Here is a 115,343-nt window from a genome sequence, read left to right as displayed (position 1 = left end):
TAATATGGGGACTGCTTATGCGGTGGGTCGAGCGATTAATCATGGCGAACCGCTGATCTCACGTATCGTCACGGTTACCGGCACGGATGTGACCCATGCCGGTAACTTCGAAACATTATTTGGCACACCTATTTCCGAGTTACTGGCATTTGCTGAAACCAAGCGTCAGCCTGATGAGCCTTTTATTTTGGGTGGTCCGATGATGGGCTTTAACTTGTCGGGTGATAATTTGCCTGTCACCAAAACAGCGAACTGTATCTTGGTAGGCGTGGATGATGCCGCTCCAGCCAGTGAACCGCTGCCCTGTATCCGTTGTGGCGACTGTGCCACTGCCTGCCCTGCCAGCTTGTTACCGCAGCAATTATATTGGCATTCACGTGCCAAAGATTTTGACCAAACGCGGGACTACAACCTCTTCGATTGTATTGAATGTGGCTGCTGTGATTACGTCTGTCCGAGTAAGATTCCACTGGTGTCGTATTTCCGTTTTGCCAAAACCGAAATCATGAATCAGGAGCGTGAGCATCAAAAATCGGATCTGGCACGCGAACGTTTTGAAACCCGCCTAGCCAGACTTGAACGAGAAAAACAGGAAAAAGAAGAGCGTCAACGCCAGCGTAAAGCGGCTCTGGCAGCTTCTAAAGCTAAAAAAGAAAAACAAGAACAAGCCGCTGCCGAGGCTGATACAACAGCCACGGAAAACAAGGAGAACTAAATCCATGGGTATATTCCGGATAAGCCCACCATTTTTAGCAGGGGCTAACCGCGTCACGTTGCAAATGTTGCAAGTGCTGCTGGCAATGATTCCAGCCGTATTCGCCATGGTCTATTTTTTTGGTCCGGCAGTATTGATTAACATCACGTTAGCGCTAGCCGTCGCCCTGGCGAGTGAAGCGGTCATGCTGAAAATTCGCAAGCGCCCGGTTAAGCCGTTTATAACAGATGGCAGTGCAGCCGTTACCGCGATATTACTGGCGGTCGCGATACCACCTCTAGCACCATGGTGGCTGACAACCATTGGGGTAATGTTTGCTATCGTGTTTGCCAAGCACCTCTATGGTGGTTTGGGCTATAACCCGTTTAACCCCGCTATGGTCGGATATGTCTTGCTATTAGTGTCGTTCCCTTTGGAAATGACAACCTGGCTGCCAGTCATCTCGCTCAGTGAGAACCCTGTTGATTTCATGAGCGCGTTTCAACTGATTTTTCATGGTGAAACGTCATCAGGCCTAGCCATGGATACGGTTTCCGGTGCGACGCCATTGGATGCAATGAAAACCCAGATCGGGCAACAAATTCTGCCTGAATATATTGTTAACCAAAACCTGTTTGGTATTTTTGGTGGGCTTGGCTGGGAATGGATTAATGTCTGGTTTGCTGTCGGCGGTCTATATCTTATCTATCGCCGTGTTATTAATTGGCACGTACCACTTGCAATGCTGGCTACCATTTTTGTATTTAGCAGTATCACAGCTATTTTTGCCCCTGAAACAACTGGCTCTCCCCTGTTTCATTTAGTCAGCGGCGGCACCATGATCGGCGCTTTCTTTATTGCCACCGATCCGGTATCCGGTTCAACCACCGTGAAAGGCCGCATCGTATTTGGTGCGGGTGTGGGCGCTTTAACCTATATTATTCGAATTTGGGGCGGCTACCCTGATGGTGTGGCTTTCGCTGTATTGCTAATGAATATGGCGGTGCCACTGATTGATTATTACACCCAACCCAAGGTGTATGGAGCAGTCAAATAATGGCAGAGCTAAATAAACACATTCTACGTGTGGGCCTGTTATTAGGTTTGTTTGCTATCGTGGCCACGACTTTAGTTGCGTTTACTGAAGAAAACACGCGCGATCAAATCCAGGAAAACCAGCGTCAGGCATTACTTGATGGCATCAATGCCTTGATTCCACATGAGCAATACGACAATGCAATTTTAACGGATACCGTGACGTTGCCTGCCACGAAAAACTTGGGAACTGAGACGCCAACACGTGTGTTTCGTGCTCGCTCTAAAGGCGATCCAGTTGCCGCGGTATTCACTGTAGTGGCACCCAACGGCTACTCAGGAAAAATTAAAATGTTAGTTGGTATTTATCATAACGGTACGCTGGCTGGTGTTCGTGTTATCAATCACAAAGAAACACCGGGCTTGGGTGACAAAATTGATGAAAAACGATCGGACTGGATTTTACAGTTCGAAGGCTTGTCGCTGGATAAACCGATTTCAGCTAAATGGAAGGTGAAAAAAGATGGGGGTGAATTTGATCAGTTCACGGGAGCCACCATTACACCACGCGCTGTTGTCGGTGCGGTGAAACAATCATTGGAATATTTTCGTGCGCATCGTGACGCGTTATTTGCCGTCACCGAGGATAAAAAATGAACGCGTATAAACAAATCATTCAAGAAGGACTATGGAAAAACAACCCGGCTTTAGTACAGCTGTTAGGTTTGTGCCCACTGTTAGCGGTAACCAATACTGTGATTAATGGTCTTGGTTTAGGCTTAGCGACGATCATAACTCTGGTCGCTTCTAATGGTCTTATCTCATTATTGCGTAATCAAATTCCAGATGAAGCACGATTGCCGGTATTCGTCATGATTATCGCCTCGATAGTCACCATTATCGAATTATCAATGAACGCTTGGTTTCACGAGCTGTATCTGATCCTGGGTATTTTCATCCCACTGATCGTAACTAACTGCTCCATTATCGCCCGTGCCGAAGCCTTTGCTGCGCGTAATTCGGTTGGCCCTTCCCTGCTCGATGGTCTGATGATGGGAATTGGTTTTACGGCGGTTTTGGTGGTGTTGGGTGGCATGCGAGAATTGATTGGTCAGGGCACATTGCTGTCACAAGCGTACCTGATGTTTGGCGAGGCGGCACGAGGCCTTACCATTACCGTTATTGAGGATTACCGTGGTTTCTTATTGGCCCTATTACCACCAGGCGCATTTATTGGCTTGGGTCTGATTGTAGCGTTGAAAAACGTTATTGATGTCAAACTGGAAAATCGTCAAGTCAAAGCCGCACCTATTGATGCAGAAGCTGAAACAGCGGCTGGGTAGACCATGAATCAACGGCAGCGACAGGAGTTTTTTGCTACCTTACGGGCACAGAACCCGGCTCCCACGACAGAGCTCAACTACACCAGCCCGTTTGAACTGCTGATCGCTGTTATCCTATCAGCACAAGCCACCGATGTTGGCGTTAACAAAGCAACGGATAAACTTTATCCCGTCGCGAATACGCCTGAAGCTATTTATCAGCTTGGTGTCGACGGTCTGAAGCAGTACATCAAAACCATCGGTTTGTTTAATAGCAAAGCTGAAAATGTTATCAAAACCTGTCGTCAGCTAATCGAGCAACATAATGGTGAAGTGCCAGCTGATCGTGCCGCACTTGAGGCTTTACCGGGTGTCGGTCGTAAAACAGCCAACGTGGTACTGAATACCGTCTTCAAACAACCGGTGATGGCGGTTGATACCCATATTTTCCGACTATCAAACCGGACCGGTCTAGCTAAGGGGAAAACAGTCAGGGCAGTTGAAGATAAATTAATGAAAGTCGTACCTGCCGAATTCATGCTTGATGCCCATCACTGGCTTATCCTACATGGACGTTATGTTTGCACGGCTCGTAAACCCAAATGTGAAGAATGCTGCGTCACACATTTGTGTGATTATTTTCGTGATCAAACACGTCGTATCTCGCACTCTGCTTAATTATGTTTAGTCAAAACCGGGATCAACTTCGCCAGTTTTATCACACTGTATGGCTAAAAATGCAGTCACCCCAAACTCTGTCAGCTTTAGAGCAAAGCGTTGCACAGGTGCTTCAGATGCATCCTGAATATCATGCTGTATTTGAAAAGAAAACACACCTTGAGCAGGAATATTTCGTTGAGTCAGGTGACACCAATCCATACCTGCACATGGGTTTACATTTATCACTGCACGAACAAATCAGTACTGATCGCCCTGCAGGTATTCGGGACGTGTATCAGCAATTGCTGCAAAAAGTTGGTGATAGCCACAAAGCTGAACATGAAATGATGGAAGCTTTGGCAGAGGCCTTATGGCAGGCACAGCGTGACAATCAACCACCTTCAGAAACACGCTACCTAGAAGCATTACAGGCCTTGCTCAATTGATTGAGTGATAATCACTGTTTTTCAGTACCTATTTATCATTGCACTCAGCATGTCAATTATCGTTCGTGTTCAGCTGTCTTTATTAGCAGCACTCAATATACATCTTGCTAAGCAAGCTAGAAAACCCAGGCCAGTGAGTCTAATTCACATCTTAGTCAATTCACCATGAAGTCGTCATGCTAAAGACAAGAACACCGTGTCATTCTCTGTTACTGGCATTTGTTCAACCCTTTATTTATGATGGTTACCCCGTTTGCAGTGAGAAAGATAATGAGCCAAGAAATGACCTGCCTGGGTTTCCAGTCGAACGATACAAAGCCCGTCAAATTCACTTTACCGATACCTGCCGTCAGTGGTCGTGATCTTCTCATTAAAATTGATGCTATCGCAGTAAACCCAGTTGATACCAAGGTTAAATCAGGCATTCAGGGTCAGCTTGAGTCCCCTAAGGTTATCGGTTGGGATGCCAGCGGAACAGTGATTGCTGCGGGTGATGATTGTGAGTTAATTAAAGTAGGTGACAAGGTCTTTTATGCCGGAGATATCAGCCGTCCGGGTTGTTATGCCAGTCACCACGTCGTCGACGAGCGCATTGTTGGCTTTGCGCCAAAATCATTAAGCGCTGTGCAAGCGGCTGCAATGCCATTGACCAGTATTACGGCTTGGGAAGCGTTATTTTCCAGAATGCGAATTCATCCCAATATCGATAAAGGCAAAACGTTGCTCATCGTGGGCGCCGCTGGTGGTGTCGGCTCAATTGCAATTCAGCTTGCAAAGCAAATCGCCGAACTCAATGTGGTCGCAACTGCTTCACGTGATGAGTCGATCACATGGTGCAGAGAACTCGGTGCCGACCATGTCATCAACCATTATCAATTAAATACAGAGTATGCCTCGCTGGGTATCAATCCTCCGGACTATATTTTGTGCCTGGGCGACACGGATCCGTACTTTGAACAACTGGCAGAATTAATCGCGCCACAGGGGCTTATTTGCTATGTCGCGACCAGCCAGAAAAATCACAATATCGATCTATTAAAAACAAAAAGCGCGGGCATCGTATGGGAGTTTATGTTCACCCGTCCGATGTATGAAACCGCCGATATAACCGCGCAACATCAACTGCTTAACCGCATTGCAGAAATGCTTGATGACGATATGCTTCGCTGCACCATGCAACAAAATCTCGGACCGATGAGCGAAGAAACCATTACCCTAGCTCATCAAATGCTAGTGTCTGGTAAGACATTAGGTAAGATTAGCTTGGAAGCGATTGACACCGAGTAGCGACAAATAACACTGCTAAGTCGTGGCATGCCATGGGCGATAACCGTATAATTAGCGCAATTCTTAAATGACGCTGAGGTTCAATGATGAATAGCAACACATCAGGTAGATTTTTTGTAGGCAGTCTGGTTACGTTTGCCCTTTTGTTTGGTTTAGTTTTGATCATTTTCAATAGCATGCAAGATGTTGCTAAGAATGTGACAGAGCCGGAAAAAATGGACGCAGAAACTGTCGAGTCACGCATTAAGCCTGTTGCTGAAGTCACCGTTGGTGAACCACCCGTTGTTGAAGCGCCAGTCGTCACAGAAACCGCTGACACTGCCGGTGGGGTTGGCGAGCAACTCGTCACCCAAGTCTGTGCGGCCTGTCATGGTGCTGGCTTGATGCAGTCACCCAAATTAGGCAACGTCAGCGACTGGGCACCACGCATTGAGAAAGGGATTGAAACGCTTTATAAGCATGCGATTGAAGGCTTTAACATGATGCCTGCAAAAGGTGGTCGTGCTGATTTGAGTGATGATGATATTAAAGCCGCTGTTGATTACATGGTGCAACAAGCACAATAAGTTACTGTATTTCTTAAGTTATCCAAAATGGAACTGTCCCGCCCGTGACAGTTCCATTTATTTTCAGACAAGCGCGCTTACCTTAATCGAGAATGATGACTAAATTTGATGAATCTGTTCGCCTTTAACTTACCGCTTATTGCACTGATTCCATTCCTTGGTGCGCCACTTGCAGCCTATGCCGCTAAATTTAGCCGACAGGCATCTGCATGGGTGGCAGCGTTAGTAACATTGCTATCTCTGGCATTGCTTGGCCCCATCATTCACCTGCCATTTGATAACCAAACGCTTATTCAAAGTTGGTCATGGTTACCCAGTTTGGGGCTGGACTTTGCATTCAGGCTTGATGGGCTAGCTTTATTATTCACCCTGCTTATTCTACTGATTGGCTTATTAGTCATTTTGTATGCCCGTTATTACTTGTCAGCAAAAGATTCCATGGGGCGCTTCTTCGCCTATTTGTTGATGTTTATGGGTTCCATGCTCGGCATTGTTTTGTCTGAAAACTTAATCCAGTTGGTCGTATTCTGGGAGCTAACCTCCCTGACTTCTTTCTTATTAATTAGTTATTGGCAACATCAACAAGATGCACGTGACGGTGCCAGAATGGCATTAGCCATCACCGGGGCTGGTGGTTTAGCTATGCTAGCGGGTGTGTTGTTAATTGGTCATATCGTGGGCAGTTTCAATCTGACTGAGGTACTAGCTGCAGGTGATCAAATTCGCCAGCATGATTGGTACTTACCCGCTTTGGTCTTAATTTTATTAGGTGTCTTTACCAAATCAGCACAGTTCCCCTTCCACTTTTGGTTACCACATGCCATGGCGGCACCGACACCAGTGTCAGCTTATTTACACTCTGCCACCATGGTAAAAGCCGGTATTTTCATGTTGGCGCGCTTGTTCCCGGCATTATCCGGCACCGAAGCCTGGGGCTGGTTAGTGGGTGGTGCGGGTATGATTACGATGGTACTTGGTGCTTATACCGCCTTATTCAAGCACGACCTGAAAGGTCTGCTGGCCTACTCCACCATCAGTCACCTGGGCTTAATCACTTTATTATTTGGTTTCAGTACGCAATTAGCGGCTGTTGCCGCAATATTCCACATCATTAATCATGCGACCTTTAAGGCTTCATTATTTATGGTGGCAGGGATTATTGATCACGAGTGTGGCACTCGCGATATGCGACAAGTCAACGGCTTGCTGAAATATATGCCTCATACCGCTGTATTGGCGATGATTGCTGCCTCGGCCATGGCTGGTGTACCACTGCTCAATGGCTTTTTAAGTAAGGAAATGTTCTTTGAACAAGCTGTCACTGCGACCGATGGTAATAGCTTTATGTGGGCTATTCCGGTGTTGGTTACCATAGGCGCAATTTTCTCTGTCGCCTATTCTCTTCGCTTTATTCACGACGTATTCTTTAATGGCGAACCGGTAGGTTTGACCAAAACACCCCATGAACCACCCAGGTTTATGAAAATACCTGTCGATATTCTGGTGATGTTATGTCTGGGCGTCGGTATTGCCCCAATGATACTCGTCGCTCCGATTCTGTCCGTTGCCGTCGCAGCCAGTCTGCAAACAACACCGCCAGAGTTCAGTCTTGCTATCTGGCATGGCCTGAACCTGCCGCTTATCATGAGTTTTATCGCCATGGGAATTGGCGCAGTAGTTTATTTTAACCGGCATAAATTATTCCGCTGGCATGATGAAACCTTGCCTCGCATTGATGCAAGAACATTATTTAATATGTTCTTACACGGCTTACTGGTCTTTGCTGGAAAAGTCAGCCGCTTATTCGATCAAGGCTCCTTACAAAATGCGGTGAGTTGGGTTTTGGTGACTGCTGTTGTCGCATTGGTGTTCGGCTTTAGTCAGTTTGATAGCCCTCTTCTCGGCGACAGATCGCTACTAAGCGTAGATTTACTGACACTGGCCATGGCAAGTGTCTTAATTGTGGCCAGTATCATCACCGCTTATATGCACAAACGACGTTTAGTGGCATTGATTATCGTTGGTGTAATTGGTTTGATTGTGTCATTGGGCTTCGTCAAATTCTCAGCCCCCGATCTGGCCTTAACCCAGCTTTCAGTAGAAGTCGTCACAATTGTTTTATTGCTACTGGCTTTATTCTTTTTGCCTCAACATACGCCACAGGAGCGTAGTCGCAAGCGTTTAACACGTGACTTAATACTCTCTGTCACCGCTGGTGTCAGTGTGATGATGCTGGCAATGGCAGTATTAAGCCGTGACTACGCGCCGATTTCTGACTTCTTTATTGAAAATAGTAAACCGGGTGGTGGTGGCACCAACGTCGTGAATGTCATTTTGGTTGATTTCCGTGGTTTTGACACCTTGGGTGAGATCGTTGTGCTTGCATTGGCAGGCTTAGGTATTTTTGCGCTATTACAAAACCTGCGCCTACCAGCACCAATGCGGGATATTGATGGACGTGAGTGGAATCATGATCCGCATCCTCCTATCATGCAAACCTTAACCCGCTTACTTTTCCCTTTAATGTTGCTGGTTGCTGTGTTTATTTTCCTGCGTGGACATAACTTACCCGGTGGAGGCTTTATCGCTGGTTTGATCGCAGCGGTTGCCTTGATTTCTCAATATCTGGCGAATGGTATTGATTGGACCAATGCTCGCATCAAAACCGATATGCATGTTGTCATCGGTTTGGGTCTGATGGCAGCTGTCATTACCGGCATCGTTGCAATGATGTTGTCATATCCCTTCTTAACATCCGCATTCACCTATGTGAAATGGCCTATTGTCGGTAAATTCGAAATTGCCAGTGCCATGGCGTTTGACCTGGGTGTCTTCCTTGTTGTGATTGGCGCCACCGTATTGATTCTGGTGGAACTGGGCAAACTCAGCCACGCATCGCATCAGGTATTCGAACAGGAGCGTTCATAAATGGAGTGGTTAGTGTCTCTGGTCATCGGTGTAATGACTGCCAGTGGCGTCTATTTAGTGTTACGCGCTAGGACGTTTCCCTTAGTCTTAGGGCTCACCTTGTTGTCTTATGCCGTCAATGTCTTTCTTTTTGCTATGGGCAGATTACAAGTCGGCCAGGCAGCAATCATCAGACCTGAAGCAACGGCGTATACAGATCCTTTACCACAAGCGTTGGTTTTGACAGCCATCGTCATTGCTTTTGGTATGACAGCATTTTTGATTGTACTGGCGCTAAAAGCTCGTAGCGAGCTGGGTAATGATCATGTTGATGGCCTGATTTATGTTGCCGAGGAACAAGCAAACAACAAAAATGAGTCAAAATCGGGAGCAAGCTCATGACATCACAGCTTGCCATCCTTCCCATTCTATTGCCCCTAGTGGCAGGTTTTTTACTACTTTTTGCACGTCGCGGTGGCCTGGGATTACAGCGTGTCATCAGTTTAGCGCTTACCGCAGCATTGTTACTGCTCACAATCTTCACCTTGCAATCTGCCACTGAAGGTGACTATCACGTTTACCTGCTTGGTAACTGGTCAGCCCCTTTCGGTATTGTATTGGTTTTGGATCAGCTTGCTGCATTAATGTTGCTACTGACGTCGCTTTTGGCCTTGTTTGCTTTGGTTTATGCAATCGGTCAACGCCTCGACGAAAAAGGTCAGCATTTCCATGTGCTTTATCAGCTTCAGTTATTTGGTCTCAATGGCGCATTTTTAACCGGTGATCTGTTCAATTTATTTGTCTTTTTTGAAGTACTGTTGCTCGCCTCGTATGGGCTGTTACTGCATGGCGGCGGCCGTTTCAGGACCAAAGGCGGTCTGCACTATGTCGTCATTAATCTGGTTGGTTCAGCGTTATTCTTATTTGCAGTGGGGACACTGTATGGCATCTTGGGCACACTGAATATTGCTGATCTTGCTCATAAGATGGGATCTGTCAGTACCGATGATCAAGGCATTGTCTCTGCGGCAGCATTATTACTACTGGTCGTGTTTGGCATTAAAGCGGCCATTTTCCCACTGTATCTCTGGTTACCCGGTGCTTATGCCCACACATCAGCCGCTGTTGCCGCCTTGTTTGCGATTATGACCAAAGTGGGGATTTATGCCATCATCCGTGTTCATGGCACCTTGTTTAACGAACAAGCAGGCTTTTTGACAGACTTGCATACTGACATTGTTCTGGTGTTGGGCATGATCACTCTCTTATTAGCTGCCCTTGGCGTTACCGCTGCACGCGCCCTGAAAGAGCAAGTGGCTTACCTCATTCTAGCCTCTGTCGCGACACTATTAATCGGTATCGGTATCAATACAGAACAAGCATTATCAGCTAGCTTATATTATCTCATTCACTCAACCCTGATTGGTGCAGCCTTATTCTTGCTAGCCGATGTCATTGCTGAAGCGCGTGGCAGCTATGCCGATCGCTTGCGCTCTGCACCAGCCATGCCCTCAGCTATCGTCATTGGTAGTCTGTTCTTATTTGCAGCTGTAGCCATTGCCGGTATGCCACCGCTATCAGGCTTTTTCGGTAAAGTGTTATTGCTTGATGCCGCTTTAGCTCATGAGTATGTACTCTGGATTTATCTCGCCATTCTAATAGCCAGCTTGCTATTAGTTATTGCCATGGCACGTTCGGGATCTATTTTGTTCTATCAGATTGACTCGGAAGGCGATCATGATGGGCAGCAGGTGAGGAAAACCGGATTCAGCATGATGCTGCTGTTGCTTATGTTAAGCCCTGTTCTGGTTGTTCTGGCGGGACCGGTGACACAACTGACCGAAAGCATTGCCTCACAACTCAACAACAGCGGTGATTACATTAACGCCGTTTTAAGCCAACCCGCTAGCATGGGGGCACAATAGCATGATGAAATCCATCTTTCCCCATCCTTTACTCAGTGTCGCTCTTTGGCTTATCTGGTTGCTTTTAAATAATACCGTGGCCTTGGGGCATGTGGTGCTTGGTGCACTCCTGGCTATATTTATCCCATGGTTCAGTGCTGGCTTCTGGCAAGAAAAAGTGACCATTAGACGCCCCTGGCTACTGGTTAAATATGTGTTTGTGGTGATTTATCAAATATTAGTCGCCAATATGATGGTGGCACGTTTGATCCTGACGAATCAGGAAAAATTACATCCGGGATTTTTATCTGTGCCTCTGGAATTGACCTCGCCTTTAGCTATTAGTCTGCTGGCTAATACCATTTCATTAACACCCGGCACCGTTAGCTGTGATCTGTCAGAAGATCAAAAAAGCTTATTAATTCACGCTTTGCATATCGAAGATGCCGATGCCATCATCACAGAAATCAAGCAACTGTTTGAAAAACCATTGAAGGAGATCTTCAACTGATGTTGGATACTGCGATTGTTATTGCCTTTGTAATGGTCTGCCTGGCACTGCTATTGAGTCTGTATCGCTTATTGGTCGGTCCCGATGTCCCTGACCGGATTCTCGCCCTGGACACACTCTATATTAACTCTATAGCTCTGCTTATCCTGCTGGGGATTTCGTTGAAAAGTGTGCTCTATTATGAGTCTGCTTTATTGATCGCCTTAATGGGCTTTATGGGAACGCTGGCGTTGAGCAAATACTTGCTGCGCGGCGATATCATGGAATAAACACGATGCTTGATATCATTCTTTCCATATTGATTATTGTCGGTGCTTTTTTCACCCTTGTCGGCTCAGTGGGCTTATTCAAACTGCGTGATTTTTATATGCGTCTGCACGGGCCCACTAAAGCCAGTACGCTTGGTGTAGGGGCGATATTAATCGCATCCGCCATACATTTTAGTGTAAAAACCGGTGACATCAGTCTGCATGAAGTACTGGTAACATTATTTTTGTTTATCACCGCACCAGTCAGCGCGCATCTGATGGCAAAAGCCGCCTTACATATCAAAGTCAGACAAGACAAACGTACCTTGAATAAATCGGATCAGGACTAAATCTTGCAAATTTGGGTTGATGCTGATGCCTGTCCTGTGACCATCAGAGAAATTCTCTTTCGTGCTGCCCGCCGTACCGGCATTGAACTAACTTTTATTGCCAACCACCCACTCAAAATGCCTGCTGATAGCAACATTAGTTTTATGCAGGTCGCCTCTGGTTTCGATATCGCTGATGACGAAATTGCAGAGCGCGTAAAAGCTAATGATTTGGTGATCAGTGCTGATATTCCACTCGCTAATGCCGTCATCGATAAAGGCGCATTATGTCTCAGTCCTCGCGGTGAGCTTTTAGATAAAAGTAATATTGCGGCACGTCTGAGTATGCGTGATTTTATGGATACATTACGTTCGAGTGGTGTTGAAACGGGTGGTCATAAAGCCTTTCATCAGCGCGACCGCATGGAGTTTGCCAACCAACTCGATAAAATTCTGCAGCAGGCCGGGATAAAGTAATCAAATCAAGGAACATAGTTCCTGTGAAAAGGTCGTAAAGAAGAATTTTTTTCGTCAATCAAGGAGACTTTCCATGCTGCATGACTCGCACCACCGCTACGGCCTGATCACTCGTTTTTTCCACTGGTTTATGGCTGTGCTGGTGTTACAACAGTTTTTCAAATTTGGTGACTACATCAACGATGGTGAACACTGGCTGGGTGATACATTTGGCCCCTATCACACATCGATCGGTGCCTTGATCATGCTGCTGGCGATTGCTCGTCTGTTGTGGACCAAGAAACAAAAATCACAACGTCCACAAACCCCAGGCGTGCTGGGTAAAATTGCCAAGGGCAGCCACCACATCATGTATACCTGCATGCTGGTAATGCCACCACTTGGCGTGCTTTATATTTATGGTAAGGGCTATCCAGTGAAACTGTTCGGCATGACTCTGCTCGATAAGCCTGTAGAAAAAACAGAGTGGATGGTGTCGTTAGGCAATTTCCACGCGGTCTTAGCCTTAGTACTCGTGGCACTCGTCTTTGCACATCTTTCCGGTGCCATGTATCACCACTTTATCCGTCGTGATGAAACTCTCAAACGCATGGTTTAATCAGGGACTTGAAACAAAAAAGCCGCTAACGAAATAGCGGCTTTTTTTTGGTTTTCAACTGAGCGTTGTTTAGAGCTTATATTCGATACCGACATAAGCCGACAAGGGTGCTCCCGGGCTAAGAATGGCATCTGTTTCGGCAGCGACAGCACGCACGCTATGACTGGCGATATAGTCACGCTCAAACAGATTACGCACTTCGGCAAACACCTTGAAGTTCTGATTTGACCAGCCACTCTTCAAGCCAAACAATGTGTATGAGTTCACCTCGTAGCTGTTTACAAAGTCTGCATATCGTTCAGAAACATAGTCTACGGTAGGACCAAAATAGAAACCGTTAGTATGTCGATAGAGGACTTCGCCTTTCATTGTAAACTTAGGTGCGCCCGGCAAGGTGTTATCACCGAGTGAGTCGTCATCATCAAAACGGAAACGATTCCAACTCAGGCTTACCAATGGTGTCACACGATGGTGAAGGTTTTCACTCAAAGCAATATCCGCGCTTAGTAATGCCTCAATACCTGTATGAATCGTATCCTCTGCATTACTGGTAATGAAATTGCCAGGTGCTGCAGGGTCTTCCACAGAAAGAATTTCATTATCCAGTTGCGCATAATAAGCCGAAATATCCCAGCCCCACTGGCTGTGATTGCCCATTTGCATATGTCCTCTTGACCCGACTTCAAGCACTTCGCCTTCCATAGCATCCAGCGTATCCACACCATCTTCAAGTTGATATGTTGTTGGCGGTTCATACAAACGACTTACATTGGTATACAAGCTGGTATTCTGATTCAATTGATAAATCATGCCCAGACGTGGGTTAATGCTATTGTAATCATCTTCAGCTTGCGTAACAGCACCCGAGGAATAAGACGTTGCCCGTACTTCACGGTTAGCTTTAACAGCTTGAGCTCCGGCTATAAACGTCCAGTCATCGGCAAACTGCCAACGATCTAGCACCACCAGTTCCAAGGTGTCAGCATCATTATCATTCACCTGTTGTTTGTTGGCTTTAGCCCCGCCTGACTGGAAGTAGTTTCCGCCATCAACCCAGGTAACACCATAGTTCATACCAATCAGCCAGTCGTGATTACCGACTTTGTGATGATAGCGAGCCATGGTACCCAAATTGCGCTGACGGTTATCAATTAACAGACTGAAAAACTGACCAGCGACAATGGGATGAAACAACTCTTGCTCTTCATAGGAAACGCCGAACTCGAAACGACGATTGTTATCAATATCCCAAATGGTTTTATTGGCCAGACGCCAGCTATCAACATCTAACTGGAAGTGTCCCGCATCCCTGCCATTATTAGTGCCAGCCTGATCCCGATCGTCACGTACTTGAGCACGACTTAAGCTACCAGCCAGTTCTTCATCACTATTTAGCTTGGTGAAGTAAAAACGGGTGGAAATATTCTCACTCAGACGCAAACCACCATTGGCATAAATACCTGTACGCGAGTGTTTTGAGTGATCGCGATAACCATCCCATTGTTTATTTTCAATCGTCACCAGCCCATCAACGTTTTCGCCAAACACCTTAGCGGCAGTCATTCGAGTCAAGCGCTCACCGTGGCTGCCACCAGACACTGATAAACTCAATGGTGATACGTCGTAGGCAGTCTGGGAAATAAAGTTAACTGCGCCGCCCAAAGTACTGGCACCATATTTCATGGCATTAGCGCCACGTGCAAAAACCGCATATTTAGCACTCAGCGGGTCGATAAAACGATTATGGTTATTACCATCAGCTGCCGTGACAGGTAGGCCATCCTGCAAAAGTTTGACACCATTGGTGTCGTAGCCTGTCGCATCCAGATTCGAACCACGGCTGGACAGAAAAATACTGTCAGTCCCCGTCGGGCTAGCCGCCCAAACGCCCGGAACATAACGAAAGGCATCTTCAAGGCTGGAGACTTGCCCTTCGGTAAGAGCATCAATATCAATCAGGCTGACACCACCCGGTGTCTGACGAATTTCCTGCTTTTCGGCTTCCAGTCCCACATTACCCGGTGCAATACTGCTGCCTATTACCTCAAGTTGTTGTAATTCGAGCGTACCGTGTTCTGCATACGCATTACTGACGCTCACTGAAAGGCAAGCTAAAACCAGCGTTTTCAGGGGTGTTTTTAAATTATTATCGCTCATACTCTCTTCCAGTTTTTGTAATGAATTATTTGCTTAATGCATTTAAGCTGGAAGTCTAAAGAGGTCTGAATTGATAAAAATAGGGCATTTCACACAGGCTAGGTGAAATCCCTCAAAACTAGTACAAATACCTACTATTAACGGTCATATTTAGTGATGATGGCCACCCGTACCATCAATAACTCGAACTACCGGTGCAGGGTACTCAAGTTTAGAACCGCCATGTCCGGTGTGCCCGTTATGGCCGGCGTGTTCGCCATGCTGCTGATGAGGTGACGGTTTGCTATCAGGTGTTTGATTCCAGTGACGCTCACCCACCACGCACTCCTGTTTGACTGGAAAGTAAAGTCGAGTACCTGTGCCAACACCAATCTGACCACGAAAAATGAATTCATCAAAGTGATCACTTTCTAGCGTATTGCCATACCAACTGATTTGGGTGACATCCTCAGTCACAGTTTTATGATTGGATAAATACGGCTTCGTCAGTTCTGAGCGGACAACATCCAATTTCCAGCCAGGTTTAGGCATTGGCTTGGCATCTCGCACACCGTAAGGGATATCTATCGTCACTTTGGTCGTCGCTGAGCCATCACAACCATGACTTATCGATATCACACCTTTATAGAAACTGCCGCTTTCGGCGTCTTTCTGCTCAATCACTGCATGGGCATTTGCCACAACTGGCAATGCCAGCATCAACAGGGGGAAAATCTTATTCATGATATTTTCTCTTTTTAAACCTTGTCGTGAAGCATTTACCCCAGCTAAAGGGTGTCTTGCTGCATGAAAATAATTACCATTTTTCTTCTGGACATCGCACCATGCCTCAAGTACCCGCTTTAAGCATGCCACGAATATTAGACAAATGCGCTTTGCCCCGCTCTTTTCGCTCTTCCGGATCAGCCTGAGTTTTTTCCGACATCCAAATCAAATCTTCGGATGGGAGTTCACGTAAGAAACGGCTCTCTTCACAGTCCATTTTCTCACCATAGCGTTTACGGGTATTGGCCATCGTCATCACCAAACTACGCTGTGCCCTTGTTATTCCTACATAGGTCAATCGACGTTCTTCTTCAATAGAGTCTTCTTCAATACTGTTGCGGTGCGGCAGAATCTCTTCTTCCATTCCGATCATAAATACGTGTGGAAACTCTAGTCCTTTCGCCGCATGTAAGGTCATTAAATGCACTGCATCGGCCTGATTTTCATCTTCCTGTCGGTCCAGAATATCCATCAGAGTCAATCGCGCGGCAATGTCGCCAATACTTTTTTGTTCGGTATCATTTTCGATGATGCGTTCAATCCAACTGAGCAGTTCCAACACATTATCCATCCGGCGTTCTGCTTTGTTTGGATCACCACTGGTTTCTTCCAGCCAGCCGCGGTATTCAGTTTCCTCAATCAAATCCCGAATTGCACTCATCAAGTCGCCGCGTTTCGCACGATCAGCAATATCCACCAGCCAGTTAGCAAAATGTTCTAAATTCAGCATCGCTTTTGCTGATAATTGCTCTGCCAAACCAAACTCAAAACAAGCACCAAACAGACTGGTTTGACGTTCAGTCGCATAATTACCCAATGTCTGCAAAGTCGTGGAGCCTATGCCACGTCGCGGTGTGTTGATAACACGCAAAAACGCATTATCATCATCTTGATTAGCCAGCAGGCGCAGATAAGCCATTATGTCTTTCACTTCGATACGCGAGAAAAACGAGGTGCCACCGGTGAGGAAGTACGGCACATTATGCTCTCGCAAGACCCTTTCAATCGGTCGTGATTGGTGATTACTGCGATACAAAATCGCATAATCTTTAAAACTCGCCTGATGTTTTAGCTTGTGATACAAAAGCTCGGAGACAACTTTTTCAGACTCATGGTCGTCATCACGACAGCCAATCACTCGGATTGGATCGCCCTCTCCCATCGCACTCCAAAGTTGCTTTTCAAACACATGCGGATTATTTCTGATAAGCGTATTGGCAACACGAAGAATGCGTCCCATTGAACGATAGTTCTGCTCCAGTTTAATCAACTTCAATCGAGGATAATCCGTTTGTAACTGCGCCAGATTTTCAGGTCGCGCGCCGCGCCAGGAATAAACCGACTGATCGTCGTCGCCGACCACCGTGAAGGCTTCACGAATACCGACCAGCTGTTTGACCAGCTCATACTGACAACCGTTGGTATCCTGATATTCGTCCACCAGCAGGTAATGAATACGCGCTTGCCACTTTTGCAACACTTCACGGTGCTCACGAAACAAGATCACCGGTTTTAATATCAAGTCATCAAAGTCGACCGCATTATAGGCTTTAAGGGCCTCAACATAACGAGGGTAAACTTTGGCAGCAGACATCTGTGTCCCTGCTTCGGCAATCTGCATTGCCTTATCAGGCAAGATAAGCTGGTTTTTCCATTCAGAAATTTGCCACTGCACCTGTTCTGCATGTTCACTGTCAGCGGCAAAGTCACGCCCCATCAGATCACGCAATACAGCCAAGCTGTCTTGTGCATCAAAAATCGAAAAACCACTGCGAAATCCAAGGTGCTTATATTCACGACGCAGAATATTCAAACCCAAAGTGTGAAACGTCGATACCATCAAACCCCGTGCAGAGGCATTTTCGCGGGTCGCCATCAACTCTGATACCCGGCTTTTCATTTCACGTGCCGCTTTGTTGGTAAAGGTCACCGCAGCAATATTACGGGCATTAATACCGCACTGCTCTATCAGGTAAGCAATTTTACGGGTGATAACACGCGTTTTACCACTGCCTGCACCAGCAAGTACTAATAAAGGTCCATCAATATGACGCACAGCTTCCCGCTGCTCTGGATTTAGATCATTCACAGGCCTTTTTTGTCCATACGTCGATACCCAATTGCCTCACTGAGATGTTCAGTAAGAATGTCACGACTCCCCGCCAAGTCGGCGATGGTGCGAGCGACTTTAAGAATCCGATGATACGCCCGTGCAGACAGGCCAAGGCGGGTTGTCGCCTTTTCTAGCAACTGATAATCACTGTCTTTCAAGGAAAAATAAACCTCTCTTTTCTTTATGTTGTAGTACATGTTCGTCTTGTCAGCCAATTTGCTCATTAAAGGTGCTAACAAATCAATGGCAACCAACATGGTGCCTCAGCTACACAACTATGGTAAGAGTTCATCGCCTTTACCAGTTGAAACTGTGCGACAAGCTCTGTCTGATTCATAGCGCGAAAAATAGTGATCTTGCCAGATTCTATCGGTTCGCGCAGCACTTCCAATTCGCCTAAGTCAAATTCGAGCAACTCACCCAGAAGTAACATCGTATTATGCGCAAGTTGTGGCTTATCGTAGTCATTGTTACCCCCCATCCAATCGATGGCAAACATCCTGCACGTATCGATATCCATTTACCTTGTTGAAGAGCGCCCTTCTGGTTCGGTTCAAAATTTATCTAAGAGCTGATAGGCTTTGTTTTTATTATCCACAGATCATGGCAGGGAGCCAGCAGCCACAGAATTAACGTTTTTCTCTGTAGCTTCTGAAATACAAGGACATAGGATGAAGAAAACACTGATCACCCTCGCACTGCTCGCAAGTACAGCGACTGCCGCAGCCTCTTCGGCTGATACCACCGCATCAACGAATAAGTGGAATCCACGCATTGACTTTGAAGGCAAGCTTGGAAATGACCGTAGCATCGCTGAAGCCGATCTGCTCATCCCTTTATGGCAAAACAACGATAGTCTGCTGTTTGCCAATATCCGTGGTCGTCTGGATAACGATGATAGTTATGAAGGCAATATTGGCCTCGCGCTCAGACACATGCTCGACAATGGCTGGAACCTCGGTGGTTATGGCTATTTTGATCGTCGTAAAAGTCCCTATGATAATTTTTTCAACCAAGTAACCTTGGGGGTAGAAGCACTGTCGCTCAACTGGGATTTGCGTGCTAATACTTATATTCCAGTTGGTGAATCCAGCTACGCTGAAGATAGTCTTGACACTGTGGACTTTTCTGGCACTACGATCACTTATCGCGCCGGGGAGGAACGCTCCATGCGCGGCTACGATGCTGAGGTCGGTTGGCGGATCCCTGTATTCTCCCCGGAAGCTGATAAGCAACTGCGTATCTACGCTGGTGGTTATCGCTTTACCGATAGCAAGGCCGATACCATTCAGGGTCCACGTGCTCGGTTGGAAATGAAATTCAATGAATTACCTTTTTTATCGAGAAGTTCGCGTCTGTCACTGGGGCTGGAATATCAGCATGACGATCCCCGTGGCAGCCAAAGCTTCGCCGTATTACGACTAAGCATTCCATTAGGTGGGTCGAAAGCTAAAGCTGGCCGCCGCCTGACGCCAATGGAACAACGCATGACCGACCCTATTGTTCGCGACGTCGATATTGTAAGCCAAAGCGGGAGCTATGGCTCGGCAGAAAAAATTACTGAAACAGCCGATGGCGACGCTATTACACTGCTAGATAGCAGCAGCATCACCAATAGTACTGATTTTGTAGCCGCCATCAATGCCGCAGGAACCAACTCAACCGTCATATTAAATGGCCATTATACGAATATCGATGATGTCTCGACTCTACAGAATGGTCAGACCATTTTGGGGTCAGCGCATCTTAACGTTAAAACCCCTTCTGGTAGAGCAGTAACGATTGCCACGCCATCGGCAAGTATTATGGGCGAAGGTAGTAATGGCGGTGCAGGTGGCGCCAGACGTTTCTTTAATATGGCGGATAACAGCAGCCTTATCGGGGTTAAGGCATATATTAATCGAGCAAGTTCAATGTCGATAGCCAAAATTGAGGGGAAACAAAATGTCCAAATTCTGAATAATACATTCAGAAGCACGAGTAGCGCTACGGCGAATGGTTTACAGATTGAAGACTCCCATAATGTCACCATACATAACAACAATTTCGACATCGTCGCCAATGGAAGTGGTGGTCAGGTCGTAAGTTTTATTGGTACTAACTCCAATATCGACTTTTCGAATAACACCATGGTTTTACGAGGAACTACTTCAGATATTAACCAAAATACTTACTTTTTTGCTGGCGGTGTGACGATCAATAATCTATCAGGCACGGGCAATACAGCCAATATCGCCCGCTGTTACAGCGTGAGCACCTTTACCATTACAGGATCAATTGAAACCAATGGAAATAGTTACTGCCCACCATAAGCTAACTAACGTCGTTGCTGGACAGTAACACGCCATTAGTCAGGCCTTGTCTTAGTAGGTCAGTCCTTTTTGATCCATACGTCGGTAACCAATTGCTTCACTAAGATGTTCAGTCCTGATATCACGACTGCCCGCCAAGTCGGCAATGGTGCGAGCGACTTTAAGAATCCGATGATACGCCCGTGCAGACAGGCCAAGGCGGGTTATCGCCTTTTCTAGCAACTGATAATCACTGTCTTTCAAGGAACAATAAACCTCTATTTCTTTGTGTTGCAATACATTATTCGCTTTGCCTTGCCGCGCAATTTGCTTATTGCGTGCACGAACCACACGGCTGCGAACCTGCTCTGATGTTTCAGCACTGCTATCAAGGCTTGAGCCGCGTAGCAGAGTTTTATCTACTGGCGGCACTTCCACCAGCATATCGATTCGGTCCATCAATGGCCCCGATACTTTGCCACGATAACGACGCACTTGTTCTTCCGTACAATGGCATCGCGATTCACCTAGATATCCGCAAGGGCAAGGATTCATCGCCGCCACCAGTTGAAACTGTGCGGGAAATTCCGCCTGATTCGCAGCGCGAGAAACGGTGATCTTGCCAGATTCTATCGGTTCACGCAGTACTTCCAACACCCGTCGGTCAAATTCGGGCAATTCATCCAGAAATAGCACCCCATGATGCGCAAGTGAGATTTCGCCGGGACGCGGTTGACTGCCTCCCCCGACTAAAGCTACCGCCGAAGCGGTATGGTGTGGCGCCCGAAAAGGACGCTGTTGCCACTGCGCTACATCAAAGCCTTTGGATGCCACCGAATGTATCGTCGCAGCCTCGACAGCTTCTTGTTCCGTCATTTCAGCGAGAATGCCAGGCAAGCGACTGGCCAACATGGTTTTACCTGTGCCCGGCGGACCAGACAATAACAAACTGTGATTACCCGCCGCTGCAATTTCCAATGCTCGCCGTGCGTGGCCTTGACCACGCACGTCAATCAAATCTGGGTAGTCAGGCTGATAGTCTTTTTGCTCGGCTATCAACCCAGTTAATCGTACCTGCCCATGCAAATGTGAGCACACTGCAAGCAGGCTATCTGCACCAAAGCTCTCAGCCTGTTCAATTAAGGATGCTTCAGCGGCGTTATCGGCAGGAAGAATCAATATTTTCTTGTCTTTGCCAGCCGCCAGAGCGGTTGGCAAAACGCCCCGTACCGGCCGACATTCGCCGGTTAAACTAAGCTCACCGATAAACTCTTTATCACTCAAAGCAGACAGCGGAAGCTGTCCGGATGCAGCCAAAATACCCAATGCAATAGGTAAGTCGAAACGTCCTCCTTCTTTGGGTAAGTCAGCAGGCGCCAAATTTATCGTGATACGTTGTTGCGGAAACGTAAAGTGCGAGTTGAGTAATGCCGATCGCACTCTATCCTTACTCTCTTTAACAGCAGTTTCTGCCATACCTACTATTGATAAACTCGGCAAGCCATTGGAGAGGTGAACTTCAACGGTGACGGCCTGAGCTTCAACACCGGTCATGGCCCGGCTATGTATTGTTGCAAGCGTCATTATCCATCCTTGGAGAAAAAACTAGCATGTCATTCTAGCTGATAAGGCTTTTGAGTGTAATGAAACTATTCACGTTTCAGATTGACGTAAACCGTGTTGCTAACGTTATTTTTTAATAGCTAAACGCTTGTGTTACTTTATGTAGCGCGCAATCAATCTCAAAATCATTCTCGGAGACTCTATGAACAAGCCCAGCTTGAGGACGCTTTTTTTATTAATTTCAAGCACTTTCACCACTTCCATAATGGCCGATCAGGTGGTTCTGGACGATGGCAGTTTGCTCAAAGGCACACTGAAAGAGGTCGCAAATGGTCAGCTCGTTATCAATACGGCATTTGCAGATGATGTCACCATCGATTACAGCCGTGTTAGCAAACTGACAACGGATGAGAAGTTCCTGATTGAATTAAACAGCCGGGATCGAATTGTGGGTCAATTGAGTGTTAATGCCAACGGTCAACACACTCTGACCAATACAGCATTTGGTACTGTAAACGTCGATCCAGCTAACATCAGAAGCGTCTGGGCAACCGATGCGCACAAGCCACAGGTTGCGGCAGTTGAACAAGAATATCAACAGCAAATCGACGATATAAAAGTCTCAAACGAGCAAGAAAAAGAAGCCCTTAAAGCAGATTATGACCAAGCCCTGGCGGCCATCAGATTGGAACGCGACAAGTTACGTGACCCATGGAGTGGCAGCCTTGCCTTTGGTGTCGCGGGTGCCAGTGGCAATACCAAACGCTTCGGCGCCCAGGGTCGCGGTGAACTACACCGTGAAACAGACATGGAACGCATGGATATGTACCTTGAAGTCAACTATCAAAAAGAAGACGGTGAACAAACCGTCAATGAAAAGTTGGCGGGTGTAGCACTGGAAAGAGATATCACTGAAATGTGGTTTGCTCGTGGTACAGCTGATTTTGAGATTGATGATTTTGAAGAACTTGATCTTCGTGCCATCGCAACCGCCAGCTTGGGTCGTTTCTTCATTCGCGAAGATGACCTTAAGTTTAAAGGCTTCGCCGGTGTCGGTTACCGTTTTGAAAGTTACTCTGATGGCTCAACAGAAAAAGACCCAACGGGTGTACTCGGCTACGATGTGAAATATCGCATGAATAGCCACCTAAAACTGTTCCACGATTTTACTTACTACCCATCATTCAGCAGCCCGGGTAAAAACTATCTGGTTGTGACCAACTTTGGTGGTGAAATGCCTTTAGCTCAGGATAACTGGAAACTCCGTGCCAGTGTTCGCAGTCAGTACAACAGCATGCCAGCACCTGATGCAGAAAAAACCGATACAAGCTATCAAATGAACTTGGTTTACGATTGGGAGTAACACACCAATCTACAAAGAAAAGGCGCCACAAGGCGCCTTTTTTATAACTATCGTTACAAGCTATTTTGCAGCTAGAATAACTCGTTAAATCAACACAACAGTGAACAAACAGACAAAATCATTCAAGGAAAACATTAGCGATGAAAAAAGCGTTCTCAATCCTTTCGCTTATCCTGCCTTTATTTCTGACCGCCTGCGGTTCAGATGAATTTAAAGGCCGATATACCGATCAAGAAGGACTTAAAAGTTATGAATTTTTACCGGACGGAGAACTCCGTATCGTTAGCGATAAAAATGAAACGTTTGGCCGCTATGAATATGAGTCAAACGACAAAAAAATCACGCTGATGTCTGAACAGAACACACCAAGCGGAACCGTTACAGTCAATGAAGACGGCAGCCTGCAACTCGATGCGACAACGCTCACACGCTCTGTCGACACAGCAATGTTGGCAAATTCAACCTGGATTGGTAATGAAGGCCAATACACCTTTACCCTGACGTTTACGCCAACGGAAAAAGGTCTGGAAACCTACTCTGAGTTAGTCACCTACTACGATGACGACATGACCTATGTTTACCAAACTGACGATAGTATTACCAAGCTCAGCGGTAATCAGTTGTTTCTGGATAATACGGTTTATAGCGTATCGGATGTCAGTGACACCAGCTTAAAACTATCTATTGGTAACCAAAGTATGGTGATTCATAAACACCCCAAAGATACTCGCATTGAATTCCGTGATGGTTACAGCAATGTTGATGATGAATAACGCACATGGCTAAAAACAAAAAAGGCGCCTGAGGCGCCTTTTTTTTATAACTCAATTCTCTGCTTAATCCAGATAGGTACAGCAGTAATCAACGAGTTCGATAATTTTGATATCAAACGATGATTCAGCAGGCACGTTGAATGATTCGCCTGCTTGAATATCATGCCACTGGCTATCGCCTTTGAGGCAATAGCTTAATTTACCGGCCATGATTTCCATTAACTCAGCTTTTTCAGTGCCAAAGGTATAATCACCCGGCATCATAATACCCAATGTTTTGTAGCTACCATCAGCAAATGTCACTTTGCGACTGGTCACCTTGCCATCAAAATAGACGTTTGCTTCACGGGTGACCGTGACATTATCAAATTCAGACATAAAGATTCTCTTAGTTATTTTGTTCCAGTTCTGTCACGCGTTTTTCCAGCGCTTCCAGCTTCTCACGAGTGCGTTGCAACACTTGAGTTTGCACATCATATTCTTCACGCGTGACCAAATCCAGCTTATTAAAGGTAGCGGTTAATGCAGCACGAATATTTTTCTCTGCATCCTCCTGCATCTGCACCAGACCGGGTGGTAAGGCATTAGTGATACTTTGTACCACTTCCTCAATTTTTTTAGTATCAATCATCTTCTATCCCTTCAGGTTTCAACATCTTTATTCTACGGGTTTAATAGACAGACTCAATGCGCTATTTACTGCCGAGCAAAGAACCTAACAAGCCTCTCACTAATTTGCCGCCAATCTGTGTGCCGATAGAACGCAACGTACTTTTGGCGAAGGCTTCAAACATCGACTGTCTTTGTCGTGTTGCTGGTTTTTTCTTGGTTTTAGTTGAGACTTGCTTTGTCGCTTGTTTTTCCATTTGTTCAGCGCGTTCCATTAACACTTCGTGCGCCGACTCACGATCCAGTATTTTTTCGTAAACACCGGCAACCAGCGACTCGTTTAATAGGCTTTGTCGTTGAGAATCTGTAATGGGGCCAATTTGACTCTGTGGTGGTTTGATTAAGGTCTGCTGTACAACCTGGGGCCGCCCTTTTTCATCCAAGGTGGAGACTAATGCCTCACCCACGCCCAATTCTGTTAATTTCTCTCGGGTATCAAACGCCGGATTATCACGAAAGGTTTCTGCCGCTGCTTTTAACGCTTTCTGATCCTTGGCTGTGTAAGCTCGCAAGGCATGCTGAATGCGATTACCTAACTGACCTAATACCGTGTCCGGAATGTCAGTTGGATTTTGCGTCACAAAATATACGCCTACACCTTTGGAACGGATTAGCCTGACCACCTGCTCAATTTTATCCAATAGCACCTTCGGTGCATCATCAAAAATAAGATGCGCTTCATCAAAAAATAAGACTAACTTTGGCTTTTCAGGATCACCAACTTCAGGCAACTGCTCGAATAGCTCAGCCATTAGCCACAATAAAAAAGCACTATATAGCTGTGACGATTGCATCAAATCATCGGCTGCCAGCAGATTGATAACGCCGCGTCCATTGGCGTCGGTTTGCATCAAATCATCTAAATTCAATACCGGCTCACCAAATAACTCGCTGGCGCCTTGCTCTTCCAACGATAATAAACGCCGCTGAATTGCGCCCACGCTGGCAGCAGAGATGTTGCCATATAGCGTACGAAATTCAGCCGCATTTTCAGCAACAAACTGCAACATGGCACGTAGATCTTTTAAATCCAACACTAACCAGCCATTATCGTCAGCCACTCGAAACACCAACGTTAAAATGCCTTGCTGGGTATCATTCAAATTCAGTAATCTTGAAAGCAGCAATGGTCCCATATCGGAGATAGTGGTTCGCAAGGGGTGACCATTTTGACCAAACACATCCCAGCAGGTCACCGGAAAACCGGTAAAACTGAACGCATCCAGTTTCATTATCTCGACACGTTCCGTAATCTTAGGATGCGTTTTCCCTGCCTGACTCACGCCAGACAAATCACCTTTAATATCGGCTGCAAATACAGGCACCCCGATGTTACTAAAACTCTCCGCCAGTCCCTGCAAAGTCACGGTTTTACCGGTTCCCGTTGCGCCGGCAATCAAACCATGTCGATTTGCCATTTCGGGTAACATCGTCACGGCTTGCTCTGCTTGTCCTATAAATATCGGTGCCACCATGCCTCATCCTCTCCGTTCTTGACTCCACACTTTTGCCGATACTGCTTCGTCATTAAAGCACAACACGGGAACGCAGACTAAAACAGATTGTCTTCAGATAAGAGCCTGCTAGACTAGAGCTTAAATTAAACACAACGGAATGACACATGACTGCTACAACTATTTGGACAATCTTTGTTCTCGCCGTAATCTTTGCTGCTTTAATCGGCTTTGCTATCGGACGCCGACAATCGCCGGGCGGCACAGCGCAACTAAAAGACATTCAGGATCAACACGAGACGGAGCTCGCTCAAAAACAATTAGAGCTAGAAGCCTACCAGCAGAAAGTGCATGATCATTACGACAAAACCGCCACTGTATTTAAAAACATGGCAGGGTCATATAAAGAATTGTTTGATCATTTATCTGTTGGCTATGAACAGTTAGGTAATTTATCTGATCAACGCATTTTGCCTGAACGGGCTGGTGCATTATTAGATGGACCTGAACCGCATAAAAAAGAAAATGATTTTATGAATCCACATGATCGGGATGAAGATGCTTTAACGCGTTAAACGTATTTATCCAGCAAATGCTTGTTCCAACATTAATCACCATTTAAAAACGTCAGACAGCTTAATTCTGCATTGAAAGTTAACGCTGACCAAGTGATGCTAGATTTTGCTACTGCATCAAGCACTAGGTTGATTAAACTCGTTTGTTCTAACCATATCAACTTGGAGAACATATGCGTTTATATCTTCTGCCCCTGGCTTTCATTTCATCAATGGCCAGTGCAAACACTTGTGAAGTAGCTATTTCAGCTGGTGATTCATGGTCTTATAGTACAAAGACAATTAGTGTCCCATCTGATTGTGAAGAGTTCACTGTCAACTTCGAACACACAGGCAAATTGTCTAAAGAAGGGCTCGGCCATAACTGGGTTCTGGCTAAGACAGCTGATGTCAATGCGATTGCTCAAGATGGTGGCACGCAAGGCCTTGAAAACGACTTCCTGAAACAGGACGATGATCGTGTTATTGCTCACACCCCAATCATTGGTGGTGGCGAAAACACCTCAACAACCTTTAACACCAGTGCATTAGACGCTAAAGAAAACTATACCTTCTTCTGCTCATTCCCTGGTCACACATTTATGATGCGTGGCACCCTGAAAGTAGAAAACTAATTCCTGTTTTACCCCTGGATAAGGGTGTGGTGGTCCGCCACCCACCTTTATCTTTTTTTGCTTATCCTTCCTTAGTTCCCGACCTTTCTGGTCATCGTTCCCATCAGATTGAGCTTACAACGTGCCTATATGAGCGTGCAGTCATCGGATGCAATCGAAAGGCGAAACGGACTGCATCTGCGTGCAGAAAACGGAGCCGGCAGCTGGCAAGGTAAACAATCTCTCAGCTTGAACAGCCAATGATATGAGATCTTTCAGTAAGTGTTATTGTGCTTGATCCAACCAGACACGATGGCGCATTGTTGCGATGCTTTTCTGTTTTCCTTGCCTACTTCCCGGCCTTTCGAGTCACCATTCCCACTAAATCCAGCTTCATCGACAGCGTGCCTTCATGACACTCATCCAGGCAGGCACCACAACGGGTACAATCGCCCGAAGTAACGGATTGCGCCTGTTTGGAGACAACCGGTGCCAGTACATGTGGCTCAGGACAAACAGTGACGCAACGAGAACAACCAACGGTATCGCAGCTTTCGGTAGGTGTCGCCGTGACTTTGAGCCGTCCATAGCGTCCTAATAGACCATAGAACGCCCCTACCGGACATAAATGTCCGCACCAGGCGCGGCGACTGACCAATAAATCAAACAGAAATAAGGCACCGAGTAACATAGCGCCACTAAAGGAAAACCACACCAATTCACGCTGGAATCGCGTGATGGGATTAATCATCTCCCATGCCAGCGTACCGCCAAGAAACGATAGTGCTAAGGCTAAAGCCAACACCCAATAACGCAGGCTCCGCGATAAACTCATATTGCCTTTTATATGTAAGCGCTTGCGTAACCAGTAGGCTAAATCGGTGATCAGGTTGATCGGACACACCCAGCTGCAATAGAGTCGTCCGGCTAAAAAAGCATAAAAGCCGCCGACAATAAGGGCTCCGATTAAAGCTGGCAACGCAATCGTAGAGCCTGCAAAAAACGTCTGCAACAGAATGAAGGGATCGGTCAGTTTCAGCTCACCGAACCACAGACTTGAAGCCAAATTACCTTCTGCAATCTTGCCATAGCCGGGGATTGCCACAATAAAGGCTAAAAGAATGACAATTTGAACCGTCCGGCGAGTCAACAACCAACGATGCCGATAAAGGCCTCGACCTAAACGCAGCATACTTAACTCCTTCCGACTGAGTTCCTGCCTGATAGGCCTAAGCCCAGTTCACGTGGTAATACGCGAATAGCTGCTTCGGACAAGACGCAATGTTTTTCACAGGTGCCGCACCCTGTGCAGGTATCAGAGTGAACGGTAGGTATAAGCAACCTACCCTTTTCTGACTGAATAGGCTCAAGTGTTATTGCTTCATCGCGAATCGGGCAAACTCGCCAGCAAATGCTACAGGTCATACCTTTGTAATTGAGACAGGTTTCATGGTCGACCAGAACGGCAACGCCCATATCGGCTTTTTTGATATCTGTCATATGACGATCAAGTGCGCCGGTAGGACAGGCCTTTGCACAGGGGATATCCTTACACATGCGGCACGGTTCTTCCCTTGCCACAAAATAGGGTGTGCCCTGAGGCGCGGGATCAGCCCAGCTGGCGAGTTTGAGAATGTCGTAAGGACAGTCTTCAACACACAATCCGCAGCGTACGCAAGCCGAATCAAAGTCCAGATCGGGCAAGGCACCGGGCGGTCTTAGCGCTTCTGCGGCGCGTGATGGTCGTGACAAAATCATCGATTGGCCAACGATGGTACCAACCAGTACCACGCCAAATCGCTTGAATACATTGCGGAAAGTTTCCCGTTTTGCCGGGTCTTCCAGCTTGCCAATATTGTGCTGTTTATCTTCTGCCATACACACGCTCCCGCAGACTCACTGCTAGATGCTAGGGAGAAACCGTCATCTCAGCTCTGATGATCGGATGAATCCAGCACTGCAGCCTATAATCACCAGCTGCAGGAATAGTCCAGGTGAAGGTTTCTCCCGGAAGTTGCACATCTAAATTCACCACCGTACCGTCGGGATGAGTGATATAAATACTGTGTGCAACATCAGATTTGTTCGTGATAGCCAATGTGTCATTTACCCTCGGGGTAAACGTCCAGTCTTCAAAATCGTGGTGGGTCAGTGACAAATTGTGAACCACAGGCTCTGACTCCCCCACCTGCTCGGCACTGCCTGCTGTCGAAATGAGCGTGGCGATGATGAGCGTCATGCCCATCAACCAACGTTTCCATTCTCTACTCACGTCAGCTACTCCTTGGGTAATACAGGTGGCTCAATGGCTAATGGGCCACCATCCAGCGTTTTGAGAAAGGCAATCAGATCCGCTCGTTGCTGATCAGTCAGCTCGAATGGTTTCATCTCTTTTGACAGGCTGGCACGCTGAATGCCGCCCTCTTCATAGTGTTTAACCACTTCTTCCAGATCGGTCATTGAGCCATCATGCATAAAAGGACCGTTTTCAGGCAGATCACGTAACGTTGGTGTTTTAAAGGCATGCTGCATAATCGTTACCTCCACCGGTATCACTTTGCCACGCCCCTGATCCGGGCTATCCAGACCGATATCATGGAAGCTGTCATCAGTGAAACGCCATGATTTATGACAGGCAGCGCACTGTGCTTTACCGTTAAACACATCAAAACCACGTTGTGCACTGCTACTGATGGCCTGTTCATCACCATCCACCCATCGGTCGAAGCTTGAAATATTGGACACCAGCGTGCGTTGAAAAGTGGCAAGCGCCATCGCAATGCGTTGTGTGGTGATGTCAGCATCGCCGTATGCATCTTCAAACAGAGGCTGATAACCTTTGATTTCACCCAGTCGCTGAACCAACTCTTTCATGTTGTAGTTCATTTCATGCGGCGTGGTGATAGGAAGCACCGCTTGTGCTTCCAGTGAGTTGGCACGGCCATCCCACATTAATGCTTTAAGCCAGGCACTGTTCATGACAGTAGGCGATCGTCTCGGCTGCTCGAGTTCTTCAGAACCCAGCGGCACAACCCGGCCATCGCTCCAGCGGTGATCCGGTGAGTGGCAGGTCGCACAAGACATGCCTTTTTCTCGAGACAAACGCGGGTCAAAAAACAGGGCTTTCCCCAGCGTTGTTTTTTCTATAGTCAGCGGATTCGATGCCGGAGCCGGAATGGCTTCGGGACGTTGATAGTCACTCCGCTTAATCGTGTCGTCTGCCAAACTGGCATGCACGGAAAATACCGTGCATGCCAACATGACAAGGCTTCTAATCTTCATGATATATGAATGCCTCAGTCCCACTTAGCTGGCTTTACCAACTACTGGTGAGATGGTGCAGTGATAAGTCATATCATCATTTTCTGCACCGAAACACCATACGATGTCGTTAGAGAACTCTGGACGATAAACAGGCAACTCACCTTCTGTGTTCAGACACGCACATTGACCACAGGTTTGTTTACCACAGCAGTCACGGTAAGCGATCAGATAGGTTTGCTGATCACCCGGGTTATAACAGCTCGCCACCCAAGAACTTGGTGACAGACTCGTTCCCGGTGGGCACGACGTTAGCGTACCACCACAGCAGTCACAGACGTTACCGTCGATAGAACAGTGACGCCAGTAGTCACACGATTGTGGATCCTGATCCTGTGGTACCCAGCCTTCTCTGGCCAGATCCAGGTTACTTGCATCCGCAGCATGTGCTTCTTTCAGGCGTCCACGACGGTCAACTGGAAGCAATGGCAACAAGGTTGCACCGACCAGGATGCCCCCTAGTTTGCCAACAAAACCACGACGACCGGTTTTGTTAGCCGTGCGACGGCTTAGTTTTTCAATAGCTGCGTCAAATCCTAATTTCTTTTTCATTTGCCTTCTCCGTTATAGTTTTATAGGTCTAATATCACGTTAATGATTAGTGCAGTTGTTCAGCTACTTTCACTTCCTTAGCAGTAGAACTGTCTTTCAGATAGCTCTGCAGAGAAGCGTGACCAAGACGAATCGTTTCAAACAGGCTTTCAACGTGTTCACGGGTGTTGCACAGACCTTTGCCTTTAATGACACCATCAGCATCAAGCAAAACACCGTAAGGCACTTTAGAAACCTGATAGCGCATACCAATTTCTGGCGAGTTAATGTAGAGCTCACCTTTCAATGGGTGGTTGCTCAAGAACTCACGGTGCTCTGCGGCTGTACCATCACTAATCAAAATGACATCAGCACCTTCAGATGCCGCCACATCACGAATAATCGGTAGCAACTTCGCACAAACAGGACAAGAAGGACCGGTGAACATCAACAGGCTTGGGCGACCAGCAGTGATAGCGCGGCCAACCAATACATCTTTTTCATCGGTGAAGGTTTTAACATTGAACACCGGTGATTTATCACCGATATCAGGACCATGATCGACCATCATCGCACCCAGTGGCGCTGAACGTTCATGGAGCAGACCAATTTGTCGGATTACACCGACCATAAGTGCTGCCAGCGCCAGAAAAGCGGCCCATAGCAGCACATTTGAAGCAATAAGAATATCGAAACTCATTGTAATTTTTCCTTACTAAAAATTAGGTTCTTGATTCGCGGGAGTTTGGCAGTCCCACCATCACATCAGCTGCTACATAGAGCATGGCCAGCATTGATGCCGCAGCAACAGCGATCAGCCAAGATGCGAGGGAAACACTGGCTATTTCCAGCGAACTTAAAGCGATGAATGTGCTGACACCGGCAAGAAAGAGTGCACGCAGGACATGAAACATGCCGATACGGCTCTTGCTGGTCGGACGACGCACGCAACCACAGTCGATGTGAGTTCGGCCTCTGCCAACATTGATTGCCAATGCCAGCGCGAACATCACAAACAGCCCTACTGCTACCCAGGCTGCCATTTCACGAACAGGCGGCACCATCAATGCGGCAGCACATGCCAGTTCAACCCAAGGCAAAAGCTTGGCTACCGGAGCCACCAAAAAACCTGGCAGCAAACGGTAGTTGTCGACAACACCCTGGAACTCGTCAAGGCTACGCAGCTTGGAAATAGCTGCCACCGCCAGTACCAGCCCCACAAAAAGTGTGGCTAATACTGACAGGGCAGGATCGTTAATAATCCAGTTCATGACTTACTCACTATCCTGAGGCAGGGTCAGAATGTGCGGATAGCGGCCAAGTCCTGCCGTTTCACCGATTTTCTTACCTGTCTTAGCATCAAAGGTGTACAACGTTTGTTCATTAGCTGACACAGCGAACAGATACGGTTTGTCATCCTGACTCACTGCAATCGAATCAATTTCGTGCTTCAGCTCAAACTTACGCAAACGTTCACCGGTGTTAGCGTCAACGACAAACACATAACGGCTTGGGGTTTTGTGTGTCCATTTGCCACGTTTGTCAGCCAGCAAATACAGTTCATTACTGTCGTTGTGAATGGTGACTAACTGCCAACCACCCGGACGCCATTTTTCTGCTTTCTCTTCTTTAGTGAAAACATCGATAGGATCCATGAACTCAGCACCGTCAGCAGTCAGTTTTGCCTGATAGATACGGCCTTCATAGTCTGGCCATGCCAGACGGTTAGTCACATCTGAGTAATAAGGTTCGTTCACCAGATAGCTGTCTTCCGGATGGAAAACTTTGCTATGAGTCTGAGTAGCGTTACCCTCATCGTCATAGTTGATTTTCAGCATTGAACCGTCACGGCAGTGCATATACACGTTCTGTTCAGGTGCAGGGAACAGGTGGTAACAGTCCGGTGTATCCATCATTTTGACGAACTTGTTCGCTTCCAGATCAACCAGACCGACAGCCGGTATGGGTGAGAACTGTTGGAACATCATATGTTTGTCGTCGGTACTCAACGTCGCCATATGGGTAAAGACAGCGGTCAGAAAACGACCCTCAGGGATGTCGATATCAGCAGTCACTTTATGCGTCTGAGTATCAAATACCTCAATATAGTCATCACGGTTACCACGAGCTATGCGGTCATACCAGGTGTTGGCAATGGCCATAAAGTTACCTTTATCACCGACCAAAACATGAGGCAGTTTACCGGCATCAGACATACCCAGGATTTTGTTGTTGTTACCGTCGATAGTGAAGACCTGTGAGGTCATCTGGAAATGGCCCGGGTCGGTGACATAAACACGCTTTGAGTCACTTGCTGGCGCCACTTCAAGCGTCATTTCTTCGATGGCAATATCTGCTAATGCTGGATAAGCAGCTGTCATTAATGCTGCTGCGGCAATCCCGCCTACCAGGCCTTGTTGCCTCAGCTTCGATTTAAGATTAAAAATAGTCATATCTCCTCCAAAATTATTATTTGGTTTATAACGAGTTAAGGTTCGTATCTCGCTTATGTTTACAGCGTCAGCATGGTTAATGCTGCTGCGCCGATTGACAGCAGAAGGAACCCATCCAGTTCAACTGCTCGCTCTTGCCATTTCGCCAGCCAGGCCTGAACAGACTGGTTAGTAATTGGCAAAAAATTCACCGCAACGGGCAGACAACGCCCGATGTTGAAGATGGCGATGATCGTGATGGCCGTAGTGACATCCGCACTCAGCAAAGCAGCACCGGTCACGATATAAAGAATCGGTGTCTGCACATATGTCAGATAGTTCATGCCCAGCGCGTAGCCATACAAAAGGCCAATCGTGGACGAACGGAACCGCAGGCGTGCGTCGTGAGGAACCTGTGCCCGACGTTGTGGATAAGGCATTTTCAAAAAGCCGAATTGGTGTGCGCCATAGCCCATCGCTAGCAACGCCAGACCAATGACCATGTGACTGAACGCCAGTTGTTCAAACATAAATGCACCGACCAGACCTAAACCGCCACCCAGAATCAGGGCGCCAAAGGCATAACCGATTGCATGCGTAATAAAGGTAGGTGTCCAGCGAGTCACTGATTTCAGCGAATATTTACCAGCAGGTCTAAGCAGACTTAAACTTGAGTAGCCACAAGGTGACCACGTTGAGAGGAGTCCCCCAACAAACGTTAATATGATGAATAACCACGTCATTGCGCTTGCTGTCATTGCACCCTGAGCGCTCATTAACGCCCCACCAGAGACACCCACGATAATCGCTGATAACATCAACGCAAGGCGACCTTTTGATGATGTGGTTTCCGAGAAACTTACAGCATCAGGTACACAGGTTGCTTGCTCGGTATTCTGTGATGGTTGACGGAAACTACCTGCATCGGCTTCTATACTCATCTCTCCTCCTAATGACGTTCGTCATTTCTTGTTAGTTGTAATAAAACGGAAACAACTATAGCCAGCTAGGAATTCCTGCCGTAGCAAAAACTGGCATATCAAGTCGATGAGGCCCTTATCGAGGCCATACCTTGCCGATTCTTGCTATTCAAAAAGCGTCAGAGAAGCCGATTAACGCTAAAAACGACATCTATCAAAAGACACCAGTCGGATAAGGTTTAAAAAATAGTTTTAATATCAATCACTAACTACTCCCTAAGAAGCATAGCCAAAGAAAATCCAGCATGAGAGTATCTCGAGCGTAAAGTTCACGGTGGTGGAATAAACAGATTTTGTTTATAGGCATTTCAGGCTGAGTCACAGTGCAAAGTGACGGCTGATAAAAAGACTCACAGATAAGAGCCTCTCCAAAACGTGGCCTCAGCCACTGCCACGCATAGCAAAACAGCACGCCTTGAAATGTTGCCGATTTCTACTATTACTGGTGTCTTAAATGTTTACTATTGTGCCCACAAGAAGTCAGCCTCATTTTTAGCCGCTAAATCAACTACTAATAAGAAGTGGCATTGTTATTTCGCACAGATAAAAAAGCTAAAAGCGAAATTAGGATGAGAAGGGAGAGATACAGTGAAAGATGAGAAATTATGGTTTGACCATCCGCAGGATAGTGTTGAAATAACAACTGTGCGTCAACGAACAGAAGACGTCCTGGAGCACGCCATCACACTACCTTTTTGGTCACAAGACTACACCCAGTTAGATAAAGGCCACTTTTCCGGCATGGTCACCAGTGTTGCCAGTAAAGGTGTACAGCTGTTTCGCGAAGCGATGAACCGTTCTGTTGATGAACTCGCTAGCGCACCACAAGATAGTTATGTCATTGGTTTGCCAACCATTATTGAAGGTAAATCATTATGGCGCGGTGGCCAGCTAAGCAAAAACACGCTAATCACGCTGGATAAGAATGCCGAACTATTATTTCGTACCTCGCACTCCTCAGAAATCACTGCCGCAGTGATATCTGAACAACGGTTGGAAGACTATGCCGCTAACGTTGAGCAGATAGACATCAATGATCTGATGAAAAAAGTAAATCCGGTCGAAGTCATTCCTCATGCCGTAAAAAGTCGTTTGTTATCGGCCTTATTTATTGGCACAGAACATCTCTCAAAAAACCTAAATGACAGCATGGATCACCATCAGGTATGGCGTCATGTAGAAGACAGTGTCTTAGATAGTTGTTTACAAGCTTTGATGGCTGCCAGCGAAAATCATAGCCGCCATAACGAGCACCGTGTTCACCGGTATATCGTCAATTGTGTGCGAGATATAACGTTATCACGTCACTGCGAGGTGCTGACCATTGGTGACCTTTGTACAACACTCAATGTCAGTCGCCGTACCCTCAATCACGCATTCAAACAGGTTCTAGGCATTACACCAGTCGCTTACATGAGAAATGTTCGCTTACACAGAATTAGAGCAGAACTGAAGTTTTCGCCAAAACAAGTCACCAGCATTGCGAATGTAGCCACACGATGGGGCTTTTGGCATATGAGCCTTTTCTCACGCTATTACCGAGAACTATTTGGAGAATCCTCGAGCATGACCTTAGAACTCGCTCGCGGTCAATAAGCTAAATGGAAACGTCTCACCGCATACTTTTATTTTTGACACACATTAGGAGAATTACAAATGGGCTCATTTAGTATCTGGCACTGGTTGATCGTACTGGCTGTCGTAGCACTCGTGTTTGGCACAAAAAAACTACGTAACCTCGGTGGTGATCTGGGCGGTGCGGTCAAAGGTTTCAAAGATGCGATGCATGACGAGCATGCAGATGGATTGATTGAAAATGCATTGACCGAAACAAGCGACGTCAATAATAAAACTAAGCACAAGCAATAACTGGTTCATGAACCAGTCTTAATCATGTTCAATATTGCCTTCCCTGAACTTATCGTTATCGGTGTTATCGCACTGATAGTAATTGGGCCAGACAAACTCCCCAAGCTGGCTCAAACAGCAGGTGTACTCATGGGGCGCATGCAGCGTTATATGAGTAGCATAAAGAGTGATATCGACAATGAGCTGAAAAACCAAGATCTACAAAAGCTGCATGACGAGTTAAAACAACATAATAGCGGCCTGAATGATGAATTGCGACGCGGCATGCAGCCCGTTGAGAACGTCATTCGTCGGCCACCTCAGTCCGATCAAACCGATCAAACCGATCAAACCGATCAAACCGATCAAACCGATAGTCATGATGAATCCATTACGACTAATCCAGATGTAACTGAGCCAAGCACAGGGAAACCAGTCGATTGAACACCAAAGACACTTTTTTCTCCCACTTGTTGGAGCTGCGTAACCGGCTGCTGAAAATCATTGCTGGCTTAGTCGTTGTCATGTTGGCACTTATGCCATTCGCTAACGACATCTATATTTTTCTGGCAACGCCATTAATGCAGTCGTTACCCGAAGGTGGGCAGATGATTGCCACCGAGGTGACCACACCATTCTTTGTCCCACTGAAAGTCGTCTTGCTGGCCGCATTTATCATTTCTGCGCCACACACGCTTTATCAGCTGTGGGCTTTTATCGCGCCAGGTCTGTATTCCAATGAAAAACACCTCATTGCACCGCTGGTTATTACCAGCGTCATACTCTTTCTTTGCGGTATGGCCTTTGCGTATTTTTTAGTCTTTCCAGTCGTTTTTGGGTTTATAACCAGCACGACACCTGATGGTGTTGCCGTCATGACCGATATTGGCAAATACCTTGATTTCATCATTGGGTTATTTATTGCGTTCAGCCTCGCCTTCGAAACACCCGTTGCTGTTGTACTGATGGTCACTGCCGGTATAGTCAGCATCACTGATCTGCGTGAAGCACGATCTTATGTGATTGTTGGTGCGTTCGTCATCGGTGCCATCATCACACCACCCGATATCATTTCACAATTTATGCTCGCCATTCCGATGTGGCTGCTCTATGAAGCCGGTATTGTGGTAGCTGGAATGATGCAAAAGCAGGTACAACAATATGAAAATTAACAGCTTATAATCAGTCTGTCTTTAGAGCAGGCATAAAAAAAGGCAAGTCCCGAAAGACTTGCCTTTTAAATAGCGTGAGCTATTGTTTATACGGCAACAATATTCTCTGCTTGTGGTCCTTTCTGACCAGTTGTCACAGTAAACTCAACTTTTTGACCTTCCATCAGCGTTTTAAAACCTGAGCTTACAATAGCACTGAAATGGGCAAAAACATCTGGGCCAGATGCTTGCTCGATAAAACCAAAACCTTTCGCTTCATTGAACCACTTAACGGTTCCTGTTGTTGTATTAGACATAATAAAATCCTGTAAATTAATAAGATAACGCCTTCAAGAGGCTTGAATTGCATGGAAATTTAGACTGGAACTTAAAAACTGCAGGACGAGGTATTACGAATAAAACGGCGAAATGTAGGATGTAAATCAGAAAATTGTTTCTTAGCAATGGATACGGTATAGGGTTTGATGATGCTTGTCGAACTTTATTTTTTAATTGCTTGCTCTGTCAGCACAACTTCAGCGTAATTGTTCGCAGGTATATTGCTGATTATTTAATGAAAATAAGGTCATAACCTGTCATCAGTCGCCATGACTGCTTTTATCATGATTAACAAAGATTAGCTCAGAAGTATCAAACCCTCGCTCTTGTGACATCGTGATGAAGTTATCTATTACACCTTGCTCCACGTCAGGCGTTCGAGATAAAAGCCATAGATACGACGTATCCGGCCCTGAAATAAAAGCATAATCGTAATTGTGTTGTTCCAACTCAAACACAACATACGAACTATAAAAGGGTCCAAAAAAAGACACCTTAAGATAAGCCTCGTCCTTGTCATTCACAAAATAGGCTTTTCCTTCTGCGGTTTTCCATTGCCTTTCTTCAACTGAATAACCACGGTTTACCACTGCTATACCGCCATCATCACGTATTGTGTATTCAGCAGAAACGTTGTTAAGACCGCGCTCAAAAGAATGGTCCAACCGTGCTATTTCGTACCATTTGCCGAGATAGCGTTCGACTTCAAAGTTTTTCACGGGTGTCACAGTCTCAGGCATACCAAAGCATGCCGCCAGCATGAATGACATGACTGTTATCAGTAATATTTTTAACTCTTTCATGAGTAGTATTGTATTACTTTATGGGTAAACTTTTGTCGCCATTCACCCTCGCCTTGCGGCTTCAATCGCGGCGATATCAATCTTTGTCATCGTCATCATTGCATCAAACACGCGCTTGGCGGCCGCCTCATCTGGGTCACTAATGCCCTGCGTCAGTACCAAAGGCGTAATTTGCCATGAGATACCCCACTTGTCTCTGCACCAACCGCAAACATTTTCCTCGCCACCGTGATCAATAATCGCGTTCCAGTACTGATCAGTTTCTGCTTGGTCCTCGGTTGTCACCTGAAAAGAAAATGCTTCGTTATGCTTCACGCCAGGTCCACCGTTCAGTCCCAGACATGGAATACCCATTACCGTAAACCATACGGTTAACACATCGCCTTTCTTACCTGAAGGGTAGTCTCCCGGTGCGTGCTCTATCTCTCCCACCGATGAGTCAGGAAAGGTGTCAGCGTAAAACCGAGCTGCCTCCTCGGCATCACCATCAAACCATAGACAGATAGTATTTTTAGCTGGTATCACCATAGCTTTCCTCCTTTTTTAGAAGTCACTTGAGCAGTGTCGAGTTTGCTTTAACGTTCTAACGAAATCACAATGTGATCACAAAGAATTGATTCGTTATTTATTTGTAAACTAGTCTGACAGACATTAGCAGAATCAAGATGTCATATAACTTGGTTTCCTTAGTTTGCTAGTGCTTTAGATATATAGTTGAATGGGATTTCCATACATAAAGGTGAATTCATGGATACCATAAGCGTAAACCAGTTTCGGAACAACTTGAAAGGCTATTTAGAACAAGTATTTAGGAAGAATAAGCCTTTGAAAGTCAATCTCAGATCTGGAGGTGCCTTTGTAGTACTGAGCGCAGATGATTGGGAGCGCGAACAAGAAACGTTGTTCGTTCTACAAAATCGCGATCTGATGCAGCAAATTGCAGCCTCTATTGAAACTCACAACCGTAAACCAAGCAAAGCAGGTGGATGAACTCACCGGTCTTTGAAGAGAGACTTAGGATGCTTACAAAACGATACTCCACAAAACTAAAAGTTTGGAAATTAAGGAGTCGTGATTTATTTCAAGCGTTCTGCCCCTTTGATTTTCCTTCCTCTGATTTCTAACGCCATGGCTTTGCGGCGTGCCGGAGCGCCAGCGTAGGTGCGTCCGACAACAGCCACTTGTTAAGTCTTCTTTTTATTAAGCATAAAAGCAACCAAGCCGTGTAAGCTGCCTGCTTGCAATAGTACTTTTGATAATGCACCCATAAATCGATCTGAAGACGCATAAAAGTCCTCTGCGGCACCGAATACCTCCTTGGCATTCAAGCTTTCGATAGTTTCTACTTGAGCCAATGCATTGGCATCTCGATGAGCAATAACAGAATTCCTAGGCTGATGAAGTATTTTCGCTGCTTTATGCTGTGCCTTCTTCAGCGTCCTCAGTGATTCGAATAACTCTTTCTGTACTTCTTCGGGTACCGAAGAGCGAGATAGCAAGGTCTTGAGATTCTTTCCTGCCACTTTACCCATGTCCCATTCATAAATGGTGAGCAGAATAATCCTCAGTGACAACTTCCTCTTCCATTCATCAGGATGAGTTAGAGCATCAATTTTGACAGCCTGAATATCGTTCTCGGCCAACAGGTAAAACAGCCCCATATTCATGAGCGCCTGTGTGCACTCGTTCCCCTTACTGTTTGCCCGCTCGGCCTCTCTCTTGAACGTCTCAAGAGTGGCCTTCAAAACTTTATTCTTCTTCCTTTCCCGGAAGGTCAAAACAACCCTAGAGTATCGCCGTGTTGCAGCTTCAACGGGAGGCCAGTACTTTCGCGTCCACTTTCGTCTGTAATAGCGGTTTATTACGTCAGGGGGAGCGTCAAATATGCTTCTGTACTTTGGCACAAGATCTCCAAAGGAGGCTTAACGCCTCAATAACCAGCGCAGCTTTGCTGCGTCCGGCGTCGAAGGCGCGAAGTTGATTGATTTGTTATGTAGCTTTAACAACACTTTCAATTGTACCCTTGCCTAAAAAACCATAATTCAATTCGACCCACTTAATGGATTGGCGATATCGCTTACCACTTTCCGACTGTTTTACAATGGTTTGGAAAGAATCGTTACTTAGTAATGCCTCATAAATAGAAGCATCGCTCAGAGATTTAGCTGTTGAAATAAAGTATGAATCGACTGCTCTGGCACATTTTATGAGCATGGTAATTAAGGTCGTAACATCTTTTAGTGTGAATTTTTTATTTTCGAAGTTATCCAAGGCAATATTCACATCAAAATGATGAAGATCATCGAATATTTGCTGTGATCTTTCCCTCAAATACTGCTTAGATGATTTCGAGATGCACGCATTTGACGAGCTTGCATGAACTACTTTATTTCGCCAGTGACAGAGTAACTCAGTCAAGATCATCCATTCTTTTTCAATATTTGGAATTCCTGTTAAGAAGTCTGAAACTCTATCCGCTTTCGAGATATTTTGTTTTGATGACTCATTAAAGTTTTTACCAGTCCCTGACCAAAAATTGTCCTTGCTTATCTTTGATAAGTATTCGAACAGGCTTTCGACCGAGTAGACAATCGAAGATTTTATTGCAAACCGCCTAGCATTAATGCTTGAGCTATCAACATTTCCGGGGTTCCAAGAAATATTCAATTCTTTTGGAGGGGTTGTTTCTTTTGTTAATTGCGAGAGAGAAACCGCGATCGTGTTCATACAGTGAACGCTATGTCCAATATCATCCAAGAATACTTTCAAATATTTTGTTTCAGACATAGAGAACCTATAGTGGTGGCATTGTCAGGATTCGAACCTGCATTTCCGGCTTTAAATAAAAACTTTTAGTAACCGATGTCTTACCGTTAGACGATGATACCAATTTTATTTTAATCTTATTTAAACGCTTGGCTAGAGGTTTTCTCTAGCTCAGGCTACATATCGAACGAATTTGCGGCTGGTTTTTAGCGCAGCGGAAAACCAGTCCGACAACATGCGTTTGTTAAGCATTTTGCGTGAAAGAGCGTTCAACTTCATAGCCTATCTCTGATCCCCGTTCGCCAAACATGCTGACATATTTCTTTAACTCGACTGTTCCTGCACCGCCAAAAACTAATTTATTAAGTGTAGCTCTTACACCAAATTGATTTTTTAGGTTCTCCAAGGGATTGCCCTGAGTGGCAATCTTGAAAATTCCCATTCCTGCTTCCATTGTTACAGGCTTGTTTTTAGATCCAAATCCAATCTTTTTATTTATATATTGGTTTACTGAGTCAAGCTGCTTTCTGAAACCTAAAAGGCTCTCTGTATCGTCTTCACCCATTGCATTCTGGAACATTTTCAACCAATCACGAAGTGATTGAAAATCAGCTCTCATTTGTAATGCAGTAGTAACCAATTGATCAGCAGAGTTAGCTTCTTGAATGACTCTAATAGGTAATGCTGGAATATTAATGTAAGCAGAAAATAATGAGTCATTGCCATAAATTTTCTTTGTTACCTTTACTTTCTGATCATCTAAAAACGTAGTCAGCTGATGAAGGGCGTCAGCTGCAGGAAGCATAAAACCTGAGTTTAAAAAAAGTCTCTTTCGCAATGGATGAGGCGTGTAACTTTTTTCATATACAAAACTTCTGGCGCACATTCCAGCGCCGCCCCATAAAGTTGCAGATAAAAGCGAGTCTGGTGTTTGTCTATTAGTATTCCAGCCATCCACATTCTTCTGATGAGAAAGCCGCAAAGATTCCGTAGAGCATATATGTTCAATGATCCGATCACGAGGGCCTGCAATTTTTTCAGCCTCAGATAAAAATGGATATGCTCGTACCACTCCGAGATTCTTTGCTTCTAATATCGGGCTATGAACTCTTTCCCATGAGTATGTGAATTTTTCCTCGACCAATATTTCGTCACGAAGAATTAGGTCTGAAATGAAGTCGAATAGCGCTTCTGTTTGAATGACGGCACTAGATACAGGCCGGTATGAATGTGCTTCACCATTAAAAACAATTTCACCTGCGACGTCATGCTCAAGCCCCTCAGTAAATAGAGTTGTTATATCCTGTAACGACCAGTTGTCTGAAACTACTCCTTGCGCCATTGTCTCTCCAAATGCTTAACAGTCCGTTAATGAGGCCATTGGTCTCATAATAATTATTCACGGGCGGCCTCTTAAGCACAATTCCCAGTAATAAAAAAATTAAATCTAGCAAAGACAAAATATAAACGAGCCAAAAAAGTGGCACTTTTATTTTTCAAGTTGCTGATTCAACCCACTCTCACGCTGATGACGTCGATGAATGGTATGCTTCAACACATTCTCCACAGCCAGAATAGTCAGAGTTTTTCTAGCCCGCGTTATTGCCGTGTAGAGCAGCTCACGACTTAATATCGGGCTGATTTCGTCGGGCAGCAAGATGCTCACCGCATCAAACTCTGAGCCCTGGCTTTTATGAACGGTCATGGCAAATACGGTTTCATGGGCAGGCAGTCGGTTGAGGCTAACCCAACGCAACGCTTCACCAAAATAAAAGCAGGCTTTGAGGTGACCATCTGCATCTCGCAGAATAATACCGATATCGCCGTTGAATAACTGCTGACGATAGTCATTCTGGGTAATCATGATCGGTCGACCTGAGTAGAATGTTTGATTGGTTCGCCAGCCTTTTTGTGCCAGAAAGCGTGACATCAGTCTATTCACAGACATTACCGACTGTGGCCCTTGCTTTAACGCTGCCAGCACGCGGAATTGATCAAAGGCCTGAATAATATCTTGCGGCGGGAGTCTATTCTCAACGGCATTGATAAAGGCGTTATAGCCAGTCGTCAGGACATTTAACAGACTGCGTTCATCTGTTCTAAACCAGATAGCCTCTGTTTGCTCATTCAGTAACTGTAGCGTTGTCTCAGCATCCGCGGCATTCACATGATCAGCCAATTGCCCAACCAGACTCTCTTTATCAAAGCGGTAACTATGTTGCAGTCGAACAAAGCTATCTATCAACAATGCTGTTTCGTTCTGATGGGTATTATCTTCTAACCCCAGTGCCGGAAATTGAGCAACAAAGTCAGCTGTAAACGTGCCTTGCTGACTTTCGCTCAGGTTGGCCAGCACCGCACCAGACTCAACCGAAGCCAGTTGCTGACTATCACCGAGCAAAATCAACCTTGCTTTGGCTGGCATAGCCCGCATTAATTTTGCCATTAAGCTGATATCAATCATTGAGGCTTCATCGATGATCAACACATCTAATGGTAAAGGTCGCTCAGCGTTATAACGACCTTGGTCATTATGCTCGGTAATGCCCAGCAGACGGTGCAGGGTTTTAACTTCTGCGGTTTGCTGTTGACTGATGGATTGTTGAAGCCGTGCGGCGGCTTTGCCAGTAGGTGCAGCAAGGCCAATTCGCAGGGAGTCAGATTGGTTTTGCAAACACTGCAAAATTTTCAGCACTATCGTAGTTTTGCCGGTACCGGGGCCACCGGATATGACCGCCAGATGACGACTTAACGCCATTGCCACTGCCACTTTTTGCCAATCAACCCCTGCAATCGGGTTATGCCAGTTGGCTAAGTCTTGCTGCAACTGCTCTAGGTTTACGTTATCGACGGCGTGTCGTCTTTGCATAATGGCGTGTGCGACATCTTGCTCATCACGCCAGAAACGATACAGGTATAACAGCCCACTCTCTGTCAGTATTAACGGTGTGTAATCACCCGGTTTACCCACACTTTTCGCTTCACGTAATTGCTGCTGCCAGTCAGTGGCATTGTTGGGCAAAAAAGCATTCAGCTGATGAATGATTTCAGGCGGGTTGGCAAGGTTTAAACACACATGGCCTTGTGACATAGCCTCTGTGAGTAAACCAGCAGTGAGACTCACCACGGTGCTTTTACCTGCTTCTTTGCGATCAATAAACGTCGCAAACTGACACGCAAGCCCACTAACCCCCTGTTGGTGCAACAGTTTAATGGCCTCAGTCATCGCCACTCTCCTGCTGCATACACGCATCCAGCGCATCAAGTAATGCCGCAGAAGGTTTATCAAAATAAACCCCCGCTTGGCCCCACTCAGCTTGCATGCCACGAATAAACAGATAATAAACGCCACCAAAGTGTTGCTCAGGATCGTAATCCGGCAGACGTATTTTTAAATAACGGTGCAAGGCCAAACTATATATAAGGTATTGCAGCGGATAACCATGCGTCACCATAGCTTCATCCAAGGCGACCTTATCGTAATCTTCCGCTTTATCTCCCAACCAGTTTGATTTGTAATCGGCAATATAAAAGCGACCTTCGAACTCAAAGATGAGATCAATAAAGCCTTTCATAAAACCCGTAACGTCATTGAAATTGAGTTGATTCAGCACTGTTTTCAACACCGGCATTTCAGTTACAAAACCAGTCAAGGTGGTTTTAAGTTTTTGTGCCTTTAGCTGGCTAACAGGGAAATAAAACGCCATTTCATCAAGCCGTTTGTCTTGGCTGATGCAGTTCAGCGTTAATGCACTCTCAGTACTCAACGGCGAGCTGACAACGGATGGCAACCAGTGCTCGACCACATCAGTCCAATCCGTATCAATGCCATACTGACTTAATGTTTTTTGAATCAACTGCTGCCATTCATCGCCCGTGGTTTGAAAGTCCCAATGCTCAAATAAACTATGTAAACAGGTACCCGCATTCGCCCCTTTGGGAAAACCAAAGCGATCATGTCGCGTTTCAACCGGGGTCTGCCACTCGCTGAGCACAGAGTCAGCATCATAATCCGGTTGCTCGACATGGTGGCCTCGCGTTAAGCCACTGAAACTGCTGATCTGCCACGGTGGCAGAATTCTGCCTTTAAACTCACGAGCAGATAAAGCTACTTCTGTCGCAGGTTTCACTGGAGCATTTTCAACCTCTTCATTCACAGTCTGAAGACGGATGAACTTGGGATGCTCAGCACTCAGCTCAGCAAGATCGCTGTGCATCTGAGCGGGGTTCAAGGTATCTAAGTCACGATGTAATAAACCAAACATTGCTGTGTCTTCACAGTTTTTGGCTGCGCCCCAAATAATGACACAGCGCTCTCTGGCGCGAGTTAATGCCACATAAAGCAGTCGCAGATCTTCAGCTCTGGACTCGGCTTCAGCAATCGGCTCTGCTTCACTAAAGCCGGGTTCACCAAACGCCACGCACGCTTGATTGGTTTCGTCTCGATGGAAAAACATCAGCTCGGGCTTTTGTTTAGGCTTTCCCTGATGCCAAAGAAAAGGACAAAACACGATCGGATATTCCAAACCTTTACTGGTGTGAATGGTAATGACTTTAACCAGCTGTTCATCACTTTCGAGACGAATTTGTGCCATATCCTGTGCCGCAGAACTGGCTTGTCGTTGGCCAGCTAACCACGTCAGAATCGCTTCTATTGTGCTATTGCGACGGCTGGCATATGCCTGTACCAGCTCAGCAAGGTGCATCAGGTTGGTTAACTGCCGCTCACCATCGGACTGTTGCAGTATCCGACGTTGAATATCAAGCTGCTCCATCAGGCGCCGAAACATAACGATAAAGCCATCCTGCTGCCAGCTATCATGCAGCGACTGAAATAAATCGGTTTGTTCTAACCACAGGCTGTCATCTTGTTGCAGTTGGTAAATGTCTAATGCTGTTTTAGCAAAAATCGGCGTGGCTAAGGCAGTTGCAATCAAGCTGTTATTGCCGGGTTTCGCTACCGCCAGTAACACCTGTTCTAGCATCACAGCCTGTTCTGACTTGAACACATTGTCACGCGACTGTTGCACACTGTTTATGCCGCGCTGGCGTAACGCTTGCTGGATGGCCGTTGCCTGCGAATGGCTTCGTACTAGAACAGCAATATCACCGCCATTTAATGCTCGGCTATCACCCTCTTTATCTGTCAGTGTCACCTCACCTTGTGAAGATTGCTGCATCAAGTCGGCAATTTGGCTTGCAGTACTGTTAGCGGCAGTCGTTAACATGTCGCCTTTATTAATGGCCTTGTCACCGTCATCTGCAACCCAGACAAATTCTAATGGTGGCAGCGCCTGTTTCGAAAGCGTTAACGCAGGCGTATCAGGTCGAGCAGCTTTCACCGGATAAAACGGAATATCGTCGTAAATAAACGGCTTTTCTACCTGCTCAAACAGGGTGTTAACTGCGCCCACCAATAAGGGATGAGAACGCCAGTTGGTATCCAGATTAAACTCGCGTTGCGAGGCTTGTTTGGCATCCAGGTAAGTAAAAATATCGGCACCACGGAAACTATAAATGGCCTGCTTTGGATCGCCTACAAAAAACACGGGGCTGCCTGAGTCGGCGAACACCGTTCTGAAACAATCATATTGAATCGGATCGGTATCTTGAAACTCATCAATCAAAGCCGCCTGAAACTGTTGGCGAATTTGTGCCACCAGCACATCACCTTGCTCACTGTGTAAGGCTTGTTGCAGATTGAGTAACAGATCATCAAATGCCTGAAGCTTCAATTTTTGTTTACGTTTGGGTAATTCCTGACGTAGATAATTCGCCAGCTGCATCCGAAGTTGTTGCAGCGCTATGTCACGACATTGATTAAGCTGTTGGTGAGACTGAAGAAACCGCTCAGCATGTGACCAAAAAGGATGATCCGGTAAGGTCTTTCCCTTCTTTAGTGCTGGCTCTAAACGCTCTCGGGTAAAGCGATCGAGTTGCTCAAAAACCTGCTGAGGCAAGGTCTCCTGCTGTAATAAGTTTTCCAGCATCAGCAGCCAGTTCGCTACCCAATCTGAGCGGTACTTATTGGCGAATAATAAGCTGTTGTCAGTCACTACCGCAATAATGTCTGCTTGGTAGTTAAGCCAGCATTGTTTGAGTGAAACAAAGTCTGCCTCTGCCTGAGACTGTGCCTTTTCAATATCCACTTCGGGTAATGGCAGGTAAGTCAGGTAGGGTTTACCGGGTAGATTGCCTACGGCTTTTAACAAGGTTTCCGGTGTTTGTTTTTGAGCGAGTAGAAATCGGGCAAAGTTAGCATCTGCAGCGCTGACATGACGACGCCAGAAGTCATCAACCACAGCCTGCTTTATCTCTTCTTCATCCGTGACCATTTCCACATCAAAGGCATGTCCGCTTTCAAACGCAAAGTCTTGTAGCGCTCGCTGACAAAAACCATGGATTGTAAAAATAGCGGCTTCGTCAAAACTCTGAATCGCCAATTTAAGTCGTTTAATAACTTTGTCATCGACCGCATCTAACTGACTCAGTTTTTGTCTTTCCTCGACCAGTCGTTTACGCAAGCGACCTCGAAGTTCTTCCGTCGCGGCGCGTGTGTAGGTAACAACGAGGATGTTTTTCACTTCCAACTGTTGTTCAGTGATTAAGCGACAATACAGCTCCGCCAGTGTAAACGTCTTACCCGTGCCAGCACTGGCTTCAATGAGGTTGACGCCTTTCAATTCAACGTTAGCAGCATCAAACAAACTCATAACTTGCCCTCTTGCAGATGCTGCTGCAACGGTTCATAAACTTGTATCGCCAGTTCAGCGAACTCATCATCTAATGGCGGTTGTGAATAGAGTCGGCGGTAATAGTTATCATCGCCTTCACCGGCAAAATCACCACTTGCCGACCATTTATCGTGTGCTTTTTTGAATTTTTGTTCGGGCTTCTTACCAAAATATGTTGCCGCAAAAGCCAAGCTTGCTTGATCAAAAAACTTCAATGGTAAATGACAGCCCTGCCAGTACAGTTTGAGTAGATTAGCCAGAATTTGAGTCGGCCCGGTGACAGGTAAAAACACATACTCGGCATCTTGCAATATCAAATGCGTCTGTAGAGTCACGCCCTCTGGCTTGAGAATATTCAGAATCAAATGATCAATCCAAGCTGCAATCAGATCTTTACCTTTCTTTTTTGCGAGTCGATATCGCAATAAGCCTTGCTGACTAAACTGAGGCAATTGCCCGTTGATCTGAAATCCATCGATATTCAAATCTATCGCTAATGTTATCCAACCCTGCTCAGGCAAAACCGGACGCAGCTTCTCAATAAAGTCATCGACCGTTTGTGACTCTTTTTCAAACCAGGCATCCCCTAACCGGCCTTGCGGTAACATACCGGTTGCCTGCACAACGGGCTTTAGCCCTTCATCACTATGCTGGCTGAGGCTTTCATCGACTATCCATTGGCGTAACTGCCAGCTTTCTAAGCCATCCAGAGCAAACGGTTCGCGGCTTTCTAACGCTTCTTCATCCAACTCCAGTCTAATGCCGAGACGTTCACGCAAAATAAACTTCGTGGGGTGTGCAAAAAAACGTATTAATTGATCGCGTGTGACTTGACGCCAACTATCATCAGCTTCAGGCAAGGGCGTCTCAAACCAGTTCGCTTGTTCCAGCATTTCCTGCGTTGGACAGTGCGAGGCATTAAAACTAAACAATTGGTCATTGTTACCATCAAAATAGCGTCTGCTAAACGCCTGTAATGGATGCTTGGTAATGATCTGTTCAAGAATCGTAGCAGTCGTCTCTGTTTCAAACCGTTCAGCTAATAAGTCCTGCAGGTCGCTCACTAACACCGAAGGTGGAATCTCACTATTATCCACCACACTGGCACCGACATAACTCATATAAAACGTCTGTTGTGCCGATAACAAAGCTTCTAAAAACAGATAACGATCATCATCACGCCGTGAGCGGTCACCTTCTCGGTGATCATGCGCTAGCAGATCAAAACTTACGCTAGGTTGTCGACGCGGGAACACCTCATCATTCATGCCGACCAGGCAAACCACATCAAATGGGATACTCCGCATCGGCACCATGCCGCAGAATGTAATGCCATGTCCGAGAAAGCGATGTGCATTATCGACCGGCTGCAGATGTGATTGCAGCCAGCTTAGAATCAGGTCTGCACCAATAGTTTGTTCGAAGTCGGCTTGTTTCGCACCGCTACTCAACCGTTCCAGTTGTGTTCGGATCGCGGTGATTTCCGTTTCAAACTGTGTTTCTTCCAGTCCTTCTGTGTTGAAAAAGGCATCCAGACACTGATTAAGCTGCTTTTGCCAATCAGCAATGGTATTTTGCCTCGCCAGTCTTTGCCGCCATGCATCCAGAGCATCGATAAAATCGCATAAAGCCGCCACAATATGTGCACGCTCACCACTGATACCATCCATCGCCAGTTGCCCGTCAAACAAACGCCATGGCTGGTCAGGTTCATTTAATGGCATCGCATAACCCAGCAGTAATCTGTCTAAGCCTGCCCGCCAGGTGTTGGACTCTGTATCGGGCAAATCCAAGGCCGCTTTGTCATTGGCATCCAATCCCCAGCGTGTGCGGGTTTGCTGACACCATTCACGAATCCAGTTCAATGCCGCATCATCCAGGCCAAATCGGCGTTGCACAGCAGGACATTCCAACATGGCCAATATTGATTCAACATCAAATCGGGACTGTGGCAACTGCAAAAAACTATAGAAAGTAGTAATCAGTAAACTTTCTTGCTGGCCGCTACTGTCAGCAATGCTAAAGGGAATAAATCGCGATTTGTCAGCGGTAGCAAAGACCGCCTCTATCCAAGGTGCATAAACATCAATATCCGGTGTCATCACCACAATATCGGTTGGTGTCAGCGTCGGGTTTTGTTCAAACATTGCCAATAACTGGTCGTGCAAGATTTCCATTTCCCGCATCGGGCTGTGGCAAACTTGGATTGAGATCGATGTATCATCCTTCACAGCAACGGAAGGCTGATCAGTCGCCATCTCGAAAATATCGCGTTTGAGCTGCGATAACATTGTCTCGCCAACCGGCTCAACAAAACAGCTGTCATCTAAATGCTGCGTTTCCTGCAATTGCCTGAAAAACGCCTGTCCCTGCTTACCAAGACTCGCTAGTAAAGGATGTCCCGGCTCAATTTCATCCTCATTGAAGTCGAGTAGCAATTGCTGTCGTTGCTGTTTTTTCGGATCAATAATATCGCCCCAATAATGCTCACTGGGTGATAAATAATAAAGCGTGATATCGACATATCGCGCTAGTAAATTAACAATCTCAAGATAAACCGGTGGCAGTGCTGATATGCCGAAAATACTGATTCTATTTGGCAGCCCCGGCGGTACAACATCAGAATGACTAAGCAAATCATGCAACTGCTGCAGTAAGCGGGCGCGATGCATGGGCTGCGGATCATCGGCTGTCAGCATTTGCCAAAGTTTGCCTTGCCAGCTGGTTGCCTGGCCTTGTTCCCATTGCTGAACCCAATCAGGCCGATACATCAGATACTGGTCAAAGGTATCCGCGATTTTTTCTGCTAACTCGTAGCGTTTCAGATCATCATCGTCACCACCCAAGTAGGCTGCCACAGCTTCAAAACCATCCAAGCTCGCAGCCTGCGGTAAGAGTTCAAATAAACGCCATGCCATAGGCTCTTTGGCATAGGGCGATTGTAATGGCACATCAGGCCAGAGTTGACGAAACAGTTGCCAGATATAGGCTGAAGGAAAAGGGAATTCAAGGTTGGCGGCTATTTGGTGAGTTTTAGCCAGTCGTAACGATAACCACCGAGATAACTCATTACTTTGAACAATAATGGTTTCTGGTTGCAGCGGTGGTAACGGCTCTGAAAGAAGGTGATCAGCAAGCCAGGCAGCAAGCTGCCCAGTATCATTACTGTATACAATCTTCAGCATCCGTGACTCCCTAACAGCAAATTTGTATTGCTGGTGTTATTTCAGTTTGTTTATACCCAGCAGCTTCAGCACCCAGTTTTCCAGCGCAGGTTCTGGTATGCCTTTTTTCATTTTGAATAAAAAATATTTCTCAAACGCCATTTTTCCCCATTGTACCCAACGTCCTTTTTTCATCCACGCCACATTGCGGGGCGGTAGCTGCGGAGCGGCGACAAAGGCGGCACCCGTATGCCCCAAATCGGCCAGACAAATCGCATTCAGGCTGGCTTGCGCTTTCAGCTCACGTCCTTCGATGCTGGCAGCAATATTCTCTACCGCCGTCTTGGTCATACTTTCGATCATATAACCTGTTTTAGGCGCACCGACCGGTAATGCAGTAGCTTCTACAGGTGGAATGGCGATGCATACACCTGTACCAAAAATATTTGGATATACAAGATTTCGCTGATATTCATCGACTTTGAGAAACCCTCTTGGGTTCACCGCATCCCCACCCAGGTTTGCGACACAATCTACCCCGGTAAAGGCAGGAATCATCATTGAATATTTAAACGGTAACTGATGCGTTTTGATCGTCTCGGCCTGATCGTCTACTTGCTCCACCAGCATTTTGCCGGATTCAACTGATTTCACCCGCGCTTGAGTGATCCACTTGATATCATTTTTACGAAACTCAGACTCGAATAAGGTCTTAGAGTCACCCACGCCCGCCAGTCCCATGTGACCAATATACGGCTCTGGAGTGACAAAGGTCATCGGCACCTGATGACGCACTTTAGCTTTGCGAAGCGCCCGGTTCATGATCATTGCAAACTCATAGGCGGGGCCAAAACATGACGCGCCCTGAACGGCACCGACAACAATGGGACCGGGATCCTTAATAAAATCTTGCCAGCTAACGTAGGCATCTTCAGCATGTCCGATCGTGCAAATAGATTCGGTAAAGCCCTTTGGCCCCAGCCCTTCAATTTCATCAAACGCTAGTTTTGGGCCTGTAGCTACAATCAGATAGTCGTACTCTAATGTCGACTCATCGCCCAAGGTTAGTTGATTATCCTGAGCATGAATCGTTTTTACACCACTGTCATAGAACTCAATCGCTTTAGCAGCGAGTGGCGGTAACAAATCAAAACTGATTTGCTGTCTTGTGCGCCAACCGACAGCAACCCACGGATTACTGGGGACAAAGTGAAAAATAGGCGTGTTAGATACCACGCTGACACGGTGTTGCCCGCCTAATGCCGCCTTTAATTCATATGCGGCAGGGAGTCCGGCGGTGCTGGCACCAATAATAACCACATGAGCCATAAAATTAGGATGTCCCGGCTATTGTCGAATAAAAATGCTCAAACTAGTACTTTATGCTGAGCTAAGCAAGCGAATACGCTTAATGCAATGTATCCGGGTCACCCTCAGTTGACACCGTATTCGTAAATAATTCGGTCACATCAACTCGGTCAAAGTGATAATGTTCATTACAAAATTCACAGGCAACTTCAATGCTGCCTTCGCTATCGATGATTTCTTCTGCTTCTGCTTGCCCCAGCATACCTATCGTCTCAGCCACGCGGGCACGTGAACAGGTGCAGGCAAACTTAAGTGGTGCGGGCTCATATAAACGCACTTGCTCTTCATGAAACAAGCGATGCAATAGGGTTTCAATTTCCAGGGTCAGTAACTCTTCATCGGTTATCGTGGCAGCAAGTTGACTGACGCGAGACCAATCTTCTTCCGCTTGTTCCTTCTGCGCTTCCTCGCTTGGAAGCTGCTGTAAAAACAAGCCAGCGACATTATGCTCATTGGCATATAACCAAATTTTGGTGGCTAATTGTTCTGACTGTTCAAAATAGGTTTCCAACGTTTCGGTAATGCTATTGCCTTGAAGACTGACCACACCTTGATAAGGTTGTTTTGCCCCTTCAGCTTCAATCGTGATGGCCAGTGTGCCGCCACCCGTCAAGTCGACTAAGCCAGCTTCATCCGATACCTCACCGTCCCACTGTGCAAAAGCCCGTAGGGTATTTTCACTGGTGCATTCCACCATCATCAGACTGACGGGGCCTTCTGAACGGATCTGTAAAACCAGTCTGCCACTGATTTTCACGGTAGCAGTTAACAAGGCCGCCGCGCCCATCATTTCCCCTAAAACACGGCGTATCGCAGTAGGATACTGGCGTCGGTTAAGTACTTCTTGCCAGCTTTCTTGCAAGCTAACCCATTCACCACGAATCGGCGCATTATCAAAAATAAAACGTTGTAAACAATCTGACTTCACGTCATTCCCACCTGAATTAGATAGCCCTTTTAAAAACAAAATGGCCGGACATAATATCCGGCCATTCTATCGCATTCTCTGGTTGAAACTAAGCGATCTTCAGTAACAGCTCGTTAATGCGTTTGACGTAGTTGGCCGGATCATCCAGTTGACCACCTTCTGCCAGCAAAGCCTGATCAAAGATGATCGATGTCCAATCCGTGAAGCGCGTTTCATCTGCCTCATCTTTGAGTTTCGCGACCATAGGATGCTCTGGGTTCAGCTCCAGAATAGGCTTGCTACCGGAGACTTCCTGCCCTGCCGCTTTGAGCATACGTTCAAGGTTAGCACTCATGTCATAATGATCAGCAACCAGACAGGCTGGTGAATCGGTCAGACGGTGTGTGATGCGAACATCTTTCACTTTCTCATCCAATGTTTTCTTGACACGCTCAACCAGGTCTTCGAAGTTTTTATCGATTTCTTCGTGTGCTTTCTTCTCTTCTTCGTCTTCCAACTCACCCAGATCCAAGTCACCTTTGGCAACGGATTGCATGTGTTTTCCATCAAACTCAGTCAATGATTGTGTCAGCCATTCATCAACACGGTCTGACAGCAAGAGGACTTCGATACCTTTCTTGCGGAAGACTTCCAGATGCGGACTATTTTTGGCCGCGGCGAAGCTTTCTGCTGTGATGTAGTAAATCTTATCTTGCTTATCTTTCATGCGGCTGACGTAATCTTCCAGCGACACGGTTTGCTCTTGGCTGCCCGTTTCAGTGCTGGCGAAACGCAGTAATTTTGCCAAGGCCTCTTTATTGGCGAAATCTTCGCCCGGGCCTTCTTTAATCACCTGACCGAACTCTTTCCAGAACTCAGCATATTGCTCAGGTTCATTTTTTGCCATCTTGTTCAGTTCGCTCAGCACTTTCTTCACTGAAGCGGCTCGAATCGTATCGATGGTTTTACTACTTTGCAGAATTTCACGCGATACGTTCAATGGCAGATCGTTGGTATCAATCACGCCACGAATGAAGCGCAGATAACGCGGCATCAACTGATCACTGTCTTCCATGATGAAAACACGTTTCACATACAGTTTAATGCCATGCATGCGATCGCGATCCCACAGATCAAATGGTGCTTTAGACGGGATGTACAACAATGAAGTGTATTCCAGATTACCTTCGACTTTGTTGTGGCTCCAGGTCATTGGATCCTGAAAGTCATGAGCAATCTGCTTATAAAACTCTTTATATTCGTCGTCTGAGATATCGTTCTTAGCCAGCGTCCACAATGCAGTCGCTTTATTGACTGTTTCATCACCTTGATCGGCTTCATCAATTTCACCGTCTTCATTCGGGACGGGTTCTTTCGCCATCAGAATTGGCAGATTGATATGATCTGAATATTTGCTGATGATGTTACGCAGACGCCAACCATTCAAGAACTCATCTTCACCATCACGCAGGTGCAGAATAATCTCAGTACCGCGTTCGGCTTTTTCGATAGTTTCAATGGTGAACTCACCTTCACCCGCTGACTCCCACTGCACACCGTATTCTGCACCTAATCCGGCACGACGGGTACGCAATGTCACTTTATCAGCAACGATAAAAGCAGAATAAAACCCAACACCAAACTGACCAATCAGTTGTGAATCTTTGGTTTGATCGCCGGTAAGACTATCGAAGAATTTGCGTGTACCGCTTCGTGCAATGGTACCGATATTATCGACAACCTCTTCACGATTCATACCAATACCGTTATCACTGATGGTGACAGTGCCGGCATCTTTATCGAACGCAACGCGAATATTTAATTCGCCATCTTCTTCATAAAGTGCATCATCTGATAATGCTTCAAAACGCAATTTATCCGCTGCATCGGCTGCGTTGGAAACTAATTCACGCAAAAAGATCTCTTTGTTTGAGTACAAAGAGTGAATCATCAGATTCAATAACTGTTTGACTTCAGTTTGGAAACCCAATGTTTCCTTGTGTGCATCAACGCTCATTGAAATAATGCCTCCATATGGCTGTTTGTGTAACTGGAAATGAAATGGGGACAGTGTTTTATAAAATCAAGAGTCAATCTATCGCTTTTTGAGCTTGGCTTTTTTCAACGCTCTCAACATAATAAAAAAGCAACAAACACAGTTCAGACTGCTGTAAGGTGATATCTATGATTGGAATTCATGTTTAATGTCACAAAACCAGCTCCGAATCCTTACCTATAACCTGCACAAAGGTTTCAACACCAGTAACCGCGAATTCACTTTGCACCCGATTCGTGATGCGTTGGTGGCAACCAATGCCGATATCATGTTGTTGCAGGAAATTCAGGGCGCACACAGCGAGCATGGCTTGACGCATCAGCACTGGCCTAAAGAACCCCACTTTGAATTTCTCGCTAGTGATGTCTGGCCTCACTATGCCTATGCTAAAAATGCGGTTTACAGTGTTGGCCACCATGGTAATGCTATCTTGAGCAAATACCCGTTACAAAGCTGGGAAAACATCAATGTATCCCCTTTCACATGGGCCAGTCGTAGTCTATTGCATGGTGAGATCAAATTGCCTTGGAGTGATGACGTCTTGCACATTATCTGTATTCACCTCGGCCTTATCGGCATGGAACGTCGGCGTCAGTTTGTGACTTTGTGCGAGCGTATTGATGCCCATGTGCCACACGATGCACCATTGATTGTGGCGGGTGACTTTAACGACTGGGCAGGCCAAGCTGAAAAACGGCTGTCACAGCACCTCAACCTGAAAGAGGCGTTTCGCACCTTACATAATCGCTACGCACGAACTTGGCCTTCGTGGATGCCGGTATTAAAAATGGATCGCATTTATTATCGCGGCATGGAACCGATCATCTGTGAGCGGCCACCGCATTCAACTTGGAATCGTTTATCCGATCACGCCCCCTTGCTTGCCTCCTTTGAACTGTAATGAAGGCAGCTTTCTTGTCAAAAAAGCAATGGCAAACATGGGCTGATTTGCTCACCAAACAAGCACACGCTCTATATTTCACATGGCACGATCCACGCAGCCCCAAACTGGTCAAAGTACTCGCTTTTGTAACGCTTGCTTATTTATTCAGCCCGATAGATTTAATTCCAGATGTTATCCCGATACTCGGTTTAGTCGATGATTTATTACTTATTCCGGCACTTTGCTGGTTGGTCATAAAATTGGTTCCAGACGCTATTTGGCAAGAGAACCTGAGCCGTGCTCAGTCACAAACGATTAAGCTTGAATTTGCCTGGATGCGAATGGTGATTATCGCAATCTGGTTATTGTTGGCAGGCCTGATAGGTATGAGTATTTGGTCTTTTTTCAGTTGATAAAGATCTGCAATTTTCGCTACAGCCTATGCTAGGCTATGCATCATCATTTATAGCTGACATAACTAGAATAAAGACGCATCGCAATTACCATCATTTCAATGAGGACAAACAATGTTTGACTGGATAGCAAGTCCTGAAGCGTGGATGGCATTCGGCACACTGCTGGCCCTAGAAATCGTGCTTGGTATTGATAATATTATCTTTATCTCAATTCTAGTCGGCCGCTTACCCGAGTCACAACGCAACAAAGCAAGAAACTTAGGCATTGGTTTTGCGATGTTAACCAGGTTGGGCTTACTGTTCAGTCTGGTTTGGGTCATGGGGCTGGTCGAGCCATTATTCACCGTGTTTTCAGAAGCCATTTCTGGTCGAGATATCATCCTCATTTTGGGCGGTTTATTTTTACTGGCTAAATCCACACATGAAATACATACCAGTCTAGAGTTGCATGAAGACACAACACAATCTGGCAGAGCCATGGGGTTTGCAGCCGTCATTTTACAAGTGGCCATTTTGGATATTGTCTTCTCTCTTGATTCCGTTATTACCGCTGTAGGGCTGGTACAAAACATCTCTATCATGGTGACGGCCATTATCATTTCCGTGATTGTTATGTTGCTGGCTGCAAAATCCATCAATGCATTTATTGATGAGCACCCCACCATTAAAATGCTGGCCTTATCTTTCTTGATTTTGATCGGTTGTGTGCTGGTTGCTGAAGGCTTTGATGTACATGTACCTAAAGGCTACATTTATTTTGCGATGGCATTCTCTGTTGTTGTTGAAATGTTGAACATAAAAATACGTGCTAGAAAGCAAACAAAATCTGTCACCTTAAATAAGCCAGTAAACTAACGTGGACCCAACGCAGATGGAGAAACCATGGATCTAAACCTGAAAGGAAAGAAGGCACTCGTTACAGGAAGCACTGCGGGCATTGGTTATGCCATTGCCAAAGCCCTGGCAGGTGAAGGGGCCGACGTTATCATCAATGGTCGTAAGCAGAGCTCAGTGGATGCCGTGTGCAAACAACTTACTCCCCTTGTGGAGGGGAAGCTTATCGGTTTTGCCGGTGATCTGTCGAAAGCAGACGAAGCGGAAAACCTGCATCAACAGCATCCTGATGTCGATATCTTAATCAATAACCTTGGCATTTTTGAGCCAGTCAGTTTTGAAAAAATCAGCGACGATGACTGGCGTCGTTTTTTTGAAATCAATGTCCTCAGCGGTGCCCGTTTATCGCGTCTTTATTTGCCTGCTATGAAGCAAAAAAACTGGGGGCGTATTATATTTATGTCGAGCGAAAGCGGCATTCAGATTCCTGCGGAAATGATTCATTACGGGATGACGAAATCTGCACAAATCGCAATTGCACGCGGTTTAGCTGAAGACGTTGCCGGCAGCAATATCACAGTGAATAGCGTACTTCCGGGGCCGACCAAGTCCCGTGGTGTCGTTGATTTTGTTGAAGATATGGCTGAGCAGCAAGGTCAAAGTTTTGACCAATTTGAACAAGACTTCTTCGAAAAAGTACGCCCCACTTCGTTGATCAAACGCTTTGCGACCACCGATGAAGTCGCCGCCATGGTCTGTTACCTTGCCAGCCCAGTGGCCTCAGCGACTACCGGAGCAGCGCTGCGCGTTGATGGTGGTGTGGTTAAAAGCGCGTTCTAACTTCAGCGAGTTATGGTCAGCGACTCTCGTCATTATGTTGGGCGTTATGCGCCCTCACCCACCGGACCACTGCATTTTGGTTCTCTTGTTGCAGCCGTAGCCAGCTACCTCGATGCACGAAGCCAGGCAGGCACGTGGCTGCTACGAATGGAAGATCTCGATAAACCACGTGAAATGCCCGGTGCAGCCGATGATATTTTGCGAACGCTGGCTGGATTTGGTTTTGAATGGGACGGTGAGGTTATCTATCAAAGCAAGCGCGATCAGATTTATCAGGCAGCATTGGATACGTTGATCAATATGGATCTGGTTTACCCCTGCAATTGCAGCCGCCGCGATGTTATTGCCATTGCCCATGCAGGTATTGAAGGACCGGTATACCCAGGCAGCTGCCGCTCTGGTATGAGCAAGCAACGCTCAACTAAAGCGTGGCGAGTCAAAGCCAATGCAGAACATGTCATCTTCAATGACTTTTTTCAGGGGAGTATCGATCATCACCTGAAAACAGATATCGGCGACTTTGTCATAAAACGGGCTGACGGCCTTTTCGCCTATCAACTTGCTGTCGTGGTGGATGATGCAGAACAGGGTATTACTCATGTCGTTCGGGGGGCCGATTTATTGAACTCGACCAGCCGACACGTATTACTGCAATATTTATTGTCTTTACACTCGCCTCACTATGCCCACATTCCCTTAGTAACAAATGCTCAGGGAGAAAAGTTAAGCAAACAAACAAATGCTGCTCCGGTAAATGTGGCAGATGCGGGGCATCACCTAGTGAAAGCCTTTCAGTTTCTGGGTATAGATACCCAACTTTACTCTTCTCGTGACTCATTAAATAATCTGTGGACACAGGCGCTGCAGGACTGGAATATGTCGCATATTCCACGTTAATACTTGTTTGTCACGCAAGCACTGTCGTAAATATTTAACATAACTCTCTCGCAAAAGTTCTAAACTTTTCCTTCATTTGGCCGATTCTATTGTTTAGAAAATAGCGCACAAGGTAAATACAATGCTGAAAGATCTCACAATAAAAAAGAAACTGTTCATACTCAGTGTTTTAGTGGCCAGTGCCCTACTCATCTTGTTCGCTATTCAGCTCTACTCCGTCAAAAAAGTTGGGCAGCTAGAAAAAATTTCGTTCCAGTCTTACCAGGCTGAAGCCGATATGCTGATGCTTCGTCGTCATGAGAAAGACTTTCTGGCACGTAACGACCTCAAATACCAAGTACGTTTCAATGAGCATCTTCAGTTAATGCTGGCAAACTTGTTTGAGTTAAGTGACAAACTGGAATCCACAAACGCCGACCAGTATCAACTGTCTCAACAAATTATCGACATCATTAATGAATACGGAACAGCATTTAACGAACTGGTTGAGTTACAACAACAGATCGGGCTGGATCACGAAACGGGCCTCAACGGCTCACTGCGTCAATCGGTTCATAAAGTCGAGGAAATTTTAGAAGCAGAGTCATCCGATACACTGCTTAAAGACATGTTGACCTTGCGTCGTAATGAAAAAGATTTCATGTTGCGTCTGGATGCCAAATATATCGATAAATTCAACACGAACATTCAACACTTTCGACAAGATTTAAACGCGAGTTTTATCTCATCTGACCGGAAAACAGCTATCCGCCAAGCACTCGCCAATTATGAAAAGGATTTCCTCGCTTTGACTCATGGCGTCGCCAATAAAGGCTTTAGTGCCAATGAAGGCAAGCTGGGTAAAATGCGTGGCATCATTCACCGCTCTGAAATGACATTGACTGATTTGCAAACGGCCATCAGAGTAGATATTCCTCAACAGGTACAAAGAATCCAGGTTTTTTCAGGTGTTCTCTCATTAATTTTATCTATTGTGATCGTCAGCTTCATTGTCCTTCTGGGCCGAGGCATTAACCGTTCAATTTCTGCACTTTATGAAACGATGATTGATGCCAATAAATCAAAAGATCTCACCGCTCGGGCAACGATTGATAGCGATGATGAAATTGGTCAGATGGCACAAGCCTACAACGATATGACGGCATCATTCCAAAAGCTGATTAATGAAGTGATCACCTCAGCCCATACCGTGAGTTCTGCCGCCGAAGAGCTTTCCATCATAACCGGTCAGACCAGCCAAGGAGTGATGAACCAGCAGACAAGTACTGAACAAGTCGCCACGGCAATGAATGAAATGACGGCAACCGTCCAAGAGGTCGCCAAAAATGCAGCAAATGCCGCCTTAACGTCTCAGGAAGCAGACAAGGAGACAGAGCACGGCAAACAAGTTGTAAGCCTGAGTGTCTCAGGCATTAAAGAGCTTGCTTCAATGGTTAAAACGAATGCGGCGGCGATAAGTGATTTGCAGATTGAAAGCGATAATATAGGCACCGTTCTGACTGTCATTCAGGGCATTGCCGAACAAACCAACTTACTTGCTCTCAATGCCGCTATTGAAGCTGCCCGTGCCGGTGAGTCAGGTCGCGGTTTTGCAGTGGTTGCCGATGAGGTTCGTACTCTGGCACAAAAAAGCCAGCAATCCACCGAAGAAATTAAAACCATCATTGAGCGTCTGCAAAGCGGGGCTAACAAATGCGTTGAAGGCATGCTGCAGGGACAAGACATGGCCACAGAAAGTGTTTCACAAGCCGAATCAGCAGGTCATTCACTAGCCATCATCACAGAGCGTGTAATGGCCATTCGCGATATGAATACCCACATTGCGACCGCTGCCGAAGAGCAATCTGCTGTGGCCGAAGACGTTAACCGTAATATCAGTCAGATCGCCTTGATTGCAGATGAAAATGCTACCAGCACATCGCAAACTACAGAAACTAGCCAATCACTTACCGAACTGGCGAATGACCTACAGAGGCTGGTCAATCAATTTAAAGTGTAAGTATAGCCAGACCTTCTCTGCGGCTACGGGTTAGTCAAGAAGTGGCATATTCAACTTAAATCATTCTATCGTTGCGTGCAGGGCTAGCCCTTAGTCCTGACCATAGCGCGTGTTTCAAGAATAGTATTCAAACGGCTAAAACAGCCATGATTGACCCAAAGCAGAAAGGACGTCATTGGCATCAAAAGCTCAATGACGTCCTTTCTTTATCAAAATGGGCGCCCTCTGCTATCTCTGTAACTCGAAAAAAAATCCAGTTCCAAGGTAGGCTGAGAAGAAAAGGTTAGTCTGCAGTTACATGACTATGATAACGACGACGGCCTTCTAGCTTACGCAGCAGGACATAGAAAATCGGGGTAAAGAACAGACCAAAGAAGGTCACACCTAACATGCCAGAAAAGACGGTGATACCTATATCATTTCGCATTTCTGAGCCAGCCCCCGTTGATAGCACCATTGGCACAACCCCCATAATGAAGGCAAAGGAGGTCATGAGAATTGGACGTAAACGCATACGGCTGGCTTTAATTGCTGCCTTGACCGTTTCCATGCCATTCATTTCCAGTTCGCGAGCAAACTCCACAATCAAAATCGCGTTTTTACTGGCAAGACCGGCGAGCACGAAGAAACTTATCTGAGTAAAGATATTACTATCACCATTAGTTACCCAAACGCCAAATACTGCTGCCAGAATCGATAACGGCACAATGGTAATGACCACCAGAGGTAAGATAAGGCTTTCATACTGAGCGGCTAACACTAAAAACACCAACAACAGGCATAAGGGGAAAATATACATGGCGGTATTGCCACTTAGCACCTGTTGATAGGTCAGATCAGTCCACTCAAACACCATGCCGGGCGGCAATGTATTTTCCAGAATCTCACTGATCGCATCCTGTGCCTGACCACTTGAATAGCCTGGTGCCGCATTACCATTCAAGTCAGCGGCGAGATAGCCGTTGTAATGAGCAGCACTCTCTGGTCCGTAGCTTTCTTTCATTTCGATCACACTACCCAGCGGTACCATTTCTCCTTGGGTGTTACGTACTTTCAGGTTTAAGGCATCATTCGCACTGTTACGATATTCAGAGTCCGCTTGCGCAATAACCTGATAGGTTCGACCAAACTGGTTAAAGTCGTTGATGTATAACGACCCCAGATATATCTGCATGGTGTCAAAGATTTCTTTTACATTAAGCCCCAGTTGTTTTGCTTTAGTGCGATCCAAATCAGCATATAACTGCGGAACATTGATTTTATAGTTCGAGTAAACACTGGTCAGCGCAGGACTCTGCCAGGCTTGCCCTTGTACCTGTTGAACAACTTCGTCTAGTCGCTCATAGCCCAAATCAGCACGATCTTCGATCTGTAACTTGAACCCGCCTGTTGTGCCCAAACCACGCACCGGTGGTGGTGGAAAAATAGCAATAAAGGCTTCTTCAATTTGTGCATATTTGGCTTGTAATTTACCGGCGATAGCATTGGCAGACAAAGACGGATCCTGACGTTTATCAAAAGCCTGCAGTGGTACAAAGACAATGCCGGCGCTTGGGCTGTTAGTAAACCCGTTTACAGACAAGCCCGGGAACTGAACTGCATTTTCCACACCCGGTTCTTCCAGCGCGATGCGTCCCATCTCACGAATAACGTCTTCAGTCCGCGCCAGTGATGCACCATCAGGCAATTGAGCAAAGCTAATCAGGTATTGCTTATCCTGTGCAGGGACAAAGCCTTTCGGTAACGTATTAAGCCCGTATACCGTAAAGCCCAACAAAATCGCATAGATAATAACGGTAATGGTTTTGTGTCTTAACAGACCGGTCACAGAGCCAGAATAGCCATGTGAGGCCTTCTTAAAGGTTTTGTTGAAGAGCTTGAAGAACCAGCCAAACAAGAAGTCGATGACTTTCGTCAATCTATCTTTCGGTGCATCGTGGCTACGCAATAAAAGCGCTGACAGTGCCGGACTCAAGGTCAAGGAATTGATAGCGGAAATCACTGTCGATATTGCAATGGTTAACGCAAACTGTTGATAAAATTGACCTGTCAGGCCACTGACAAAGGCAATCGGTACAAACACTGCGACCAGGGTCAACGATATCGCGATGATAGGTCCGCTTACCTCTCGCATCGCCTGATAGCTGGCTTCAAGAGGCGAAAGCCCAGACTCGATGTTTCGCTCGACGTTTTCTACTACCACGATGGCATCATCCACAACGATACCAATCGACAACACCAATCCAAACAACGACAAGGTATTAATTGAAAAGCCAAACACATGCATTAAGGCAAAGGTACCGATAATAGAAACTGGCACTGCTAATAATGGAATCAATGATGCACGCCATGTTTGCAGGAACACGACAACCACAATGACAACCAAGGCTAATGCTTCTAACAGCGTTTTGATAACCGCATTAATCGATTCTTTTACAAATACTGTCGGGTCATAAACAACCTCGTAATCAACGCCTTTGGGGAAGCGCTGTTGAAGCTCAGCCATGCTGGCGCGAACATTATCAGAAATTGAGATCGCGTTAGCCCCCGGGGACTGGAAAATTGGAATCGCAACAGCAGGCTGATTATTGAGCATTGAGTTAAGGCTGTGTTCAGCGGCTTCTAACTCGACTCTGGCAACATCTTTCAACCGTGTGATCTGACCCTGCTCACCGGCACGAATGATGATATTTTCAAACTCTTCCGGGCTTTCAAGACGACCTTTGGCATTGATCGGCAATTGCACATCAACCGGGTTGGTCATCGGCGCACCGCCAATCACACCGGCAGCTACCTGAACATTTTGCTCACGGATGGCAGCGACCACATCGGTTGCTGTTAACCCTCTTTCGGCAATTTTTTCAGGGTTCAACCATATCCGCATGGCGTAGTCGCCCGACCCGAATAAACGCACATTACCTACCCCTTCAACCTTGGCAAGCTCATCCTTCACATGCATTAGGGCATAGTTACGTAAGTACAACTCGTCGTAGCTATCATCGGGTGAAATAAGATGCACAACCATCGTCAGATCAGGTGAGCTTTTTACAACCGTTACACCAAGTTGACGGGTGACTTCAGGTAATCTTGGTGTTGCTTGGGTAACGCGGTTTTGCACCATTTGCTGAGCCAAATCGGGATCAGTCCCGATTTTGAATGTCACCGTCAGTGTCATTCGTCCATCAGATGTTGCTTGTGAAAACATGTACAACATATTTTCAACGCCGCTGAGTTGTTCTTCTAACGGCCGTGCAACTGTTTCAGCAATCACTTTGGGGTTAGCACCAGGAAATGATGCATTCACCACAACCGAAGGTGGTGCGACTTCGGGGTACTCCGAAATCGGCAGGTTGAACATGGACAATAAACCGGCAATAAAAATCAGCAAAGATATGACGCCAGCAAAAATGGGTCTATCCACAAAAAACTTGGAAATATTCATCGCGTTCCTTCGTTCAGAGAGCGGGGCTGATTAATGTAACTACGGCGCAGTCTTAGCGACTGATTGTGTGTCATCAAGTGGTTTAGGTGTCACTAAGGTGTCTGGACGAATATGTGACAAGCCGTTCACAACAACCTTATCTCCGGCTTGCAAGCCACTCGTCACCAAGCGCTGATCATTATGATGACCACCCAACATCACTTCGCGGTAGGTTGCCTTGTTGTCAGCATTCACAACATAAACAAACTTTTTGTCCTGATTCGTGCCAATGGCTAAGTCCGGTACGAGCAATGTCTCCTGCTCATTCGCAGCACCTAAGCGAACATTGGCATACATACCCGGTGTTAAGGCACCATCGGTATTTTCAAAGATTGCACGGGCTCGAATTGTGCCGCTGGACACATCGAGTTGATTATCAAAAGAATGGATTTCACCTTGATAAATCACACTATTATCAGCCGCTAGCGTCATTTCTACCGGCATTTTTTGATCACGTTGGCTATTTCGAACGAATTTGATGTAGGTTTGTTCATCAACATCAAACTCTGCATAAAGCCTATTATTCGCGACCAACGTTGTCAGAACCGGTGCATTTGGCGAAGTCTCGATAATGTTACCAACGGTTAGCTCTGCTCTACTCACACGTCCCGCAAACGGTGCACGAATATAGCAATAATTCAGATCTAATTTGGCTTGAGCAACAGCACTTTCTGCTTCGTTGATCGAAGCCGTTGCAACTTGGTATTCATTTTTGGCAGCATCAAATACGCTTTCAGAAACAAGTTTATTTTTGACCAGTCTCTGACTTCTATCTAACTCATCTTTTGCCAATTTGGCACGTGATTTCGCAGAGGTCAATTGTGCTTCAGCCCGTCTTAAAGCAGCTTGATAAGGGCGAGGATCAATCACAAACAGTAAATCATTTTTCTCAACGAGCTGACCATCATCAAACGCAACTTGTTGAAGCTCACCACCGACGAGCGGTTTGATTTCAGCTGTATCAACCGCACTCAAACGGCCTGAAAAATTAGTCCAGATACGCACAATCTCTGGCGTTAGACTGATGACTTCAACAACAGGCGGCGGCGGTGCTGCAGCAGTCGCTTTATCTTGCTGATTTTCAGCATTGGTCACGTATACAGCGCCAGCGGTTGCGCACAGTAGCAGCACTGTCGTGATTTTAAGCCAACTTCGGCTTTTAGTTTTTGCTGATGAATCAGACATGAATAATCTCCATCTGTCGGCAACGATATGACGACGAGTCCATGAGTAAAGACATCCCAGAGGGCAGGATCCAAAGAATCAAGCATACATACCGGTCGGTATGCACGTCAAGATAGAGAATAAAAAAAACCTTACCACCAACCTTATATCATTGAAAGATATCATTTTAAACAAAATAAAAAGCTACATCTACAGCATGCCAAAACCATCATAATAATGACAGAAACATGACACATTCCTTGCTATACAAACCGTATGGTTTATAATTATTTAATACTTACTTAATTGAGAAAATATGTCTGTTATCGAAACTCGAGAAAGACTGTTGGAAACGGCATTGGAGCTGATCTGGCAAAGCAACTACAGCAGTGTGGGTGTCAATGAAATTTGTAAAAAGGCCGGCGTGACTAAAGGTGCTTTTTATCATCATTTCAGCTCTAAAGCGAACCTGTTTTGTGATGCAACCAGTTATTACTGGCAGGTGATCAAAAAAGACCTCGACAGCATCTTTTCTCCTGTCAATACACCGCTTGAACAATTAGAAAATCTGATCCAGTTTCTATTCAACTCTAAACTCAGCGATGACAGCATTCAGGGATGTCCCTTCTTTAATGTGGGTGCTCAGATCGGTACAGATGATGAAAAAGTCATTGAAGCGTTGAAAAATCTCTCTCAAACTGCAATCACCTATAATCTGGCACTTATCAAAGCACTCAACACAGGCGGCTACCTAGATCGCGTCACGGATATGGAGCAACAAGCCAGGCTGATGTATCACTATATACACGGCGTAATGAGTTATGCTTATGTGCGACCCGATGTCAGCCTGGTAAAAAGAGATATGCCGGAAGGCTTATATCGTTTGCTGGGTGTCAAACCAGAGTTTTGGTTTACTACCTCACCAACATGGCCTGAAGCACCAATGTCCATCAAGAATCAGGCTTGAATCAGCCTTTCAGCAACCAACGCTCTCGCACCTGATACCTCACCCCTTTCTCGGTTGATATAGACTCAACTAAAGCAAAACTGTCGGCGTTGATCACAACGGGACTAAAGTTTAGTTCAGGTCGTTGCTTGGCTTTACGTGCAAGGGTGATATGTGCACGATAGGGGCGCTGCTCCACTCGAACCGGATACTCTGCCAGCATAGCAGTTAAGGCATTCACCAATTGATAGACGGCTTTGGGCTGTCGCTGGCAGGTTAAGCATACGATCTTTGGTTTAACCCAGTAATCGAGTTCATTGAACTCTAACGAGATCGGGGGTGCGATGATATCACCTGCTCGTTGTTGCACGGCTGTAGCAATGGCATCATCAACATTACCTAAGAACACCAGCGTGATATGCAGATTATCAGGAATGAGTTTTCGAATATCGGGAAAAAAGATTTGTTGGTTGATCTGAGCAATCTGCTGACGACTATTATTATCCGGCCACAATGCAAAAAATAAACGTTTCATCAGGAACAGCCACTTGCTCTAGGTCAAAAAACGACGGTTTTATCGCGTCCACTCTGTTTCGCTTGGTACAGCGCTGAATCGGCTCGTTGAATCATCGTCTCTATATCTTCACCAGCGCGATAATCTGTCACACCAAAACTAACAGTTACATCAATCTTATCAACGGTGAATGGAGTACGTCGAATCAATCGCCGCAAATGCTCTGCCAGTGTACGCGCACCATCCAGTGACGTTTCCGGGTTTAGAATTAGAAACTCTTCTCCACCCCAACGTGCCACTACATCTTGATCACGCACATGTTCGCGTAACAACATAGCAATTTGTTTTATCACGTCATCACCGACAACGTGACCATAGCTATCGTTAATTTGTTTGAAAAGATCGATATCTAACATGACGATAGTAAAGCCATGTTGGTAACGCTTATATCGTGTTAATTCTTGCTGAAATGCCTGATCGAGATAATAACGGTTATGTATACCCGTTAGATGATCGCGCTGTGATAGCTGTTCAAGCTTTTTATTCACACGCTGTAGCTCACGGTTATGTTGATTTACAAGTAAATAACGATAAAAAAACAACGCAACCACAACCGCAATCACAATTAACATTCGCCATAACCATGTGAGATCAACGTTTTGATGAAATGATAGTGACAACCAGTTATTCAGAATTTGTTGGCGTGTTTCTTCCGTTGTTACCGCAATGGCTTTATTGTAAATAGAGAGTAACAAGGGAAGATCGGATCGGATCCCCACAGACATGGCATAGCGCTGATCCAATATCCCATTGATTTTAATATGTGAAATACCATGTTTCAACGTTTGGTAGTTAATGCTGGGGACCGTGTCGATATAACCAAAAACAAGTCCAGTCTCGACCTGTTTAAGCCCCTCTGCAGCACTGTTAACCGTAGCTAAGCTAATGTCAGGATAAGCGTTTTGAACAATGTCGACTCCGGCATAACCTTCTACCATTACAAAGTGTTTATCTGTCACCTGTCGCAGGTTAATGATAAAGGTATTATCGGGTTGTGTTGCTACAGCAAAAGGGTAAAAGATAAACGGTTTTGTGAATGCTAAATAGCTACGACGACTGGGCGTATCTTGTGCACTGGATAACACATCGCACTGCTTGTTTTGCATCAATGTCAGTGCGTGTTGCCAGTCATCACTGGGTTGTAATTGTATCGGCGTGCCCAAAAGCTCAGACCAGTACTGATGAAAGTCTGACATGATGCCAATATAGCGACCATCCTGATCGATTGCTTCATAGGGTAACCAGTCGGGATCGGTACACACTCTGATGACGTCGAGACTGGCAAGAAATGCCTGCTCCTGCTCACTCAGCTTAAGCCGTTGATCAGCCGCCTGAGTGAAGCCAGAGCACAAGGATATAAAGGTCATCATCATGATGACTGTGAAGCGTAATATCGTCCTTGATAACATGTAAGTTGGCTTGTTATTTATTCATGATCACGGATAAAAACCCAGTCATTTTCTTTCGACATATCAGCACTGTATCGGTAACCATCACTATTGAAGTTTTTGATCGCTTCAGCATCCTTCAATTGATTATCGATAATATAGCGACTCATCAACCCCCGCGCTTTTTTTGCGTAGAAACTGATCATTTTATACTGGCCATTTTTCCAGTCTTTAAAAACTGGTGTAATGATCCGCGCTTTCAGCTTTTTAGCTTCAACGGCTTTAAAGTATTCGTTGGATGCCAGATTAATCAGAATGGCATCATTAATCGCCGACTCGTTTTCCAATGATTCACGTAATTGACTGCCCCAAAATTTATAGAGATCGTGACCGGCCTTATTCTTTAGTTTCGTTCCCATTTCGAGGCGATAAGGTTGAATAAGGTCTAACGGCTTTAGTACACCGTAAAGCCCAGACAAAATCCGTAAATGCGTTTGGGCATAATCGAACTGGGCTTCATTCATAGTCTCCGCGTCTAGCCCTGTATAAACATCACCTTTAAATGCCAGCACAGCCTGTTTTGCATTGTCGAGCGTAAAAGGGGGTTGCCATGACTCATATCGTGCCGCATTAAGCCCAGCGAGTTTATCACTGAGTTTCATCAAGCTGGCAATCTCTGCCGTGCTCATCTGTTTTAAGGCGTCAATCAATTGTGCCGAGGCTTCTAAGTAACGTGGTTGACTGAATGCGTCGGTTACTGGGGCTGTGTCAAAATCCAGCGTCTTTGCTGGTGAAATCACCATCAACATGTATCAATCCTAATTATTTATTTTCTAATGGTCGGGAGTATTACGTTTGTCGCCACCGGGCTGACCAGCATCCCCCATTTCTTCAACTGCATTTTGATAATCATCGTCATCATTGTCTTGCTTAGTGTCGACCTCGTCTTCCCAGCTATTAAACGGAAATGGACGGCGATCATCGCTGTAGGTCAAAAAAGCCACTATCCGGTATACATAAGTCGATAAATCATTGGCAAAATCACCAATATCCTCATTGGGCTTACCTGTTACCAGAGCAAAAAGCGCCTGGACGACAACAATAACCGCCACTAACATCATCACCAGATACAAGACAACAGCGAACAACACCATGTAAAGAATCCGCAGCCATTGACCTTTGCTGGATAGGTTCTGTTTTACTTGCTCATTTTTCACGTATTTACTCCTTGTATCCGTCACTATGATTACTTTACCACTAACCGATAAATAGTTGATAAAAACGGCTTTGACTAGAGCTTAAGACACAATTATGGGAAACTCTACCGATTGTGATTGAAAGACAGAAACAACGATGAATTTATCCATTCAGGGCTTTATCCATGGCATAGAGCTTTTTATTGAAAAAACAGGCCGTGCTATATCTTGGCTAGTTTTAGCATTAGTCATTTTAATCTGCTACGACGTCGCGATGCGCTATTTATTCCAGCAGGGGTCTGTTGCACTTCAGGAATTGGAATGGCACTTGTTTGCTCTGATATTTTTACTGGGCGGTGCCTACACGTTGAAACATGATGATCATGTTCGGGTCGATATTTTCTATCAAAGCCGTTATTTGTCTGATCATGGCCGAGCTTGGATATCGATTATCGGCACTGTTTTATTTCTTTTTCCATTTTGCCTGCTGATCTTTATCACGAGTTGGCCTTTTGTTGAAAATGCCTTTTTATACAATGAGGGCTCACCCGACCCCGGTGGTCTGCCCTATCGATATTTGCTAAAAAGTGCGATTTTGATTGGGTTTGCCATGCTCATGCTGCAAGGCATTGCTGAGATCTTAAAAAACGTACATATCTTGCGTCATAAGGAGAGCCATTAATGGAGTACTGGGCTCTGGCGATGTTTGCCGTATTATTTTTATTTCTGCTGGCAGGATACCCCGTTGCCTTTACATTAGGCGCTATAGCGCTTGGTTTTGGCAGTATCTTTTTAGGACTCGATTTCTTCAATCTTTTGCCCTTGAGAATTTGGGGCATCATGACTAACTTCACCTTACTCGCGGTGCCGTTATTTGTGTTTATGGGGGTGATACTGGAAAAGTCAGGCGTGGCTGAAGCTCTGCTTGATACCATGGGTCGCTTATTCGGCAAACTACGCGGTGGTCTGGCCATCTCAGTTGTGGTTGTTGGTGCCTTATTAGCCGCCACAACAGGCGTTGTTGGCGCTTCAGTTGTGACCATGGCAGTGATTGCTCTCCCCTGCATGCTTAAGCGGGGTTATGCCCCCTCTCTGGCCAGCGGCACTATTGCTGCTTCTGGTACGTTAGGTCAAATCATTCCACCCAGCATAATTCTTATCCTGCTTGGTGATGTTATTGGTGTGCCTGTAGGTGAATTATTTATTGCAGCCACGGTTCCTGGCGCGATGTTGATCAGCGGTTATATTCTCTATATTTCATGGACAGCCTGGCGGAAACCTGAACTGGCACCCGCCATGGATAATAACGAAGAGTTTGGCTCAGGACTGGCACTTGCCGTGTTTAAAAGCCTGCTGCCCCCCTTATTTTTAATCATTGCCGTTTTAGGTTCTATCTTCTTTGGTATCGCCTCACCCACAGAGTCAGCTGCGGTGGGTGCGCTTGGCGCCATGCTACTGGCATTACTACATAAACGCCTGAACCTGGTTAACCTGCAACAGGCTATGCAGAAAACAACTCGTCTCACCAGCATGGTCTTTATTATCTTTATTGGCGCTACTGCGTTTGGTTTAGTCTTCGTCGGCATGGGCGGTGATAAGCTGATTCTGGATATCTTCAGCAGTCTCCCAGGTGGTAAATGGACCTTCCTGATTCTGAGTATGCTGCTGATCTTTCTACTGGGTTTTTTCCTCGACTTTATCGAGATCTGTTTTATTGTCGTGCCGGTTATCGCTCCAGTTGCCATTCATATGGGGCTCGATCCCTTATGGTTTGCATTGCTGATAGCATTGAATCTACAAACCTCATTCCTGACACCACCATTTGGTTTCTCCCTGTTTTATCTCAAAGCCAGTGCACCACCCAGTTTGAAATTACAGGCAATATACTCGGGCATAATACCGTTTGTTATCATCCAAGTTATTGTGCTGGGCCTTCTGATTGCATTCCCTCAGATCAGCCTTTGGCTACCTGGTCTAATGCAAAATTAGCTATTAACAAGCCCACTAATTTTGTGGGCTTAATGACATCAATTGTTTAAATACTGTGATGACAAATCAACTATGGCTTTGCTTCACCTCGCCCATTAGTCGGCAAAAATTGAACCTCTTCACACAACAGCGAAAAGTCACAAAACTGTCATCATAGTTTCATATTTCTCGCCTATGTTGGCGGCATGGAAAATCCCCAAAATGATCAAGTTCGCGCTCAGCTGATTTCAACGCTTTGGTCGCTTAAATCAGCCATCACTCTTCACCCTGATGCCATTAAAGGGCTGGGTTATGTCCATTTCAACACACTCATCAAGGATGAGGATTATCGCCTGTCAATCCTCAATGCAGCGATTGAATCTCCAGTCGAAGAAGTGCGTAAAATTGGCCAGACAGCATTGGATATTCATATTCCCGGCCCGTTGTCGAAAAATCCTAGTGAAGCTACGACACAAAATTCAAGCTCTTCCTCTCATGCATCAGATCGAGAAAATAACGATTCCGCTAACCACAATCAATCCTCCCAACCGAGCAAACATCGTGCGTCGATTTGGCTGCGTTCTATCGTAATTTTTCTTCTATTCGGTGGGATGACCTCGGCAGCAATAAGTGGTTGGCTGTGGAACTCTGACATCAAAATTGTCGAAGGTTCGATCAACGAGTCTGTTAACTGGCAAGCTGATAAACATTACATTTTAAGCGGTCTTGTTTTTGTTGAGAGTGGTGCAACACTGTCTATCGAGGCCGGTACTAAAATTTCCGGTAGCCCGGGCTCTGCGTTGATTGTGACAAGAGATGCCAAAATTAATGCACAAGGCCGTAGCAATGCACCGATTGTGTTCACCTCTAAACAGGCTGAAGGTAAACGCCAGCGTGGTGACTGGGGTGGTCTCGTTTTACTCGGTAATGCACCGATTAACAAAGGTACGGCTCATATTGAAGGCATCAAAGCCGATGATCCCCGTGGTGGCTATGGTGGCATGGCGGATACCGACTCATGTGGTGTACTCAAGTATGTCAGAGTTGAATTTGCAGGCTATGAAATTTCACAGGATAACGAGCTAAATGGACTCACCTTAGGTGGTTGTGGCTCTGGGACGATCATCAATCATGTTCAGGTGCATATGGGACTGGATGATGGTGTCGAAGTTTTCGGCGGCACAGTCAATCTAAAGCACATTTTCATCAGTCATCCCGGCGATGATGGTCTCGACTGGGACCAAGGCTGGCAAGGTAAAGCACAATTTGTGATTGTTCACCAAGGGCCTGACGGTGGTGATAACGGTATTGAGGCAGATAACGATAAAAATAATCATCATGCTGCACCACGCTCTCAGCCTACACTGTCCAATATCTCACTCATCGGCTCTGGCCATAATGATATTGCCCAAAGAGGTCTGCTACTGCGTCGAGGTACTGCCGGTGATTTACGTAACTTTTTGATCACCGGTTTCACCACAGAGGCGTTGGATCTGGGCGATGAGTCCACTGCCGCCTTAGTAGTATCGAAGCAATTGACGGCTAATGGCTGGGTTATTCAACACGCTGAAAAGCATTACTTTAGCCAAGAGTTTGGCAGTAAAGATGATGATAATGGCTTCTCTGAACAAGCCTGGCTGAATAATGCGAATAACCTGCTCACGTCGCGCGAGCTACTCAACGCCAAAACATCAGTAGCCGGTGCTGTTCCTGATTTTGCCCCAAGAGCAGATTCAGCGGCTGCAAAAATATTCGTTCCGTTACCACAGGATGAGTTTTGGGATGAGGGAGCCAATTATACTGGCGCCATTCGTCCCGGTGAGCGAATCAGCTGGTTAGATGGATGGACAGCTTATCCAGTGCATTAAGGCGCTCCTTTACTACTGGCGCATCAATCCGTTATTTATCTCAGCTGTGCTCAAAACCAAAGCTGAGTACTTCGCTAAGTTGTGTTTTCCCACTAATAAGCATCAAAAGCCTGTCTAGGCCCATAGCAACACCGGTACAGGCAGGTAATCCCGCTTCCTGAGCTGCCAGCAGACGCTCATCAATTGGCATAACTGTTTTATTCTGTGATGAACGCAGTTGGTTGTCACGTTCGAAACGCTGCTTTAACTCGACAGGGTCCAGGCATTCATCATAGCCATTCGCTAATTCCAGCCCACCAGCATAGACTTCAAAGCGAGCGGCAACTTTTTGTTGATTTGGGTTTTGATACACATTAGCAAGCTGGGCTTGCGACGCTGGAAAATCAAACACAATAACCGGTGCATGATAATTAAGCAGCTGTGGCTCGATCACTTCACTCATTAACAGCTCAAGCCAACCATCATGATCCGTTTCCCAGTTATCCGGTAAGCTCGGAATATGCTTGAAAGCCAGCGATTTCAAAGTTTTTGTTTCTGCCAGCAGTGGATCACACTGCAGCGTATCGATGTAAAGCTGCTGATAAGAGATTTTGACTGCCGCAGGGAAACCGGCAAGTTGTTGCAGTAACGCATCAACCTCATACATTAAGCCAACGTAATCTAAAGCCGGACGATACCATTCCAGCATCGTAAACTCAGGTGAATGCAAACGGCCGAGTTCACCATTGCGAAAAACAGGAGCAATTTGATAAATATCACCACTTCCTGCGGCGAGTAGCCTTTTCATCGCAAACTCAGGTGAGGTTTGCAAATAATAATGCTGACCTGTCGGCGCATAGTCAGTTGAAAAACTATCCAGATAGGTGGCAGTGGGCGCTGCCTGAGACAATACCGGCGTTTGTACTTCCATAACATTGCGTTCAGCAAAAAAAAGACGGACATCAGCCAGAAGCTGAGCCCGTCTTTTTAATATTTCTAACTCAGATGAGGGCTGCCAGTTTATGCTGCTCACGAATTGAAATACCCTAACGCTTTTCGCCTGCTATCAGATAGTTTAGTCTTTAGCACGCTCTACGTATGAAGCTGAGCGTGTATCCACTTTCAGCACTTCACCGATTTCAATGAACAAAGGCACTCGTACAACAGCTCCTGTTTCCAGCGTTGCGGGTTTACCGCCACCACCTGAGGTATCACCACGAACACCAGGATCCGTTTCCGTCACAGTCAAATTCACAAAGTTAGGCGGCGTTACCAGCAAAGGAGAGCCATTCCATAGCGTAACCAAATAAGAATACTGCTCTTTCAGCCAATCTTTGCTTTCTGAGATGGCATTCGCATCAGCGGCATATTGCTCAAAGGTGTTTGGGTCCATAAAGTGCCAGAACTCACCGTCGTTATAGGAATATTCCAGATCGATTTCGATAACATCAGCACCTTCAACACTGTCGCCCGATTTGAACGTGCGCTCATTTACGCGACCTGTTTTCAGATTACGGAATTTAACACGGTTAAATGCTTGCCCTTTGCCGGGCTTTACGAATTCGTTCTCAATAATGCTGCACGGATCGCCATCGAGCATAAATTTGAGACCGGATTTAAATTCATTTGTACTATAACTTGCCATCTTAACCTCTTTTAGGGGACGATCGTCGTCTGCCTTTTCGGCTTCAATAAAAAGTAACTATGATAACGCATTCGCAGCCCCCTAAGTTAAAACAAAGCTGGCAACACGCCCTGTCAAACGCGATCAATAACGCTGATGATCTACTGGAAAAACTTGGTTTATCCGGTCATTTACAGGCAATTGATAAGGATAAAATTCGTCAGTTTCCACTACGTGTTCCACAAAGTTATGTCGATAAAATGCGCTATGGCGATGCGAATGACCCGCTGCTACGCCAAGTTTTCCCCTTAATCGATGAGGGCTATCCGGCAGAAGGTTATCTCACCGATCCAGTGGGTGATCATCTTGCAGTGACCTCGCCGGGTATTTTGCAAAAATATCAGGGACGAGCGCTGTTACTGACCACCGGTGCTTGTGCTATTCATTGTCGTTATTGTTTTCGTCGTCACTTTCCCTACTCGGACAGTAACCCACTGTCGAGCCAATGGCAGCAGAGTATTGAACAATTAGCATCAGATGAAACCATTAGTGAAGTGATTTTAAGTGGTGGCGACCCGCTTTCACTTCATGATGACAAACTAGCAAAACTGGTTGCCGATCTCGCAGAAATTCCACATTTAAAGCGCCTCAGAATCCATACACGCTTACCCATTGTATTGCCTGAACGTATCAATGACTCGCTGCTAAACTGGATACAGGCAACGCGATTTAAAGTCGTGGTGGTAATTCATGCCAACCACGCCAATGAAATTGATGCCCACGCCGAACAAGCATTAATAAGCTTGAAGCAGGCTGGCTGCCAGTTATTAAATCAGACCGTATTGCTGAGAGGGATTAATGACTCGGTTGAGTCGTTATCAGCGCTGAGTGAGCGACTGAATGACGTTGATGTGATGCCTTACTATCTGCATCTGCTGGATAAAGTCGCAGGCGCACAGCACTTCGATGTAAACCAAGTGCGCGCGGTTAAACTAGTCGACGATCTTAGAAAGGTTTTACCCGGCTACCTTGTGCCACGACTGGTTCGTGAGCAACAAGGTGAAGCCAGTAAAACAGTGATTCGATAAGGAATTAACGATCGTTGATTGGGGTGTAGTCACGCGCATCACTACCCACATAGATTTGAGTAGGACGGTAAATACGGTTATTGGCAATTTGTTCACGCCAGTGAGCTAGCCAACCTGCACTCCGGGCCACGGCAAACAGCGCAGTAAACTCATCTTCAGGGATGCCCATTTCGGTATACAAAATACCCGAGTAGAAATCCACGTTCGGGTAAACACCCTTGTGGCCCAGTCGATCCGCACAGACTTCTTCCAGCTTCAAGGCGGTCTCAAACATAGCGTCCAAGTGGCCACCACGCTGAGCAACCAATTCTTCAACCAGCTTGTGTAGAATCGTGGCGCGAGGATCTTTGACCTTGTACTCTCTATGGCCCATGCCCCAGATCACTTCTTTATTCTTGAGCTTATCATCCACCCACGCTTCTACCTTGTCGGGCGAACCAATTTCTTGCAACATCCCCACCACACGCTGGTTAGCACCGCCATGTAATGGACCAGACAATGTACCAATAGCTGCCGAGATGACGCTGTAGGGTGTTGCAAGTGTAGAGCCCGCTACCAATGCGGCAAACGTTGATGCGTTCAAGGTGTGCTCTGCATGTAAAATCAGGCACACGTCCATGATTTTAGCCATCAAGGGATCAGGCTCCTGACCGGTAAACATGTAGAGCAGATTTTCAGCAACGGACAGATCTGAGCGCGGCTGAACCGGATCCCAACCATTGCGGATGTGTTCCCACATCGCCACTAAAGGTGCCATCTGCGCAATAATGTTAACAGTCATATTACGCACATAATCCAAGTCTTCGCAGGCTTGTGCATCGGTAAGGCATTCCGTTCCCGGGTAGAACATACCCAAGCTGGACACAGCTGTTTGCAGCATATCCATAGGGTGACCGGTATGAGGGAAATGACGCATCATTTCACGAATGTGATACTTGGTGCGGTAGTTCTGACGAAGTTGTTGCTTGAAGTCGTCTAGTGCTTTTTGGTTAGGCAATTCACCATTGAGTAGCAGCAATGTAGTTTCTTCAAAGCTGCTGTTTTCAGCTAATGTTTCAAGAGAGTAGCCGCGATAACTCAGTATGCCTTTCTCACCATCAATATTTGAAATTGCTGACTTTGTTGCGGGGACGCCTTCCAGGCCGGGTAAAAAATCACTCATCTACAACCTCATAATTATCTTGATGGTGGAGATTATCGGAAAAGCAGGCATTATACTGCATTGCCACCACAGCGACATCCCGTATCTCAGATTAACTTGATTGGCCCGACGTTAGTCGAGAATATCGGACCAAATATTTTTGGCCCAGGCGTCGGCAAACCGCCCTTCTAACTCAGTGGCTGATACAGAGATACCGCCTCCCGGCATCACGGCCATATCACCGTCCTGTTTATTATATCTAAACACCGCAGCCACATGACCCGCCTTATCAGCATCAACAAAGCTATAACAGGTATTACCAAATACTGGCTCAGCTTCAACAGGCTGCTCAGTTAACAGCGCAATGACGGCTGCAGCACACACTTTTGCTTGTGAGTTAGCGATATGCCCCGACTTTGGCAACTTCGACGCCACTGCATCACCAATAACGTGCACACGTTTCACTTGGGTGGATTCATAAGTCTGGAAATCTACCGCGCACCAGCGCTTATCGACATTGATAACACCAGCAAGCTCTGCCACTTTACCGGCTCTCTGCGGGGGAATAATATTCAGTACATCCGCTTCAATAGTGTCGAATGCGCTTTCAACGGTCAAATTATTTACATCAATCGACTCCACCGCATTACTAGGATAGTAGTCAATAAGCCCGGGATAATCAGTTTCCCAAACACCAGAAAACAAGGCTCTCTTAGATATAATAGTGCCATTGGCATCAAGGATGATTAACTTCGCTTTAGGGTTATGCTGCTTCAAAAACAACGCAATCTGACAGGCTCGCTCATAGGGCCCGGGCGGACATCGAAACGGCGCAGCAGGGATAGTTATAACCACATTTCCGCCCTGACGCATGGCTTTGAGTTGATCATATAAAAGCTGAGTTTGAGGGCCCGCTTTCCAAGCATGTGGGATCTGGTTGTTTACGATATCTGCCGTCAGCATGGGCAAATCATCATAGATAAAATCTACGCCTGGTGCGACGATAAGCCGATCATAGGCAATCTCAGCACCATCATCTAAACGCACCAATTGTTTATCAGAATCAATCGCTGTCACGGTTGCCTGAACAGTTTTAACATCATGCCGGGAACTGAGCGCTTGGTAATCACTGGTAAGCTGCTGCAAAGTACGGTTACCACTCAGCACCAGGTTACTTTGTGGGCAGGATACAAACTGGGCATTTTTCTCAACCATCACCACATCAAGATTTGGTGCCCACATTTTCAGATATTTAGCCGCTGTCGCGCCAGCAAAACCACCGCCGATAACAACGACACGTTGTTGTCGACGATCAGGTGTGGAAACAGAAAAACCCAGTGACGGAAACATGGCAAACGATCCCGCTGCAGCAGCGGTTTTGATCAAATTTCGACGATTCAATGCCATGCTCTAACTCCGTTTAATCAGGACACATGCTCACCCTGAGCTTGCAAATCAGCGTGGTAAGAAGAGCGAACCATCGGACCACTGGCAACATGTTCAAAGCCCATCTCTTTACCGACACGCCCCAGTTCATCGAACTCTTCGGGTGTCACAAAACGTTCTACCGCTAAGTGATGGCGACTTGGTTGCAGATATTGACCTAAAGTCAGCATACGACAGCCGTGATCTCGCAAGTCTTGCATCACCTGCTTCACTTCATCTAGCGTTTCACCTAAGCCCAACATCAAACCAGATTTGGTGGGCACATCAGGATGCATCGTCTGAAAACGTTTGATCAAATCCAAAGACCATTGGTAATCAGAGCCCGGGCGTACTGCTTTGTATAGACGAGGAATGCTTTCCAAATTATGGTTGAAGATATCCGGTGGACTTTGCGTCAATATCTCTAACGCCACGTCCATACGACCACGAAAATCAGGCACTAGAATCTCAATATTGGTCTCAGGTGATTGCTGACGAATTTCGTCAATACAACGAATAAAATGTCTGGCACCACCATCACGCAGATCATCACGGTCAACCGAGGTGACAACCACATGCTTGAGTTTCATTGCCGAGATCGTTTTAGCTAAATGCGCGGGTTCATTTTCATCCAGCGGATCAGGGCGACCATGGGCAACATCACAAAATGGGCAGCGTCGTGTGCAAATATTCCCCATAATCAAGAATGTCGCTGTGCCATGCGCGAAGCATTCTCCTAAATTCGGGCAGGCTGCTTCTTCACACACCGTATGAAGTTGGTGCTCTCGTAACATATCTTTGATGTGTTGAACATTGGGATCACCATGTGATTTGGCACGAATCCACTCGGGTTTACGTTTCGGCTCTGTCGGCTCGATTTTTATTGGAATACGAGCAACTTTTGATTCGCCTTTTAATGCGCGAACATCACGTTTGCCCTGTACGTTTTCTGTCATTCTTATTTACCTGTTTGCATCTGCTGTTGAAACGCAGCAACAAATCGTTGTTTTGCCTCAGCCATATCGAGCTTAATATCAAGTGAGGTGAGGTCGATTACTTCCATTCCAGCCTGGCCGCATGGATTGATGTAGTGAAATGGTGTTAAATCCATATCAATATTAAAACTAACACCATGATAACAGGCGCCACGTTTTACACGTAAACCCAGCGATGCGATTTTACGTTCGTCGACATAAACACCGGGGGCATCCTGACGGGCATACGCATTGATATCAAAGTCAGCCAGCATCGCAATGATTGTTTGCTCAAGACGACCGACCAGTTCTCTGACACCGGACTTTTTGCGGCGCAAATCGATCAAGGTATAGGCGACCAACTGCCCAGGGCCATGATAAGTCACCTGTCCGCCTCTATCTGTATTTACAACAGGAATATCGTGCGGATTAACTAAATGTGCTGGATCACCATTTGCGCCTTGCGTAAAAACCGGCTGATGTTCTAGTAACCAGAGTTGATCATCGGTAGTGTCATCCCGCGTCAGTGTGAACTCACGCATATCTGCCACAACTGGTTCATATTCAACCAGTCCCAGATCCCGAATAATCATGATGTTAAAGCACGTACTTGATCAGTTCGTGGCTACTCAGTTCCTGATAGATCGCATCTAGTTGTGGTTTGCTGGTTGCGCGGATAGTCACCGTGATCGACGTAAACTTACCGCCTGAGCTTTGTTTTGTTGAAACAGCACCTTCGTTAATATCTTCAACATGGCGGCGCACAATTTCTACCACAACAGCATCCAGCTGTTCAGATGTCTCGCCCATTGCTTTAATGGCGTAATCGCAGGGAAATTCAAGTAGCGTCTCTTGCTCGTCTTGCTCACTCATACTTTTCCCTCCTGTTTATACCGCTGATACAGCGCATCAATCTGTTGCCAAATTGGGCCGGGCTTGCCAGTAGCAACAGGTTTATCATCCAGCGTCGTCACCGGCAGCACTTCACGGGTAGAACTACTGATCCAGATTTCTTCAGCGCGATGTAAATCTGCGTCTGACACAGCTTGTTCACGATAGTTGATACCGGCTTTATCAGCTAACTCCAACACCAGATCACGGGTAATGCCAGGCAGGACTTTTTCATCTTTTGGGGCAGTGTAAAGTACACCATCCAGCACCGCATAGCTGTTGCTGGCAGAGCCTTCTGTCATAAAGCCATCCCGAATCAGTAGCGCTTCCTGTGCACCCACATCCTGTGCTTTTTGCCGTAACAAACTATTGGGTAACAAAGTAATCGCTTTAATATCACATTGTGACCAACGTATATCCTCAACCGTAATCGCTTTAATACCATCTCTTTTATACGATTCGGGCAAAGGCTTGATGGGATTACTCATAACAAAGGCTGTTGGCTCAACGCCTTCTGGAAACACATGATCCCTTGGCGCAACACCGCGGGTAACCTGTAAATAAACGGCCTGATCGCCCTGTCCATTCTCCGTCACTAGCTGCGCGATAATGTCTGACCATTTATCGTCACTATATGAGTTTTTCATTCGCACGCCATCTAGGCTGCGTTGCAAGCGCTGCAAATGCTGTATCAGTCGAAACGGGCGTCCAGCATAGACTGGAATGACTTCATAAACACCATCACCCAATAAGAAACCACGATCGAATACTGACACGCGTGCTTGGTCGGCGTGCATAAAATCGCCATTGAGGAAAACTGTGTTCACGGCTAACCCCAGATCCAAAGCAACACTTCATCAATCAATCGACGCCACCAGCTGCCTTGTTCTACCGCATTAATCGCCACCAATGGTTGGGTTGCAATTACTTCATCACCAAGACGAATTTCAACTTCCCCCAGTTTCGCACCGACTTCAATCGGCGCAATGATAGGTTGCTCAAGATTCGTGCTGGCAACAAGGTTTTCGTATTGCCCTCTTGGTACAGTCACAGACAGATCTGTAGGCAATCCCAGTTCGACGATGTCTTGCTTACCTTTCCAAACCTTGCTTTCTGTTACGCCCACATTGGCTTGATACAGTTGGTGAGTCTCAAAGAAACGGAAGCCATAATTAAATAATTTCTGTGTTTCTTGGGCTCGAGCATTTTCACTGCGCGTACCCAACACCACCGAAATTAAACGCATGCCGCTGCGTTTAGCTGACGCCGCGAGACAATAGCCAGCTTCTTCCGTATGGCCGGTTTTTAGTCCATCAACGCTGTTATCACGCCATAAAAGCTTATTTCGGTTGTGCTGAGTAATATCGTTGTAGGTGTATTCTTTTTCTGAGTACCATTCATAATGCGCTGGAAAATCACGAATCAATGCCGCTGATAACACAGCTATGTCACGCGCAGTGGTGTAATGGTCAGGATCAGGTAAACCCGTAGCATTACGGTAATTAGTACCGTACATGCCGAGCTGTTGTGCATATTGATTCATCATCTGGGCAAAGGTTTCTTCACTACCCGCAATATGTTCTGCTAATGCTACCGCGGCATCATTACCAGACTGCACAATCATGCCGCGTAATAAAGCCTCAACAGATACCTTAGTGTTGACTTCAATAAAGCTGCGCGAGCCCACCATACGCCAGGCTTTTTCACTGATCAGTACCTCATCATCAAGCTGAATATTACCGGCATGTAACTCATGAGAGACTACATACGAAGTCATCAACTTGGTAATACTGGCAGGCGGTAAACGCTCATCCGCATTCTCTTCTGCCAAAACTCGACCGCTATCATAATCAGTCAACACATAGGCTTTTGCTGCAACATTGGGGGCCGATGGCTTAGGTGCTATCGCTCCTGCATGGGTTACAGTTAAAGGTAGAAAAAACAATAGAAATAAAACAACTTTCGTGTTTCTCAGCATGTTGAACTCTCAGGTAAAAAAAGGGTTATTCGATGACAATATGGCTATCGCGAAAGCCAATATCAAACAATTTTTCGGAAAGGTTATCACCATAGGCAACATCAGCTACAGGTCCCATTCTGACGCGATAGAGTGTCCCCTGCACTGCCTCGAAAGGCTCAATGATAATGTTATCTGTAAAATCCTGTTGCAGACGATTTTTGACTTGCTCAGCCCGACTTCGCGAGCTAAATGCGCCCACTTGAAGAAACATCAGCGCTGAGCCTACGGGCTTTTCCGGCGTGGTCTTTTCAGCCTCTGGTGACAAAGCTGTTTTCTGTAATTTACCCGGTGTGATCGTCCTAACTTCTACCAGTCCCGTTCCTTTGGCCACAATCCCTAATTTGGTAGCGGCGCTATAAGATAGGTCAATCAGACGGTTGCCATGAAAAGGACCACGGTCGTTGACTTTCACTATCACCTTACGACCATTTTCAAGGTTGGTGACCTCAGCATAACTCGGCAATGGCAACGTCTTATGTGCTGCCGTCATTTCGTACATGTCGTAGGTTTCACCACTTGATGTGCGACGTCCATGAAACTTGGTGCCATACCACGATGCAATGCCTTTTTCTCGATAGCCTTCAGCACTGGTCAATGTGTAGTAACGCTTACCAAAAACTTCATATTGTGCCGGGTTACCGTACTTGCTTCGAGGTTCATACTTAGGCACCGCATCTGGAATTTGGCTGACATCAGGTACTTTTGTTGGCGCACTGTCTTTTTCAGTGATGACACCGCCACACGATATCAAAAGCAGGTAGACCGCTATCAGGCCTGTTCTGCTTAGAAAAGAGGAATAGCTCATTACAACTCACCAAATTGTTGTCGAATCGCCTGCGCTAACTGCGTCACAGCCATGGCATACATACGACTGTGATTATAACGGGTAATAGCATAAAAATTCTGCCTACCAAGCCAGTATTCTTCCCCTTCTGGTTGCGTTAACGTGACGATAGATAGAACATCATTACCCGCTGGCAATTGCGCCAAGCTAAATCCTGCTACTGCCAGCTCTTCTCTGCTATAGCTTGGTTTCAAGGCATTATCGAGCATCTTTTCCGACAGTTCATTGTTCACTTCTGTGCGGTGCACAATGGATTGTCCAGGGACCCAGCCATGTACTTTTAGATAATTGGCAATACTGCCAATTGCATCAGTATGGTTGGTCCAGATATCACGACGGCCATCGCCATCAAAATCAACGGCATAAGCTCTGTAGCTGCTAGGCATAAACTGCCCTAAGCCCATTGCTCCGGCATATGAACCCACTGGTTCTAACTGCGACATTTGTTCTTCTCGCGTTAGAATCAGGAAATGTTCCAACTCACTACGGAAAAAAGGGCTGCGTGGTGGGTAACGAAACGCTAAGGTTGATAACGCATCAATAACACGATAGCCACCAACATTACCGCCATAACGTGTTTCCACCCCTAAAATGGCAACAATAATTTCAGCTGGGACGCCATAAGTCGCCTCGGCATGCGCCAATGCTTCTTTGTGCTCTTGCCAAAACGCTACGCCACCATTGATACGGGACTCGGTGATAAAAATATTACGGTAGTCGTACCATGGCTTACTTTTCTCAGCGGGACGTGAAATCGCTTTGAGAATGCTGTCTTTCACTTCAACGTCATCAAAAACAGCTTCCAACTCGTCACGATTAAAACCGTGTTCTGTCACCATTTCATCGATAAATACCGATAATTCAGGTAATTCGGCGTCTGCATGCACCGGCAAAACGACCATAAAAACAATGCTAATACTGAGTAAAATGTGCTTCACGGCGACATCATCCTTCGGTGAGTATGAATAGACATGAGAATACCGAAGCCTGCTAGCAAGGTCACCATTGAGGTACCACCATAGCTAATCAGGGGTAACGGCACCCCAACCACTGGTAACAATCCGGTTACCATTCCAACATTAACGAACACATAGACAAGGAAAGTAATTGAAATACTTCCCGCTAACAAGCGGGCAAAACTACTTTGCGCCTGACCGGCAATAAATAAGCCTCTCCCCGCTATCAAAAGAAACAGGAAAAGTAGTAACGCAACACCTACCAAGCCGAATTCTTCCGCAATTACCGCGAAGATAAAGTCGGTGGAACGCTCGGGCAAAAACTCAAGGTGCGATTGTGTGCCTTGCAACCATCCTTGACCGAAGGTACCGCCAGAACCAATCGCTATCTTTGATTGAATAATGTGGTATCCCGCGCCCAGCGGGTCAGTTTCGGGGTTTAAAAAAGTCAGTACCCGACGACGCTGGTAATCATGCATGAAATACCACAACACCGGGGCGGCGGCGGCACAGGTGCCTAAAAAGGTGAGAATAATACGCCAACGTATGCCGGATAGAAACAAAACAATTAAACCGGAGCTGGCGATCAGAATAGCGGTACCTAAATCGGGTTGTTTGGCAATCAGAAATGCTGGTAAACCAATAAGCATCAGTCCAAAGATTAAACGCCAAGCCGAAGGTGGCAAAGGACGCTCGGCTAAAAAGGCAGCGACAAGGATCGGTACAGCCAGCTTGATAATTTCAGACGGTTGAAAGCGGAAAAAACCTAAATCTAACCAACGCTGTGCGCCTTTCCCTTCATGACCAAAAAACAATACGGCAAGCAACAACACCAAACCAAACCCATACAGCCAATAAGCACTGTCACGCATACGATCGGGGTTGATTTGAGCAACGATTAACATCGCCATCAACGCCATGCCCATTCGAACAAGCTGTCTGACGATGAGCCCCATGTCTTGTCCACCCGCACTATAGAGCATCATCAAACCGATACCTAACAGCAACAATAACCCCATCATCAATGGCGCATCAATATGCAGGCGCTGCAGCAAATGACTCAATTGCCACGAATTGGCTTGTCTGTTCTCACTGATCAGGCTGCTCATCAATCTCTTCGATTATTCCAAAATGTTGTTTTATCATTTCGCGCGCAATAGGCGCTGCCGTTTTGCTGCCACTACCACCGTTTTCGACAACCACTGCGACAACAAACTCAGGTTTGTCAGCCGGCGCAAAGGCAATAAATAAAGCATGGTCATGTAGTTTGCGTTCTAGGGTCTCAGCATCATATTTTTCATCTTGGGCAATGCCAAATACCTGCGCTGTACCTGTTTTTCCTGCAATTTTGAATGGCATGCCTTCACCAACGTGTCGTGCAGTACCGCGTGCACCGTGAATGACTTCCACCATTGAGTCTATCACTGCCTCCCAATGCTGACTGTTTTCCATTGGTAGGCTGTGCACATTGTTGCTATTTCGCAGTTGCATGTCAGCATCACCCGCCGCTCGACTAGCTCGAACCACTTGCGGCGCAGTAGTGACACCACGCATTGCCAAAGTCGATGTGGCATGGGCTAATTGTATCGGTGTGGTCTGGTTAAAGCCCTGACCGATTCCAGAAATTAGTGTCTCACCTGGAAACCATGCCTGGTTACGACTACCGCGTTTCCATTCTTTTGATGGAGACAATCCTCTGCTTTCGCTCGGTATATCAACGCCTGTTCGATGCCCAAAGCCAAATAAATCCAGAAATTGATGCATGCGATCAATACCGAGCGCGTGAGCCAGATCATAGAAATAGACGTCACATGACTGGGCGACCGCATCTTTTAAATCAACGTGACCATGACCATAATGTTTCCAACAACGATAACGATGATCGTGGCCAGGCAAGGTGTACCAACCGGGACAGTACGTTTTCGAATGCTCTGTCACCACCCCTAACTCCAATCCCGCCAGCGCGACAAAAGGCTTTAAGGTTGAACCCGGAGGATAATGGCCACGCAAGGCACGATCAAATAATGGCCGATCTGGCGAATCTCTTAACGTACCGTACTCTTTAGTACTGATCCCTGATACAAAAGAATTCGGATCAAAGTCTGGTTTACTTACCATTGCCAACACCCCGCCAGTACGAGGGTCCATGGCGACAACCGAGCCGTTGTAATCACCTAATGCTTCTGAGGCAACACGTTGCAGGTTAATATCAACATGCAGAAAAAGATCATCGCCTGAATGAGAGGCAACTGACATCAATTCGCGAACAATTCGACCTTGAACATTTGTTTCAACTTGTCGATATCCCACGTCACCGTGTAAATCATCTTCGTATTCTTTTTCAACACCGGTTTTACCGATCTGCAGCGTCCCTTTGTAATTTTGCTGATCAATGATCTGCATATCCCGTTCATTGATACGGCCAACATAGCCGACTGCGTGAGCAAATAAATGTCCTTGGGGATAATGTCGGATCAGACGCCCTTCAATATCGACACCGGGGAAGCGATGACGGTTAGCAGAAAATCGAGCCACTTCCTGCTCCGTTAAACGTTGACGGATCACCACTTGCTGGAATCGGCGGTGTCGATTTAAGCGCTGCTGAAATTCACTGACATCGTCTGCCGTCAATGCCAACAAATCGCTTAACTCGTTTAAAGTCTGTTCGATATCAGGCACCTTCTCAGGCACCATTTCTAAACTGAAGGTAGGAATATTTTCAGCCAGTATCACACCGTTGCGGTCGTAGATGAGTCCACGCTGGGGTGGCAATGGCTCGATATCTACACGATTTCGGTTGGATAAGGAATCAAAGTGTTCGTATTCCAGGACTTGCAAGACGACCAGTCTGACAATCACCACAGCAAACACCAGCACTGACAAAACAGCTGCAAAAATTAGGCGGCCATTGATCAAACGGCTTTCGCGGAAATGATCTTTTAAGGTAAAGCGAGATGCCATCGTTTTAACTAACTTGAAAGGTTCGTCTGATTTTACGCAAGGTGGCAAACATCACGGGCCATAATAAGGTGCTCGTTAACACAGGCATCCAGATTAGCCATGTCGATTCGCTTTTAGATGTCACCACTGAAACCAGGTGCACCACAACCACAACCGACAAAATCGTGAGTGCTTGCTGCCATAAGGGATATTGACGTAATTGCAAATGAAAACGGGCAATCAGATACACCGCAAAAGCATAGCTAAACGCCATGATGCCAAGCGTGCCGCCCATGGTCACATCCATCAATAAGCCGACCAGCCACCCCACACCAATACTCACTCGGTGTGGTAGTGCCATTGCCCAATATACCAAGGTCAGCACAACCCATTCAGGCCTAAAATAACGTGCTGTCTCTGGCAGTGGCACCAGCATTAACAGCATTGCTACAATCAAGGTCAGTATGATGACCACACCATTACGAGATTCAGCTGTTGTCGCCATTAACCTGCTCCTCTTGTGGCTCTTCAACAGCGTTTTCCGACGCTTCAGGTTCTTCTATAGCGACAGGTTCTGCCTGAATTTTTTCACCCGGCAACACCAACATAACCTCACGACTGGTGGCTAAATTAGCCGCCGGCTCAACTTTAATGTCTGCAAAGGCTTTACCTTGAGGGAAATCCACGGCAATTACTTCACCAACAGGATAGCCAACCGGGAAACGTCCCCCTAAACCAGATGTGACTAATAAATCGCCCACCCTGATATCTGCATTATGCGGTAGAAAATCCATTTGTAGTTTTTCACCCAGACCACGCCCGGTGACAACAGCACGTAGACCGTTACGATTAATCTGTATCGGAATGCTATGACTCGGGTCGGTCAGTAACACCACTCGGCTTGATAACGGTGAGGTTTCAGTTACTTGCCCCATCACACCTTTAGCGTCGAGTACCGGCTGACCCACATAAACACCGTAATTTTTACCTTTATCAATCACTACTTGTTGTGAAAAGGGATCCAGATCCACCGTTAACAGTTCGGCAACTTGTACCCGCTCCTGCAAACGAAATGAAGAGCCCAGCAACTCTCGCAAGCGCATATTTTCACGCTCCAGAGCCTGCATTTTTTGCAAACGAATGTTCTGCAACATATTGCTGGCTTCCAATACCGCCATTTTCTCTCGCAGTTGTTCACGATCCTGGAAAAAATCTTCTATCCAATCGACAAGGCTGGTCGGCATAGAAGCCGTCACCTGAATCGGATACACCACGGTGGACAAAACAGAACGTACAGGTTTGAAATAATCCAACCTTGAATCAAGGAAAAACAGCACTAAAGATGCAAGCAGTGCCAGCATCATGCGTGTGTTTAACGATGGATTGTTTGCAAATAACGGTTTAATAACTAGCGTCCAAAACTAAAAGACCTTCGCAAATGCCCGGCACTCGCAAAGGTCTTGCCATAAATACACCAAGCAGTGCTTATTCGAATGTAAAAACGTCAGTGCCCTTCTCATCAATCATTTCAAGAGCTCGACCACCACCTCTGGCAACACAGGTTAGCGGGTCTTCTGCAATAATCGCTGGCAGGCCAGTTTCTTCAATCAATAAACGATCGAGATCACGTAACAAGGCACCACCACCGGTCAACACGATACCGCGCTCAGCCACATCGGCACCTAATTCTGGTGGCGTCTGTTCTAATGCGGTTTTGACAGCAGCTACGATGCCTGACAACGGATCCTGCAATGCTTCCAGAATCTCATTGCTATTCAATGTGAAGCTTCGCGGCACACCTTCAGCAAGGTTACGACCGCGCACTTCCATTTCTTTTACTTCATTACCCGGATAAGCCGAACCAATTTCTTTTTTGATTTTTTCAGCCGTGGACTCACCAATCAACGTGCCGTAGTTACGGCGCACGTAGTTGACGATCGCTTCATCGAATAAATCACCACCAATACGGACAGAGGCAGAGTAAACAATACCGTTTAAAGAGATAACCGCGACCTCAGTCGTACCACCACCGATATCTAATACCATCGAGCCGCTGGCTTCATCGACTGGCATACCGGCACCGATTGCGGCTGCCATCGGTTCTTCAATCAAAAACACATCGCGCGCGCCAGCGCCAGCTGCTGATTCACGGATTGCGCGACGCTCAACCTGTGTTGAGCCGCAAGGAACACATACCAAAACGCGCGGACTTGGCTTTAAAAATCGTCCTTCGTGCACTTTCCGAATAAAGTGTTGCAACATTTTTTCGGTTACGGTGAAATCGGCAATCACACCATCTTTGAGCGGTCTGATAGCCGTAATATTACCTGGCGTCCGTCCCAGCATGCGCTTGGCTTCAACACCAACAGCCGCTATGGAGCGAGGGCCACCGGGTCCTTTATCCTGACGAATCGCCACCACTGACGGCTCGTCGAGCACGATACCTTTACCGCGCACATAAATCAGCGTATTAGCTGTTCCCAGATCGATCGACAGATCGTTGGAAAAGATTCCACGTAAACGTTCAAACATTGAAGAAACCACACCTGAAAGGGCAAAATGGATACTTTAGCAATGCTCTGGGCTGTTGGGCAAGCAAGTAATCATTTAAACTTCACGCTTTGTTGAAGCAATTAACATTTGGAACTGTCGATGAGTTTAGATAAACACGATGTAGAAAAAATCGCGCACCTAGCGCGTCTGTCGATACAGGAAGACGACATCCCTCACTACGCACGGGACCTGAACAACATCCTCAACCTGGTTGAGCAAATGAGTGCGGTTGATACCAACGATATATTGCCTATGGCACATCCACTGGATGCGCATCAACGGTTACGTCCGGATAGCGTAAATGAAGTCGATCAGCGTGAAGCATTTCAGGCGATTGCCCCAAAAACTGAAGCCGGTGTCTATCTGGTTCCTAAAGTCATCGAATAAATCGAAACTCAGGCAAACACATGCATAACAAATCACTCCCAGAACTCTCGACAGCCCTGCATTCAGGTGAAATCAGTAGTGTTGAACTGACCCAGCATTACCTTGATCGTATCAATACACACAATAAAACACTGAATGCGTTTATCAGCGTTACCGACGATCGCGCTTTGGAACAAGCCAAAGTGGCGGACAAAATGCTGGCAAACAAAACGGCTGGCACATTGACCGGTATTCCGCTGGCCCACAAAGATATTTTCTGCACTAAAGGTGTCCGCACAAGTTGTGGCTCCAAAATGCTGGATAAGTTTGTCGCGCCTTATGACGCCACGGTTGTGGAAAAAATTGACGCGGCAGGCATGGTGACTTTGGGTAAAACCAATATGGATGAGTTCGCGATGGGCTCTTCCAATGAAACCAGCTTTTACGGCGCAGTCAAAAACCCATGGGATACCGACCGCGTTCCCGGTGGTTCTTCCGGTGGTTCAGCAGCGGCAATGGCAGCACGCCTGGCTCCTATCGCAACAGGGACTGACACTGGTGGCTCAATTCGTCAGCCCTCGTCATTATGTAATCTGACCGGTATGAAACCGACTTACGGTCGTATTTCACGCTACGGCATGATTGCGTTTGCATCGAGCCTTGATCAAGCGGGTCCAATGGCTAACAGTGCAGAAGATGCCGCCTGGTTGATGAATGTTATGTCAGGCTTCGATAAACGCGATTCAACCAGCGTTGAGCGTGATGTACCTGATTACACCGCGACCCTGAATGACTCATTGGAAGGACTGACGATTGGTCTGCCAAAAGAATACTTCGGCGAAGGCCTGGACCCAAAAGTCGCAGCAACCGTCGAGGCGGCCATCAAGAGTTATGAATCGATGGGCGCGAAGCTGAAAGAAATTACCCTGCCAAACACCGGCCTTGCGATTCCGACTTACTATGTTGTCGCGCCAGCAGAATGTTCATCAAACTTGTCGCGTATGGATGGGGTGCGCTTTGGTCATCGGGCTGAGGATCCTAAAGACTTACTGGATCTCTATACCCGCTCACGCGGTGAAGGCTTTGGTGAAGAAGTGAAGCGTCGCATCATGATTGGTACCTATGCCCTTTCGGCAGGGTATTACGATGCTTATTATCTGAAAGCGCAGCAATGCCGACGTCTGATTAGTAATGACTTCCAGCAAGCATTTAAAGAAGTGGACGTCATCATGGGCCCAACGGCGCCGACACCAGCATTCCGTTTTGGTGAAAAAACTGATGATCCCGTTGCGATGTATCTGGAAGATATTTACACCATCAATACTAACCTCGCGGGTATACCAGGCATGTCCATTCCTGCTGGGTTTGTTGATGGCTTACCGGTGGGTCTGCAAATCATTGGCAATTACTTCGATGAAGCACGTTTGCTCAATGTGGCACATCGCTACCAGCAGCAAACAGACTGGCATAAACAGACGCCGGACGCGTTTAAATAAACGACAAATTTAAAGGGGCTTCGGCCCCTTTTTTAATGTCTGCTATGCTTGGCAGCAACATCCATCACGGTAGAAAGGAAGTCGCTGAATGAAAGCTGCAGAACTGTTTATCAAATCGCTTGAAAATGAAGGCGTCGAATTTATTTTCGGGATACCGGGCGAGGAAAATCTGGATGTCATGGATGCCCTGCTCGACTCCAACATCGACTTTATTACCGTCCGCCATGAACAAGGTGCCGCTTTCATGGCTGATGTCTATGGCAGGCTTACCGGCCGTGCAGGCGTTTGTCTAGCGACCCTAGGCCCCGGTGCCACCAATCTAATTACTGGCGTGGCAGATGCCAATATGGATCATGCGCCGCTAGTCGCCATCGCTGGGCAAGCATCAACCCATCGCCTGCATAAAGAGTCGCATCAAGTGCTCGATCTGGAAGCGATGTTTCTGCCGATTACCAAATACTCAACACGTATTGTTAGCCCTGAAGTCATTCCTGAGATTATCCGTAAAGCGTTTAAGGTCGCGCAGACCGAAAAAACCGGCGCCTGCTTTATTGAGTTTCCTGAAAACATTGCCGAGATGGAAGTTGATGACACGCCTTTACGTGTTAAGCACGCCACCCCGCCGGAACCGGCAGCAGAACATATTGAACGTGCCGCTGAAATTATTTCCAATGCGAAAAATCCGATTATTTTAGCGGGTAATGGGGTCATTCGCTCCAATGCCTGTGAGGAATTAAGCGAGTTTGCTGCAAAGCTAGGCATTCCGGTTGCCAATACCTTTATGGCGAAAGGCGTCATTCCATTTCGTCATCCCATGGCATTAGGTAGTGTCGGCTTACAATCTAATGATTACGCTAACTGCGGCTTTGCTAATGCTGATGTCATTATCTGCATTGGCTACGATATGGTCGAATACCATCCCTACCTGTGGCATCCATCACGGGACCGCACTATTATTCACGTCGATACCAGTCATGCTGAAGTTGATGCACATTACAGTGTGGTATTAGCAGTGGTTGGTAATATCCGTCACAGCCTTAATCGTATTGCCGCGCTGACGACACCGCATGAAGGAAAAGCGCTAAGGGTACTGCGGGACAGTCTTATCACAGAAATGAACCTGCACCGCGACGACACCGAATTCCCAGTAAAACCACAGAAAATCATCTGGGATCTGCGTACCGCTATGGATTTGGAAGATATTGTGATCTGTGATGTCGGTGCACATAAAATGTGGATGTCTCGTATGTTCCGTTGCGAATACCCCAACACCTGCATTATTTCCAATGGTTTTGCCAGCATGGGTATAGCCTTGCCCGGCGCGATTGCAGCCAAACTTGCCCACCCTGAGCGCAAAGTAGTTGCGGTAACCGGTGATGCCGGTTTTTTAATGAACTCACAAGAGATTGAAACCGCGATGCGATTAAATATCGCTATCGTGATTTTAATATGGAATGATGCCAGTTACGGTTTGATTGAGTGGAAACAACAAAATCAATTTGGTCGTAAAAGTCATGTAGAATTTACCAATCCAGATTTTGTGCAATATGCGCAATCTTTTGGCGCTGTGGGTGTCAGAGTGGAACAAACTGAACAACTGATGCCGATTTTGCAAGAAGCATTACAGCGCGATACGGTGACAGTAATCGATTGCCCGGTTGATTATCGGGAAAATCTCAAACTGACAGAAACCTTGGGACAAATTACCTTAACGACATGAAACCAGTAATAAAAAACTTACTCATCGTGCTGATCGTAGCCTTCGCTGCTGTGGTGTCATTTCTTGTCATGCCACCGTCACAACAAGCCATGCCTGAAATTAGCTTTACCGATATTGATGGCGGCGAGCATCAGCTGGTCGACTACCAAGGCAACCCCATTTTGATGATTTTTTGGGCTACCGATTGTCCCGGCTGTATCAAAGAAATGCCTGAACTTATCGCGTTACATGATGAATACGCTGAGCAAGGGCTGAAAATGATCAGTGTTGCGATGCCTCACGATTACCCTGAACACATCAAAACTATGCGCAAACAGAAAGGCCTCCCCTACCTAATCACATGGGATAAAACTGGCGAAATTTCTGAGGCATTTGATAATGTCAGAGTCACCCCAACGCACTTCCTAATTTCGCCAGAAGGTGAAATCGTGATGCGCAAAATTGGAGCACTAAAATCAGAGCAATTAAAACAAAGACTCGCTGCGATGGGACTTGAGCCCATACAGTCATAAATTCACTACACATCTAAAAGCATATATGGTATAAAGTTCGGCTTTGTAGATGCAGGCAGGGACCTTATTTGGAACCCTGTGGTAAAAATAGGTTCATCAGGAGCAGGTTCTAAAATGGCCAGAGTATGTCAGGTAACGGGCAAGCGCCCTATGAGCGGAAACAACGTTTCTCACGCTCACAACAAAACAAAACGTCGTTTCTTACCCAACCTTCACTCACACCGCATTTGGGTTGAGTCAGAAAATCGCTGGGTCAAGCTGCGTGTCAGCAACCATGGTCTTCGCATCATCGATAAGAAAGGCATCGATGCAGTTCTGACTGATATGCGTGCTCGTGGCGAAAAAGTTTAGGAGATAAAGAGACATGCGCGATAAAATTAAATTAGTCTCATCTGCGGGTACAGGTCACTACTACACCACAGACAAAAACAAACGCACCATGCCCGAAAAGCTGGAAATCAAAAAATTTGATCCAGTTGTTCGCAAGCATGTGATGTATAAAGAAGCAAAAATCAAATAATACCGGCTAATTTGCCAGTATTAACAAAAAGCCCGCTATTGCGGGTTTTTTTGTGCCCATAAGATGATTATGATGGGCATTCGTGATGGAGAGTGATAAATGGAAACGCTAAATGAGCGCCCATTGGTTGTTATCGCCAGACAACCAATTTTTGATCGACAATATGATATTTATGCTTACGAACTATTGTTTCGGAGTGCCAGCGATCAAACATTTGCTGATCTGTCCTCATTGTCTGGTGACACCGCTACCAGCCGTGTTATTAATTATGCTTTTCTAGAACTTGGTATTGAACGTGTAATTGGTAACCACACCGCCTTTATCAACCTGACACGAAACTTTATTCTCAATGAAGATCCGCTTCCGACCAGTCAAAACAGGGTCATTGTCGAGATCCTGGAAGATATTATCGTTGATGATGAGCTGCTGGATGGTGTTAGAAAATTAATTAAGCAAGGCTACACCATCGCGCTGGATGATTTTATCTTCCATGAGTCATTACGTCCCTTAGTTGAATTGGCGTCGATTATAAAAGTCGACATTCTGGCTTTAGATGAAGCGGCTTTGCGTGAGCATGTCACTATTCTTCGTCAATACGACGTCAAGTTACTTGCTGAAAAAGTGGAAACCCGCGAAGAGTTTGAATTGTGTATGGAACTTGGGTTTGATTTTTTTCAGGGCTTCTTTTTCTGCCGTCCTGATAACATCGAAGACACCCCCATCCCTGATAACCAGCTTATCTTGGTTAAACTCATGCAGAAGTTGCAGGAGGAGGATGTTGAATTTGAAGAGATTGAGCAGTTAATTAGTCATGATCCCGGGTTAACTTATAAGCTGCTGCGCTTACTTAACTCTGCCGCTATTGGCATGCCAAGACAGATTAATTCAATTCGACAAGGTCTCGTTATTCTTGGGCTGAAAGCGATTAAAACCTGGACCTCACTAATTATCATGAGTGAGCTTGACTCCGTACCGGAAGAACTCTTAGATCAGGCATTGATTCGCGCTAAGATGGGCGAGTCACTGGCGCCTCACTATGATTGCAGCTCTGAAAGTAGCTTTCTAGTTGGTTTATTTTCAACGATTGATGCCATGCTCAATCAGCCTATGGCAATCATTGTTAAATCGTTACCGCTAGCTGATGAAACTAAGCAAGCGCTGTTACACAAACAAGGTGAGTTAGGCCAGCTACTGAACGATATTGAACTATACGAACGCGGCTTATGGAGTGAGTTGGAGAACGCGAAGGCTTCTCTGGAAATCTTCAGCCAGAGTTATATTAATGCCGCAGAGTGGTCTATACAAACAAAAGAAGTGGTTTAAGCATGATGAAAGAGCCGCTGCTACAAGCTTCAGAATTATCACGTTACTTCGGCACTGAAGTTGCCGTAAACAATGTGAGCTTTACCATTCATAAAGGTGAAGTACTTGGCTTTTTAGGGCCAAATGGTGCAGGTAAAAGTACTACCATGCGTATGCTCAGCGGCAATCTGGCACCTGATAATGGTCAAATCATTATCAACGGTGTTGATCTATTGGATCATCCCAAACAAGCCAAAGCGCACATCGGTTATCTCCCCGAAACACCACCACTTTATAAAGAACTGACTGTTGCTGAGTTTTTACAGTTCTGCGCACGTCTTAATGCTATCGACAAACAGCATCAAAAGGCTGCTATCGACTCAGCCATAGAACGTTGTGGTCTAACAAACGTCAGCAACAGGCTCATTGGCAATCTATCAAAAGGGTTTCAACAGCGTGTAGGGATTGCTCAGGCCATTATTCATTCGCCTGCCGTGGTGATTCTGGATGAACCCACATCTGGTCTTGATCCCATTCAGATCAGAGAAATTCGCCAGCTTATACGCGATATCGCAAATGAACACAGTGTCATTCTCTCGACACATATCCTGCCTGAAGTACAAATGCTCTGTGACCGCGTGCAAATCATTTCACATGGTCAACTCATGTTTAATGACAGTATTGATGCGTTAAGTCAGAAAATGCAGGCATCCAGCCTTCTATTAGCCTTTGAGCAGCCCATGCTTGCAGAGAAAATGCGACATATCCCTGGCATAGAAAACATCGACACCCTTAGCGATTATCGCTTTCGCGTGCACTATCACCCCGACACGAACCCGACACAGTCGCTGCTTCAACTCGCGGTAAACAACGCCTGGCAACTGTCCATGTTGATGCCTGAGCAGCATAGTTTGGAAGATGTGTTTATGAAAATTATCCAAAACGAAGATACCGATGCTTAATATCGCGCGTAACGAATTACACCGTTTATTTCTGTCACCACTTGCCTGGGTTATCCTGGCAATGACTCAGTTATTGCTGGCCTATTTATTTCTGACGCATATTGATTATTTCAACTCGGTCCAGAGTCAAATTTCGGCTATACCCGGCGCTCCCGGCGTGACCGAAATGATCGCCATTCCATTACTCAATAATGCTGCCATTATTATTCTGCTGATCAGCCCATTGCTGACTATGCGCATCATTGCTGAAGAAAGGCGTAATGAAACGCTCTCACTACTTTCTTCGGCTCCTATGAGTATTCGCCAGATTGTGTTGGGCAAGTACTTTGGCACCTTGAGCTTTTTTATGCTGCTCGCCCTCCTAACCCTACTGATGCCAGTATCATTACACGTTGGTAGTACGCTTGACTTATTCCAACTTGGCGCAGCCATGCTCGGTCTAACCCTGTTGATAGCAAGCTTCACTGCCATTGGCCTCTATATCTCCTCACTCACCAAACAGCCTGCCATTGCCGCAGTCAGCACCTTCGCGATTCTGTTTTTTCTGTGGATTATTGACTGGGCCGGTAACAGCAATGAAGGGTTTTCTGTATTAAGTTGGCTGTCTTTACTCAATCATTTTCAACCCATGACCCAAGGCCTAGTTAATACACAGGATGTCAGCTTTTACCTGACTGTCATTGTGACCTTTATTCTTCTGACCATTCGCCGCTTGGATAGAGAGCGACTCGACTGATGAAAATAACTCGACAAACGCAACGCCTGTTTCGCTTGCAGCAAGGCTTTTTTTATATTTTGTTAGTGACCGTCATTGTGCTGTTAGCAAAGCTATCAATCGACACCAACCGTCAATTTGACTGGACGGCCAATAACCGGCACACCTTGTCAGAAACCAGCATACAACTGCTTAAAGAAATTGATAACACCATCAATATTCAGGTCTTTATCAGTCCCAATGATCAGTTACGCCCTGCCACTGTCGAATTATTATCACGCTATCAGGCACACACAGATAAGCTCGACATTTCTTACATTGATCCAGCATTTTCACCCGATCAAGTACGTGCTTTGAACATTCAACAACAAGGTGAAATGGTTGTCAGTCTGGGCGAACAACAGCAACATGTTTTCGATCTATCAGAGCAATCTCTCACCAACGCATTGATCACTGTTTCGCGTCAACAGGAGCAATGGCTTGTATTTATTGAAGGTCACGGTGAACGTAGTCTGTTTGAACAATCGAATTTTAGCCTCAGCACTTGGGCGCAACAGCTACAAAGCCAAGGCTTTAAACTGCATGCTCAAAACTTGGTTAAAACGCCAGAGATTCCTGACAACACAGCGGCATTAGTGATAACCAGCCCAACACGGGATTGGTTAACGGGTGAAGTCGCCTTAATCAAAGACTACCTCGACCAAGGCGGTAATTTACTCTGGCTGACAGAGCCAGAGCAGACCGACTCACTCAATGCCTTGTCTGAATCATTGGGTATTGATTTTGTGGCGGGTACGGTAATGGATCCGAATACAGCCATGCTGGGCATTGATGATCCTCGTTTTGTGTTAATCAGTGACTACGCCAATCACCCCGTTGGTGTGGCTACAGCAAGTGTTTCCCTTCTCGCAGAAGCGACTGCACTACAACAATCTGGGTCAGAAAGCTCGCGAAACTGGCGTTATTTAAACTTATTAAACAGTCAGCCTGATGCGTGGGTCGAGTCCAGCGCGATCACTCAGGAAAATATCCCTTTGCAACAATTTGATAAGGGTGCCGATTTACACGGTCCCTTTTCGCTCGGTTATGTTCTTACCCGAGAACAACAAGCGCAGAGTAGAAACCAACGCGTTGCCATCATTGGTGATAGTGATTTTGTGAGCAATGCTTATATTGGCAATGCCGCCAACTTAGATTTGGCAATGGCCCTTGTTAATTGGCTAGCCCATGATGACAAATTAATCAAAATTCCCGTAAAAACCAGTGTCGGCACGCAACTGACTCTCACAAAAAACCAATCACTCATTCTCGGCTTGGGTTTTCTGGTGGTGTTACCATTAACGTTACTGGCAATTGGCCTGGGTATTTGGTGGCAGAGACGACGCCGATGAAAAGCAGTTATCTAACGAATCTGGTGTTATTAATTGTTGTGCTCGCGTTGCTCTGGTTATCACAACGTGAGCAACCGGTATCGGATCAAACACCGACTATCAGTAGTTTATCTGCTTTAGACGTATCTGCCATCGAGATTGCCCAAACAAACAAGCCTATGATCAAGCTGGCGCGACAGCATGACGCATGGATGCTGACCGCCCCCTTTGACGCTCAGGCAAATCAAACACGTATAAACCTCCTGCTGAGCCTATTATCAGCACCGATTTATGGCCATTTTCAACCCATGGATCAGGCCTCTCTTGATCAATTCGGCCTCAGCAAGCCTGAAACAACATTAACCTTCAACGACCAGCATTTTTATTTCGGCGGTGTTGAAACCCTAAACAAGCGGCGTTACGTGTTACATAAAGAGGTGATCTACCTGCTTGACGATAATGTAGCACCGCTACTCAGAGCCTCAGCCGGTAGTTTTGTCGATAATCGCTTGATTGCAGAACAAAACACCATCACACAATTAACGATAAGCGACCTAAGCGATAACGAAATTAGCCTTAGTCTTCAAGATGGGCACTGGCAAAGTAGCGGCTTCCAATCAAATACTGATCAACTGAAATCCGTTATTGATAGTTGGCAAATGGCGTATGCCATGCAAGTACGCTACCTTGATAAGCAAACAATCAGCACCTTACCAGCACCACAAATTCGAATATCGCTTGAAAACCGTGCAGAACCATTAGAACTCATCATGACTGAAACGGCGCAAAGCCTGCAGATTGTTAACCCAGCTCTACAGCTTCAATATGATTTTCCGCTGGCATTAAAGAAACAACTACTGCCAAATACCGATACTGAATAACGATGCCTGAATTACCTGAAGTAGAAACCACTCGTCGTGGAATACAACCCTATGTTGAAGGTAATACCATCAGCAAAATGGTAGTACGTCACCGTGGCTTGCGCTGGCCTGTGCCTGAACAACTTGAAGCCATTGTTAAAGATCAACGCGTTACCAAGGTCGAGCGCCGCGCGAAATATTTACTTTTCCGTTGTGATAAGGGCACCTTGATTCTTCACCTTGGCATGTCAGGTCGCTTGCGTGTTCTCGATAATGACCACAATATCGGTAAACATGACCACGTCGATATCTACATCAATAACGGTCATGTTTTACGGTTTACTGACCCACGACGGTTTGGTGCCGTCTTATGGACAGAGGCAGATACCGACACGCATCAACTGATAGCGCATTTAGGTCCTGAACCATTAGCGGACTTATTCAATGCTGATTATCTTTATCAAAAAGCCAAAGGCCGTAGCGGAAATATCAAAAGCTTTATTATGAACGGTGAAATTGTCGTCGGTGTTGGCAATATCTACGCGAACGAGGCGTTGTTTTTAGCAGGTATTCACCCAGCTAAGGCTGCGGGGAAAATTAGCAAAGCCAAAATGGCAGAACTAGTCGAGGCGATAAAACTGGTTTTGAATCGAGCCTTATTAGCAGGTGGAACAACGCTCAGGGACTTTCGAAAAAGTGATGGTAAACCCGGTTATTTTGCACAAGAATTGAATGTCTATGGTCGCGAGAATGAACCTTGCCTTCGCTGCCAAGCCCCGATCAATTGTATTCGTCAGGCACAACGCGCCACCTACTTTTGTAAACAGTGTCAGCGACGGTAATTTATTTCTGTTGACTGAAAAATTCTGCTAACAAGCGAATTTCATCTTCGCTATAACCTTTCGCATGCTTCATCATCACTGTGGAGGGCCGCTGACCTGTTTGAAAAAGCTGCATTTGTTCAACAAAGTACATTTTATCCAACCCCGCCAGACTCGGTGTGCCTGCCACACTATGGCCATTAGTGCCATGACAAGCCGCGCAAGCAGAGGCTAACAAAGCCGCATTACGCTCTTGTGCATGTAAAGACGATAGCGATAACAGCAGGCAACATGCGCCCAACAACTGATAAAGCGACATATCGCTCTCCTTGTTCATACGTATAACACTAGCCTACGTTATAATTGTCATTTAATCACCAGCAATCAACTTCATGTCAGAAAAAATTCAACTTCAAGAAATTATCCCGGACGAACTCGGTGGCATGCGTCTCGATCAGGCCTTGGCAAAACTGTTCCCTGACTTCTCCCGTGGTCAGCTGACAAAGTGGATTAAAGCCGGTGATGTGACCGTCGATGAAGCCATATTAAGGCCACGTGACAGTGTGATTGGTGGTGAAAACGTGATCATAGATACGGAACTTCAGTCTCAAGATGAGAGCTGGTCCGCTGAACCGATTGCCTTAGACATCGTGCATGAAGACGATGACGTTATTATTATCAATAAACCCGCAGGCATGGTGGTACATCCTGGCGCAGGCAACCATCAAGGAACACTGGTTAATGCCCTGCTTGCCCATGCACCGCAACTGGCGAACATTCCACGTGCAGGCATTGTGCACAGACTGGATAAAGCCACGACAGGCCTGTTAATGGTGGCTAAAACGCTGCAGGCGCATAACTCTCTGGTGTCACAGTTGCAGGCCAGAACGGTTCAACGCGAATATCAGGCCATTGCGATTGGTGTGATGACCGCTGGCGGTACGGTTGATGAACCCATTGGTCGCCACCATATTGACCGTAAACGCATGGCAATAAGCCAAACCGGTAAACCGGCGATAACTCACTACCGAGTTGAACAACGTTTTCGTGCCCACACCCATATCCGTTGCAAACTGGAAACCGGTCGTACCCATCAGATCCGTGTTCATATGGCACATATTCGTCATCCCTTATTAGGGGATCAGGTCTATGCAGGCCGTTTCAAAATGGCAAAGGGTATGTCAGAAAACTGCCGTGAAGCGGTTCAAGGCTTCCGACGTCAGGCTCTGCACGCAGGTTTATTAGGGTTTAAACACCCAGCCAGCGGTGAAGATGTTTCATGGCAGGCTCCGTTACCAGAAGATATGCAGACAATTCTCAAACTTTTAGCGGACGATACCAACAGGGAGGACTAAGTGTCATCTCGCCAAACATTTCATGAAAAATTAAGCTGGCTGCTTGATAACAGCATTCGCTTACCCGGTGGCTATCGTATTGGTTTAGATGGCTTTATTGGGCTAATCCCCGGTTTAGGGGACTTTATTAGTGGCTTATTATCTTCACTTATTATTATCAAAGCCCAGCAACAAGGTGTGCCGCGTACCATTCTGATTAGAATGTTTATTAACGTTTTAATAGATAGCGTGCTTGGCAGCCTGCCACTGTTGGGTGATGTATTTGATTTCATGTGGAAAGCGAATCAGAAAAATAGTGCGCTGCTGACTCACTACCAAACATCACCGCAACCTACCGCAAAACAAAGTTGGCTAGAAAATGTAGTATTTATCGCTATGCTAATTGGTCTATTGGCGCTTGCCATATTTCTAATAAGCTGGTTAATTGGTCTACTGTGGTCACGCCTTTTCGGCTAGAGATACTGTTGATAACAAGGAGTTTGTATGGACATTATTCGCATCATTGTTGCTATTCTTTTACCACCTCTTGGTGTGTTTCTACAGGTCGGTATTGGCGGTGCATTCTGGCTAAACATCCTGCTGACATTATTAGGTTACATTCCCGGTATTGTTCATGCTGTCTGGATTATCGCTAAACGTTAACTTGTGATTTAACGCAGAACTTGTCCTTCGTTACATTCATTTTTTATCGGAAACGCCATGAATAAAGTACTTATCTCTGTGCTTGGGAGCGATCAGCCAGGCATTATCGCCATCGTTTCTAATGTCATCAACAAACGTAATGGGAATATCGAAAACCTTAGCCAAACTCTGCTCAATGATGTATTCGGTGCCTTATTACAAGCCGAACTCGGTGAAGATGACAGTGCCGAGGCATTACAACAGGCTATTGAAGCGGCTTGTCAGGACATGGCACTTTTTATTCGCGTACATTCATGGAGCGAAACCACATCAGACTGGCATCAGCATAAACCTGAAGTACAGCCCTATATTGTCACAGCCATAGGGCCTGACAGTCAGGGTTTAGTGGCTGAAATCGCTGGCAAACTGTTTACACACGGCGTCAACATTACGAATATACAAGCCATCTTTAAAGGTGGCGATAATCCCATGAATAACCTCATGGTATTTGAGGTCGATGTACCGCGTGCCACAGAAATGAACGACCTGCGCGATGCGCTAGATGACATCGCCAAACGACTTGCTCTTGAAATCAGTGTGCAGCATCGAAAAATATTCGATTCTGTGAGCAACATCCTTAACTAGTCATTGTCTTTGAAGACAGCCAACATCAGGACAGAGCATGTTAAATCCAAAAGAGATTATCTCAACCCTTCAGATGGTTCGCGAAGAGAACCTGGATCTACGAACAGTCACTGTCGGGATTAATCTGACTGATTGTGTCAGTGATGATATTGAGCGCTTCAAACGCAATATTTATAACAAGATCACGCACACCGCCAGCAAACTGGTAAGCACTTGTCAGCGTATTGAGCGCCGCTACGGCATTGAAGTCGCCAACAAGCGTATTTCTATCAGCCCCATTGCTGTCGTCGCAGCGCCGTTTAATGCTAGTCAAATGGTGGAAATTGCCCTGACTTTAGACAAAGCTGCAGATGAACTCGGTGTCGATTTTATTGGGGGATTCAGCGCGCTTGTTGAAAAAGGCATGAGCGCCGGTGATAAGGCCTTAATTGATGCAATCCCACAGGCACTGACCGAGAGCAAACGAATCTGTTCATCCGTCAACGTTGCCAGCACACGTGCCGGCTTGAATATGGATGCCATTAAACACATGGGCGGTATTATCAAGCAAGCGGCCAATATGACCGCTGAGGATGATGGTTTAGCAGCTGCCAAATTGGTTGTATTCGCCAATATCCCGCAAGATGTGCCATTCATGGCCGGTGCCTATTTAGGTATAGGTGAAGCCGATGCAGTCGTCAGTGTCGGTGTGAGTGGGCCAGGAGTGGTCAAAGCCGCTCTTGAACGTGCGATGAATGAAGAAGAAGGCATGGATTTGAGCCGCGCTGCTGATGTGATTAAACAGACTGCTGCCCGCCTCACCCGTGCCGGTGAACTGGTTGGTCGTGAGGTTGCTCAAGCGCTAGGGTTGCCATTTGGAATTGTAGACTTATCTTTAGCCCCAACACCTAACGAAAATGACAGCGTCGGAGAAATCTTTGAAGCGGTGGGCCTACCTGCCATCGGCGCCCCCGGTAGTACGGCATTTTTAGCCATGCTGAATGATGCTGTGAAGAAAGGCGGCGCCTTTGCCAGCTCCCATGTTGGTGGCTTAAGTGGTGCGTTTATTCCAGTCTGTGAAGACCTCACCATTGCTGAATCAGCACGCCAAGGCACGTTATCTTTAGAAAAACTGGAAGCCATGACCGCCGTCTGCTCAGTAGGTCTGGATATGGTTGCCCTGCCCGGCGACACCTCAGAAGAAATGATCTCAGCGATTATTGCTGATGAAATGGCGATTGGTGTGATCAATAAAAAAACCACCGCCGCCCGTTTGATTCCGGCACCGGGCAAAAAAGCTGGTGATCATGTGGTCTTCGGTGGTCTGCTCGGCGAAGGACCAGTAATGGCAGTGAATATGGGTAGTCAGGAAAATCGCTTTGTGCGTCTGGGTGGTCGTATTCCAGCGCCTATTCAAAGTCTAGTGAATTAGTCTTTAACGATCTAAATAAGGGGCTGCCGCATTTTACGCAGTCCCAATGTAAGTCACAGTTTTTTTGGGGTGAAGTGATTTTTATTTTTTGTTATTTGCCAACTTTTTTTATCTTATTAATTATTCCTTCACGCTCGACACCCCCAAAAAATCTGCTGTCATGAGACCTCTTTGAGTTATCACCTAGAATAAAATATTGTTTACTGTTCATTGTATGTGATTGATTAGTTTTGGAACTTTCTTTTTTAAACTGACTAGCTGAGTAGTATTTAATTCCAGTTTTTTGTAAGTATTTAGGAATGACTATTCTCTTATCATTAATAAATACTTGGCCATCATTGAGACTTACTTTCTCATTTGGTAAAGCAACTACTCTACCTATGTAATATGAAGGTTCAAGACTAGGAGTTTTGTAAAGAACAATATCCCATCGCTTAGGTTCATACGAGAAGACTGAAATTATGGGCACTGTATATTTGTCTCCCTTTAGTAGAGTCGGTGACATATTTGTGCTGCCAATAGTGTGAGCTCTGGTAAAAAAGAAAAAAAGACCTAATATCAGGGCTAATGCAAGTAGGATGATTTTTATTTTCATAGCAAATAACTTTTTACACAAGGGGCTTCCGCGTTAGCGACAATCTCAACAGAAGCCACGTTTTTTTTGCGGCTGGAGTGAGTTTGATGTTTTTGTTATGTATTGCAGTTTTAAGAAATATTTCGGCATTTGTATATTCCATATAACCAAGTAACTAAGACAAAAGTGCTAACTGTTATTTTTGAGTCAACCGGAATATTTAAAATTTCAAATACTCTTACAGGAATCATTGACAACATTAATCCAAGCAACGGTAAGCCAAACATGATAATTATTGCATGCGTAAATTTAGAAAACTTTGCAACTGATGGAGCATCAAGTGGTTGTACTGCCTTGGTAGACTTAAAATTAAAGAACTTGAAGGGGTACAAAACTAAAACAACTACGATGATTATCAAAACATTATGAAAATAATTGTCTAACAGGTAGCTGAAAGTTATTTTTTCAACTGTTTCTGCCGTTTTAAAAAACATTTCAATGCTTGTTTCGATCACTAGCATAACGGCAGAAAAAAAAAGAGCCGTTACAGAAAGTGAAATAATAAACCTAAATAATTTATACATAACGCCTCCAAGCAAGCGCGACTGCGGAATGGAGGCCAAGACCCAGTGTAGTAGGCCTCGCCATGCCTGCACTTGTTAGGCAATTTCATTCACTCCACTTGGCTTTAATGTGTTTTCCTGAGCCCTTTCCAAAACTCTTTCGATCAAGCATCTTTGCTTTAAACTCGAAGTCTTTGCTGATTTTCACGATAAGAAGCTTGCTGAAATTACCGGCTCGCTTTACTAACACGGCATTGTCAGATTTAAATGGGCTAATTGTTTTTATTTCGACGAAATCGTTACCCAATTTACCATCGGAGCCTCGCGTATACGGCTTATGCCTTTTGATTCCGTATTTAGCTTCACCGTATAGCTCGCCAAGCTCTCCATAAATTGGCAGATGCCGACCTGCTATTTCGAAGTAGTTTCGGGCGGTTTCAACCAACTCATCCAGCAACTCCCAAAGCTCTAGAGTTGTTGGGCTCTTTGGCTCTCTACCAGAATCCCAGCCCTCTGTATCGTCAATAAATTCCTCGATGTTCTCCCAATCGCCATGCTCCCAGAGGTTATAACCACAGGCAGCAGCATCCGCTATCTGTTCTGGGCTATAGCCCTCATTATGCATATCGTGTAGAAAGTCCCAGTCGCTCATATGTTCCTCTTGCCTAACGCTGCCAACACAGACAGTCGAAGCGCAGCGTAGACTGTCCAGTGCAATGCGTTTTTTGCATTGCACAATTGTGATTGGCCTTGTTATGGATTTTCTGGCGCATGCTCTTGATATTGTGTGACACCATCAGGCATGACCTCCCAACTTGCTTTAGACCCGACAAATATATGCCTACCAATTTCTATTTCTGGATTTTCATTAAGGCAACCAAGTGTTACACCATGGACTTCATTTTCATAGATGCCGCACAACGTAGAGCCGCATTTCTTGCAAAACTGTAACCCAAAGCCCTGTTGAGTAGCATAAGTCGTTAAATATTCCTTACCACTAACCCAGCTAAACTCTGAGGCGTTTACCAACGCATAGGATGATGCCTGAGAGCTAAAGGCTTTTCGGCAACGCGAACAGTGACATGATCTAGCGTCGGAGAGCACACCGTCTATTTTGTATTTGATTTCACCACAAAAGCATTCGCCAGTTAATTTCACTGAATTCTCCATGATGCCTAACGCCGTGATAACCGGCGCGAGGTACGAGCGTCCGGCGCTGCAGGCGCGTAGTTAATTGCCTTGTTATGCATTTTCTAGCGCCAGAGCACATTGATGTAAGATCGGCTGTATAGAAAGCCACCCCTCTTTAACTATTGCACCTCTTTCATTTGGTCGTGATGCCAATTTATATGATGTAGATTCGAGGTCTATTAGCTTCAAAAGCTCGCTAGATGGCTCGCTTAAAATTATTGATCTAAACATCCTGGCGCAAGTTGCTAGGTGACCGGTATAAAATATCCGATCATCGAAGTCTAAACCCTCGCCTTCTAATGCTTGATCTAAAAGGCCCGCAAAGTCAGATAAATTTATCAGCGCCCAGTCCTTCGATTCATCCATGCTTACCCTCTCTTATTGCTAACAGCCTATTAATGAGGCCACTGGCCTCATAATAATTATTATCGGGCCGGCCTTTTAATTTATCAGTCAGGAAACTTTGTATTACTTGAAGACTAATGCTAAGAAGCACTAAGCGAAGGGTAAGGCTATTTTGAACCAGGTTAGATCCCTGCCCTTGTTTGTATCTGAGTATCCTTACTGAGCTTTATATTTCCATATTCAGCTGATTTCGGCAAATCTTGGGCAAAAAAAAGGGCTGATAAAATCAGCCCTTCTTAATTTTGCAGAAATAATTAACTTATTTCTTAGCCGCTTCGCGCTCTTGAACTTCCTTAATAACCTCTTCCGACACATTACGTGGGCATGGGCTGTATTGCAGGAATTCCATTGAGAACTGACCACGACCAGAAGTCATTGTACGTAGCGAACCAATGTAACCAAACATTTCACTCAGAGGCACATCAGCTTTGATACGTACGCCAGTTGCACCAGCGTCTTGAGACTTGATCATGCCACGACGACGGTTCAAGTCACCGATAACGTCACCGACGTGATCTTCCGGTGTGAATACGTCAACTTTCATGATCGGTTCCAACAACTGAGGACCCGCTTTAGGAATTGACTGACGATATGCACCCATCGCTGCCAACTCAAATGCAATCGCAGAGGAGTCAACGGCATGGAAAGCACCGTCAAACAAGTTAACTTTCACGTCTAACAGTGGGAAGCCAGCCAGAACACCTTTGTCCATCATTTTCTTGAAGCCGCCATCAACTGCTGGCCAGAATTCACGAGGAACAGTACCACCGGTAACAGTAGATTCGAAAGTGAAACCACTACCTGGCTCACCCGGCTCAATAATGTAGTCGATACGACCAAACTGACCCGAACCACCTGATTGTTTCTTATGTGTGTAGCTGTCTTCGATACGTTGTGTGATGGTTTCACGGTATGCCACTTGTGGTTCACCAACGATAACATCAACACCGTGAGTACGCTTCAGAATGTCTACTTTGATATCCAAGTGCAGCTCACCCATGCCTTTCATGATGGTTTCGCCACTGTCTTGGTCTGTTTCTACACGGAAAGAAGGATCTTCTTTAATCATCTTACCCAGTGCGATACCCATTTTCTCTGAGGCACCTTTATCTTTCGCTGCAATCGCGATTGAGATAACAGGATCCGGGAAGACCATTGGTTCCAGTGTCGCTGGATTTTTCGGATCACACAAAGTGTGACCGGTTTGAACGTCTTTCATACCCACGATAGCGATGATGTCACCAGCGTGTGCGTAATCTAATTCGTTACGGTCATCGGCGTGCATTTCCACCATACGACCAACACGTTCTGTTTTACCGGTGAAGGTATTCAAAACGGTATCGCCTTTTTTCAGCTCACCCGAGTAAACACGGACGAATGTCAGAGCGCCAAAGCGGTCATCCATAATTTTGAACGCCAGCGCGCGCAATGGGCCGTTAATATCAACAGTCGCCACTTCACCTGTTTCGTTACCTTCCAGATCAACTTCTGGCTGAGGATCAACTTCAGTTGGGTTAGGCAGGTAGTCAACAATCGCGTCAAGCAGCAATTGCATACCTTTGTTTTTAAATGCTGAACCACAGTATGTTGGGAAGAAGTCCAGTTGCAGCGTACCTTTACGGATACAGCGTTTGATGTCATCAATCGCAGGCTCTTCACCTTCCAAGTAGGCTTCCATCAGATCGTCATCTTGCTCAACAGCCGTTTCGATCAGTTTTTCACGCCATTCTTCGATTTGGTCAGCCATCTCTGCAGGTGGCTCATCGATGCTGTAGCTGGTTGGGTCTTTTTCATCTGCCCACGTCCATGCTTTACGTGTCAGCAGGTCAACCACACCAACGAATTCGTCTTCGATACCAATTGGCAGAACCATGACCAGCGGTGTCGCAGCCAGTACGTCTTCAACCTGTTTCACAACGCGGTAGAAGTCAGCACCCATACGATCCAGTTTGTTAACAAAGATCAGACGAGACACTTCTGAGTCATTCGCATAGCGCCAGTTTGTTTCTGATTGTGGCTCTACACCACCACTACCACAGAAAACACCAACACCACCGTCGAGAACTTTCAATGAACGATATACTTCGATAGTGAAGTCAACGTGTCCAGGGGTATCGATAACGTTCAGACGGTGACCTTTCCATTCACAGGTAGTCGCCGCTGACTGGATAGTAATACCACGTTCGGCTTCCTGATCCATGAAGTCCATGGTCGACTCACCTTCGTGAACCTCACCGGTTTTGTGGATTTTACCAGTCAGTTTTAAGATACGTTCTGTCGAGGTGGTCTTACCCGCGTCAACGTGAGCAAAGATACCGATATTTCTGTACTTGGTTAAATCAGAAGATGAAGCCATAATCCCGTCTCTATTGATATTTAAGTGAACAATACGTGTATTACCACGTAGTTAAACCCGCCAATTCTAAACTAGATCGACAACAGATGCACACATTATCGAATAATGAAGTTACAGAATGTTGTCTGTTGCCATTTGCGGGCGATTTATTTAGTGAATACCGCGGTTTATATAGTGCTGACTGCGATAAACCCGTTATCTTTATTTGAACTTTTTCTGCATTGGCAGCCATTGATAGCGATAGACGACACCCGGCACCGCCAACACGATAAAAAAGCTCAATGTGGTGACAAAAAATTCCCAATTCTGTGGGTACACATCACCCGAAAATCGTGTCTCGAACACCATGCTAATCAGCAAACTCAGCAGGTAATAGACCACTAATTCTACTAACCGCACCCAGATGGGCTTGTTCTGCATAGGAAACACAAAAAATACTCTATTACCAACCCATGGTAGGTTCGCAATCAGTAAAAAAACGCCTAACATTAACCAGACTGACATGATTCCCTTTTACACAAAGACGATTGAACAAATTTTCATTAGCATACCGGGGAATAGCCCCAGCCCCAAAACCATTAAAATATTTGCGCTCAGTATAATCTGAACTAAGCTTGATGCCGTCACCGTATGCTCAACTAACGGCTTGTCAAAATACATGACTTTAATCACGCGTAAATAATAAAACGCGCCTATCACCGAAGTAATCACAGCCACTATAGCCACGCTGAGCAAGTCGACATCTATCACTGATTTAATGACAAGCAGTTTGGCATAAAAACCAGCCAAAGGCGGAATACCTGCCATCGAAAACATCAAAATCATCATCATTAATGCAAACCAAGGTTGTTTCCTACTGAGACCTTTGAAATCTTCAATATTCTCGGCCTCGTAACCCTGCCTGCTCAGTAGCAAAATCATGCCAAAGGCACCCAAAGTCATCAATGCATAAATCAGCGTGTAAAACAGGGAGGCAGCAAACCCTTCTTGCGTTCCCGACAACACCCCCATCAGTAAAAAACCCACATGAGAAATGGTCGAGTACGCCAGCATACGCTTCAAGTTGGTTTGAGCAATCGCGACAACATTACCGACAATCATTGATAACACAGCCAACATAATGAGCATGTCTTGCCAATGGCTGTGCAAGTCTATCAGCCCTTCAACCAATAATCGAACCAGCATCGCAAACGCCGCGATTTTAGGTGCTGCTGCTATAAATAACGTCATGGCTGTCGGGGCACCGTGATACACATCAGGCAACCACATATGAAATGGTACAGCACCAAACTTAAAGCCAATACCAATAATCAAAAACACCAAACCAAAACTAAGAATAGTCTCATTGCCAGTCGACATCGACACTGCAGCGGCAACCTCACCCAAGGCGAGACTGCCAGTAATGCCGTAAATAATCGACATGCCGTAAAGCAACATACCCGAAGCAATTGCCCCCAATATAAAGTATTTCATCGCAGCTTCAGTGGCGACGGCAGAGTCACGCTGCATCGCCACCATGGCGTATAAGCATAAAGACAGTAACTCCAGTCCCAGATACAAGGTCAGAAAGTGATAGGCCGACACCATGATCAGCATGCCTAAGGTGGCAAATATGGCTAGCACATAAAATTCGCCCTGCATTAGCTGGCGAGCTTTTAAATAGGCCGACGAATACAACAAAACCAATACATTGACCAGACAAATACTCAGTTTGAGCAGATCACTGAGGCTATCTTTCACATACGTATCAGCAAAGGTCAGCCCACCATCACCGATAGACCAGAAAATAATTAAGGCAGTGCTCAATAGCGTCAGTTGACTTAAACCATAGACCCACTCCACTCGGCGTACACCAGTGAAAGCAACCAACAATAAAATCACACAGGCCATGCCCAGCAGGAACATTTCCGGTAGCGCGAACTGCATATTAGGAACTTGAAACATCTCTGCGCCTATCCTCTACAACTTCGACTGGGAAACTTGGGTTAACAAATGCTCGACCGAGGCATGCATCACATCTAACAAGGGATCGGGCCAAACACCTATAAATAAAACAATCACGGCTAATGAAGCCAGCATTGCAAACTCGCGACGGTTAATGTCTTTCAAGGCTGCTACCTCTTGATTAGCAACCTCGCCATAAAACACGCGCTTTACCATCCATAAGGTGTAGGCAGCACCAAGAATCAAGGTTGTCGCAGCCAAAAAGGCAAACCAAAAGTTAGCCTGAAACGCCGCTAGAATCACCATAAATTCGCCGACAAAACCAGATGTGCCCGGCAGGCCAGCATTAGCCATAGCAAAAAACACGGCAAACGCAGCGAACACCGGCATCGTGTTGACCACGCCACCATAGGCGCTGATTTCACGGGTATGCATACGGTCATACAATACGCCAACGGCGAGGAACATGGCCGCTGAAATAAAGCCATGAGAAATCATTTGCACCATGGCTCCTTCTATTGCCAGCACAGCACCAGTGCCGGTTGATGCATTGGCAAATATTCGGAAGATAATGAATAAACCCAATGTCACAAAGCCCATATGAGCAATACTGGAATAAGCGATTAATTTCTTTAAATCTGACTGCGCCAAAGCAACAAAGCCGATATACACAATTGCGATTAGCGACAGACTGATAATAAACCAATCCAATACCAGACTGGCATCCGGGGCAATAGGTAGCGCAAAACGCAGAAAACCATAACCACCAATTTTCAAGGTGATCGCCGCCAAGATCACAGAGCCCCCTGTGGGCGCCTCAACATGGGCATCAGGTAACCAAGTATGCACCGGCCACATGGGCACCTTCACAGCAAACGCAATTAAAAATGCCAGTAATAACCATGTTTGCTCTTTAAGACTAAGCCCGACATTGTGAAAGTCGAGAATTGCAAAGCTGTCACTGACATGGCGTAAATACAGTAATGCCACTAACAGAAACACTGAGCCGAAAAAGGTATAGAGGAAAAACTTAATCGTGGCGTAAACCCGATTGGGGCCACCCCAGATGCCAATCACCAAAAACAGTGGGATCAGCATGGCCTCGAAGAATACATAGAACAAAATAGCATCGAGTGCTGAGAACACCGCCAGCATCAAGCCTTCCATAATCAGAAAAGCAGCCAGATATTGGCTAAGCCGATCTTTAATCACTTCCCATGCGGCAACCACCACCAGCAAGGTCGAAATGGTCGTCAGAATAATCAACGGCATCGAAAAACCATCTACGCCCAAATGATAGTTGATCGCAAAGGTTTCTATCCATGAATGACGTTCAACGAATTGCATCTGATACGTTGTATTATCAAACCCGATATACAAACCAAATGACAACAACATGGTTAGCGTTGCTATCGCCAAAGCGAAGGGTTTCAGAATCGGTCGTTCATCGCCAATTAAAATGGCAATTACCCCACCAAGGATGGGTAACCAGATAACAAGACTGAGTAAAGGTAAATCTGCAAGCATATCTATTCTCAGTTCGCCCCAGTTAAGCCACATAGAGGGTTAGCAATAGCCAAACCCCAACAATCATTGCAAACGCGTAGTGATACAAGTAGCCCGATTGCATATGCCTCACTAATTTGGCTACCCAGCCTACGGTTTTGGCCGAGCCATTCACCACAGCACCATCAATCAATAAACGATCACCAATACGCCATAGCATCGCGCCCAATCCTCGTGAGCCCGCAGCAAAGACCTTGTCATTAAAATCATCAAAGCCATACTTATTAATTAATAGATGATGTACGCCATGTAACTTTTCTTGCAATATTCCAGGGATATCAGGCCGATGCATATAGAGATACCAGGCCATGGCAACCCCCGAAATAGCTAACCAGAATGGCCATGCCTGCAAACCATGCAACATAAAACTGATAATGCCGTGATACTGCTCAGCCTGTTCGCCCAAAACGTGGTGGTGGCCTGCTACAAAAATCGCATTACCAAAAAAGCGTCCATACACCACACTACCGATGAAATACCCCGCAACAATCGACGGTATCGCCAGCAATATCAAAGGTATCGTCACCACTTTGGGTGACTCATGCGGTAAATGCCCGGCATCGGTATCAAAGCGCTCTTTGCCATGGAAAACCAGGAAGAAAAGCCGAAAGCTATACAAGGCAGTAATGAAAACACCGACCAACACGGCAAAGTAAGCAAATTGGCTGCCGGCAATATCAGAGGCATGCACCGCTTCGATAATGGCATCTTTTGAGAAAAAACCAGAAAAGCCAGGAAAGCCAATCAAAGCCAGTGAGCCGACTAGGCTGGTCCAGTAGGTGATCGGCATGTATTTCTTCAATCCACCCATGCGCCGCATATCCTGCTCATGATGAAGGGCCATAATGACCGAACCGGCGGCAAGAAATAATAATGCCTTAAAGAAGGCATGCGTCAGAAGGTGAAATACGCCCGCAGCATAGGCCGACACACCCAAAGCTACTGTCATATATCCTAGCTGCGAGAGCGTTGAATACGCTATAACGCGTTTGATATCGTTTTGTACCAAACCTAATAAGCCCATAAACAACGCTGTGATTGAGCCAATAATCAGCACAAACGACAAGGCAGTCTCAGACAACTCAAACAGTGGCGACATTCTTGCCACCATAAAGATACCTGCAGTCACCATCGTTGCAGCATGAATCAACGCCGAAATCGGGGTAGGGCCTTCCATTGAGTCTGGCAGCCACACATGCAAAGGTACTTGTGCTGATTTACCCATGGCACCAATAAACAGCAAAATACAGGTTACCGTCATCACTGACCATTGCGCATCACCAAATAAGACAATGGTTTTTTCTGCCATGGTCGGCGCTTGAGTAAAGACGTGTATGTAATCCAAACTACCGGCATACATCAATACCGCTGCAATACCCAGTAAAAAACCAAAGTCGCCAACACGGTTGACCAAAAACGCTTTGAGATTGGCATAAATAGCAGTGGGCTTTTTGTACCAAAAACCAATGAGCAAATACG

General features: G+C 46.0%; 117 protein-coding genes and 1 pseudogene (2 of these 118 only partly in view). 55 read left to right on the top strand and 63 right to left on the bottom strand.

The genetic code is table 11. The features are described 5' to 3' along the window. From rsxC to MDMS009_RS10750, 16 genes are all read left to right on the top strand, one after another. On the top strand, positions 1–715 hold the 3' end of the coding sequence (gene rsxC, locus MDMS009_RS10825) for an electron transport complex subunit RsxC (protein ID WP_008291744.1). Its footprint begins 812 nt before the window's first position; 715 of the gene's 1,527 nt are visible here — the last part of the coding sequence; its start codon lies beyond the left edge, outside the window; its stop codon occupies positions 713–715. A 4-nt stretch (positions 716–719) separates the two neighbouring features. Continuing rightward, on the top strand, positions 720–1,751 hold the full coding sequence (gene rsxD / locus MDMS009_RS10820; RefSeq protein WP_043888205.1) for an electron transport complex subunit RsxD: 1,032 nt from the start codon (positions 720–722) through the stop codon (positions 1,749–1,751). After that, entirely contained in the window at positions 1,751–2,386 is a 636-nt protein-coding gene (gene rsxG, locus MDMS009_RS10815; protein WP_008291388.1) for an electron transport complex subunit RsxG, read from the top strand. The genes rsxD and rsxG overlap by 1 nt, the downstream gene beginning before the upstream one ends. Continuing rightward, the gene (locus MDMS009_RS10810; protein WP_008291747.1) at positions 2,383–3,072 is read left to right on the top strand and encodes an electron transport complex subunit E; all 690 of its coding nucleotides are present in this window, start codon (positions 2,383–2,385) and stop codon (positions 3,070–3,072) included. The genes rsxG and MDMS009_RS10810 overlap by 4 nt, the downstream gene beginning before the upstream one ends. A 3-nt stretch (positions 3,073–3,075) precedes the next feature. Continuing rightward, a complete protein-coding gene (gene nth, locus MDMS009_RS10805) occupies positions 3,076–3,729 on the top strand; it encodes an endonuclease III (protein WP_008291459.1) in 654 nt (217 codons plus the stop codon). Positions 3,730–3,731: 2 nt separating this feature from the next. Beyond that, positions 3,732–4,157, top strand: a complete 426-nt coding sequence (locus tag MDMS009_RS10800; RefSeq protein ID WP_043888204.1) for a DUF1841 family protein — start codon at positions 3,732–3,734, stop codon at positions 4,155–4,157. 270 nt (positions 4,158–4,427) lie between these two features. Further along, positions 4,428–5,444, top strand: a complete 1,017-nt coding sequence (locus MDMS009_RS10795) for a zinc-binding alcohol dehydrogenase family protein (RefSeq protein WP_008291534.1) — start codon at positions 4,428–4,430, stop codon at positions 5,442–5,444. Positions 5,445–5,620: 176 nt separating this feature from the next. After that, positions 5,621–6,010 carry a c-type cytochrome gene (locus MDMS009_RS10790; RefSeq protein WP_237700516.1) on the top strand — a complete coding sequence of 130 codons (390 nt, stop codon included), beginning with the start codon at positions 5,621–5,623 and terminating at the stop codon, positions 6,008–6,010. 108 nt (positions 6,011–6,118) lie between these two features. Next, positions 6,119–8,938 carry a monovalent cation/H+ antiporter subunit A gene (locus MDMS009_RS10785; RefSeq protein ID WP_008291333.1) on the top strand — a complete coding sequence of 940 codons (2,820 nt, stop codon included), beginning with the start codon at positions 6,119–6,121 and terminating at the stop codon, positions 8,936–8,938. Next, positions 8,939–9,319, top strand: a complete 381-nt coding sequence (locus MDMS009_RS10780; protein ID WP_043888203.1) for a Na+/H+ antiporter subunit C — start codon at positions 8,939–8,941, stop codon at positions 9,317–9,319. After that, positions 9,316–10,842, top strand: coding sequence for a monovalent cation/H+ antiporter subunit D (locus MDMS009_RS10775; RefSeq protein WP_008291327.1), 1,527 nt, complete (start codon positions 9,316–9,318; stop codon positions 10,840–10,842). Before MDMS009_RS10780 ends, MDMS009_RS10775 begins: the two co-directional genes overlap by 4 nt. A 1-nt stretch (position 10,843) precedes the next feature. Then, entirely contained in the window at positions 10,844–11,332 is a 489-nt protein-coding gene (locus MDMS009_RS10770) for a Na+/H+ antiporter subunit E (RefSeq protein WP_036312826.1), read from the top strand. Then, positions 11,332–11,601, top strand: coding sequence for a K+/H+ antiporter subunit F (locus tag MDMS009_RS10765; protein ID WP_008291682.1), 270 nt, complete (start codon positions 11,332–11,334; stop codon positions 11,599–11,601). Before MDMS009_RS10770 ends, MDMS009_RS10765 begins: the two co-directional genes overlap by 1 nt. A gap of 5 nt (positions 11,602–11,606) precedes the next feature. Further along, a complete protein-coding gene (locus MDMS009_RS10760) occupies positions 11,607–11,930 on the top strand; it encodes a Na+/H+ antiporter subunit G (protein WP_008291769.1) in 324 nt (107 codons plus the stop codon). A 3-nt stretch (positions 11,931–11,933) separates the two neighbouring features. Then, the gene (locus MDMS009_RS10755; RefSeq protein ID WP_008291592.1) at positions 11,934–12,386 is read left to right on the top strand and encodes a YaiI/YqxD family protein; all 453 of its coding nucleotides are present in this window, start codon (positions 11,934–11,936) and stop codon (positions 12,384–12,386) included. A gap of 73 nt (positions 12,387–12,459) precedes the next feature. Continuing rightward, positions 12,460–12,984, top strand: coding sequence for a cytochrome b (locus tag MDMS009_RS10750; RefSeq protein WP_008291414.1), 525 nt, complete (start codon positions 12,460–12,462; stop codon positions 12,982–12,984). 69 nt (positions 12,985–13,053) lie between these two features. On the opposite strand, the gene MDMS009_RS10745 is transcribed toward MDMS009_RS10750, so the two are convergent. From MDMS009_RS10745 to MDMS009_RS10725, 5 genes are all read right to left on the bottom strand, one after another. Continuing rightward, complete coding sequence (locus tag MDMS009_RS10745; protein WP_008291740.1) at positions 13,054–15,141, bottom strand: TonB-dependent receptor family protein; 2,088 nt, start codon at positions 15,139–15,141, stop codon at positions 13,054–13,056. A gap of 150 nt (positions 15,142–15,291) precedes the next feature. Further along, on the bottom strand, positions 15,292–15,864 hold the full coding sequence (locus tag MDMS009_RS10740; protein WP_008291373.1) for a YcnI family copper-binding membrane protein: 573 nt from the start codon (positions 15,862–15,864) through the stop codon (positions 15,292–15,294). Between the two features lie 106 nt (positions 15,865–15,970). Further along, positions 15,971–17,995 carry a DNA helicase Rep gene (gene rep / locus MDMS009_RS10735; RefSeq protein ID WP_043888201.1) on the bottom strand — a complete coding sequence of 675 codons (2,025 nt, stop codon included), beginning with the start codon at positions 17,993–17,995 and terminating at the stop codon, positions 15,971–15,973. Next, positions 17,992–18,216 carry a magnesium chelatase subunit ChlI family protein gene (locus tag MDMS009_RS10730; protein ID WP_237700515.1) on the bottom strand — a complete coding sequence of 75 codons (225 nt, stop codon included), beginning with the start codon at positions 18,214–18,216 and terminating at the stop codon, positions 17,992–17,994. The genes rep and MDMS009_RS10730 overlap by 4 nt, the downstream gene beginning before the upstream one ends. Before the next feature lie 35 nt (positions 18,217–18,251). Further along, positions 18,252–18,539 (bottom strand): ATP-binding protein, encoded by a 288-nt coding sequence (locus MDMS009_RS10725; RefSeq protein ID WP_081443620.1) that lies wholly within the window; start codon positions 18,537–18,539, stop codon positions 18,252–18,254. Between the two features lie 151 nt (positions 18,540–18,690). Here MDMS009_RS10725 and MDMS009_RS10720 point away from each other — a divergent pair, with 151 nt between their 5' ends. Beyond that, positions 18,691–20,331: an inverse autotransporter beta domain-containing protein gene (locus tag MDMS009_RS10720; protein ID WP_008291629.1), complete on the top strand. Its 1,641-nt coding sequence runs from the start codon at positions 18,691–18,693 to the stop codon at positions 20,329–20,331. Between the two features lie 51 nt (positions 20,332–20,382). On the opposite strand, the gene MDMS009_RS10715 is transcribed toward MDMS009_RS10720, so the two are convergent. Continuing rightward, entirely contained in the window at positions 20,383–21,894 is a 1,512-nt protein-coding gene (locus MDMS009_RS10715) for a YifB family Mg chelatase-like AAA ATPase (RefSeq protein WP_043888198.1), read from the bottom strand. A 244-nt stretch (positions 21,895–22,138) separates the two neighbouring features. Here MDMS009_RS10715 and MDMS009_RS10710 point away from each other — a divergent pair, with 244 nt between their 5' ends. Together MDMS009_RS10710 and MDMS009_RS10705 are read left to right on the top strand one after the other, a co-directional pair. Then, the gene (locus tag MDMS009_RS10710) at positions 22,139–23,236 is read left to right on the top strand and encodes a DUF481 domain-containing protein (RefSeq protein WP_008291608.1); all 1,098 of its coding nucleotides are present in this window, start codon (positions 22,139–22,141) and stop codon (positions 23,234–23,236) included. 140 nt (positions 23,237–23,376) lie between these two features. Next, complete coding sequence (locus tag MDMS009_RS10705; RefSeq protein ID WP_008291648.1) at positions 23,377–24,009, top strand: hypothetical protein; 633 nt, start codon at positions 23,377–23,379, stop codon at positions 24,007–24,009. A 63-nt stretch (positions 24,010–24,072) separates the two neighbouring features. On the opposite strand, the gene ppnP is transcribed toward MDMS009_RS10705, so the two are convergent. The 3 genes from ppnP to MDMS009_RS10690 all read right to left on the bottom strand — a co-directional run bounded on the left by ppnP (position 24,073) and on the right by MDMS009_RS10690 (position 26,153). Beyond that, positions 24,073–24,387, bottom strand: a complete 315-nt coding sequence (gene ppnP, locus MDMS009_RS10700; RefSeq protein ID WP_008291491.1) for a pyrimidine/purine nucleoside phosphorylase — start codon at positions 24,385–24,387, stop codon at positions 24,073–24,075. A 10-nt stretch (positions 24,388–24,397) separates the two neighbouring features. Next, entirely contained in the window at positions 24,398–24,640 is a 243-nt protein-coding gene (gene ubiK, locus MDMS009_RS10695) for a ubiquinone biosynthesis accessory factor UbiK (RefSeq protein ID WP_008291588.1), read from the bottom strand. Positions 24,641–24,701: 61 nt separating this feature from the next. Then, a complete protein-coding gene (locus tag MDMS009_RS10690) occupies positions 24,702–26,153 on the bottom strand; it encodes a helicase HerA-like domain-containing protein (protein ID WP_008291550.1) in 1,452 nt (483 codons plus the stop codon). Between the two features lie 146 nt (positions 26,154–26,299). Between MDMS009_RS10690 and MDMS009_RS10685 the strand changes: the two genes are divergently transcribed. After that, on the top strand, positions 26,300–26,707 hold the full coding sequence (locus MDMS009_RS10685; protein WP_008291576.1) for a YhcB family protein: 408 nt from the start codon (positions 26,300–26,302) through the stop codon (positions 26,705–26,707). Between the two features lie 212 nt (positions 26,708–26,919). Then, positions 26,920–27,321, top strand: a complete 402-nt coding sequence (gene azu, locus MDMS009_RS10680; protein ID WP_237700514.1) for an azurin — start codon at positions 26,920–26,922, stop codon at positions 27,319–27,321. 328 nt (positions 27,322–27,649) lie between these two features. Here azu and napH read toward each other — a convergent pair whose 3' ends face one another. Genes napH through MDMS009_RS10635 form a run of 9 tightly spaced genes read right to left on the bottom strand, consistent with a single transcriptional unit; the run spans position 27,650 to position 34,525 of the window. Continuing rightward, positions 27,650–28,492, bottom strand: coding sequence for a quinol dehydrogenase ferredoxin subunit NapH (napH, locus tag MDMS009_RS10675; RefSeq protein ID WP_008291357.1), 843 nt, complete (start codon positions 28,490–28,492; stop codon positions 27,650–27,652). A 2-nt stretch (positions 28,493–28,494) separates the two neighbouring features. Next, a complete protein-coding gene (napG, locus tag MDMS009_RS10670; protein WP_008291589.1) occupies positions 28,495–29,178 on the bottom strand; it encodes a ferredoxin-type protein NapG in 684 nt (227 codons plus the stop codon). A 31-nt stretch (positions 29,179–29,209) separates the two neighbouring features. Then, the gene (locus tag MDMS009_RS10665) at positions 29,210–29,572 is read right to left on the bottom strand and encodes a cupredoxin domain-containing protein (protein WP_154647021.1); all 363 of its coding nucleotides are present in this window, start codon (positions 29,570–29,572) and stop codon (positions 29,210–29,212) included. Between the two features lie 5 nt (positions 29,573–29,577). After that, positions 29,578–30,582 carry a tryptophan tryptophylquinone biosynthesis enzyme MauG gene (mauG, locus tag MDMS009_RS10660; protein ID WP_081443619.1) on the bottom strand — a complete coding sequence of 335 codons (1,005 nt, stop codon included), beginning with the start codon at positions 30,580–30,582 and terminating at the stop codon, positions 29,578–29,580. A gap of 24 nt (positions 30,583–30,606) precedes the next feature. Continuing rightward, positions 30,607–31,173 (bottom strand): methylamine dehydrogenase (amicyanin) small subunit, encoded by a 567-nt coding sequence (mauA, locus tag MDMS009_RS10655; protein ID WP_008291622.1) that lies wholly within the window; start codon positions 31,171–31,173, stop codon positions 30,607–30,609. A 46-nt stretch (positions 31,174–31,219) separates the two neighbouring features. Then, positions 31,220–31,852, bottom strand: a complete 633-nt coding sequence (gene mauD / locus MDMS009_RS10650; RefSeq protein ID WP_008291245.1) for a methylamine dehydrogenase accessory protein MauD — start codon at positions 31,850–31,852, stop codon at positions 31,220–31,222. Between the two features lie 22 nt (positions 31,853–31,874). After that, positions 31,875–32,423, bottom strand: a complete 549-nt coding sequence (locus MDMS009_RS10645) for a MauE/DoxX family redox-associated membrane protein (RefSeq protein WP_008291393.1) — start codon at positions 32,421–32,423, stop codon at positions 31,875–31,877. 3 nt (positions 32,424–32,426) lie between these two features. Then, positions 32,427–33,605: a methylamine dehydrogenase (amicyanin) large subunit gene (gene mauB, locus MDMS009_RS10640; RefSeq protein WP_008291369.1), complete on the bottom strand. Its 1,179-nt coding sequence runs from the start codon at positions 33,603–33,605 to the stop codon at positions 32,427–32,429. A 59-nt stretch (positions 33,606–33,664) separates the two neighbouring features. Further along, positions 33,665–34,525, bottom strand: a complete 861-nt coding sequence (locus MDMS009_RS10635) for a methylamine utilization protein MauF (RefSeq protein ID WP_008291243.1) — start codon at positions 34,523–34,525, stop codon at positions 33,665–33,667. A gap of 627 nt (positions 34,526–35,152) precedes the next feature. On the opposite strand from MDMS009_RS10635, the gene MDMS009_RS10630 reads away from it, so the two are divergent. From MDMS009_RS10630 to tatC, 4 genes are read left to right on the top strand one after another with little or no spacing between them, the layout of a single operon-like run. Beyond that, positions 35,153–36,160 carry a helix-turn-helix domain-containing protein gene (locus MDMS009_RS10630; RefSeq protein WP_008291723.1) on the top strand — a complete coding sequence of 336 codons (1,008 nt, stop codon included), beginning with the start codon at positions 35,153–35,155 and terminating at the stop codon, positions 36,158–36,160. Between the two features lie 60 nt (positions 36,161–36,220). Further along, positions 36,221–36,433, top strand: coding sequence for a Sec-independent protein translocase subunit TatA (gene tatA, locus MDMS009_RS10625; RefSeq protein ID WP_008291722.1), 213 nt, complete (start codon positions 36,221–36,223; stop codon positions 36,431–36,433). Between the two features lie 24 nt (positions 36,434–36,457). Beyond that, entirely contained in the window at positions 36,458–36,856 is a 399-nt protein-coding gene (gene tatB, locus MDMS009_RS15865) for a Sec-independent protein translocase protein TatB (RefSeq protein WP_008291739.1), read from the top strand. Next, positions 36,853–37,584 carry a twin-arginine translocase subunit TatC gene (gene tatC, locus MDMS009_RS10615; protein WP_043888196.1) on the top strand — a complete coding sequence of 244 codons (732 nt, stop codon included), beginning with the start codon at positions 36,853–36,855 and terminating at the stop codon, positions 37,582–37,584. The genes tatB and tatC overlap by 4 nt, the downstream gene beginning before the upstream one ends. 86 nt (positions 37,585–37,670) lie before the next feature. Here the strand turns inward: tatC and MDMS009_RS10610 are convergent, their stop codons facing one another. The 3 genes from MDMS009_RS10610 to MDMS009_RS10600 all read right to left on the bottom strand — a co-directional run bounded on the left by MDMS009_RS10610 (position 37,671) and on the right by MDMS009_RS10600 (position 39,233). After that, the gene (locus tag MDMS009_RS10610) at positions 37,671–37,880 is read right to left on the bottom strand and encodes a cold-shock protein (RefSeq protein WP_008291689.1); all 210 of its coding nucleotides are present in this window, start codon (positions 37,878–37,880) and stop codon (positions 37,671–37,673) included. Positions 37,881–38,162: 282 nt separating this feature from the next. Continuing rightward, positions 38,163–38,705 (bottom strand): lipocalin family protein, encoded by a 543-nt coding sequence (locus tag MDMS009_RS10605; RefSeq protein ID WP_008291428.1) that lies wholly within the window; start codon positions 38,703–38,705, stop codon positions 38,163–38,165. Positions 38,706–38,747: 42 nt separating this feature from the next. Beyond that, entirely contained in the window at positions 38,748–39,233 is a 486-nt protein-coding gene (locus MDMS009_RS10600; RefSeq protein ID WP_008291774.1) for a VOC family protein, read from the bottom strand. Between the two features lie 219 nt (positions 39,234–39,452). On the opposite strand from MDMS009_RS10600, the gene MDMS009_RS10595 reads away from it, so the two are divergent. Next, positions 39,453–39,695, top strand: coding sequence for a type II toxin-antitoxin system Phd/YefM family antitoxin (locus MDMS009_RS10595; RefSeq protein WP_008291624.1), 243 nt, complete (start codon positions 39,453–39,455; stop codon positions 39,693–39,695). Positions 39,696–39,889: 194 nt separating this feature from the next. On the opposite strand, the gene MDMS009_RS10590 is transcribed toward MDMS009_RS10595, so the two are convergent. From MDMS009_RS10590 to htpG, 9 genes are all read right to left on the bottom strand, one after another. Further along, a complete protein-coding gene (locus tag MDMS009_RS10590) occupies positions 39,890–40,372 on the bottom strand; it encodes a hypothetical protein (protein WP_154647020.1) in 483 nt (160 codons plus the stop codon). 322 nt (positions 40,373–40,694) lie between these two features. Next, positions 40,695–41,492, bottom strand: a complete 798-nt coding sequence (locus tag MDMS009_RS10585) for a hypothetical protein (protein ID WP_008291398.1) — start codon at positions 41,490–41,492, stop codon at positions 40,695–40,697. Positions 41,493–41,715: 223 nt separating this feature from the next. Continuing rightward, the gene (locus MDMS009_RS10580; protein WP_008291487.1) at positions 41,716–42,813 is read right to left on the bottom strand and encodes a hypothetical protein; all 1,098 of its coding nucleotides are present in this window, start codon (positions 42,811–42,813) and stop codon (positions 41,716–41,718) included. A gap of 147 nt (positions 42,814–42,960) precedes the next feature. Next, on the bottom strand, positions 42,961–44,697 hold the full coding sequence (gene recD, locus MDMS009_RS10575) for an exodeoxyribonuclease V subunit alpha (protein ID WP_008291673.1): 1,737 nt from the start codon (positions 44,695–44,697) through the stop codon (positions 42,961–42,963). Further along, positions 44,690–48,184: an exodeoxyribonuclease V subunit beta gene (gene recB / locus MDMS009_RS10570; RefSeq protein ID WP_008291664.1), complete on the bottom strand. Its 3,495-nt coding sequence runs from the start codon at positions 48,182–48,184 to the stop codon at positions 44,690–44,692. The genes recD and recB overlap by 8 nt, the downstream gene beginning before the upstream one ends. Continuing rightward, a complete protein-coding gene (gene recC, locus MDMS009_RS10565; RefSeq protein ID WP_008291410.1) occupies positions 48,181–51,390 on the bottom strand; it encodes an exodeoxyribonuclease V subunit gamma in 3,210 nt (1,069 codons plus the stop codon). Before recC ends, recB begins: the two co-directional genes overlap by 4 nt. Positions 51,391–51,426: 36 nt before the next feature. Next, on the bottom strand, positions 51,427–52,698 hold the full coding sequence (locus MDMS009_RS10560; protein WP_008291467.1) for an NAD(P)/FAD-dependent oxidoreductase: 1,272 nt from the start codon (positions 52,696–52,698) through the stop codon (positions 51,427–51,429). Positions 52,699–52,777: 79 nt separating this feature from the next. Beyond that, a complete protein-coding gene (hslO, locus tag MDMS009_RS10555) occupies positions 52,778–53,665 on the bottom strand; it encodes an Hsp33 family molecular chaperone HslO (RefSeq protein ID WP_008291347.1) in 888 nt (295 codons plus the stop codon). A gap of 88 nt (positions 53,666–53,753) precedes the next feature. Then, positions 53,754–55,661: a molecular chaperone HtpG gene (gene htpG, locus MDMS009_RS10550; protein WP_008291565.1), complete on the bottom strand. Its 1,908-nt coding sequence runs from the start codon at positions 55,659–55,661 to the stop codon at positions 53,754–53,756. 187 nt (positions 55,662–55,848) lie between these two features. Here htpG and MDMS009_RS10545 point away from each other — a divergent pair, with 187 nt between their 5' ends. From MDMS009_RS10545 to MDMS009_RS10520, 6 genes are all read left to right on the top strand, one after another. Then, complete coding sequence (locus tag MDMS009_RS10545; protein WP_008291781.1) at positions 55,849–56,601, top strand: endonuclease/exonuclease/phosphatase family protein; 753 nt, start codon at positions 55,849–55,851, stop codon at positions 56,599–56,601. Positions 56,602–56,615: 14 nt separating this feature from the next. Next, complete coding sequence (locus tag MDMS009_RS10540) at positions 56,616–56,996, top strand: YkvA family protein (protein ID WP_008291574.1); 381 nt, start codon at positions 56,616–56,618, stop codon at positions 56,994–56,996. 114 nt (positions 56,997–57,110) lie between these two features. Further along, the gene (locus MDMS009_RS10535; RefSeq protein WP_008291686.1) at positions 57,111–57,854 is read left to right on the top strand and encodes a TerC family protein; all 744 of its coding nucleotides are present in this window, start codon (positions 57,111–57,113) and stop codon (positions 57,852–57,854) included. Positions 57,855–57,881: 27 nt separating this feature from the next. Beyond that, entirely contained in the window at positions 57,882–58,673 is a 792-nt protein-coding gene (locus MDMS009_RS10530) for an SDR family NAD(P)-dependent oxidoreductase (protein WP_008291598.1), read from the top strand. Between the two features lie 12 nt (positions 58,674–58,685). Beyond that, positions 58,686–59,570, top strand: a complete 885-nt coding sequence (gluQRS, locus tag MDMS009_RS10525) for a tRNA glutamyl-Q(34) synthetase GluQRS (protein ID WP_008291636.1) — start codon at positions 58,686–58,688, stop codon at positions 59,568–59,570. Between the two features lie 121 nt (positions 59,571–59,691). Then, positions 59,692–61,569 (top strand): methyl-accepting chemotaxis protein, encoded by a 1,878-nt coding sequence (locus tag MDMS009_RS10520; protein ID WP_008291734.1) that lies wholly within the window; start codon positions 59,692–59,694, stop codon positions 61,567–61,569. Between the two features lie 283 nt (positions 61,570–61,852). On the opposite strand, the gene MDMS009_RS10515 is transcribed toward MDMS009_RS10520, so the two are convergent. Next, positions 61,853–65,011: an efflux RND transporter permease subunit gene (locus MDMS009_RS10515; RefSeq protein ID WP_008291486.1), complete on the bottom strand. Its 3,159-nt coding sequence runs from the start codon at positions 65,009–65,011 to the stop codon at positions 61,853–61,855. Between the two features lie 39 nt (positions 65,012–65,050). Next, on the bottom strand, positions 65,051–66,235 hold the full coding sequence (locus MDMS009_RS10510) for an efflux RND transporter periplasmic adaptor subunit (RefSeq protein ID WP_052298166.1): 1,185 nt from the start codon (positions 66,233–66,235) through the stop codon (positions 65,051–65,053). Positions 66,236–66,530: 295 nt separating this feature from the next. Here MDMS009_RS10510 and MDMS009_RS10505 point away from each other — a divergent pair, with 295 nt between their 5' ends. Continuing rightward, entirely contained in the window at positions 66,531–67,181 is a 651-nt protein-coding gene (locus MDMS009_RS10505) for a TetR/AcrR family transcriptional regulator (protein ID WP_008291439.1), read from the top strand. A gap of 1 nt (position 67,182) precedes the next feature. Here MDMS009_RS10505 and thpR read toward each other — a convergent pair whose 3' ends face one another. Genes thpR through MDMS009_RS15860 form a run of 4 tightly spaced genes read right to left on the bottom strand, consistent with a single transcriptional unit; the run spans position 67,183 to position 70,339 of the window. Next, positions 67,183–67,695, bottom strand: coding sequence for an RNA 2',3'-cyclic phosphodiesterase (thpR, locus tag MDMS009_RS10500; protein WP_008291228.1), 513 nt, complete (start codon positions 67,693–67,695; stop codon positions 67,183–67,185). A gap of 23 nt (positions 67,696–67,718) precedes the next feature. Further along, positions 67,719–69,107: a diguanylate cyclase gene (locus MDMS009_RS10495; RefSeq protein WP_008291411.1), complete on the bottom strand. Its 1,389-nt coding sequence runs from the start codon at positions 69,105–69,107 to the stop codon at positions 67,719–67,721. 53 nt (positions 69,108–69,160) lie between these two features. Then, on the bottom strand, positions 69,161–69,931 hold the full coding sequence (gene yaaA / locus MDMS009_RS10490; protein WP_008291436.1) for a peroxide stress protein YaaA: 771 nt from the start codon (positions 69,929–69,931) through the stop codon (positions 69,161–69,163). Positions 69,932–69,955: 24 nt separating this feature from the next. Then, positions 69,956–70,339 carry a DUF4389 domain-containing protein gene (locus MDMS009_RS15860; RefSeq protein WP_008291540.1) on the bottom strand — a complete coding sequence of 128 codons (384 nt, stop codon included), beginning with the start codon at positions 70,337–70,339 and terminating at the stop codon, positions 69,956–69,958. A gap of 136 nt (positions 70,340–70,475) precedes the next feature. On the opposite strand from MDMS009_RS15860, the gene MDMS009_RS10480 reads away from it, so the two are divergent. From MDMS009_RS10480 to MDMS009_RS10470, 3 genes are all read left to right on the top strand, one after another. Next, entirely contained in the window at positions 70,476–71,000 is a 525-nt protein-coding gene (locus MDMS009_RS10480; protein WP_008291468.1) for a TRAP transporter small permease subunit, read from the top strand. Next, positions 71,000–72,307 carry a TRAP transporter large permease gene (locus MDMS009_RS10475; RefSeq protein ID WP_008291652.1) on the top strand — a complete coding sequence of 436 codons (1,308 nt, stop codon included), beginning with the start codon at positions 71,000–71,002 and terminating at the stop codon, positions 72,305–72,307. The genes MDMS009_RS10480 and MDMS009_RS10475 overlap by 1 nt, the downstream gene beginning before the upstream one ends. Before the next feature lie 185 nt (positions 72,308–72,492). Further along, entirely contained in the window at positions 72,493–74,154 is a 1,662-nt protein-coding gene (locus MDMS009_RS10470; protein WP_008291246.1) for a hypothetical protein, read from the top strand. A gap of 40 nt (positions 74,155–74,194) precedes the next feature. Here the strand turns inward: MDMS009_RS10470 and epmA are convergent, their stop codons facing one another. After that, positions 74,195–75,166 carry an EF-P lysine aminoacylase EpmA gene (gene epmA, locus MDMS009_RS10465; RefSeq protein ID WP_008291582.1) on the bottom strand — a complete coding sequence of 324 codons (972 nt, stop codon included), beginning with the start codon at positions 75,164–75,166 and terminating at the stop codon, positions 74,195–74,197. A gap of 42 nt (positions 75,167–75,208) precedes the next feature. Continuing rightward, positions 75,209–75,778 carry an elongation factor P gene (efp, locus tag MDMS009_RS10460; protein ID WP_036312697.1) on the bottom strand — a complete coding sequence of 190 codons (570 nt, stop codon included), beginning with the start codon at positions 75,776–75,778 and terminating at the stop codon, positions 75,209–75,211. A gap of 59 nt (positions 75,779–75,837) precedes the next feature. Here efp and epmB point away from each other — a divergent pair, with 59 nt between their 5' ends. Next, the gene (epmB, locus tag MDMS009_RS10455; RefSeq protein ID WP_008291714.1) at positions 75,838–76,845 is read left to right on the top strand and encodes an EF-P beta-lysylation protein EpmB; all 1,008 of its coding nucleotides are present in this window, start codon (positions 75,838–75,840) and stop codon (positions 76,843–76,845) included. Positions 76,846–76,849: 4 nt separating this feature from the next. On the opposite strand, the gene MDMS009_RS10450 is transcribed toward epmB, so the two are convergent. From MDMS009_RS10450 to MDMS009_RS10385, 14 genes are all read right to left on the bottom strand, one after another. Continuing rightward, positions 76,850–78,007 carry a citrate synthase gene (locus tag MDMS009_RS10450; protein WP_008291662.1) on the bottom strand — a complete coding sequence of 386 codons (1,158 nt, stop codon included), beginning with the start codon at positions 78,005–78,007 and terminating at the stop codon, positions 76,850–76,852. Between the two features lie 111 nt (positions 78,008–78,118). Continuing rightward, on the bottom strand, positions 78,119–79,393 hold the full coding sequence (locus MDMS009_RS10445) for an FCSD flavin-binding domain-containing protein (RefSeq protein ID WP_008291536.1): 1,275 nt from the start codon (positions 79,391–79,393) through the stop codon (positions 78,119–78,121). A 17-nt stretch (positions 79,394–79,410) separates the two neighbouring features. Then, positions 79,411–80,367, bottom strand: coding sequence for a lipoyl synthase (gene lipA / locus MDMS009_RS10440; RefSeq protein WP_008291423.1), 957 nt, complete (start codon positions 80,365–80,367; stop codon positions 79,411–79,413). Between the two features lie 2 nt (positions 80,368–80,369). Next, positions 80,370–80,978, bottom strand: a complete 609-nt coding sequence (lipB, locus tag MDMS009_RS10435; protein WP_008291759.1) for a lipoyl(octanoyl) transferase LipB — start codon at positions 80,976–80,978, stop codon at positions 80,370–80,372. Positions 80,979–80,982: 4 nt separating this feature from the next. After that, positions 80,983–81,258 carry an HP0495 family protein gene (locus MDMS009_RS10430; RefSeq protein ID WP_008291382.1) on the bottom strand — a complete coding sequence of 92 codons (276 nt, stop codon included), beginning with the start codon at positions 81,256–81,258 and terminating at the stop codon, positions 80,983–80,985. Beyond that, entirely contained in the window at positions 81,255–82,103 is an 849-nt protein-coding gene (gene dat, locus MDMS009_RS10425) for a D-amino-acid transaminase (protein ID WP_154647018.1), read from the bottom strand. Before dat ends, MDMS009_RS10430 begins: the two co-directional genes overlap by 4 nt. Before the next feature lie 2 nt (positions 82,104–82,105). Beyond that, positions 82,106–83,254: a D-alanyl-D-alanine carboxypeptidase family protein gene (locus MDMS009_RS10420; protein ID WP_008291290.1), complete on the bottom strand. Its 1,149-nt coding sequence runs from the start codon at positions 83,252–83,254 to the stop codon at positions 82,106–82,108. 25 nt (positions 83,255–83,279) lie between these two features. Further along, positions 83,280–84,101 (bottom strand): septal ring lytic transglycosylase RlpA family protein, encoded by an 822-nt coding sequence (locus tag MDMS009_RS16600; protein ID WP_008291244.1) that lies wholly within the window; start codon positions 84,099–84,101, stop codon positions 83,280–83,282. Next, positions 84,101–85,042 carry a lytic murein transglycosylase B gene (mltB, locus tag MDMS009_RS10410; RefSeq protein ID WP_008291564.1) on the bottom strand — a complete coding sequence of 314 codons (942 nt, stop codon included), beginning with the start codon at positions 85,040–85,042 and terminating at the stop codon, positions 84,101–84,103. The genes MDMS009_RS16600 and mltB overlap by 1 nt, the downstream gene beginning before the upstream one ends. A gap of 32 nt (positions 85,043–85,074) precedes the next feature. Continuing rightward, on the bottom strand, positions 85,075–86,205 hold the full coding sequence (gene rodA / locus MDMS009_RS10405; protein ID WP_008291761.1) for a rod shape-determining protein RodA: 1,131 nt from the start codon (positions 86,203–86,205) through the stop codon (positions 85,075–85,077). Further along, on the bottom strand, positions 86,186–88,057 hold the full coding sequence (gene mrdA, locus MDMS009_RS10400) for a penicillin-binding protein 2 (RefSeq protein WP_008291600.1): 1,872 nt from the start codon (positions 88,055–88,057) through the stop codon (positions 86,186–86,188). The genes rodA and mrdA overlap by 20 nt, the downstream gene beginning before the upstream one ends. A 4-nt stretch (positions 88,058–88,061) precedes the next feature. Further along, positions 88,062–88,541 (bottom strand): rod shape-determining protein MreD, encoded by a 480-nt coding sequence (mreD, locus tag MDMS009_RS10395; RefSeq protein ID WP_008291309.1) that lies wholly within the window; start codon positions 88,539–88,541, stop codon positions 88,062–88,064. Next, positions 88,525–89,442: a rod shape-determining protein MreC gene (gene mreC / locus MDMS009_RS10390; protein ID WP_081443618.1), complete on the bottom strand. Its 918-nt coding sequence runs from the start codon at positions 89,440–89,442 to the stop codon at positions 88,525–88,527. The genes mreD and mreC overlap by 17 nt, the downstream gene beginning before the upstream one ends. A 79-nt stretch (positions 89,443–89,521) precedes the next feature. Continuing rightward, a complete protein-coding gene (locus MDMS009_RS10385; RefSeq protein ID WP_008291235.1) occupies positions 89,522–90,568 on the bottom strand; it encodes a rod shape-determining protein in 1,047 nt (348 codons plus the stop codon). Between the two features lie 120 nt (positions 90,569–90,688). On the opposite strand from MDMS009_RS10385, the gene gatC reads away from it, so the two are divergent. The 13 genes and pseudogenes from gatC (at position 90,689) to mutM (ending at position 101,254) form a co-directional block, all read left to right on the top strand. After that, the gene (gene gatC / locus MDMS009_RS10380) at positions 90,689–90,976 is read left to right on the top strand and encodes an Asp-tRNA(Asn)/Glu-tRNA(Gln) amidotransferase subunit GatC (protein WP_008291383.1); all 288 of its coding nucleotides are present in this window, start codon (positions 90,689–90,691) and stop codon (positions 90,974–90,976) included. Positions 90,977–90,996: 20 nt separating this feature from the next. Further along, positions 90,997–92,451: an Asp-tRNA(Asn)/Glu-tRNA(Gln) amidotransferase subunit GatA gene (gatA, locus tag MDMS009_RS10375; RefSeq protein WP_008291566.1), complete on the top strand. Its 1,455-nt coding sequence runs from the start codon at positions 90,997–90,999 to the stop codon at positions 92,449–92,451. 88 nt (positions 92,452–92,539) lie between these two features. Next, positions 92,540–94,171, top strand: coding sequence for an acetolactate synthase large subunit (locus tag MDMS009_RS10370; protein WP_008291311.1), 1,632 nt, complete (start codon positions 92,540–92,542; stop codon positions 94,169–94,171). Next, entirely contained in the window at positions 94,168–94,683 is a 516-nt protein-coding gene (locus MDMS009_RS10365; protein WP_008291741.1) for a peroxiredoxin family protein, read from the top strand. The genes MDMS009_RS10370 and MDMS009_RS10365 overlap by 4 nt, the downstream gene beginning before the upstream one ends. Before the next feature lie 114 nt (positions 94,684–94,797). Next, positions 94,798–95,034, top strand: a complete 237-nt coding sequence (gene rpmB, locus MDMS009_RS10360; RefSeq protein ID WP_036312664.1) for a 50S ribosomal protein L28 — start codon at positions 94,798–94,800, stop codon at positions 95,032–95,034. A 13-nt stretch (positions 95,035–95,047) separates the two neighbouring features. Then, entirely contained in the window at positions 95,048–95,203 is a 156-nt protein-coding gene (gene rpmG, locus MDMS009_RS10355) for a 50S ribosomal protein L33 (protein ID WP_007146528.1), read from the top strand. Positions 95,204–95,302: 99 nt separating this feature from the next. Further along, positions 95,303–96,526: an EAL and HDOD domain-containing protein gene (locus tag MDMS009_RS10350; protein ID WP_008291725.1), complete on the top strand. Its 1,224-nt coding sequence runs from the start codon at positions 95,303–95,305 to the stop codon at positions 96,524–96,526. Between the two features lie 77 nt (positions 96,527–96,603). Next, positions 96,604–96,966 (top strand): annotated as a pseudogene (locus MDMS009_RS16745) (ATP-binding cassette domain-containing protein); the annotation flags it as partial. A gap of 3 nt (positions 96,967–96,969) precedes the next feature. Further along, positions 96,970–97,467: an AAA family ATPase gene (locus tag MDMS009_RS16740; protein WP_406564443.1), complete on the top strand. Its 498-nt coding sequence runs from the start codon at positions 96,970–96,972 to the stop codon at positions 97,465–97,467. After that, on the top strand, positions 97,460–98,203 hold the full coding sequence (locus MDMS009_RS10340; RefSeq protein WP_008291717.1) for an ABC transporter permease subunit: 744 nt from the start codon (positions 97,460–97,462) through the stop codon (positions 98,201–98,203). Before MDMS009_RS16740 ends, MDMS009_RS10340 begins: the two co-directional genes overlap by 8 nt. Continuing rightward, on the top strand, positions 98,203–99,573 hold the full coding sequence (locus tag MDMS009_RS10335; RefSeq protein WP_008291508.1) for a GldG family protein: 1,371 nt from the start codon (positions 98,203–98,205) through the stop codon (positions 99,571–99,573). Before MDMS009_RS10340 ends, MDMS009_RS10335 begins: the two co-directional genes overlap by 1 nt. Continuing rightward, positions 99,552–100,433 carry a DUF4340 domain-containing protein gene (locus MDMS009_RS10330; protein WP_154647016.1) on the top strand — a complete coding sequence of 294 codons (882 nt, stop codon included), beginning with the start codon at positions 99,552–99,554 and terminating at the stop codon, positions 100,431–100,433. The genes MDMS009_RS10335 and MDMS009_RS10330 overlap by 22 nt, the downstream gene beginning before the upstream one ends. A 2-nt stretch (positions 100,434–100,435) precedes the next feature. Next, a complete protein-coding gene (gene mutM, locus MDMS009_RS10325; RefSeq protein ID WP_008291405.1) occupies positions 100,436–101,254 on the top strand; it encodes a bifunctional DNA-formamidopyrimidine glycosylase/DNA-(apurinic or apyrimidinic site) lyase in 819 nt (272 codons plus the stop codon). 1 nt (position 101,255) lies between these two features. Here the strand turns inward: mutM and MDMS009_RS10320 are convergent, their stop codons facing one another. Further along, positions 101,256–101,552: a c-type cytochrome gene (locus MDMS009_RS10320; protein WP_008291479.1), complete on the bottom strand. Its 297-nt coding sequence runs from the start codon at positions 101,550–101,552 to the stop codon at positions 101,256–101,258. Positions 101,553–101,625: 73 nt separating this feature from the next. On the opposite strand from MDMS009_RS10320, the gene rluD reads away from it, so the two are divergent. The 5 genes from rluD to MDMS009_RS10295 are packed head-to-tail and all read left to right on the top strand — an operon-like array spanning position 101,626 to position 105,265. Beyond that, positions 101,626–102,588 (top strand): 23S rRNA pseudouridine(1911/1915/1917) synthase RluD, encoded by a 963-nt coding sequence (gene rluD, locus MDMS009_RS10315; RefSeq protein WP_008291559.1) that lies wholly within the window; start codon positions 101,626–101,628, stop codon positions 102,586–102,588. Beyond that, on the top strand, positions 102,589–103,044 hold the full coding sequence (locus tag MDMS009_RS10310; protein ID WP_043888190.1) for a DUF4112 domain-containing protein: 456 nt from the start codon (positions 102,589–102,591) through the stop codon (positions 103,042–103,044). A 27-nt stretch (positions 103,045–103,071) separates the two neighbouring features. Continuing rightward, on the top strand, positions 103,072–103,230 hold the full coding sequence (locus tag MDMS009_RS16105) for a YqaE/Pmp3 family membrane protein (RefSeq protein ID WP_008291353.1): 159 nt from the start codon (positions 103,072–103,074) through the stop codon (positions 103,228–103,230). A 57-nt stretch (positions 103,231–103,287) separates the two neighbouring features. Beyond that, positions 103,288–103,854 (top strand): glycine cleavage system protein R, encoded by a 567-nt coding sequence (locus tag MDMS009_RS10300; RefSeq protein ID WP_008291476.1) that lies wholly within the window; start codon positions 103,288–103,290, stop codon positions 103,852–103,854. A 37-nt stretch (positions 103,855–103,891) separates the two neighbouring features. Then, positions 103,892–105,265 (top strand): PFL family protein, encoded by a 1,374-nt coding sequence (locus MDMS009_RS10295; RefSeq protein WP_008291256.1) that lies wholly within the window; start codon positions 103,892–103,894, stop codon positions 105,263–105,265. A 91-nt stretch (positions 105,266–105,356) separates the two neighbouring features. On the opposite strand, the gene lepB is transcribed toward MDMS009_RS10295, so the two are convergent. From lepB to nuoL, 10 genes are all read right to left on the bottom strand, one after another. After that, positions 105,357–105,860: a signal peptidase I gene (gene lepB, locus MDMS009_RS10290; protein WP_043888189.1), complete on the bottom strand. Its 504-nt coding sequence runs from the start codon at positions 105,858–105,860 to the stop codon at positions 105,357–105,359. Between the two features lie 110 nt (positions 105,861–105,970). Then, on the bottom strand, positions 105,971–106,423 hold the full coding sequence (locus MDMS009_RS10285; protein WP_043888188.1) for a hypothetical protein: 453 nt from the start codon (positions 106,421–106,423) through the stop codon (positions 105,971–105,973). An 85-nt stretch (positions 106,424–106,508) separates the two neighbouring features. After that, on the bottom strand, positions 106,509–107,054 hold the full coding sequence (locus MDMS009_RS10280) for a hypothetical protein (protein WP_043888187.1): 546 nt from the start codon (positions 107,052–107,054) through the stop codon (positions 106,509–106,511). A gap of 101 nt (positions 107,055–107,155) precedes the next feature. After that, on the bottom strand, positions 107,156–107,560 hold the full coding sequence (locus tag MDMS009_RS10275) for a GFA family protein (protein WP_043888280.1): 405 nt from the start codon (positions 107,558–107,560) through the stop codon (positions 107,156–107,158). A gap of 84 nt (positions 107,561–107,644) precedes the next feature. After that, positions 107,645–107,959, bottom strand: coding sequence for a hypothetical protein (locus MDMS009_RS10270; RefSeq protein WP_043888185.1), 315 nt, complete (start codon positions 107,957–107,959; stop codon positions 107,645–107,647). Positions 107,960–108,257: 298 nt separating this feature from the next. Then, positions 108,258–110,354 carry an elongation factor G gene (gene fusA / locus MDMS009_RS10265; RefSeq protein ID WP_008291355.1) on the bottom strand — a complete coding sequence of 699 codons (2,097 nt, stop codon included), beginning with the start codon at positions 110,352–110,354 and terminating at the stop codon, positions 108,258–108,260. A gap of 201 nt (positions 110,355–110,555) precedes the next feature. Beyond that, on the bottom strand, positions 110,556–110,843 hold the full coding sequence (locus MDMS009_RS10260) for a DUF2818 family protein (RefSeq protein ID WP_237700521.1): 288 nt from the start codon (positions 110,841–110,843) through the stop codon (positions 110,556–110,558). 24 nt (positions 110,844–110,867) lie between these two features. Further along, positions 110,868–112,298 (bottom strand): NADH-quinone oxidoreductase subunit NuoN, encoded by a 1,431-nt coding sequence (gene nuoN / locus MDMS009_RS10255; protein ID WP_043888181.1) that lies wholly within the window; start codon positions 112,296–112,298, stop codon positions 110,868–110,870. A 15-nt stretch (positions 112,299–112,313) separates the two neighbouring features. Beyond that, a complete protein-coding gene (locus tag MDMS009_RS10250) occupies positions 112,314–113,825 on the bottom strand; it encodes an NADH-quinone oxidoreductase subunit M (protein WP_008291478.1) in 1,512 nt (503 codons plus the stop codon). 22 nt (positions 113,826–113,847) lie between these two features. Next, positions 113,848–115,343, bottom strand: the 3' portion of a protein-coding gene (nuoL, locus tag MDMS009_RS10245) for an NADH-quinone oxidoreductase subunit L (protein WP_008291303.1). It continues 451 nt past the right edge of the window; the window shows 1,496 of its 1,947 coding nt (coding positions 452–1,947); its start codon lies beyond the right edge, outside the window; it ends in the stop codon at positions 113,848–113,850.

Origin of the sequence: Methylophaga thiooxydans DMS010 (genome assembly GCF_000156355.1) — a bacterium.
Lineage (GTDB): Bacteria > Pseudomonadota > Gammaproteobacteria > Nitrosococcales > Methylophagaceae > Methylophaga > Methylophaga thiooxydans.
This window is presented reverse-complemented; position numbering and strand designations above follow the sequence as displayed.

What these genes read in the sequence shown, in the direction of transcription:
- MDMS009_RS10580 (WP_008291487.1), bottom strand. Translation starts at nt 42,813, where the DNA reads ATGGCGCAAGGAGTAGTTTCAGACAACTGGTCGTTACAGGATATAACA.
- rpmG (WP_007146528.1), top strand. Translation starts at nt 95,048, where the DNA reads ATGCGCGATAAAATTAAATTAGTCTCATCTGCGGGTACAGGTCACTAC.
- MDMS009_RS10745 (WP_008291740.1), bottom strand. Translation starts at nt 15,141, where the DNA reads ATGAGCGATAATAATTTAAAAACACCCCTGAAAACGCTGGTTTTAGCT.
- MDMS009_RS10785 (WP_008291333.1), top strand. Translation starts at nt 6,119, where the DNA reads ATGAATCTGTTCGCCTTTAACTTACCGCTTATTGCACTGATTCCATTC.
- MDMS009_RS10505 (WP_008291439.1), top strand. Translation starts at nt 66,531, where the DNA reads ATGTCTGTTATCGAAACTCGAGAAAGACTGTTGGAAACGGCATTGGAG.
- MDMS009_RS10725 (WP_081443620.1), bottom strand. Translation starts at nt 18,539, where the DNA reads ATGGATATCGATACGTGCAGGATGTTTGCCATCGATTGGATGGGGGGT.
- napH (WP_008291357.1), bottom strand. Translation starts at nt 28,492, where the DNA reads ATGCTGCGTTTAGGTCGAGGCCTTTATCGGCATCGTTGGTTGTTGACT.
- MDMS009_RS10295 (WP_008291256.1), top strand. Translation starts at nt 103,892, where the DNA reads ATGTTAAATCCAAAAGAGATTATCTCAACCCTTCAGATGGTTCGCGAA.
- MDMS009_RS10510 (WP_052298166.1), bottom strand. Translation starts at nt 66,235, where the DNA reads ATGTCTGATTCATCAGCAAAAACTAAAAGCCGAAGTTGGCTTAAAATC.
- MDMS009_RS10385 (WP_008291235.1), bottom strand. Translation starts at nt 90,568, where the DNA reads ATGTTTGAACGTTTACGTGGAATCTTTTCCAACGATCTGTCGATCGAT.
- MDMS009_RS10300 (WP_008291476.1), top strand. Translation starts at nt 103,288, where the DNA reads ATGAATAAAGTACTTATCTCTGTGCTTGGGAGCGATCAGCCAGGCATT.
- MDMS009_RS10450 (WP_008291662.1), bottom strand. Translation starts at nt 78,007, where the DNA reads ATGAGTGATTTTTTACCCGGCCTGGAAGGCGTCCCCGCAACAAAGTCA.
- MDMS009_RS10635 (WP_008291243.1), bottom strand. Translation starts at nt 34,525, where the DNA reads ATGAGTATAGAAGCCGATGCAGGTAGTTTCCGTCAACCATCACAGAAT.
- MDMS009_RS10720 (WP_008291629.1), top strand. Translation starts at nt 18,691, where the DNA reads ATGAAGAAAACACTGATCACCCTCGCACTGCTCGCAAGTACAGCGACT.
- nth (WP_008291459.1), top strand. Translation starts at nt 3,076, where the DNA reads ATGAATCAACGGCAGCGACAGGAGTTTTTTGCTACCTTACGGGCACAG.
- efp (WP_036312697.1), bottom strand. Translation starts at nt 75,778, where the DNA reads ATGGCAAGTTATAGTACAAATGAATTTAAATCCGGTCTCAAATTTATG.
- rsxD (WP_043888205.1), top strand. Translation starts at nt 720, where the DNA reads ATGGGTATATTCCGGATAAGCCCACCATTTTTAGCAGGGGCTAACCGC.
- MDMS009_RS10420 (WP_008291290.1), bottom strand. Translation starts at nt 83,254, where the DNA reads ATGCTGAGAAACACGAAAGTTGTTTTATTTCTATTGTTTTTTCTACCT.
- thpR (WP_008291228.1), bottom strand. Translation starts at nt 67,695, where the DNA reads ATGAAACGTTTATTTTTTGCATTGTGGCCGGATAATAATAGTCGTCAG.
- mauB (WP_008291369.1), bottom strand. Translation starts at nt 33,605, where the DNA reads ATGACTATTTTTAATCTTAAATCGAAGCTGAGGCAACAAGGCCTGGTA.
- MDMS009_RS10445 (WP_008291536.1), bottom strand. Translation starts at nt 79,393, where the DNA reads ATGGCATTGAATCGTCGAAATTTGATCAAAACCGCTGCTGCAGCGGGA.
- ubiK (WP_008291588.1), bottom strand. Translation starts at nt 24,640, where the DNA reads ATGATTGATACTAAAAAAATTGAGGAAGTGGTACAAAGTATCACTAAT.
- MDMS009_RS10270 (WP_043888185.1), bottom strand. Translation starts at nt 107,959, where the DNA reads ATGGATGAATCGAAGGACTGGGCGCTGATAAATTTATCTGACTTTGCG.
- MDMS009_RS10730 (WP_237700515.1), bottom strand. Translation starts at nt 18,216, where the DNA reads ATGTACTACAACATAAAGAAAAGAGAGGTTTATTTTTCCTTGAAAGAC.
- MDMS009_RS10260 (WP_237700521.1), bottom strand. Translation starts at nt 110,843, where the DNA reads ATGTTAGGCGTTTTTTTACTGATTGCGAACCTACCATGGGTTGGTAAT.
- MDMS009_RS10475 (WP_008291652.1), top strand. Translation starts at nt 71,000, where the DNA reads ATGGAGTACTGGGCTCTGGCGATGTTTGCCGTATTATTTTTATTTCTG.
- MDMS009_RS10515 (WP_008291486.1), bottom strand. Translation starts at nt 65,011, where the DNA reads ATGAATATTTCCAAGTTTTTTGTGGATAGACCCATTTTTGCTGGCGTC.
- yaaA (WP_008291436.1), bottom strand. Translation starts at nt 69,931, where the DNA reads ATGTTGATGGTGATTTCACCAGCAAAGACGCTGGATTTTGACACAGCC.
- MDMS009_RS10780 (WP_043888203.1), top strand. Translation starts at nt 8,939, where the DNA reads ATGGAGTGGTTAGTGTCTCTGGTCATCGGTGTAATGACTGCCAGTGGC.
- mreD (WP_008291309.1), bottom strand. Translation starts at nt 88,541, where the DNA reads ATGGCGACAACAGCTGAATCTCGTAATGGTGTGGTCATCATACTGACC.
- MDMS009_RS10760 (WP_008291769.1), top strand. Translation starts at nt 11,607, where the DNA reads ATGCTTGATATCATTCTTTCCATATTGATTATTGTCGGTGCTTTTTTC.
- MDMS009_RS10585 (WP_008291398.1), bottom strand. Translation starts at nt 41,492, where the DNA reads ATGTCTGAAACAAAATATTTGAAAGTATTCTTGGATGATATTGGACAT.
- MDMS009_RS10535 (WP_008291686.1), top strand. Translation starts at nt 57,111, where the DNA reads ATGTTTGACTGGATAGCAAGTCCTGAAGCGTGGATGGCATTCGGCACA.
- MDMS009_RS10710 (WP_008291608.1), top strand. Translation starts at nt 22,139, where the DNA reads ATGGCCGATCAGGTGGTTCTGGACGATGGCAGTTTGCTCAAAGGCACA.
- MDMS009_RS10810 (WP_008291747.1), top strand. Translation starts at nt 2,383, where the DNA reads ATGAACGCGTATAAACAAATCATTCAAGAAGGACTATGGAAAAACAAC.
- MDMS009_RS16105 (WP_008291353.1), top strand. Translation starts at nt 103,072, where the DNA reads ATGGACATTATTCGCATCATTGTTGCTATTCTTTTACCACCTCTTGGT.
- MDMS009_RS10750 (WP_008291414.1), top strand. Translation starts at nt 12,460, where the DNA reads ATGCTGCATGACTCGCACCACCGCTACGGCCTGATCACTCGTTTTTTC.
- fusA (WP_008291355.1), bottom strand. Translation starts at nt 110,354, where the DNA reads ATGGCTTCATCTTCTGATTTAACCAAGTACAGAAATATCGGTATCTTT.
- azu (WP_237700514.1), top strand. Translation starts at nt 26,920, where the DNA reads ATGGCCAGTGCAAACACTTGTGAAGTAGCTATTTCAGCTGGTGATTCA.
- MDMS009_RS10470 (WP_008291246.1), top strand. Translation starts at nt 72,493, where the DNA reads ATGGAAAATCCCCAAAATGATCAAGTTCGCGCTCAGCTGATTTCAACG.
- MDMS009_RS10600 (WP_008291774.1), bottom strand. Translation starts at nt 39,233, where the DNA reads ATGGTGATACCAGCTAAAAATACTATCTGTCTATGGTTTGATGGTGAT.
- MDMS009_RS10740 (WP_008291373.1), bottom strand. Translation starts at nt 15,864, where the DNA reads ATGAATAAGATTTTCCCCCTGTTGATGCTGGCATTGCCAGTTGTGGCA.
- MDMS009_RS10605 (WP_008291428.1), bottom strand. Translation starts at nt 38,705, where the DNA reads ATGAAAGAGTTAAAAATATTACTGATAACAGTCATGTCATTCATGCTG.
- MDMS009_RS10590 (WP_154647020.1), bottom strand. Translation starts at nt 40,372, where the DNA reads ATGAATATGGGGCTGTTTTACCTGTTGGCCGAGAACGATATTCAGGCT.
- MDMS009_RS10365 (WP_008291741.1), top strand. Translation starts at nt 94,168, where the DNA reads ATGAAACCAGTAATAAAAAACTTACTCATCGTGCTGATCGTAGCCTTC.
- MDMS009_RS10800 (WP_043888204.1), top strand. Translation starts at nt 3,732, where the DNA reads ATGTTTAGTCAAAACCGGGATCAACTTCGCCAGTTTTATCACACTGTA.
- MDMS009_RS10280 (WP_043888187.1), bottom strand. Translation starts at nt 107,054, where the DNA reads ATGAGCGACTGGGACTTTCTACACGATATGCATAATGAGGGCTATAGC.
- MDMS009_RS10790 (WP_237700516.1), top strand. Translation starts at nt 5,621, where the DNA reads ATGCAAGATGTTGCTAAGAATGTGACAGAGCCGGAAAAAATGGACGCA.
- MDMS009_RS10520 (WP_008291734.1), top strand. Translation starts at nt 59,692, where the DNA reads ATGCTGAAAGATCTCACAATAAAAAAGAAACTGTTCATACTCAGTGTT.
- rodA (WP_008291761.1), bottom strand. Translation starts at nt 86,205, where the DNA reads ATGAGCAGCCTGATCAGTGAGAACAGACAAGCCAATTCGTGGCAATTG.
- recB (WP_008291664.1), bottom strand. Translation starts at nt 48,184, where the DNA reads ATGAGTTTGTTTGATGCTGCTAACGTTGAATTGAAAGGCGTCAACCTC.
- gluQRS (WP_008291636.1), top strand. Translation starts at nt 58,686, where the DNA reads ATGGTCAGCGACTCTCGTCATTATGTTGGGCGTTATGCGCCCTCACCC.
- MDMS009_RS10370 (WP_008291311.1), top strand. Translation starts at nt 92,540, where the DNA reads ATGAAAGCTGCAGAACTGTTTATCAAATCGCTTGAAAATGAAGGCGTC.
- MDMS009_RS10770 (WP_036312826.1), top strand. Translation starts at nt 10,844, where the DNA reads ATGATGAAATCCATCTTTCCCCATCCTTTACTCAGTGTCGCTCTTTGG.
- tatA (WP_008291722.1), top strand. Translation starts at nt 36,221, where the DNA reads ATGGGCTCATTTAGTATCTGGCACTGGTTGATCGTACTGGCTGTCGTA.
- MDMS009_RS10285 (WP_043888188.1), bottom strand. Translation starts at nt 106,423, where the DNA reads ATGTATAAATTATTTAGGTTTATTATTTCACTTTCTGTAACGGCTCTT.
- MDMS009_RS10775 (WP_008291327.1), top strand. Translation starts at nt 9,316, where the DNA reads ATGACATCACAGCTTGCCATCCTTCCCATTCTATTGCCCCTAGTGGCA.
- MDMS009_RS10335 (WP_008291508.1), top strand. Translation starts at nt 98,203, where the DNA reads ATGAAAATAACTCGACAAACGCAACGCCTGTTTCGCTTGCAGCAAGGC.
- MDMS009_RS10430 (WP_008291382.1), bottom strand. Translation starts at nt 81,258, where the DNA reads ATGAGTGAGCAAGACGAGCAAGAGACGCTACTTGAATTTCCCTGCGAT.
- lepB (WP_043888189.1), bottom strand. Translation starts at nt 105,860, where the DNA reads ATGAAAATAAAAATCATCCTACTTGCATTAGCCCTGATATTAGGTCTT.
- mauA (WP_008291622.1), bottom strand. Translation starts at nt 31,173, where the DNA reads ATGAAAAAGAAATTAGGATTTGACGCAGCTATTGAAAAACTAAGCCGT.
- MDMS009_RS10685 (WP_008291576.1), top strand. Translation starts at nt 26,300, where the DNA reads ATGACTGCTACAACTATTTGGACAATCTTTGTTCTCGCCGTAATCTTT.
- ppnP (WP_008291491.1), bottom strand. Translation starts at nt 24,387, where the DNA reads ATGTCTGAATTTGATAATGTCACGGTCACCCGTGAAGCAAACGTCTAT.
- MDMS009_RS10495 (WP_008291411.1), bottom strand. Translation starts at nt 69,107, where the DNA reads ATGATGATGACCTTTATATCCTTGTGCTCTGGCTTCACTCAGGCGGCT.
- MDMS009_RS10530 (WP_008291598.1), top strand. Translation starts at nt 57,882, where the DNA reads ATGGATCTAAACCTGAAAGGAAAGAAGGCACTCGTTACAGGAAGCACT.
- mauD (WP_008291245.1), bottom strand. Translation starts at nt 31,852, where the DNA reads ATGAGTTTCGATATTCTTATTGCTTCAAATGTGCTGCTATGGGCCGCT.
- MDMS009_RS16600 (WP_008291244.1), bottom strand. Translation starts at nt 84,101, where the DNA reads ATGAGCTATTCCTCTTTTCTAAGCAGAACAGGCCTGATAGCGGTCTAC.
- MDMS009_RS10645 (WP_008291393.1), bottom strand. Translation starts at nt 32,423, where the DNA reads ATGAACTGGATTATTAACGATCCTGCCCTGTCAGTATTAGCCACACTT.
- MDMS009_RS10715 (WP_043888198.1), bottom strand. Translation starts at nt 21,894, where the DNA reads ATGACGCTTGCAACAATACATAGCCGGGCCATGACCGGTGTTGAAGCT.
- MDMS009_RS10765 (WP_008291682.1), top strand. Translation starts at nt 11,332, where the DNA reads ATGTTGGATACTGCGATTGTTATTGCCTTTGTAATGGTCTGCCTGGCA.
- MDMS009_RS10480 (WP_008291468.1), top strand. Translation starts at nt 70,476, where the DNA reads ATGAATTTATCCATTCAGGGCTTTATCCATGGCATAGAGCTTTTTATT.
- mutM (WP_008291405.1), top strand. Translation starts at nt 100,436, where the DNA reads ATGCCTGAATTACCTGAAGTAGAAACCACTCGTCGTGGAATACAACCC.
- gatC (WP_008291383.1), top strand. Translation starts at nt 90,689, where the DNA reads ATGAGTTTAGATAAACACGATGTAGAAAAAATCGCGCACCTAGCGCGT.
- rpmB (WP_036312664.1), top strand. Translation starts at nt 94,798, where the DNA reads ATGGCCAGAGTATGTCAGGTAACGGGCAAGCGCCCTATGAGCGGAAAC.
- recD (WP_008291673.1), bottom strand. Translation starts at nt 44,697, where the DNA reads ATGACTGAGGCCATTAAACTGTTGCACCAACAGGGGGTTAGTGGGCTT.
- MDMS009_RS10690 (WP_008291550.1), bottom strand. Translation starts at nt 26,153, where the DNA reads ATGGTGGCACCGATATTTATAGGACAAGCAGAGCAAGCCGTGACGATG.
- MDMS009_RS10610 (WP_008291689.1), bottom strand. Translation starts at nt 37,880, where the DNA reads ATGTCTAATACAACAACAGGAACCGTTAAGTGGTTCAATGAAGCGAAA.
- MDMS009_RS10595 (WP_008291624.1), top strand. Translation starts at nt 39,453, where the DNA reads ATGGATACCATAAGCGTAAACCAGTTTCGGAACAACTTGAAAGGCTAT.
- napG (WP_008291589.1), bottom strand. Translation starts at nt 29,178, where the DNA reads ATGGCAGAAGATAAACAGCACAATATTGGCAAGCTGGAAGACCCGGCA.
- mltB (WP_008291564.1), bottom strand. Translation starts at nt 85,042, where the DNA reads ATGGTCGTTTTGCCGGTGCATGCAGACGCCGAATTACCTGAATTATCG.
- lipB (WP_008291759.1), bottom strand. Translation starts at nt 80,978, where the DNA reads ATGATTATTCGGGATCTGGGACTGGTTGAATATGAACCAGTTGTGGCA.
- mauG (WP_081443619.1), bottom strand. Translation starts at nt 30,582, where the DNA reads ATGAAGATTAGAAGCCTTGTCATGTTGGCATGCACGGTATTTTCCGTG.
- rsxG (WP_008291388.1), top strand. Translation starts at nt 1,751, where the DNA reads ATGGCAGAGCTAAATAAACACATTCTACGTGTGGGCCTGTTATTAGGT.
- gatA (WP_008291566.1), top strand. Translation starts at nt 90,997, where the DNA reads ATGCATAACAAATCACTCCCAGAACTCTCGACAGCCCTGCATTCAGGT.
- MDMS009_RS10705 (WP_008291648.1), top strand. Translation starts at nt 23,377, where the DNA reads ATGAAAAAAGCGTTCTCAATCCTTTCGCTTATCCTGCCTTTATTTCTG.
- MDMS009_RS10320 (WP_008291479.1), bottom strand. Translation starts at nt 101,552, where the DNA reads ATGTCGCTTTATCAGTTGTTGGGCGCATGTTGCCTGCTGTTATCGCTA.
- lipA (WP_008291423.1), bottom strand. Translation starts at nt 80,367, where the DNA reads ATGACAGAAAACGTACAGGGCAAACGTGATGTTCGCGCATTAAAAGGC.
- epmB (WP_008291714.1), top strand. Translation starts at nt 75,838, where the DNA reads ATGATAACGCATTCGCAGCCCCCTAAGTTAAAACAAAGCTGGCAACAC.
- mrdA (WP_008291600.1), bottom strand. Translation starts at nt 88,057, where the DNA reads ATGGCATCTCGCTTTACCTTAAAAGATCATTTCCGCGAAAGCCGTTTG.
- MDMS009_RS10560 (WP_008291467.1), bottom strand. Translation starts at nt 52,698, where the DNA reads ATGGCTCATGTGGTTATTATTGGTGCCAGCACCGCCGGACTCCCTGCC.
- rluD (WP_008291559.1), top strand. Translation starts at nt 101,626, where the DNA reads ATGTCAGAAAAAATTCAACTTCAAGAAATTATCCCGGACGAACTCGGT.
- MDMS009_RS10250 (WP_008291478.1), bottom strand. Translation starts at nt 113,825, where the DNA reads ATGCTTGCAGATTTACCTTTACTCAGTCTTGTTATCTGGTTACCCATC.
- MDMS009_RS10545 (WP_008291781.1), top strand. Translation starts at nt 55,849, where the DNA reads ATGTCACAAAACCAGCTCCGAATCCTTACCTATAACCTGCACAAAGGT.
- recC (WP_008291410.1), bottom strand. Translation starts at nt 51,390, where the DNA reads ATGCTGAAGATTGTATACAGTAATGATACTGGGCAGCTTGCTGCCTGG.
- htpG (WP_008291565.1), bottom strand. Translation starts at nt 55,661, where the DNA reads ATGAGCGTTGATGCACACAAGGAAACATTGGGTTTCCAAACTGAAGTC.
- MDMS009_RS10795 (WP_008291534.1), top strand. Translation starts at nt 4,428, where the DNA reads ATGAGCCAAGAAATGACCTGCCTGGGTTTCCAGTCGAACGATACAAAG.
- nuoN (WP_043888181.1), bottom strand. Translation starts at nt 112,298, where the DNA reads ATGTTTCAAGTTCCTAATATGCAGTTCGCGCTACCGGAAATGTTCCTG.
- MDMS009_RS10350 (WP_008291725.1), top strand. Translation starts at nt 95,303, where the DNA reads ATGGAAACGCTAAATGAGCGCCCATTGGTTGTTATCGCCAGACAACCA.
- tatB (WP_008291739.1), top strand. Translation starts at nt 36,458, where the DNA reads ATGTTCAATATTGCCTTCCCTGAACTTATCGTTATCGGTGTTATCGCA.
- MDMS009_RS10340 (WP_008291717.1), top strand. Translation starts at nt 97,460, where the DNA reads ATGCTTAATATCGCGCGTAACGAATTACACCGTTTATTTCTGTCACCA.